Genomic DNA, 91286 nt, shown 5'->3' with positions numbered 1-91286 from the left:
TTGTCTCCTGTATTTTGGAGCAAAAACGATATGATATTTACAATTCCATTTACTATGTGCTAAACTACTATTGTCCATAACGGACGCACCTCCTTGTATTATAGTTCTGGTCGGCAAACCTACTATAATTTTACAATGGAGGTTTTTTATTTTCTACTCACCGCTGAAAGCTTTTTAGAACCACCCGCATAGCAGGTGGTATTCTAAATACAAAAAAAAGAATGTATCAAAACTTTACATTTAAGATACATTCTCTTACTTTATTTTTTGCCCTTAATTACTTTATATAGTTTAACCTTTTATCCCTCCTATATTAACTCCTTCTGTTAGTTTCTTATGGAATAATGTATAAACAATAATTGTTGGAATCATTACTATAACCATTCCAGCAAACATTGCACCCCAATCTGTTGCAAATTTATTTACTTCCATTAAATTTTGAAGTCCAACAGGAAGAGTTTTCTTTGAATTTGTTGTTATGAAGGTCATTGCCATTGCATATTCATTCCAAAATCCCATAAAGTTAAATATTAAAACTGTAATTATTCCAGGCTTTGCAAGGGGAACTATAACACTTGTTAATGTTCTTGCATAACCGCATCCATCTATCATTGCAGCTTCTTCATAGTCTTTAGGTATACTTTGCATAAATCCTATTAATATATAAATTGAAAATGGTAATTGAAGTACTGCATAAACTAAACTTAAAGCTAGTCTATTATTTAGCATATTTAAGTCATTCATTATTAAAAATAATGGAACTATTATATATACTGATTGAATAAATAATCCTGCCATATAAGAATTTTTCAAAAAGTTTGATCCTTTAAATTTATATCTAGAAAGTGCATAAGCAGATGGAACTGCAAGTATCATTAAAAATGCTAAAGCTAATATTGTTACTATTATTGAATTTAAAAAGTAATCTCCCATATTTGCCTTAGTAAATGCATTTGTATAATTTTCAAACCTAAGTGTTTCTGGAAATGCCCAAGGTGCAGTTGTAAATTCTCTTGGTGATTTCAAAGAAGATAATACAGTCCAAACTAAAGGTATAATTACAAGAAGGCTTCCAAAAATTAGTATTATTCTTAATATCCAAGTTTTAATTTTTTCTCTCTTATTTTCAACTCTCATAACTACTCCTCCTTAACCTTAGTTAATCTATTTAATAACAGTGCAAGTCCAACTGCCATAATAAATATAACAACTCCAATAGCCATTGCATATCCATAATTTGAATTAACAAATGCTTGTTTATACATATATGTTAATAACACTTCTGAATTTCCATCTGGTCCTCCATTAGTCATTACCTTTACAAATATAAAACTTAAATTAAATACACCTGTTATAAAAAATACAAGGGTAACCCTTACTATTTCCCAAATCATTGGAAGAGTTACATATCTAAATTTTTGCCAAAAACTTGCTCCTTCTATATCAGCTACCTCATATAATTCTGGGGGAATCCCATCTAAACCAGCCATATAAATTACCATATAATACCCTACTGCTTGCCAAACCATTGCCATTGCCAAAGCCCATAAAACAGTTTTAGGATCTCCAAGCCATACAAGTTGCAACCTATCAAGTCCTATGCTTCCAAAAAAGGAATTAAGTATACCAATTGATGGATCATAAATGTATGTAAATAGAACTCCTATTACTACCATTGATAAAACATTTGGAAAAAAGAATATTAATCTATAAAAATTTTTTTCTCTTAGCTTACCTTGAGTTAAAAATATTGCAAGTAAAAGTGAGAAAATTATTGTTACAACAGGAAAAACTACAAGTAAAAAAGCAGTATTTTTAAGAGCTTTCATAAAATACTCATCAGCAAATAAAGTTTTAAAATTATCAAAACCTATAAATTTAGCATTATCTGATAAACCTCCCCAACTATACATAGACATACTAAATCCCTTTATAATTGGATATACCATAAATAGAATAAATAATATTAATGTAGGAATTATACACCATGCTATAAATATTTTCTTTTTATTATTTTTCATTCTATATCACTTCCAACGCCCTATATTTAGTAATGGTTGGGAATTATCCCAACCATTATCCATTGTTTTATAAATATTTATTATTTTGAAGCTGCATCTCTTAATTTTGCATCTGCTTTTTCAAGCTTTGCAGCCCACTCTTTAGCAGTTAATTCTTTATTCATAATTGATGCTAGTGGATTGTAAACTTCATCAGCTATATTAACTTCGCTCTTAACTGTCTTAAAGTCAACAGTTATTGGTTTAACACCTTCTTCAAAAATCTTAAAGCACTCATAATTTGATTGATTTAAGTTTTCTTTAGCAAGTTCTAAACCTTTTTTAACTGGAACAACTCCACCTGATAATTTAGAATTTAACTTAACATTTTCATCTTCATATTGGAATGCTAAGAATTTCTTTGCTAAATCTTTATTTTTAGCTTCTTTTGGAATATACATTTGCTCTATCATAGTAGTTGCATATCTAGTATCACCACTCTTAAATACAGGTGGTGCCATAAATCCAAAGGAGAATCCTTCTTTGGGAATTGTTTCTTTCATTTCATCTTCAAACCAGTTTCCATTTGGTATAAATAATGCTTTTCCATCTAAGAATGCTTGTTGAGCTAAAGTATGGCTCATACCAACAGTTCCTTTTAATAAATATCCGTCTTTTCCTATCTTTTCAAATACATCTAAAGCTTTTTTAGCTCCATTGCTTTCCCAAGCTCCCTTATCATAATTAAATATAGCCTTTAATTCCTTTTCACCACCTGCTGATGCAATCATTGGCCATATTAAAGCTTCATTATATGATGGATTTAATCCTTGATAAGTAAATAAAGCTTTTCCATCTTTTTTAGCCTTATCTCCTAAAGCAAAGAATTGATCCCAAGTTTCTGGTGCTTTATAACCCTTCTTTTCAAAGTAAGTTTTGTTGTACCACATACCAGTTACATTATAATAAAGTGGTGCTAAAAATACTTTGCCATCTCCATATGGAGCTGTAAGAGAAGTATTTAAGAATCCATCTAAAATTTTATCCTTAAGCTTTCCTTCTCCACCATCTGGATTTTTACCATCAAATACATCTGTTAAATCTTCTAAAGCATTATCTTTAATTAATGCATTAGCTAATCCTGATGGATCTGTTGATCCTAAGTATATAAAGTCAGGTGCATCTCCAGATGTTATTTTAGGTCTAACTATTTCACCAATCTTTGGATTAGCTTCTACATTAACCTTAACTCCTGGATTTTTTTCTTCGAATTTTTTACTAACTTCTTTCCAGTAATCTGATCCATGACCACCTTCAAATACTGCAATATTTAGTACTTGTTCCTCTTTTTTACCTGCATCACCTTCTTTAGGCTTACTTCCACAACCTGCAAATAATGAAATACCAATAGTTGTAGCAGCTAAAAGAGTTAGCATTTTAATACTTCTCTTTTTCATACTTTCTCCCCCTTTAAATACCTTTATAATTTACTTATAATTACCTTACAACCTAATATTAACATTAATCGTTTTCACTTAATATAAACGTAATTTACAATAATATAGAATATTTTTACGTAATTATTTATAACATTTTTTCTTAAACTCACTTGGGTTTATTCCATAGAATTTTTTAAACAATTTATTGAAATAAAATTGATCATCTATTCCTACCATAAGTGATGCTTCCTTAATCATAATAGATTTATTTGACAAAAGTTCTAATGCCTTATTCATTTTTCTTTCATTAATAAAATAAGTAATATTTTTACCTGTTTCACTTTTAAAAATTCTACTTAAATAACTTTCATTCATATTAACTGTTTTTGAAAGCATTTTTAGGGAGATTTTCTTTTCAATATTTTTATCTACATAATTTATAATATCTTCAACTTCTTTTCTGTAACTTCTATTATTTGCATCATTTATCCATTCTTCAATATTGTTAAATTCAAAATATAAAACCTCCTTTAAAGTTTTAATGTCTTTAGAAATTTCTATCCTCTCTCTAATTTTTTCAAATTTATCTACATTTTTAAAACCCTTTTGAAGTTCATTTCCTTCAATATTTGCAAATATAAATTGAAATAATTCTCTAACATTTCTAGGATCTGAATTTTCCTTTACCATATAATCTATTATTTTATTTGATAATTCTCCATTTTCACTAAATTTTCTCTCTCTTATATTTTTAATTATTTTCATAGAATAAGGTATGTCAGTATAATCTATACACTTAAAATCCTTTATGTTATCTCCATCTATAACAGAACCCTTTTCTAAATAAAAACTCCATTTAAATAATTCCATTGTTTTAATAAATGCACCTTTAAAATTCTTCTTTTCTTTAAATTTCTTACATACTGAAATTGTCATTTGAATATTTAAATATTGCTTTATATTTTTTATAATGCTTTTATTTATATTTATTATGTTATCTTTATTATTTTCAAATATAATAATTCCACTATGATTTTTTATAAAAATAATTTTATATTCTATATCCTTAGAAATACTTTCATCTATAATATTTTTAATATTTTTCTTAAGATTTGAATGCTCTTTTATTCTTTCTTTATATATTTTTTCTATATCATCAACTCTAAAATAACTTATTCTATACTCTTTATCTAATATTTTTAATTCTTCACTATCTATACACTTTAAAAATTCCTCTTCACTTACCTCTTCATCTCTCATCATTAAAAGTAAGTTATTTTTTAAGTCACTTAAATCAAAGGTTTCTATTTCTTTCTCAATTAATTTATAATTTTCTTTACTTTTTTTTATTTGATTTATTAAATCTTTAATATCATTATCTTCAATTGTAACCTTTAATAAATAATCAAAGGCCCCTTCTTTCATTGCCATTCTAACTAATTCATAATCACCATAATTGCTTAAAACTATTACTGTACTATTTAGCTTTCTTTTATTTATTTCTCTTATAAGTCCTATACCACCTAAATTAGGCATTTTTAAATCAGTAATTATTATATCTGGAACATTTTTTTCAATTACTTTAAGTGCTTCTATCCCATCTTTTTCACAACCAATTATTTCACAATCCAAATCTTCCCAATTAACTATATTTCTCATTGCAATTCTAATTAATTTTTCATCATCTACAATTAAAACTTTAAGCATTATTATCTTCATCCCCCTTATTATCTATTGGAAGTAATATCTTAACCTCTGTACCATAACCAATAGCACTTTTTAAATTCATTTCACAATTTTCCCCATAGGTTAATTCAATTCTTTCAAAGACATTTTTATACCCAATTCCCGATAAATTTCCTTTATTCTTCTTTTTATTCTCATTAGAATCAAAGCCTTTTCCATTATCCCTAATAATTATCTCTAAAAATTTCTCTATTTTAGAAATATATATATCTATTTTTTGATTATCCTTTTCTTCATCAAAACCATGTAAAATACAATTTTCTACTATAGGCTGTAATATAAACTTTATTATTTTAATATGATAAACTTCTTCTTTTATATTGTAGTTAACATCAAAAGAATCCCCATATCTAAGTTTTTGTATAACTATATAATTTTTTATATTGTCTATCTCTTCTTTTACAGTTACAAATTCCTTTGAATTTACTATAGTATTTCTTAAAAGTTTGGCTAATGCTCCAAGTCCATTTGAAACAGACATATCTTCATTCATAACAGCTATCCATTTAAGTGTATTTAATGTATTAAATAAAAAATGTGGATTTATTTGTGCTTGTAGCATTTTTATTTCTGATTCTCTCTTTAAAGTTTGCTCATGCTTAACCTCATTTAAAAGAAGATTTATCTTATCTACCAGTCCATTAAATTGTTTAGATAGTAAACTTATTTCATCATTTCCTTCATCCTTTACCCTAAAATCAAAACATCCATCAACAACTTTATCCATTCCTTTAACTAAGTTATCTATTGGATCATATATACTTTTATAAATGTATTTTGTAAATATAACTACTATTCCTATAGAAATTACAACATATATAGATAAAGTTAATATTACACTTCCTATTTTGTCTAAAAAAATGTTATATGTAACTAAATTAGCAACCTTCCAATTTAATTTGCTTATTTCTTTATAGGATGTTATATACCTTGAACTATCTATAATAGTTTTATGTCCATTTAAGTTTATATACTTCTTATAAGTAAAGTCTTCCTGTCCAAATAGAAAATTATTATTTTCATCTAAAATTATAATAGAATTTGAATCCCCTAAAGCTGCATTTAAAAATGTTCCTCCAAAGGCATTCTCATTTAAAGCAACAAAAATATATCCATTAACTAGCTTTGTTTCAGGATCTTTTATTGCACGTGCCATAGAAATAACACCTTGTCCATCTATTCTAGTATGAAACCAAATAGTCTTTCCCGGAGTCTTTTTTGCATCACTTGAATATCTTAAAACATCTGATTTTGAAAAGTATTTAAAGCCTTGGGTATATAAAATTGATAAATCCTTTGTAAGTATTTCAACTTCACCTACACTAGATAAGAGATGTAATTTTGAATATAGAAAATTATTTAATTTATTTGCAAATATATATTCTTCTGTTGGATTCATTATTTTAGATTTTTCTAGACCTTCATAAATTAATTTAGACATTAAAACTTCATCTAATTGTTGTTCAAATTTTGAAATATTTAAATTTATATTTTCCTCTATAATATTTAACATTTCATTTGAATAGCTATCTATATTATTCTTTATTATATTTTTACTTTGCTCCCAAGAAATAAAAAAAACAATTATCATAGATACTATAGGTATAACTGCAAATCCTAAAATCAATCTTTTTTTTATTCCTATATTTCTAATAATATTTTTTTTAGTACTTATTTTAAACTTCCCCATATTTTTTCTCCAAAACCCATTATTATATTATTTTGATTATACCATTTTATAAAAAAATTTACAAAATTTACTTATTATTAATTTTATTTTCCTTTTTATAATATAAAAACTATAAATTTTAATTTTTTAATTAATGTAAAAACAAAAAGGATAGCTATAAGTTTCCCCATAACTATCCCTTTAATATTATTTATATTCTATCCATCTCATTTCCATAGGTTTAAGTTCTAATTTTGAACTTAACTTTCCATCTATAAACAATTCTGTATTTTGCATTTCTCTTGTATTATTTATTACAGCTATTTTACCTATATTTTCAAAGGCTGAACACTCGGTATTTACATTTGTAACATAATACTTTTTCATTTCATCTTCTTTATTTGCTGCAAAATAAATTGCCCTTAGAAGTAATCTACAATTTTGTGGAGTGTATGGAAGCCCTGCAAAGTAAACACTTCTTCCCTTTCCAAAAGTATTTACAACTAACTGAGAGTATTCTCTATCCATTTCTAAGATTTGATAATTATCTCCTTTAGAATAAACTTTAGCCATTCCCTCTCCAAAATCTAATTTTTCCTTAATATCATCAAGTAAAAAATGTTTCTTATTTACTTCATTATATTTTCTTGTACTAAGAGAAAAACCAATTTCCTTATCAACTCCTAATATATCATCTAATTGAAAATATCTTCCTTCATATTGACAAGCTGTAGGTTCTCCTACGCCTATAAATCCTCCACCATTGTAAACCCATTCTCTAATTTTAGTTACTAGCTTTTCATCCTTCCAATTATCTCCGCCACTCCATGCAGTATATCCATCTCCAGCATTTATTAATACTTTTATATCAGATGGAATTTTATTATATCTTATATCATCAAAACTTATAAATTCTACATCTACAGGCATACCACTTAAACATTCAATAACTCCAATATAAGAGTATATTTCTCTATACCAAAGAGCGTGAGCTACTTGATTAGTTTGCCATGTTCTAAGTTTTCCCCAAGAATTTAATACTCCAACCTTTAAAGATGTATAAGGCTTTTCACCTTTTATAGTTTCATGGATTTCTCTAAACTCATTACATATTTTTTCAACCTCATCTACAAACTCTGGAAACTCTTTAGTTAATCCTAAATAACCTCCATATCCAATTCTTTCAAGAGGTTTTCTAAGTATTGCACGTCTTGCTTGAAGCCAGTTTTCTTGCCCTTCCTTTACTGGATCTCCCCCTTCTTTAAATACATCTGGAAAAAAGTATGGTAAAAATCTTCCCTCTGTATATTTAACTCCAGGAATATCACTTATCATTCTCATTGTTGTTCCATTTCCAACAGAACCTACAACTGCATCTAACCCTATACTTTCAAAATATTTTCCATAAGGTTCTGTCCCTATCCAGTTATCACCTAAAAACATCATTGCTTCTTTCCCTTTTTTATGACACATATCTACCATTTTCTTTGCAAGACTTGCAACCCATTTAGATTGAAAATCTATATAATCCTTAAACTCTTTAGTTGGAACTCTAAAAGGGGAATTATAATAACCTTCATCTACAATATCCTCTGTCCTTAATTTATAGCCTTTATCTTTTTCAAAATCCTCCATTGCCTTAGGACTTACAGAAGAGCTATATCCAAACCAATCAACAAACTTTTCTTTACCAATTTCATTAAAGCATAAAGTAAAATGATGGAAAAATGTTGTAAATCGAACTACATCTATATCTTCATTTTCATTAAGCCATTTTTCTAAAAGTTCTAACATATGCTTTTGAGTTTTTGGTTGTCTACAATCATAAGGAATTTCATGAGGCTTATCTCCCCAATTGTTTGTAATATGGTTATACATTTCTGTAGGATCCCAAATCATATAAACTAAGAAGTTTACTGTATACTTATGCCAAAGCTTAGCATTTTCTATTAAAACCTTTTCATTTTCTTTATTAAAAGTCCAACTATTTATATCTAAAACTTCACCTGTTGTTCTATCTATAACTTCCCACCATTTCTTTTCATCATGAACTTTATCAACTAAAAATTGTTCTTTAAAATACCCCTTTAATAAATCTATCTCTATATTATCTGAAGTTGCAACAACAGGTTCTGACATTAAATAAAGCTGCTGAACTTCATCCATATTTTCCTTAATAAACTCTTGATCATTTCTTGTTGTTAGGTATGTACTGTAATTTTTTACACCTAACTCATTTATCTCATTACCAAGCTTTGTTCCATCACAATCTCTAATGGCATCTGCTCCCCATTTTTCTATTATTTTCTTTATATACTCATTCATATTTTTATCAGTTGGTATTGTAACTCTTCCTTTTGTCATAAATTAAACCTCCCCAAAAATCATTACTTAAATTTTAATTTATAAAAATAATTTTTAGAATGGATGTTTTTTTTAGATATATATATTATTTTTACTTTTAGAATATATAACAGAAACCTTTTTTAAAAGTAAGTAAATATAAGAGATTAACTAAAATAAGACCTTATCTAATTTGCTATACATTTATTTAGTCTTTCTTTATAATCCTTTGGAGGAATTTCTCCACTTAAAGTATATGCCATAAGAGCTGCTCCATGCCATGGTTCTATTTCAGGTTCCTTAATAATACAATTAATATTTTCTTCTTTAATCATCCTTTTTAAAGGTTCTAGTATAAGATCCCCTGACTTAAATACTCCACCAGTATATGAAACTATAAATTTATCATTAAATTTTAATTTTTCACTTAAAACTTTAATATGAAGAAATAACTCATAGGCTGCTTCTTCAAATATTTTTTTACATGCACCACATCCTTTTGATGCTGCAATAGATCCTATACTTGCAAAGGATGCTATTTCTGTTCTTGAAAACTTTAATTTATTAAATACAATATCAACAATTTCAAAATAATCTTGTATATTTAATTTTTCTTCTAAAGTCTTAACTAAAATTGTTTCCTTACTTCTTCCATCCTTTTGCTTTGTATATTCATTTATAACTTTAAGTGCAATAAAGTAAGCACTTCCATCATCACCAATTCCAGGTCCAAAGCCTCCACAGCGACCTTCTTCACCTCTTTCATTTCTTCCATAGGCAATACTTCCAGTTCCAGCAACTATATTTATTCCATTAGTACAACCTGTACCAGCTGCCCAGCCTGCAACTCCATCATTTCCAATTGTATATGGTATTTCATTAAATATTTCATCAATTACATTATCTATTATTCTTTTATCATTTTTACTTTCTCCATACCCTGGAACTCCTATAAATAAATATTCAATATTTTCAGGTCTTATATTTGCTTTACTGCAAATTAATTCAAAAGCTTCTTTTAATTCCTTTTTTAAATTTTCTTCTCCAATTTGGTGAATATGAATAGTTCCCCTCTCCATATCAACAATAACATTAAGATTTTCATCAATTAAAATATATCTAGTTTTAGTTCCTCCTCCATCTACCCCTAAATAATACATTTTATTTACCTCCTATAATTTTTCTGTAAACTTTATCATTTTCATTAATTTTATCAATCCTTTCTCTTTTAAGTCAACTGAAAAAGAATTATCTAAAAAAATAATATTATAAATTAAATTATTTATACATATTTATAATATTACTAATTTAAATAAATTTTAGATAACAAAAAAAGTAAATTATTTAATAATACTAGTAAAAATAATACATAGTGTTTAATCTAATACACAATTATAATTAAGTTATATTAAATTGTACTTAAAAGATTTAGTTAATCTTATTAACTACATAAAGGAGAGTTTTATTATGGCAGGATTAATACTAAAAAATATTAACAAAGTTTATGAAAACGGTTTTAAAGCCGTTAGTGATTTTAATTTAGATATTAAAGATAAAGAATTTATAGTTTTTGTTGGACCTTCAGGCTGTGGAAAATCTACAACTCTTAGAATGATAGCTGGCCTTGAAGAAATTAGTGATGGTGAATTATATATTGGAGATACATTAGTTAATGATGTTGCTCCAAAGGATAGAGATATAGCTATGGTATTTCAAAATTATGCCCTATATCCTCATATGACTGTTTATGAAAATATGTCCTTTGGACTTAAACTAAAAAAGTTACCTAAAAATGAAATTGATAAAAAGGTTAAAGACGCTGCTAAAATATTAGATATTAGCCACCTTTTAGATAGAAAGCCTAAAGCTTTATCTGGTGGTCAAAGACAAAGAGTTGCTATGGGAAGAGCAATAGTTAGACATCCAAAAGTATTCTTAATGGATGAACCTTTGTCAAACCTTGATGCAAAACTTAGAGTTCAAATGAGAATTGAAATTTCAAAATTATATAATGATCTTCAAACAACATTTATATATGTAACTCATGATCAAACTGAAGCAATGACTCTTGGTACAAGAATTGTAGTTATGAAAGATGGTATAATTCAGCAAGTTGCAACTCCAAAAGAAATTTATGAAAATCCTGTTAATATGTTTGTTGCTGGATTTATAGGAAGTCCTCAAATGAATTTCTTATATGGTTCTATTAATAAAGATAAAACTATAAAAATCTTTGATAATAATATAAGTCTTCCTAAAGATAAAGTACCTTTATTAAATAAAACTAAACATACTGATGTAATTTTAGGTATTAGACCTGAAAATATTTTTATAGATGATAATATTCCTACTGAGGAACCTTTAGTTAAATTTGATGGTATTGTTGAACTTATAGAAAATCTAGGTTCTGAAACCTACATTCATATAAAGAAAGATGATAGAAATATGATTATAAAGGCACAAGGAGCATTATCTTATACTAATGGTGATAAAATAACTTTTGCCTTTAATACTGAAAAAATTCATATTTTTGATAAAGAAACACAAAATACTGTGTTTTAAATTATAGATTTTATCCCCCAAAATTACATTTTAAATAGATAAAAACATAGAGTTTTAAAAAACTCTATGTTTTTTTATTTAAAATTAAAAGGCCACTTTGAAAGTAGCCTTTTAATTTATTTAAATAAATCCTTAAATCCTTTTTTATGGTGTTTTTCAGTTCCATCAACATTTTCGCCAGAAGCTTCCATAAACATTAATAAAGCTTCCTTTTGCTTTTCGTTAAGTTTCTTTGGAATATCAACTATAACCTTAACGTATTGATCTCCCCTTCCACTACCATTAACTCTTGGAACACCTTTACCCTTTAACCTGAATAATGTTCCTGATTGAGTTCCTGCTGGAACTGTATATTTAACATTTCCATCTACTGTTTCAACAGTTATTTCAGTTCCAAGTGTTGCCTTACCAATTGAAATATGAGTATCTACATATATGTCTATACCTTTTCTTGTAAACTTATTAGAAGGTGCAACTATTATATTTATATAAAGGTCTCCAGCTGGACCTCCATTACTTCCATGTTCACCTTGTCCTCTAAGTGGCATAACATTTCCACTATCTACTCCTGCAGGAATATTTACTTTTATTTTTCTATTCTTTCTAACTTGGCCTTTACCTTTACATGTTGGACATGGCTCTTCTATAACTTTACCAGTTCCTCCACATTTATTACAAGTTGTTGTACTTACAAAACTTCCAAGAGGAGTTTGTCTTTGTACTCTTATTTGACCTGTTCCATGACATGTTGGACATGTCTTAGGAGATGTTCCAGGTTTAGCACCTGTTCCATGACATGTTTCACATTCTTCATTTCTTGTAATTGATATTTCTTTCTCTACGCCTTTGATAGCTTCTTCAAAAGTTAATCTTATTGTATATTCAATGTCATCCCCTCTTCTAGGGCCATTTCTTCTTGATGAACTACTTCCACCACCGCCACCAAAGAATGTATCAAATATATCTCCAAAACCTCCCATATCTGAGAAGTCAAAGCCTCCAAATCCACCTGCTCCAAATCCACTTCCATCAAAATCAGCTGTTCCAAATTGATCGTATTTAGCTTTTTTATCTGGGTCTGAAAGTACTTGATATGCTTCATTAATTTCTTTAAATTTTTGTTCTGCTTCAGCATTTCCTTGATTTTTATCAGGATGGTATTTTATAGCTAGCTTCCTAAAGGCCTTTTTTATTTCAGCGTCACTTGCACCCTTCTCTAAACCAAGGATTTCATAATAGTCTTTTTGTGCCATCTATTTTCACCACCATACATTATAAACTTTACAAAAGGGAAGACGACTGTTGCCTTCCCTCTCTTTTGTATTATATAAGAAACTATAGTATTTTTACAACTATTTATCGTCTTCTACTTTAAAATCTGCATCTACAACATTATCATCATGTGGTGCTGATCCTTGACTTCCTTGTGCTCCACCCATGTTGTTTGGATCAAATCCTTGACCTTGTGCTCCTGGTTGTGCACCTGCTTCTTGATATATCTTTGATGATATTGCATAGAATTCTTGAGTTAATTCATCAATTGCCTTCTTAATTCCTTCTAAATCATCACTATCTTTAATCTTCTTAACTTCTTCTAATTTAGCTTGAACTTTTGCTTTATCATCAGCTGAAACTTTATCTCCAAGTTCTTCTAAAGTTTTTTCTGTTTGATATACAACTTGTTCAGCATTATTCTTAACTTCTATTGATTCTTTTCTCTTCTTATCTTCTTCAGCAAACTTTTCAGCTTCTTTTACAGCCTTATCTACTTCATCTTCACTTAGGTTAGTTGAAGCAGTAATTGTAATGTTAGCTTCCTTACCAGTTCCCTTATCCATTGCAGATACCTTAACAATACCGTTAGCATCTATATCAAATGTTACTTCGATTTGAGGAATTCCTCTTGGTGCTGGAGCGATTCCTGATAATGTGAATCTTCCTAATGTCTTATTATCAGCAGCCATTTGTCTTTCACCTTGAACTACGTGAATTTCAACTGATGTTTGACCATCTGCAGCTGTTGAGAATGTTTGACTCTTCTTAGCTGGGATTGTTGTATTTCTTTCTATAAGTGGAGTAGCAACTCCTCCTAAAGTTTCAATTCCAAGTGTTAATGGTGTAACATCTAGTAATAATACATCCTTAACTTCTCCAGTTAATACACCTGCTTGAATAGCTGCACCAATTGCAACACATTCATCTGGGTTAACTCCCTTTGAAGGTTCTTTTCCTACGAAGTTTTTAACTGCATCTTGAACAGCTGGTATTCTTGTTGATCCACCAACTAATAATATCTTATCAATTTCATTTAATGAAATTCCTGCATCAGCTATTGCTTTCTTCATTGGTTCAATTGATCTTTGAACTAAGTCATGAGTTAATTCATTAAATTTAGCTCTTGTTAAGTTCATATCTATGTGTTTTGGACCATTTGCATCTGCTGTTATAAATGGTAAGTTAATATTTGTTTGAGTTGATGATGATAATTCTATCTTAGCTTTTTCTGCTGCTTCTTTTAATCTTTGAAGAGCCATCTTATCTTGTCTTAAATCAATTCCATTTTGAGCTTTGAATTCTTCTGCTATATAATCCATGATTTTGTTATCAAAATCATCTCCACCAAGTTTTGTATCTCCATTTGTTGATAATACTTCAAATACTCCATCTCCAAGTTCTAGTATAGATACATCGAAAGTACCACCACCTAGGTCATATACTAATACTTTTTCTTCTTTTTCTGTCTTATCTAGTCCATATGCAAGTGCTGCTGCTGTTGGTTCGTTTATTATTCTTAAAACTTCAAGTCCTGCTATTTTACCAGCATCTTTTGTTGCTTGTCTTTCAGCATCATTAAAGTAAGCTGGAACTGTTATAACTGCTTGAGTTACCTTTTCTCCTAAATAGCTTTCAGCATCTGATTTTAATTTTTGAAGTATCATTGCTGATATTTCTTGAGGTGTATATTCTTTTCCTTCAACTTTAACTTTATAATCAGTTCCCATATGTCTCTTTATTGAGATTATTGTTCTATCTGGATTTGTAATTGCTTGTCTTTTAGCAACTTGACCAACTAATCTTTCTCCATTGTCTTGGAATGAAACAACTGATGGAGTTGTTCTTGAACCTTCTGCATTTGTAATTACAACTGGTTCTCCACCTTCCATAACTGCTACACATGAATTTGTAGTTCCTAAGTCAATTCCTATAATTTTACTCATAATTTATTCCTCCCTACGCAAACTATCGTTTGTTATAAATTTCTAATTTATTTCAATCTATTTTTATTTTAGTTAGCTACTTTAACAACAGAATGTCTTATAACTTTATCTCCTCTTTTATATCCCTTCATAAAAACTTCAGCAACTGAATTTTTATCAAGATTTTCATCTTCAACATGCATTACTGCTTGATGAATATTTGGATCAAAGCCTTCTTCTGTTTCTATTTCTTCAACACCTAATTTTTCTAAAGCTGATTTAAAGCCTTTAAGTGTCATTTCAACACCTTTTTTCATATCTTCAACATTTCCATCAGCTTCTAGTGCTCTTTCTAAATTATCAAGATTTGGTACAATTTCTTTTAATACATCTACACATGCATCTGTATAAATACCTTCTTTTTCTTTAGCTGTTCTCTTTCTGAAATTTTCATACTCAGCTGTTACTCTTAGAAGTCTATCTTTTAATGCCTCAAGCTCACTGTTTAACTTTTTATTTTCTTCTTTGTATTTCTTAAACATGCTTAAATCATCCTCTTCTTTTTTATCATTACTGTCAACTTGAGGTTCTTCTGAGGCTTCTTCTAAGTTTTCTTTTACTTCTTCATTCTCTTTAATTTCTTCCTCATTTTTCATTTCTTTTTCTAAGTTTTCTTTGTTATCTACCATTTTTTTCTAACACACCTCTCCTCTTTTAATTTTTAGACTGCCCTTTCAAGGTTTTATTTAACTCTTTCATGACTTGTGCCATTATTGCGATTACTTTTGAATAGTTAATTCTTCTAGGACCTATTAATCCAATAGTACCCTTTGCACTATCACCTAGAGAATACTCAGCTGATATAACGCTGCATTCTTTTGCTTCTTCGATGTAATTTTCATCACCAATTTTTATTGTTATATCACTTTCAGGTTCTATAAGTTCAACAACACAATCCTTATTATGAAGAAGCGATAATATTTCTCTAGCTTTTCCTATATCATTATACTCTGGAAAGTTTAATATATTAGTTGCACCTTCCATGAAGACTCTTGAAGTATCATCTTCCTTTAAGCATTGATATAATGCTGGAAGCATTGCATTAAATACTTCCTCATAGCCATGTAAATCCACCTTTAAGTTGTTTATTACTTCTAAATTAATTTCATCTATTGAAAGATGTAACAGTCTTTTATTTAAAGTTTTATTTATCTTACTTAAAATATCATTTGGAGGTACTTTTTTTACTCTTATTATTTGATTTTTAATAAGACCTCCATCTGTAACTATTACTGCTAAAAGGGTTCTTTCATCAACATTAATTATCTGTATAGATTTCAAACAACTCATACTTATTGAAGGTGTTTTAACAACACATGTTAAATGAGTTAATTCTGAAAGTAATGTACTTGCATTTTTAACAATCTTACTAACTTCAAGCATTGCTGAGTTAATAACATACTCTCTTATCTTTAAATCTTCTTCCTTACTTAAAAGTGGTTTATCCATTAAGCTGTCTACATATAATCTATAGCCTTTACTTGATGGAATTCTTCCAGAGGATGTGTGAGGTTGTTCTAAATACCCCATATCTTCAAGGTCTGCCATTTCATTTCTGATTGTAGCAGATCCAACTCCTAAGTCATGATTTTTTGCTATTGTTCTAGAACCTACTGGTTCTCCAGTTTTAATGTAATCATTGATAATAGCTTCTAAGATTTTTATTTTTCTATCATCAATAACCATATCATCACCTCTGTTTATTAGCACTCACTATCATCGAGTGCTAATGACTATAGTTAAATAATATTCTCGTTGAATATTTTTGTCAACGAGAATATTAAGTTTTTAATTATAATTAATTCAATTTAAATTTATTTATCTTTATTTTTCTTTAAATTGCTCTCATTTCATACTATTTATAATATAAATTCACTCATTACCCAATTAGATAATTCAATTCCTTTATGTGTAAGAAAAATTCTCCCATTTATATCTTTTAAAAGGCCCTTATTTATATTATCCATTATTACTTTTCCATATACATCTTCTATATTTTTATTAAATCTTTTTTTAAATTCTTCTCGACTTACACCTTTTATCATTCTAAGACCTAAAAACATAAACTCTTCCATATCTTCTTTATCTGTATTATTAATTATACTTTCATAAACATCTTCATTATTATTTATTTTTTCAATATAAGTTTTAATATCATCAATATTTTTTATTCTTTCTTCATTTATATAAGAGCTTGCTGATACTCCTACTCCTAAATATTCTTTACATTCCCAATAAATTTTATTATGAATACATTCTTTATTTTTCTTTGAATAATTAGATATTTCATATTGATGATACCCATTTGTCTCTAAAATATCTTTAGTTATACTATACATCGCTCTTTCTTCTTCCTCTGATGGAAGATTAAGTAACCCTTTTTCAGACATCTTATAAAAAGGAGTCCCCTCTTCTATTATTAAGCTATAACAGGAAATATGTTCAGGATCTAATTTTATAATATCATTTAATGTTTCTTTATAATCGTAAACACTTTGATTTGGAAGTCCAAACATAATATCTATATTTATATTTTTAATGCCTTCTTCTCTAGCCCTATTATAATTTTCTTTAAATTCTTCTATAGTATGTATTCTTCCTATTTTTTTCAATAATTCGTTATTTGTTGTTTGAAGACCCATACTAATTCTATTAATTCCATTCTCCTTTATTATTTTAATCTTTTCTTTTGTTAATGTTCCTGGATTACACTCCATTGTTTTCTCTGCAAATTCATCTATATAATTTAAATTTCTTAAAGTTTTTAATAATTTTTCAATATTATTATCCTTTAAATAGGATGGAGTTCCTCCTCCTATAAATAAACTTCTAATAATTTTATTTTTACATTTTTCATTAATTTCTTTAATTAATGCATCTATATAATCATCTTCTAAACTTTCTTTTCCTGAATAAGATGGAAAATCACAGTATAAACATTTTTGCTTGCAAAAAGGAATATGCACATATAAACTAATCTCTTGCATTTTATGTCACCTTCTTTTAAAAATTTTTTGCTATGTTTTAGGTTAATGTTAATTGTTAGATAGCCATTAAGACTTACTTAATTTTGCAAAGAGGGTTTCTATTATCTATTTACAAATAATGAAACTCTAATTACTTAATTAAAATGATATTACAATTCTATCTAAGATGAGCACTAGTTTAAAACATAGTCTAATAATTATAACAAAAAAGAAGATTCTAATGTAACCTTTACTTAGAATCTTCTTTAAATATTTTATAATATAGCTTCTGCTTGTTCTTCTAAATGTTTTAATTCTTTTCCTTCTGTTTCTATAACAGAAAAATCATAGACTTCTTTAAAATTATAAAAGAAATTTGCAAATGCAATTTTTTGTGCCCTATTTATATCAAGGTCTATTGCTATTTTATCTAAATAATCTACTTCTTTGTCTCCATAATTACCATCTACTAATGCTAATCCAACTAATTCAAAGTAGGCTATTCTTTTTATTCTCTCTTTGCTTTTCTTTAAAATATCTATGGATTCATCATAAGATAAATTTCCTATTTCTGTATTCTCTAACCCAAGCTCTTTTATATAGTCCTTTATTAATCTTTTTTCTTCTTTTGCAAGTACATTATCTATATTTGCAAATCTATTTACTAAATTTATAAATGCAATAGATTCCTCATTATTAAATTCCTTTAAAAACATAAAATACCCTCCTTTTCTTCTGTTTATTATACATTAAATAATAACTTTTTTCACTTCAGTTAAAAGAATTTTAACTTTTTTCTAATAAGTCTATGTTAATTACATTATGAATTAATAAATTTCTCTGAAGTCTATCAATTTTTGTCTTTATTTCTTCATTGTTAAATATTATTAAAACTTCATTATTTAGTCCATTATTTAAAATACGTTTATCTACACTGCTTCCTTTTAAACTTATTGGGATTATCTCTCCATTATTTCTCTTTAAAGTACCTGAAATAATTCCTTTTTTTCTTAATTTCTTACACTTTACTTTTATATCTCTTATATCAACTTTTAACACCTTTGTATACACCCCCATATTTTACTTGTAGTAAAGTATATGCAAAGATTATAATTTAATTCCCCTACATTTATAATTTACATAATTTTCTAAAATTAAATTTTCTAAATTTATTTTGAACAAAAGCAAAGTCTATTTAAATTCATAAGATAGGCTATACCAGCAATCGTAGTTCCATAAAAATATACTGGTTTATCTAAATTTAAGAAATTAACTATACTTCCATTACAACTTGTACTTCCAGTTGCTAATATAATATCTGCCCAATTAACTACTTCATTATATTTTTCTATACCATCTTCTATAATGACAGAACATTTTTCTTTTCCTATATTATCTTTATCTAAATCAAGAACCCTTACATTAAATTTTTTACTTAATTCATTTAATATTCCAGGTTGAAGTCCTATAAGTGCAATATTTTTATTTTTAAACTTATCTTCCATTTCATCTAACATTTTAATAGCACATTCTTTAGGCTCTCCATCCTTACAATGCACTGTTTTATCAATAAGATTTAAACTTCTAAGTACAGCATTTAATGTTGCTATAAAAATTGGAGTATTTTCTTCAATAGATAAATCAAGGTCTAAAATTTCCTGTAATGTTCCTTTAAAAACTTTAGGACTATCAGTATATGCCTGTCCTATAAAACCTTTGTAATTTGAGTTTAACAAAGCTTCCTTACCCTTTAATATAGGATAATCCTTTCTTTCTGGATATCCAATAGCTTCATGTGGCTTAAGTTTTCTTGTTAAAACTACCTCTTCATTTACATCTATATTATTTTCTTTTATTATATTTATAAATTTTTCTTTTACTTCATTATAAAATTCCATTTTTCCACCTACTTTAAAAGATTTTCATAATTACCCTTTTCGAATTCATCTTTAAATTTTTTTATAGTCATAATATGTTTAAGATTTCCATCTTTCATTATTCCTATATTATCACCTAAAGCTAAGGCTTCATTTATATCATGGGTAACATGAATAACTGTTGTCTTAAAATTTTTATTTATATTTTTTATTTCTTCTATTAAAATATCCTTTGTAATCTTATCTAAGGCACTTAAAGGCTCATCTAAAAGGAGAATATCTGGTGATGTTATTAATGCTCTAGCTAAAGCCACCCTTTGACTTTCTCCTCCACTTAAATTTTTAGGATATCTTTTTTTTAAATTATCTATTTTAAATATTTTTAAATATTTATCTACTTTTTCTTTTATTATATGTTTTTTCTCTCCCTTTACTTTTAACCCAAAGGCTATATTTTCTTGTACATTTAAAAAAGGAAAAAGTTCATGTTTTTGATATACAAATCCAATTTTTCTTTTTTCTATATCAATATTAGAAATTATTTTTTCATTATATATAATTTTCCCGGAAAAATTCTCATACATTCCTGATAATGTTTCTAAAAATACTGTTTTCCCATTTCCACTTGCACCTAAAATAACAAAATATTCTCCATTTTCTATAGTTAAATTAATATTTTTTAGAGAAAACTCTCCTAATTTTAAGTTAATATTTTTAATTTCTAACATTGTTTTTCCCTTCTAAAATTTCAAAAGGTAATATAGTAAGCATTGATATTATTATAAGTATTGTAGCAACTCCAATTGCTATGTCCATATCTCCTGTTGAAACATTTAAATATATTGATGTTGGAAGAATTTCTGTTCTCATTCTTGTTGTCCCAACTAAAAGCATTACAGCCCCAAACTCTCCAAGTGCTCTTGAAAATGTTATTATAAGGGTTGAAATTATATCCTTTTTTATTAAAGGTAAGGTTACTTTATAAAAACATTTAAATCTACTACATCCAAGGGTTCTTGCAACAAATTCCATTTTAGAATTTGATCCATCTATAGCTGTTTTTAACATTTTTATAGAAAAAGAAATATTAACAAAAACCTGAGCAAGTACTATTCCCTTAACTGTAAAAACAAAATCCAATCCTATACTTTGCAAAAATCTCCCTATAAAAGAATTTCCACATACTAAAAGTAGTGCTATACCAAGTATTAAATGTGGAAGGGACATTGGAATGTAAAGAATTGTTGATATTATTTTTTTAAATTTAAAGTCTAACCTTGAAAGTGTAAAGGATACAGGCAATGAAATAATTAAACAAATTAAGGTTGATATTATAGATGTTTTAAAACTAAGCAGTAATGCAAATTGTATTTCTTCTGATAAAAGACATTCTTTTATAGTAAATACCCCTCTTATTACTAAAAACAATATAGGGGTTAACGTAAATACTAGGGTTAATACTAATAAAGTTATTAACCCTAATTTAAATATTTTATTTCCCAATTTATTTTACAGGCTTAAATCCGTGTTTTTCAAATATAGTCTTTCCTTTATCTGAAGAAACATATTCTACAAATTTATTTGCCATCTCTTTTTCTTTAGATGATTTAACTGCTGATATTGGTAATATTTGATTTACATTTTGTTTTTCTGGTATTTCTATAACATCAATTTTATCGTTTTTATATACACTATCTTTTGTTGCTATTGCAGCATCTGCTTTACCATCAACAACATGCATTGTAACTTCATTAATAGTTGGAACCTTTGCTACTACATTTTTCTTTATTCCATCTAATTTATTTTTTTCTATTATTTTTTGTGTTGTTTTACCAATTGCATTTGCCTTTTCATCTCCTAAAATAACTTTCACACCATCTTTTTGAAGATCCTTTAAAGTTTTAATATTTTTAGGATTACCTTTTTTAGTAATTATAGCTGGTGTATGATAAGCTACTTCCTTGCAGTCTTCTACAAGATTTTTCTTTTTAGCTGCATCATAGGCATTTTTAGAACCTACTATAAAAACGTCTCCTTTTCCTGATGTTTCTAACTGACTAAGTAATTGAGTTGAACCTGCAAATATGTATTCTACCTTTACCCCTGTTTCCTTTTGGAAGTTTTTTGCTATTTCTCCCATTGGTTTTTTAAGCCCTGCTCCACTATAAACTACAAGAGTTTTATTACTTGGTTGTTTATTTTCTGTTTTATTAGATGATGCAGTTTCTGCTTTGTTTGTACATCCTATGAAACTAAAAACGATTACACAAATAGCTAACATAATAGATGTCATTTTTTTAATACTCATAAAGTACTTCCCCCTTAACAAAATTTTCTATTTCTTTTAAATTATATACAAATAATTAATTTTTTTCAATGTTTTTACATATATATTTTAATTATATTTTAAATTTTATAAAAATATTTTATTATAACATTTATATATATTGTAATCTTTTTTAATAGAAAGTTTTTCTGAGAAAATTAAAAGAAATCCCAAATTTAGGATTTCTTTTATATTTAATATTTATTAATCTACTTTTAATATTGACATAAATGCTTCTTGAGGTACTTCAACTGATCCAACCTGTCTCATTCTCTTCTTACCTTCTTTTTGTTTTTCAAGAAGTTTTCTCTTTCTTGAGATATCTCCTCCATAACATTTAGCAAGTACATCTTTTCTCATAGCTTTTACAGTTTCTCTAGCTATTATTTTTGAACCTACAGCAGCTTGTATTGGCACTTCAAAAAGTTGTCTTGGAATAATTTCCTTAAGCTTTTCTGCAATTCCTCTTCCTTTATGATAAGCTCTCTCCTTTGGAACTATCATTGATAATGCATCAACTACATCTCCATTTAAAAGAATATCAAGCTTGCAAAGATCTGCTTTTTCATATCCTTTAAATTCATAATCTAAAGATGCATATCCTCTTGTTTTTGATTTTAATGTATCAAAGAAATCATAAACTATTTCATTTAAAGGAATATCATAATTTATTACCGCTCTAGTTTCCTCCATATATTGCATATCAATATATGTTCCTCTTCTGTCTTGGCAAAGTTCCATAACTGCTCCAACATATTCAGTTGGTGTTATAATAGCTGCCTTAACTACTGGTTCTTCCATATAATCTATTTCAGTCATTTCTGGAAGATTAGTTGGATTTGTAATATCTAAAACTGTTCCATCAGTCTTTTTAATTTTGTATATAACAGATGGTGCTGTTGTTATAATATCAAGATTAAATTCTCTCTCAATTCTTTCTTGTATTATTTCCATGTGTAATAAACCTAAGAATCCACATCTAAATCCAAAGCCTAAGGCTACAGAAGTTTCTGGTTCAAAATTTAATGCCGCATCATTAATTTGAAGCTTTTCTAATGCTTCTTTTAATTCTTCATATTTTGCTCCATCAACTGGATATATACCTGAATAAACCATAGGTATTGCTGGTTTGTATCCTGGAAGTGCTTCTTTTGTTTCTCTTCCACTTTCTGTTATTGTATCTCCAACTCTAGCATCTTTAACATTTTTAATTGATGCTGTTACATATCCAACATCTCCAGCACTTAATTCATTAACTGGTAAAAATCCTGGAGTAAATACCCCAACTTCAGTTACATCATAAACTTTATTAGTTGCCATAAATTTAATTTTTGTTCCTCTTTTTACTACACCATCTTTAACTCTTACATAACTTACAACTCCTTTATAAGAATCATAATATGAGTCAAATACTAATGCTTTAAGAGGTGCTTTTTCATCACCACTTGGCGCTGGTATATCACGAACTACAGCTTCTAATACATCTTCTACATTAAGTCCTGTTTTAGCTGATATCATTGGTGCTTCATCTGCTGGAATTCCAATTACATCTTCTATTTCTTGTTTTACTTCATCAGGTCTTGCTGATGGTAAATCTATTTTATTTATAACAGGAGTTATTTCTAAATCATTATCTAAAGCTAAATAACAATTTGCTAAAGTTTGTGCTTGAATTCCTTGAGTTGCATCAACAACTAAAACAGCACCTTCGCAGGCAGCTAAACTTCTTGATACTTCATATGTAAAATCTACGTGTCCTGGAGTATCTATAAGATTTAAAATATATTCTTCTCCATTTTCTCTTCTGTAAATAAGTCTTGCTGCTTGGGATTTTATTGTAATTCCTCTTTCTCTTTCAAGCTCCATATTATCAAGTACTTGTTCTTCCATCTCTCTTTTAGTTAAAGTACCTGTAATTTCTAACAATCTATCTGCTAATGTTGATTTACCGTGATCTATATGTGCTACTATTGAAAAATTTCTAATAAATTTTTGTCTATCATTTTTCATATATAAAACTGCCCTTCCATTAATAAAAGCAGTTATTTCACCCCCATATATTAAAGTCAAGCTAAATTATATCACACTTTACACCTTAAGTGTCAATAATTTATGGGCTATTATAACTGCTCTTTATTATTTATTTTAAGGTATTATCTTTTGAAATAAAGATTCTATATTACTAATTAAATTATTAGTTATAGATTCCACTTTTAAAAATGCTTTTTTTGCTCCTTTTAATAAACTTGATTCTTCTTTTATTCTTATTTTATTATCATTAATTGTAACTAAATACTCTCCATTTGCTTCTTCATAAATCTTAACATTAGAATTATCTTGAATAAAACTTTTAAATTCATCTCCAAACTCTGAATTAACTATTTTTTTGTTGTCATCAGTATTTCCAACGGGAGAAAGTGCTTTTGTATTTATAACATTTATCTTAACTAAATTTAAAATTGCACATATTAAAATAAATACCGAAAATATTCCTAGTAAGTATTTATTTCTTTTCATAAATGGTCACCTCTTTAAACTTTTATACCTATAATATTGACCATTTTATAAAAAATTTATTCATTTTTTGCCATTTATATATTCTGCTATTATTCTTCCTATATATTTTGCTGAATTCATAACTTCCTTTGATGTATTTATATTTGCACCTACTTCTATAAGTATTGAATTATTAAATATATCTTGATTAAAATGATTTATTCCATTAGTATATTCCACTGTACCTTTTGAAAAACCTGGATAAAGAGACTTAGTTATTTTACTTAATTCATCTTCTACCTTTTTAGTTGATTTAGTATAATTTTTACTTCCTTTAGATACTACATAAGCTATTTTTCCCACATCTTCACCATTTATTTTTGTAGTAAAGGCATTTTTTGTTGTTTGAGTAGCATTTTTACGATTAACTCCATCTCTATGAATATCAATTACAAGCTTAAATTTATCTCCTAATTTATCATAATATCTTTTTACAGTTTGCCTTGACCTATTATAGCTATCATTGTATGAATTATCATGAACAGTTTTATCATGTATTACTGATATTCCATACTTTTCAAGTTCTTTAGTTATTATGTTTCCAACTCCTACTACATTATGATTAGGGTCATTTGTAAAGTTTTTAGTTTCTAAATAACCTTCACCTGTATGAGTATGATAAATTAAAACTTCTGGCTTTGATTTATTAAGTTCTTTTTTTAGCTTAGGATTATATAAGTTATTTTTTTCTTCATCTGTATATTTTATTATTGATCCCTCATCTAATTCAAAGGGCTTATAATCTTCTACTCCATTATTTTTTGCTATTCTCTCATCTAATTTAAATATTGGATTTTCACTATTTACTAATTTTTGAGCACTTATATCATAAAGACCTACTGCCTGCAATGCTATGTTTTTTAAAGATAAATTATTTTCATAATATGCTCCTTCCTCATAAACTTGAGTTTCTACTAAGGGCATTGAAAAATTTAAGAGTTCTACATATACAAGGCCTCCTCTTTCATTATTGTCTTTAAGAATATATATACATCTTCCAAAAAAAATAACTAAACATACTAATAATACTACTATCCCTATATCTAATGAATTGCCTACATTTCTCCCTTTAGTTTTTGATATCACTCCTAATCCCCTCCCCACTCTTAAATGTATATGAGGGAATTTACATAATTATTATATTTTTAGCCCATAAATTTATTTATGTCCTCAAGTTCAAGATTAGGTTGAACTGCTATATTTATTCCATTTGCAATCATTTTAGATAATGAATCTATTACTAAATCTACTTCCTTTGGAGTAACTATAAGATCTCCTACATAAGGATTTAATAACTCTTTTATTAGAACACTTTTTTCATTTCTATCTATACTTTTAATCATTTTAAAAAGTTCTGATCCACTTTCTGACTTACGTATAAGTTCATCTATTACTAAATCTATACTATCATTTGCTATAGTTGAAGCATCTACAACTGTTGGAACCCCAATAGCTACAACTTTAACTCCTAATGTTTCTTCATTTATTTTCATTCTATGATTTCCAACACCAGCTCCTGGTGATATTCCTGTATTACTTATTTGAATTGTTCTATTAACCCTTTCAATTCTTCTAGATGCTAATGCATCAATACATATTACTAAATCTGGATTTACCTTTTCTACTAAAGCTTTTATTATTTCTACAGTTTCTATTCCTGTAATTCCTAAAACTCCTGGTGCAATAGCACAAACTGGTATTATTGAATCATCAATAGCCTCTGGCATTACTTCCTTTAAATGCCTTGTAATCATTATTTTTTCAACTACTTTAGGTCCAAGGGCATCTGGTGTAACTTTCCAGTTACCAAGTCCTACTATAAGAGCAATTTCTTTTTCTTTAATATTAACTAATTCCTTTAATGTTTTACCTACTGCCTTTGAAACATCATCCATAAGTTCTCCATCATAAATTGTATGATCTGGAATGTCTATTGTTATATAAGTCCCAATTGGTTTTCCAAGTTTTTTTGCTCCATCTTCATTGTTTATTTTTACTGTAGTAACTTTGCTATCATTTATTACATTTTCATCTACTATTACTCCATCTATTTCATTTTTGTGGACTTTTGTATAATCCTCTTTTGCTTCTATTGCAAGGTCTGTTCTAAAATTTAGCATACTTTCACCTCTTACTTTATTATATCTTCAAGATTATTTTTCCTTATTGTTTGAATTTAATACTTGAATATAATAAATTTCAATGCTATAATATGGTTTGTTGAATATAAACTCGTATGCAGATTCCCCAAAAGACTGCATTGAGGCCCTATAAAATTTAGAGGGGGTGAAAAGTAATGGCAAATATAAAATCAGCAAAAAAAAGAATTAAAGTTACTGAAACTAAAACTTTAAACAATAGAATGATTAAATCAGCTTTAAAAACTGCTATAAAGAAGTTTGAAATGGCTATCGAAGCTAACAATGCTGAAGAAGCTAAAGCTTTATTCGTTAAGGCTACTAAGTCTTTAGATATGGCTGCTTCAAAAGGAGTTCTTCATAAGAACATGGTTGCTAGAAAGAAGTCAAGATTAGCTGCAAAGTTAAATGCTATGGCATAGTAACATAAACCGACCTTTAAGGTCGGTTATTTACTTTTTTAAGATTATCTTAAAATTTACATAAAAACACCTATTTTTTTTAAATAGGTGTTTTTATATTTTATAAATATTTATTTTTTAACCATAGCTATGTTAACTAAAAATAATTCAAGTTCAGACTTTTTATTATTTGCACTACTTTTTAAATTACCTTCTGTTTCTACACAAAATTTTAATATTTTTTCTAACTGCTTTAAAGTAAATTTCTTACTTTGAAGAACAAGCTTTTCAGCTACAAATTGAGGTACTCTAAATTCGCTAACAAAATCTTCTGTCCTTTTCCCTTTAAGAAGTCCAATTTTTATTTCATAAAGCCTTTTAAACTGATTTTCTATTGTTGTAATTATAAGCATATGTTGATCTGCCTTAAATAAAAGTTCATTTAATATATCAAGTGCTCTTTCTATTTTTCTTTGAGATACTAAATCAACTAAGTCAAATACATCATCTTCACTTTTATTTGGAATTAGTAAATCTATATCTTTTCTTTTAATTTCTCTACCTAAAGTATAATCTACTATTTTTGAAACTTCCTTACTTGCTATATCTAAATTCATAGGAAGCTTTTCACAAAGGTATCTAAGTTCAATTTTATTTATATTTTTCCCATTCTTTTTAAATAAAGCTTCTACTCTTTTATAAAATCCATCTCTTTTAAGTTTATCAATTTGTACAACTGTTGTTATTTTATCTAATGCCATTATATTTTTATTTTTTCTTACAGTATCCCTTTTATCACTAAGAACATGATATAAAACTAATATAGTATGTTCTGGCATATCCTTTAAATATTCTTTCATATTGTTATAAAAGCTTTTATTTTGAGTATCTAATTTTTCTTTTAAAAATGCACATCTATAAACTATAACCACCTTTTTTTCAGCCATAAAAGGTAAAGTTTCACAGGCATTTACAATTTCATCAAAGGTACATTGTACTCCATCAAATTTAATAAAATTTAAATCTTTAAGTCCTTCATCAATATATGGATTTACTAATTTAGAAATGGCTTCTTTAATTAATTCCTCATCTGGACCAGAAAATACATATGAATTTTTGATTTTATTTAATTTTATGTCCTTCTCTAACGTTTCGTAATTTATCAAACTAATCACCTTTCAAATACAATTTACTTTATTAATAAACTATTGTTTAATACAATAATCTCACTTGCTTCATTCTCTTTGAAATTTATTATATCATATTTAATGTCCTTTTTATTTAAGCCATTTATATTTAAATAATAATTAGTTCCATTAAAAGTTAATATATAATTTTTATCTTCTTTTTTAATATATACATCCTCTTTTATTTTTATTTTTTCAAACTCCCTATATCCTCTAAAAGATAAAGTTTTATTTTTTAATTCTTTAATATGAACATTTTTGTTAGCTATTACAACTCTGTCCCCTTTATAGGACATAATTAAACTACCTTCATTTTTGTACATTATCTTAGGGTAAAAGCTGTATAAATCAATACATATATAAATTATATAACCTAAAGGCAAAAATACAGCCTTAGCCATCCCTTTACTATATAAGTAATAGCAAAGTAATAAAACTATATAAAAATAAGCATAATACTCATTTATATTAAAAATTTCTGGAATAAAATCTAATAAAACTTCAGTAATTTCATCTAAAATATTTACTACAATCTTTAATAAAAAGCTTAAAAAATCAAATACTTCAGAAAATTTAATTATGAATATAGAAAACACCCCAATAATTAATATAATATTTATTAAAGGTATAAGTATTATATTTCCTATAATAAATCCTAAAGAAAATTCATTAAAAAATATTATTAATAATGGCAAGGTAAATATTTGAGCTGAAATAGATATACTAACTACCCCTCTTAAAAAATTAGGTAACTTATATAATTTACGATTTAGCTCCTTATTATAAAGTAATATTCCAAGAGTTGCCCCAAAGGATAATAAAAATCCTATATTAAATATACAATATGGTGACATGAAAAATATTATTATTGAACTAACTGCAATTCCTCCAATTGGATTATATCTTTTTCTTAATATAAATCCTAAATTTGAAAAGAAAACCATAATAAAAGCTCTAATACTAGAAAAAGCCATTCCAGTCATAAAAACATATATTAAAGTAAATCCTAATGATATTTTTTCATTAAATATTTTTTTGAAAATTAAAAATATAAGTCCTATATGAAGACCTGAAACACTAAGGGCATGTATTATTCCAAATCTTTTCATATATTCTTCATCTTCATTTCCTAAGTCATTATCTCTTCCAAATACTATGGATGTTATTAAAGAAGATTTTCTGTACCCAATATTTTCTTCAACCTTTCTTTTAAACTCATTTTTAAGATTTGCTAATTTAGTAAATATACTTCTTTCGTTTATTTTTAATTTTTCAATTTTATATTCTCCAATAATTCCTTTTTCCTTATTTATATCTTTTTTAAACTTTCCTTTAGTTACTATTTCATATCCTTCTTTAATTCCTGAAAGTTTACCCTTTAAAAATATTTTCCTCCCATCTATTTTTCCAACTCCACCATAGGAATATATTCTTTCAACTCTTATAGTTTCATATTCTTTAACTCGTAAATTATAATAATTAACATTAATTAAAATTCCAATAAAAAATATAGCTAATATAAATATAAAAAATTGCCATCCTTCTTTTAAAAATACCCACAAAAATAAAAGACTAACTAAAATAATAGCTAGCCAAAAATCTCTATCAAAATATCTATAATATAAACTACTAAAAAGAAATGTTATTGCTATATATGCAATAGGTAATTTAACTTTACCTAACTCAAATATTCTCATAAGTTGCCACCTCATAGATAATTATTGACAAGTTTATATTTTTTATTCCTTTACTTACTTTTTGGATTAAAAATAATAGCCATAATATATCCAAAAAATATTGAAGCTGTTATTCCAGCTGCCGTTCCTTTTATTCCTCCAGTAAATGCTCCGAGAAGTCCAATTTGATTAACTTCTTTTATTGCAGCCTTTGCAAGAGAATTTCCAAAGCTAGGTAATGGTATTGTAGCTCCTGCCCCTGAAAAATCAATAAGTTTATCATATAACCCAAATGCTCCAAGAACTGCCCCTAAGGTAACAAAAAGAACTAATATTCTAGCAGGAGTAAGTTTAGTTTTATCCATTAGTATTTGAGCTATAACACATATTAATCCTCCAACTATAAATGCTTTTACATACTCCATAAAATATCCTCCTTTCTTTATTAATTCATTTCTATAGCTACTGCATGTGCTATACCTGGAATGCTTTCTCCTTGAAGTGATGATGTTGTACTCATAAGTGCACCAGTAGAAACAATCAACGCACTCTTAATTTCTCCTCTCATCATCTTTTTATATATGTATCCACATGTAACTACAGCAGAACATCCACATCCACTTCCTCCAGCTTCTGTTCCTTGAAGTTCATTATTAAATATCATTTCTCCACAATCTACATGATTTTCCCTTATGTCATAACCATATTCTAATATTAAATCATCTAATATCTTTTTACCTACCTTACCTAAATCTCCAGTAGTTATTATATCGTAATCCTTTGGTGTCTTTCCTGTATCTTTAAAATGCTTATATATAGTATCTACAGCAGCTGGTGCCATTGCAGCTCCCATGTTATTTGCATCTTTAATTCCATAATCCTTTACAACTCCTGTTGTAACATATGTAACTTTAGGGAAATTTCCTTTCTTTCCAAGAATCATAGCTCCAGCTCCTGTAACTGTCCATTGAGCAGTTTTACACCTTTGAGATCCATATTCTAATGGAAATCTAAACTGTCTCTCTGCTGCACAAAAATGTGATGATGTAGAAGCTACAACATTGTTTGCAAAGCCTCCATCTAAAATTAATGCTGCAAGACCTAAAGATTCTGACATTGTAGAACATGCTCCATAAAGTCCAAAGAAAGGTATATTAAGTTTTCTTGCTGCAAAACCAGATGATATTATTTGATTTAACAAATCTCCTGCAAACATATAATCTATATCTGTTTCCTTTAAGTTAGCTCTTTTTATAGCTTCACTAATTGCCGTATACATCATTTCTGTTTCTGCTTTTTCATAGCTTTCCTTTCCACAGCTTTCATCACTTAATACATCATCAAAATATTCTTTTAATGGTCCTTCCCCTTCCTTTGGACCAACTAAAGAAAATGTAGATATAATTGTTGGTGGATTTTTTAATTTAATTGTTTGTCCTCCAACCTTTTTAATTTCACTCATTATTACACCTCCCATTCATTTAAAAAAGATCTTTTATATAATAAATTATTCCTATAATAACAGAACTACCAATTCCATATACTAAAACCGGTCCTGCTATTGTAAACATTTTTGCAGCAACTCCAAAAACAAATCCTTCTTTTTTAAATTCTATAGCAGGTGCAACAACAGCATTTGCAAAGCCTGTTATTGGTACAACAGTTCCAGCTCCTCCGTAATTAGCAATTTTATCATATATTCCTATACCTGTAAGAAGGGCTCCTATAAGAACCATTATTACAGCAGTTATACTTGAAACTTCATCCTTTGTAAATCCAAATTTCATAAAAATATTCGTTATTATTTGTCCTAAAACACAAATAAGCCCACCTACTACAAATGCCCTTATACAATTTCTAGTAAGCTGAGGTTTTGGTTCACTTTCTTCAGTAAGAGTTTGAAATCTTTGCTTTACAAATTCTTCTTTCTTTTTTGTTTTATTCTTTTTCAAAACAATTACCCCTTTCTATGTTCATATACTTAGTATTTCTAAAATTTAAAATATAACACTAGAAAATATAGTAAATTAAATAAAAATAAGGAAAGAATTAAATTCTTTCCTTATTTTTATTCCTTTAATTTTTCTTTCATTTTGATTAAAACTTTCTTTTCTATTCTAGAAACCTGAACTTGACTTATCCCAAGCATTTTTGCAACTTGAACTTGAGTTTTATCTTTAAAATATCTAAGCATTATAATCTGCCTTGATTTAACATCTAATGTTCCAATAGCTTCTTTTAAAGCTATTCTATCAATCATTAAGCTGTCATCTTCGCCCTTTTGACTAATTTTATCTATAAGTAATACTGGAGCTCCATCATCTTGATGAATAGTATCATATAAATATTGCATACTAGATGATGCCTCTATTGCAATAATTATTTCTTCTTTATCTATATTTGAATACTCTGCCAATTCATCAATTGTAGGCTCTCTATTAAGTTTTTTTGTAAGTTCTTCTTTGCAATAATGAATTTTTTTAGCTAAGCTTTTTACATTACGACTTACCTTTATCATTCCGTCATCTCTTAAAAATCTTTTTATTTCTCCAATTATCATAGGTACTGCATAGGTTGAAAATTTAACATTAAATGAATCATCAAAATTTTTAATAGCCTTAACAAGACCAATTGATCCTATCTGGTAAATATCTTCGTAATCATAACCCCTATTTAAAAACTTTTTACTAATTGAAGATACTAAAGGAAGATTCATTTCTATTAGTCTATTTAAAGCTTTTTCATCACCATTTTTAGCTAAAGGTAAAAGCTCTGAATTATTATCATAATTAAATTCCTCTCTTTTATAATTCTCAATATTCATACTATTCCCCTAACATACTTCAGTATTAAATTTTTTCTTCATAACCACCTTTGTCCCTTTTCCCTTTTCACTATAAACTTCTAAAGAATCCATAAAGCTTTCCATAACAGTAAAACCCATACCTGACCTTTCAAGGTCTGGTCTTGATGTATATAATGGTTCTTTTGCCTTTTCTATATCATCTATTCCTCTTCCAAAGTCTGATATTATTATCTCTACTTCATTTTTTTCTATTAACGCATCTATTTTAACTCTTCCATCTTCTCTATTTTCATAACCATGAATAATAGAATTTGTTACTCCCTCTGAAACTGCAGTCTTTACATCTGTTAACTCTTCAATCGTTGGATCTAATTGGGAAACAAAGGCTGCAATTGCAACTCTTGCAAAGGCCTCATTTTGAGATTTGCTTAAGAATTCAATACTTATTTTATTATCATACATGACAAAACCCCTCCATTAAACGTACCTTACTGCCTCATCTACAGTATTAAATTTTTTTATAATTTTAAATAATCCTGATAATTCAAAAACTCTATTTACACTATTATTAACATTTGCCACACATATATTTCCGCCAAGGGACAAAACCTTTTTATACCTTCCAACTACAACTCCAATTCCAGAACTATCCATAAAAGTTACTCCACTAAAATCTAATATAACTTTTCTTATGTTATCCCTTTCTATTCTATCATCAATTTTAACTCTAACTTCTTCTGCACTATGATGATCTAATTCCCCTATTAGATGAATAATTAAGCTTTTATCATTTTTTTTAAATTTAAGATACATATAAGCTACCCTAAAGAGTACTTTAGAGTAATTCACCTCCCAATATATATTTTCCCTTTATTTCTTCCATATTTTAACATATATTTGTAATACAAGTCAATTCATTCTTCATATTTTATGGATTTTTTTGTTAAAATAAAAATTTAAGCTATCACATATAATTTTATTTTATATGTAATAGCTTATACACTTATTTATTATATTTTTTTAATTCTTCATCTATTAAATTATAAAAATTCTCTAAAGTTTCATTATCCTCTAAAATTAAAGTTTCAATAGCATCCTCTAAAGTTTCCATTTCATATATGTGAAACTCCCCATTTAATATTGCTTCTTCAACCTCTGGAGTTAGTATTAGTTCATCCTTATTAGAAGATGGTATTAATACTCCTCTATCTTTAACATCTCCAAGTTCCTTGCAGACAGCAAAAAAGCCTTCAATTTTTTCATTTACTCCTCCAATTGGTTGAACCTCTCCAAATTGATTTAAGGATCCTGTCACTGCAATATTTTGGTTAACACCTTTTTTGCTTATTGCAGATAACATGGCAATCATTTCTGCAACTGAGGCGCTATCTCCTTCAATCATTCCATAACTTTGTTCAAAACTTAAATGAAGATTTATTGGAAGTTTTTCATAAGGTGATATATTTCTATATAATAATCCAGTTAAAGTTTTAATAGACTTTTCATGAATTTTTCCACTTAACTTTGATTCCTTGTGAATATCTACAACATTTCCTTCCCCTTTTAAAGCTAAACAAGTTATTCTAAGAGGTTTACCAAATCTATATATACCAGTATCTAAAACTGCAAGACCATTTACATTTCCAACATTTTTTCCTTTAGTCTTTATAAATATTTTATTTTCCTTATACATACTCATATAATCATCTAATATGCTATCTTTTTCATATATTATATTTTCAATACATTTTTTAGTTATTATATCTTCCTTGTTTTCCTTTGCAATATTATCTGCTCTAACTAATATATGGTCTATTTTACCCTCATCAATACTAATTCTTCCTCTATTTGAAGTTTCTCTAACTAAAAACCTTATTATTGATTTTACTCCTTCTTCCTCTAGACTTAATAAGTTATTTTTCTTAACTCTATCTATAATAAATTTTTTTAATTCATTTGCTATATTTGTGGGATTTCTAATTTCATCTTTAAATTCACATTTTAAAGGAAATAATTTTTTAAATTCTTCATCATTATTATAAAGAATACTATAGCTTTCATAATCTCCAACTATTATAACTTTAACATTTATAGGTATAGCCTTAGGTTTTAATCCATTTATTGATAATAACTCTAAATAGTTTCTATTTCCCTCAAAGGTTAATTCTCCTGATATTAATGCCTTCTTTAAATAATAGTAACTATTACTATTTTGTATTAACCTACTTAATCTTATAATTAAACAACCTTCATTAGCTTTTAAAAGTGATCCTGGAGTTATATAAGAAAGGTCAGTAATATAATTTCCATTTTGACTTTCATATTCAATATTTCCTAAAAGCTTTGTTGGATTTGGATCATCCTCATAAATAACCTTTGGATGTTTATTATTAGAATTATCAATTAATACTTCTACATTATATTTTTCTAAAATTTCTTCTATTTTCCCTTCCTCATCTTCTAAATCAATGCTATAACTTGTAATTAAATCCTCCTCTAAGCTTTCATATAAATTTTGCAAATAGTTATAAACATCATCATCATTTATAAATTCTAAAAGTAAGTCATCCCTTACATCTTCCATTTTTTTATCAATATATTCTTTAAATATACTTTTTAATCTTCCAATAGAATTAATTTCTAACTCCTTAAGCTTATCTAATATAACTTCTGCCTTTTGCTTAAGCTTAGTTGCCTTTTGAAGTATAACCTCTCTATCTTCCATATTTAAATTATCATATTCTTTTTCAGTCATTACTTCTCCATTATTTAAAGGAATAAATGCAAAGCCTCCTGAAGTAGTTTTAACATCAAATCCATCAATTTTAGAGGCATCAATAAGCTCTCCTATATATTTATTTCTCTTAAGGTGTATATTATCTATAATGGTATCTTTTTCTTCTTCTGATGATGTATTAAAAAATTCTAGAAATGTTTCTGTGTAATCTTCCTTTAATTCTTTAATTTTCTTTTTTAATTTATTACCATTTCCATTAGAAACAAATATAGGAAAAGGACTTTTATTATCTTTAAGGGTAACAAAACATATATCTAAAGGAGGGCTTAATGACTTGTACTCATCATTTATGAAGTTAACTAACCCCTCTATTTTATCCTTTGAAAATGAATCTATTATATATAAGTTATAGCCAGCTCTTTTTATATTAAGAGCTCTTTTTATTTCCTTATAAGGAGTTGTTATTTCTGGAATATCTTTTAAGGACACTTCCTCTTTACAATCTTTATACTCCACATTATAAATTATTTCTTTTAGAGTTAATTCTTTTTTCATATAATGCACTTTCTAAATTTATTTAAAATAAATTTAGTTAATTCCTCCTAGTTTTATGGTTATATATTATATTAATATTCTATTTATTCTATTTTAGATATGGATTTTTAAATTTAATATAAATAATTTTATTTTAAATACAAAAAAATTCCTAAAGATATTTAAATCCTTAGGAATTTTTTTAAATTTAAAATTAATAATTGCTATTTGATGTTTTACCTTCGCATATTGCAATTGATGCTGATGCTCCAATTCTTGTAGCGCCATTTTCTATCATATCTTCAGCATCTTTTAATGATCTAATTCCACCTGATGCTTTAACTCCAAGGTCTGGACCAACAGTTTCTCTCATAAGTTTTATATCTTCCTTTGTTGCTCCACCTGTTGAGAAACCAGTTGAAGTTTTAACAAAATCTGCTCCAGCTTCCTTAGCTAATTTACATGCTATTACCTTTTCATCATCTGTTAATAAACAAGTTTCTATAATAACCTTTGTTAATGCTTTTCCTTTTGCAGCTTCTACAACTGACTTTATATCTTCTTTTACAAAATCATAATCTTTATCTTTAAGTCTTCCAACATTTATAACCATATCAACTTCAGTTGCACCATTTTCTATTGCATCCTTAGTTTCAAACACCTTTGTATTTGTAGTTGTAGCTCCTAAAGGGAATCCTATAACAGTACAAACTTTAACTTCACTACCCTTTAATATTTCATAAGCTTCCTTAACTCTTGTAGGATTTATACATACTGATGCAAATTTATATTGTAATGCTTCCTCACATAATTTTTTAACGCTTTCACCTGTTGCCTCTGGCTTTAAAATAGTGTGATCAATCATTCTTGCTAATTCATTTTTATTCATTTTTTGCACTCCTTTACATAAAACTCTGTAAGGTGATTATAGAACTATTTCTTATTTATTGTCAAACATTATTATTTTTTGTAAAAAACAATCTAAAATAATGATATCTGTTCTTCTTTTATTTTTTCTTTAAAAGAAGATACACTTAGCCCTATAAGTCTTATATCTTCATTAAAGTTTTCTTCCATTAAAATTTCCTTTGCAATTTTAAATATATCTTCCCATTCTCTTATATAATCATTTAAAGTTCTACTTCTAGTATGGTTTTCAAAGGAACTTGTTTTATATTTTAATGTTACTGTCCTTGCAGTTTTTTCTTTATCCTTTAAAAGACTAGCTATACTCTTTGAAAAATCCTCTAAATAATCTAAAAGCTCATCCTTATCCCTTGTATCCCTTTTAAGAGTTCTCTCTTTACCTATAGATTTCCTATCTCTTAAAATAGTAACTTCCCTTTTATCTATTCCTCTTATTCTTTCATAAACTTCAAGTCCTTGCTTCCCTAAATATTCATAAAAAAATTCTTTAGATAGTGGATAAATATCCTCTACAGTAAAAAAGCCCATATTATTTAACTTCTTTACAGATTTATCTCCAAGTCCATATATTTTTGATATAGATAGAGGAAATAATATTTCTGGAATCATGTCTTTATTTATTATCATTATTCCATTTGGCTTATTCCAATCTGATGCAAGCTTTGCCAAAAATTTATTATAAGATATCCCAATTGATAAGGTTAAACCAAACTCTTTAAAAACCCTTTTCTTTATGTAATAGGCTGCCTTTTTCCCATCCTTTATATTTCCCTCTGATAAATCTAAATAAGCTTCATCAATAGATAAAGGTTCTACTAAAGGTGTTACTTCTTTAAATATTTCAAATATCCTATTAGATATTTCTCTATAACGAAAATGTCTTACTTTAACAAATATGGCATTAGGACATTTTTGCCTTGCAATAAATACAGGCATTGCTGAGTGTATACCATATTTTCTAGCTTCATAAGAACAAGTTGATACTACACCTCTTTCACTTACTCCACCTACTACAACAGGTTTTCCTTTTAAATTTTTATTATCCATTTGTTCTACAGATGCAAAAAAAGCATCCATATCAACATGTAAAATTATTTTTTCCATTAAATTTATTTTAAGCTAATACCTCCTCAAAAAGTCCTTGTTTTTTGCTAACAATAAAGGAATATATAGCAAAACATAAAAGTTCTTCTAAGTACTCATTTGAGAAAGAGCTATTATCCCTTTCATAAATTTCTACTATAACTATAGCAATTAAAGTTCTAAAGGTTTTATCCATATAAAAAGTATACTCACCCTCTTCTTCACAAAGGAATCTTTCTACTTCTTTAACCTTTTTTATATATTCAAATATATTTTCTTCCCTAGCAACTCCACCAATTAAAGGAAGAACCTCATCTCCAATTTTCATATCATTTTTATCAAAGTTTGTAATAAGTTCCTTTATCTCATAAGGTGCTGATGCACTATTATTTAAAAGAAGTGTACTAGCTACCCCTTGTAAATCATTTTTAGAATAATGATCTAAATCTGAAAGATAATTAAACATACTCTTTATAAACTTATTAATATCTCTTATTTCTTTTTTTGATTTACTATTTTTTATAGCAAGAAGGGTACAAATTAAGTAATCCTCTTCATCTGTAAATTCATTATATTCAAATTTTAATGATTTATATATTATTTTCATATCATTTAATATATTATCCATTTCACCTTTTTTTACATGCTTAGTTAAAGCATAAGATGAAAGTACTAAAAAGGCTCCATCTTTAAAACCATTGTCCTTTAATATTTCATTTATTTCAATTAATCTATCTGAAAAATCAGTATAATCCTTTTCTTTGCTAATTAGAATAGATACCATATATAAAATATCTCCTCTAAAACCTGACATTTTATTAGTGTTTAATTTTATATACTTTCTAATATCTTTAATTTTTTCTATATTAATATGCTCATCATCTTCTGCAAATACTAATGAAGCAAAATGATTTATGTATTCCCCATCAAACCTTAAGTTATTTTTTACTAGTTTATAATTTTCTATTACATTGCTAGTAATTCCATACAATAGGCTATTCATTCGTTTTCCCCCTTAAAATTTTCTAATTATATTATAACTCATTTTTTTATTTAAACATTTAAATATTAATTACAAAAATCTTCATATTTTAATTATACTATTAATTTATGTCAGTCTTATGACTAACAAAATATTATAACATTATAAAAATTTATATTAAAATAGCTCTCTATAACTTAATAATACTTATGTTCTGGCAATTTCATATTTTACTAATTTTTTATTTATGTTATAATATTATTTGTTATAATGGATTTATCCGTAAAAACGGACTTATATATAAGAAAAAGGAGATTTGTTTATGGGCTTTAGAGATAAATTTGATAAATATTTTAGAGACTCTTACTTTGAAAAATATGGTGATAGAATAACAAGTGCTGCAGGTACTGTTATTTCAGTTAAAACTGAAGAAAAGAATTATATAATTTTTCATAAATTAATAGTTGACATAATACTTAAACCAGATGCTGGTAGAGGTGCTATTAAATGTAGATATAAGAAAAATAGATGGTTTAAAACTCCTGACTTTATACAATTAAATAAAGGTCATAAAGTTATGATAATGGGTCTTAAAGGTATTAAAGGAAAGAAGGATTCAGAAGTAATCCAAATCCAAAATATTCTTAACTTAACTACAAAGAAAGATTTAGTTCCAATAGATCACTCTCAAATAAAAAAAGCTAGACAAACAGCTTCAAGAATGAGACAAAGACAAATGTAATAAAAGCTACGTTTTAAAAACGTAGCTTTTATTATTTATGCTTCAAAATCAACAACTTTTCTATCTGTAGAAATATTTTTAACAAATTCTTTAACCTTTAAATGTTTTGGATGATTTTGATAAATATCTAAATCTTCTAAAGTATTAAATACTGAATACAATATTACATCCATACTTGCATCACTATTATTTATATTTATCCCAACTTCTATTTCTTTTATTTCATTTATTTCTTCTTTTAAACCTTCTAATGATGCCTTTAATTTCTTTGCATTTTCTAATTTGTTTTCCTCTTTTAAATTCCACATAACTATATGTTTAATCATAAGTATCACCTCTTTTATTTTTTACTATATATTATCATAAATTTATATAGTCTGTGGAGTGTACTTAAAATAAATATTTTTATTTTGACTTTATAAATAAATAAACACTATTTATAAAAGCTATTACTCCTGAGAAGAAAAGAACTAATGCCCAATGTTTAAGCATTAATGGAACTGTATGAAATATTCCACTTAAAAATGGAATGTATAATATTGAAATAAGCATAGCTATAGACAATCCTACAGCCATAACTAAATAAGGATTAGTAAATAACTTTATTTCAAATATTGAATGTCTTTCTGATCTGCATTCAAAAACATGAAATAATTGAGACATTATAAGAGTTGCAAGAGCTATTGTTCTACAAGTTTTAAGATCCATTCCATAATATCTACCTGACATAAAGGCAAGAAGAGTACATATACCTATTAAAGAACCTCTTATTAATATCTTTTCAGTAAGTCCCCTTGCAAATATTCCTTCCTTTTTTTCTCTCGGTTGCTGTCTCATAATGTCACTATCTGGAGGATCAACTCCAAGGGCTATTGCTGGAAGTCCATCAGTTACTAAATTTACAAATAAAATTTGTATTGGAATAAGCGGATTTGGCATTGTAAATAATGTTGCTAAAAACATTGTTAGCACTTCTCCTAAATTACAGGATAAAAGATATCTTATAAACTTTCTAATATTATCATAAATTACCCTTCCCTCTTCTACTGCTGCTACAATTGTGCTAAAGTTATCATCCATAAGAATCATAGCTGATGCTTCCTTTGTTACATCTGTTCCTGAAAGCCCCATTGATATCCCAATATCAGCTTCTTTAATTGCAGGTGCATCATTTACTCCATCTCCTGTCATTGCAACAATATTATCCTTTGCTTTAAAAGCTTTTACAATTCTTAATTTATGGTTAGGTGAAACCCTTGCAAATACTCTAATATTATCTACTTTTTTATAAAGTTCTTTATCTGTCATATCTTCTATTTCTTTTCCAGTTAAAACTTGATCTTCACTTTTACATATGTTTAAAGATTTAGCTATAGAAAGTGCAGTATTTTTATGATCTCCTGTAATCATTACAGGTTTAATTCCAGCAAGTTTACATTTAAGTACAGCATCTCTAGCTTCCTTCCTTGGAGGGTCTATGCTTCCTGCAAATCCTATAAATATTAAATCATTTTCTAAGTTTTCACTTTTAACTAAGTTCTCAACTTTATAGGCTGCACCAATACATCTTAAGGCTCTAGAAGACATAGCTTCTAAGGCATTACCTATTAGTTTTTTCTTTTGAAATGTTAAAGGCTTTAAAGCTCCATCTTCATATATATAATTACTTTTTTCTAATATTTTTTCTGGTGCTCCCTTTATATAACATACTTCATTTCCATTTTCTTTAACTATTACTGACATCATCTTTCTTGTAGAATCAAAAGGTATATCAAATATTCTCTCTACTTTATTACTAAATTCCTTTGCATCATTTACATTATTAAAAAACATTCTAACTAATGCAGTTTCAGTTGGATCCCCATATAAGGCTTTATCTAATTTTTTTACCTTCTTATCTATTTGACAATCATTACAATGAACTAAAGCACTTTTTAGCTTTTCTATTCCTTTTATTTTATTTATATCTTCCTTTTGTATTTCAATTATTTTCCCATTTAAATATATTTCTTTAACTGTCATTTTGTTTTGTGTTAATGTTCCTGTTTTATCAGAGCAAATTACAGAAGTGCATCCTAAAGTTTCAACAGCTGGAAGTTTTCTAACTAAAGCATTTCTCTTTAACATTTTAGAAACTCCAAGGGCTAGTGCCACTGTTACTATTGCAGCTAAACCTTCTGGAATAGCAGCAACTGCTAAGGAAACTCCAAGCATAAACATTTCTCCAATTTCATTGCCTCTAATGATTCCAAAAGCTGTTACTATAATACATATTATTATACAAAGCACTACTAATATCTTTCCAAGAGAATCTAATTTTTCCTTTAAAGGAGACTTTTCATCTTCAATATTTTGAAGAAGATTTGCAATCTTACCCATTTCTGTTTTCATTCCAATTTCTATTACTTTAAAAAGTCCTTTACCCTTTAAAATATTTGTCCCCATAAATCCTAAGTTATTACCTTTATTACAATCTTTGTTTACTCCAACTGACTCACCTGTTAAAAGAGATTCATCAACAACAATTCCAGAGGCTTCTAAAAATTCCCCATCAGCTGGTATTCTATCTCCAGATTCTAATATAACAATATCTCCAATTGTTAAATATTTAGAATTTATAACTTTAATTCTTCCATCTCTATAAACTTTACAAGTTGGTGCTGCCATATCTTTTAAAGCTTCTAATGATTTTTCTGTTTTAAATTCTTGAAAAAATCCTAAAAATGCATTTACTATAACTATAATAAGTATGGTTATTGCATCAGCTGTATCACCCATAATTCCTGATATTATAGTTGCACCTATTAACACCCAAACCATAAAGTCATTAAATTGAGATAGAAAAATTTTAATTGGAGATGATTTACCTTTATGTTCAAGTTCATTTAATCCAAAACTTTTCATCCTTTTTTCTGCTTCTTTAGTTGTAAGACCTGGAAGCATACTTTGTTCTTTTATCACTTAACAATCCCTCCTTTTTAAACGTTCTTATATATATATATTTAAAAGTTGTTAACTTATGAAAAGTTTTGTTTAAAGTTAACTTTACATTTTTTTATTTAGGACTTACAATTATACTATGATTTTATATATATAAGGAGGTAATATATTTGAAGAACGTAATATATGTTACTGGTCACAGAAATCCTGATTCAGATTCAATCTGTGCTGCTATTTCATATGCTGCATTAAAGAACAAAATAGGAGAAATACCAGCTGTACCAGTTAGATTAGGAAACGTTAGTCGTGAAACTCAATTTATCTTAGACTACTTTAATGTTAAAGCACCTGAGTTTTTAGAGACAGTAAAATTAAAAGTTGAAGATTTAAAAATAGATAACATCAGTCCAATATCACCTGATATATCTTTAAAAATGGCTTGGAATATAATGAGAGACAAAAATGTTAAAACTATTCCAGTAGGGGATGCAAATGATCACCTTCTAGGAGTTTTATCAGTTTCAAATTTAACTTCATCTTATATGGATATATGGGATAATAAAATTCTAAGTAAAAGTGAAGCAACTATTGACAACATAATTGATACATTATCAGCAAAGGCTTTCTACATAAATGAAGATGTTAAAGTTTTCCCTGGTAAAATATGTGTTGCTGCTATGCAACCAAATTCATTAAAAGAACATATTGATGCAGGTGACATAGTAATTGTTGGAGATAGACCAGAAATTCAAGAAGAAGTTATTAATGAAAATATTTCTTTAATGATTTTAATAGGTTCATCTACTTTAAGTGAAGAGCTTTTAGAAAAGGCAAAGAAGGCTGGAATTACTGTAATTTCAACTCCTCACGATTCATTTACAGCAGCTAGACTTATAATTCAAAGTATCCCTGTAAGATACGTTATGATTAAAGATGATATAGTTTCATTCTCTACTGAAGATTTAGTTGAAGATGTTAAAGAAACTATGCTTGAAAGCAGATACAGAAGCTATCCTGTAATAAATACAGATGGAAAAGTTATAGGAACTATTTCAAGATATCATCTTATTTCAAACTTTAAGAAAAAGGTTATTCAAGTTGACCATAATGAAAGAGCACAATCTGTTCCAGGTTTAGAGGAAGCTGAAGTTCTTGAAATCATCGACCACCATAGAGTTGCTGATATTCAAACAAACAATCCAATTTTCTTCAGAAATGAGCCAATTGGAAGTACTTCTTCAATAGTTTCTAAATGTTATTTTGAAAATGGAATAAGACCATCAAAGGAAATTGCAGGACTTTTATGCGGTGCAATAATATCTGATACTTTATTATTCAGAAGTCCAACTTGCACTGAACAAGATAAATACCTTTGCAATAAACTTGCTGAAATAGCTGGAATAAATATAGAAGAGTTTGCTAAAGAAATGTTTAAAGCAGGTACTTCTTTACAAGGAAAAACAGTTGAACAAATATTCAACCAAGACTTCAAGCCATTTACTATGGGAGATACTAAAATTGGTGTTGCTCAAGTAAATACAATGGATATTGAAGGATTTATGCCTTTAAAAGAAGAAATGTTAACATACATGAATAAAAAGGCAGAAGAATCAGGATTTGATATGGTTATGTTATTATTAACTGACATATTAAATGAAGGTTCACAAATACTTGTAGCTGGAAAGAAACCAGAAATAGTTGAAAATGCTTTCTCTATTAAATTAGAAGATTCAATGGCATTTTTACCAGGAGTTCTTTCTAGAAAGAAACAAGTAATACCACCACTAACAAATTCAATAATGAATAAGTAAAAAAATATTAAGCTGTGCTTTATAATAAAGCACAGCTTAAATTTTATTTCCAATTAAGTATTTCTATATCATTTTTCTTTTTAAAGTTTATTAAATATGGATGACCTACTAAATCTAATAAAGGCTTATCTGACAATGAGTCTGAGAACATATAAGAATTTTTAAAATCTACCTCTATATTATCTTTTTTAAGTTCTTCCATTAATCTTTTTACTTTTTCCTCACCTTTACAATTATGTCCATCCATTTCTCTTAAAAATTTTCCATCTTTAAACTTAAATTTAGTTCCTATTATTCTATCTACTTCTTTATATTCATAAAATTCATTTAAGTAAAACTCTGGTGATGCTGATATTAAATATATTTTATATCCTTCTTTTTTTAAATCTCTCATCATTTTTATAGCATCATCATATAATATATTTTTTAAAACATCCCTATAAAAATCCTTTACTATTTTAGTAAGCTTTTTCTCATCTACTCCATCTATAAATTTCAAAAAAGTTTCTTTAACCTTTTTTTCATCATAAATTCCTATGCTATACATAAGACCTGAAAATATAGCTCTTGGCAAAAATCTTATATTACTTTTATCCTTATGTACCATATATCTAAAAAATTGCATTAAAGTCTCTTTTTTGGTTATTGTAAAATCTACGTCAAATATTGCTAGCTTTATCATTATTGCCTCCAAATATAATGTATTATTTAATCTATATATATTATATAATATTTTTTATGTTAATTTCTATCTATACCTAAAAAAAAGATGATTATCCAAAAATTTTGGTTAATCACCCTTTATAACTAAGGTTTCTTAATTTCTATTATTTAAGCTTTTTAAGAAACTCTTCTATTCTATTTAAACCTTTTTCTATATTTTCCATAGATGTTGCATAGGATAATCTTACATAATTATCTATTCCAAAACCTACTCCAGGAACTACAGCAACTTTATTTTCTTCTAAAAGCTCCTTTGAAAAACTTAAGGAATCTTTAATTAGGCTATTGTTTATACTCTTACCATAAAATTTACTTACATCTATCATAATATAAAATGCACCATTTGGAAGTATATAATTAATATCTTTTATATTATCTAATCTATTTATCATATATTCTCTTCTCTTATTAAATTCTTTAAGCATCTTATCTGAGCTTCCCTTAGAATTTTTAAGAGCCTCTATTGAAGCATACTGTGTTATTGAATTTATATTTGAAGTCATATGACTTTGAAGACTTGTCATAGCTTTAATTACTTCTTTATTTGAAGCTGCATAGCCAATTCTCCAGCCTGTCATAGCTGCTGATTTTGATAAGCCATTTATTACAATTGTATTTTCATAAGCATAATCTGTTAAAGATGCTATACTTATATGCTTTTCACCATCATATATTAATTTTTCATAAACTTCATCTGATATAATAATTAAATTATGCTCTTTTGCAAACTCAGCTATTTCTAAAAGCTCTTCCTTTGAATATATTGTTCCAGTTGGATTATTTGGACTATTTAATATAATAGCCTTTGTTTTAGAAGATAACTTATCTTCTAAAGATTTAATTGTATACTTATAATTGTGTTCTTCCTTTGAATCTACTGCTACAGGAACTCCTCCTGCTATTTTAACAAGTTCTGGATAGCTTACCCAATATGGCATAGGTATGATTACTTCATCATCCTTATCTAATATTGCCATAAAAGCATTAGCTAAACATTGTTTTGCCCCATTACTAACAATTATTTGATCTTCAGAATAATTTAAATTATTATCATCTTTAAATTTTCTACAAATTTCTTCTCTAAGTTCCTTTATTCCAGATGTTTCTGTATACTTTGTCTTTCCTTCAAGCATTGCCTTATACCCAGCTTCTATTATATTTGAAGGAGTATTAAAATCAGGTTCTCCAACTCCAAAACTAATTACATCTATTCCACTATTTTTTAACTCTTTAGCCTTTGCTGTAATGGCTAATGTTATTGATGGTGATATTCCTTTTACTCTGCTAGATAATTTCATTTTTTTCGCCCCTTTATTTAACTTTAACATTTATTACTACTTATTAAAATATTTAATAACTTTTCATTAATTCCTTGAAATCCTATTTTCATATCTTTATTAGAATCATTATGAAAATCGCTTCCTCCAGTAACTAACAGCTTATATTTTTTACTTAAATTATTGAACAAATTCATTTGTTCTTTAGTATGACTTGGATGATAAACCTCAATGCCTCTTAATCCATAACATTTTAATTCTCTTATTATTTTTTCTACTGCCATACTCTTATATATCTTCCCCGGATGGGCAAGAACTGCAATACCATTAGAGTCAGTTATTACCTTTAAGGCCTCTTTATAACTTAGTTTTTCACCTTTTACATAGGCTGGTTTTCCTTTAAGTAAATATTTTAAAAATGCTGATTTATAATTTTTCTCATATCCCTTTTTTACAATTTCATTTGCAATATGAGCTCTTCCAACTGAAGAATTATCTTTTATAATTTCATCTATATTTAGAATTATATCTTCATTTTTAAGTTTTTCAACTATTGATTTCACTCTATTTATTCTTGCTTTTTTTACTTTATTTATTATTTCATTAAGATTTTTATTCTCTATATCAATGAAATACCCCAATATATGAATTTCAAACTCATCAATTTCACTGCTAAGTTCAATTCCTGGTATTACAACAGTATCATTATTGTCTTTCTTTGTAATATATTGTGAATCAATTGAATCATGATCTGTTATAGAAATATATTTTATTCCTTTTTTCTCAGCCTCTTTTAAAATTTGCTCTGGTGTTAAATTGCCATCAGAAAAGGTAGAATGTATATGTAAATCTGCATATTTCATAACTTTACACCTTCCTTACCTATATAATGACTATACCAATTTAATATTTTATAACTTAAGAGTTTTACATATATTTGCAAAAGAGAGTGGTAATACCACTCTCCCTTTTTATTCTTCTACTAATGTTTCATTATAATATGTTGAAACTCTTTCAAATTCCTCTTCTTCTGGAACTACTAATTCTTCGTTTTCTTCTGAAGCTCTAAATAAATATACAGATTCATCATCCATATTCTTAGCTAAAACATATTCATTTCCTTCGAATTCAAAAGCATCTATAATTGGGCATGATATAGTATTTCCTTCATCGTCTACTAAATCTACAACGAAATGTTCGTTATGGTCTTCTCCACATCCACATTCGCATTCATGATCATGTCCGTGATCGTGTCCACCACATCCACATTCGTGATTATCTTCGTGATTTCCACATCCGCATTTATTTAATTCTTTATCCATTTAAATTCCTCCCTATACTTAAGTTTCTTACTTAAACATTATATTCTATATTGTAACCTTATTTACTATAAAATAAAAGCAAAATTTAAAAGTTTTAAAGAAATGATTTTTTTTATTTCAAATATTAATTATAAATTATTAATTAAAATATTAATTTATAAACTAAAGCTCCTGCTATAGCTCCTACTATAGGTGCTACAACTGGTATCCATGCATATCCCCAATCTGAATTCCCCTTACCTGGTACAGGTAATATAAAATGTGCAAGTCTTGGTCCAAAATCTCTTATTGGGTTTATTGCATATCCTGTAGGTCCACCTAAACATAATCCAATTGCCCATATAAGAATACCTATTGCAAGAGGTTGTACCCCATCAACAAATGGATGTGCTGTAATTCCCATAATTCCAAAAACTAATAAAAATGTTCCTATAAATTCAGTAACAAAGTTCCATTTTGGATTTCTTATTTCTGGAGCTGTACAAAATACTCCAAGCTTAGTAGCTTTGTCTTCTGTTGCTTCAAAATGATTATAATAAGATAATAAAACAAGAGCTGCTCCTATAAAAGCTCCTATAAGTTGAGCTAAAATATACATTGGAACTTGATTCCATGGGAATCCTCCAGTAACTGCTAAAGCTATAGTAACTGCTGGATTAAAGTGTGCTCCACTTACACTTCCAAACATATATACTGGAATTGCAACTGCAAATGCCCATCCTGATGCTATAACCATCCATCCTGAATTAAATCCTTTAGATTTTTTAAGTACAACATTAGCTACAACACTATCACCTAATAAAACTAAAATTGCAGTTCCAATAAGTTCAGCCATAAAGTTTTGTAAATTCATATGTATTATTCCTCCTAAGTAAGTAATATGTCCTTATTAAAAGCCCCTTTAAAATTAATAAAGGGGCTTATTTTTAAATATATTTTTTTCTTAAAATTTAGAATGCAGCTTTAAATATGTTAACTATGTCTTTTTCATTTCCTTTTCTTGGATTTGAGAAAGCATTTCCATCCTTTAATGCCATTTCTGCCATATATTCAAAGTCTTCTTCCTTTATTCCCATATCTCTAAGTCTTGCTGGAATTCCAATATCAGTTGAAAGTCTAAACATTGCATCGATTGCTTTTTGTGCAGCATCCATAACTGATAATCCTTCTATATTTTCTCCCATAAATTCAGCTATATCTGCGAATTTTTGTGGGTTTGAAATTAAGTTGTACTTTTCTACGTGAGGAAGTAGCATAGCATTTGCAACTCCATGAGGCATATCATATAATCCACCTAATTGGTGAGCCATAGCATGTACATATCCTAAGTTAGCATTGTTAAATGCCATACCTGCTAATAATGAACCATATGCCATATTTTCTCTAGCTTCTAAGTTTTCTCCTAATGCAACTGCTTGTCTTAAGTTACTTGATATTAACTTAATTGCTTGTATAGCAGCAGCATCTGTTACAGGGTTAGCATCCTTTGATACGTAAGCTTCTACTGCATGAGTTAAAGCATCCATTCCTGTTGCAGCTGTAAGTCCAGCAGGCTTTTTAACCATTAGTAATGGGTCATTAATTGATACAAGTGGTAAGTTTCTCCAGCTTACTATAACAAATTTAACCTTAGTTTTTGTGTTTGTTATAACGCAGTGTCTTGTTACTTCACTTGCTGTTCCTGCTGTAGTATTAACTGCTACTATTGGAGGAAGTGCATTTGTTAATGTTTCTATTCCTGCATAGTCATAAAGATCTCCTTCATGAGTTGCTGCAATTCCTATTCCCTTACCACAGTCATGTGAGCTTCCGCCACCTACTGTAACTATCATGTCACAATTTTCATCTTTAAATATTTTTAATCCATCTTTTACATTTGTATCTTTTGGATTTGGTTCTACTCCATCATAGTAAGCAATTTCTATTCCTGCTTCTTGTAAGTATTTTGCAGTTAATTCTACTGCTCCACCTTCCATGCTTCTTAAAAATTTATCTGTAACTATTAGAGCTTTCTTTCCTCCTAATATCTTACATCTTTCTCCAACTACTGATATTGAGTTAGCTCCCATAAAATTAACACTTGGTACTAAATAATCGTACATTCTCATATTAACGTCCTCCTAAATAATGTTTTATATTTAATTAATTTCAAAAATATTTTTTTGAGTTTAATATTTAACTTTTTTTATTTATTAAAAGCATCTACTGCAGCTTGTGCAATGGCCATATCTTCTTCTACAGTTCCACCACTTACTCCAACTGCTCCTATAACTTGTCCATCAACCATTATTGGGAATCCTCCACCAAATGGTACTATTCTACAGTTATTAGTAAGTTGTAATCCATAAAGACTTTCTCCTGGCTTAACAACCTCTGCAACTTCATGGCTACCTTGTTTTAAACATGCTGCTGTAAAAGCTTTATTTATTGCTATATCAATACTTGTTATAAAAGCTTCTTCCATTCTGTGCATTAACATTAAGTTAGCACCCTTATCAACTGCTGCAAATACAACTGGAACATTCATTTCTAAAGCTTTCTTTTCTGCAGCCTTTGCCATTTCCTTTACCATTTCTAAACTTAATTCTTTTATTTCATTAAATTTTTTCATAATATTTTAAACCTCCCATTTATAATTTTTCTTCTTCAAATCTTGCCATTGCAAATAAAGCATCTGACAAACGATTTATATACATTCTAACTTCTTCTCTTATATTTTCTTCCCTAGCAAGAGTTGATACTCTTCTTTCAGCTCTTCTAACTACAGTTCTTGCTATATGAAGAATTGATGATGTTTCATTTTTACCTGGAATAACAAATTCATTTATTGGACCTGTTATTTCCATATATTTATCTGTTAATCCTTCTAAAACTTCTACATCCTCTTTACTTATTAAATCTTTTAAATATTCCATTCCTTTGCTATCACTTGCAAGTTCTGCTCCTAAAACAAATAATCTCTTTTGAATATTTTTAATTTCATCTTTTAAAGAATCAGAATTTAATTTAGAATAAGCAAGTCCCATAATTGAAACAACTTCATCTACAGTTCCATAAGCTTCTACTCTTAAACTGTCTTTATCAACTCTACTTCCACCAAATAAAGAAGTAGTTCCTTTATCTCCAGTTTGTGTGTAAATCTTATACATAACTATTTGCTCCTTAAAATTTATTTAAAGGCTATACCCTTAACTAATCTGCCTCCATTACAGCCTAAATCTCTTAAAATATTAGAATTATCATCTAAGTATGCAGTAAAAAGTGGTTTATTTTTAGGTAATTTATTAAAGGTTAAATTTATCTTTCCCTCTTTACTAATTCCTATACCTACTGCTAATTTAGATTTCATGGAAGCTAAATGGCTAAGTTCCTCTGAATCATTACAATCTATTTTTTTTACATCATAAGGTATTCCTTCTTCTTCTATACCCCATAATATCTCATCAAATTTAGATGTATCTTCTAACATAGATGAATAATATACGTATATACAAGGTATTTCATATTCATATCCTTTAACTACCATTGCCATAATAATTACTCCATTCCATTACAAGCTAATATAAGTCCAGTTGCAACAGCATTTCTTGGTCCTTCTGTTCCTCTAATGTTTCCACGACCAGCTACTACACCATATTGTGATAATGAGTCTGTAACTAATTGAGGTACTTCAAAATCTAATGAAGATCCTCCAACTAATACAACAAATTCAATATCTCTTATATTTCCTGTTGGTGAAACTATACTTAAAGCTCTTAAACAATTAGTTACAAAGACTTTTTCCTTTGCCCCTCTTCTTATACTTCTTATCTTTTCTATTGAAGTTTGTCCATCTATCGGTACAAGCATTCCATCTTTTATTATTACAACTTTAGCAAAAACTGATGGATCTAAAGGCTCTTTAAAAAATTCAACTGTTCCATCCTCATGTCTTATATGGAATAAACTTTCAACTTTAGCTAATGGATATTTTTTAATATCTTCTGCTAAATTAAAAGATTCAAGTCCAAGTTCAGATTTTATAAGCATAGTTACCATGTTACCAGCACCAGCTAAGTGAATTGATGATATTTTACCTTGCTTATTTATTATTGAAGCGTCAGTAGAACCTGCTCCCATATCAAGTATTGCAAGAGGTGTACTACTTCCTGGAGTTGTAAGTGCACCACGAATTGCCATGTCAGCTTCTACTCCACCAACTTCTACTGGAACTTTAAGTTCCTCCTCAAGCTTATCTGCTATCATTTGCATTTGAAGTTTATCTGCTTTAACCATAGCTGCAATTCCTACTGCATTTTCAAGAGAAAATTCTTCTGCAAGTCCACCTTTAACCTTTTGAGGAATAAAAGTATCAACAGCTAACAAATCTTGTATTTTTATGTCACTAATTTTTTGCTTAGTAAGATTTGCCATAACCTGTCTTACTCTTTCAAGCATTCCACCTGCATTAGTTCCAGCTTCTCCTTTAACGTCTTGTATTGGTACACATAATCTTACAGCATCCATTATTTTTTCTGCACCATGTTCAACGTCAACACTTTCTTTTCTCTTTAATCCATCTATATTAATACAACCAGCTGGGATTTTCTTTTCCTTTACATCTCCCTTTGGTGTTTTAATAACTACAGCTGATCTATTTCCAATAAGTGCTCTAGATATAGGTACTATCATCTTAGTTTCCTCTGATGATAAGTTAAATACTGTTGCTATTCCATAAGGATTTGCTAAATTTTCAACTACATCTCCCTGTGCTGCAACTTCTACTGCTGCTTTCATTCCTAGAGGAACTTTTTCTAAAAGCATAACTTCATCAACTATTGGAATCTTTATATCTAATCTATTATTTATAAGTACTCCATCATCTCTTTGAACTATTGCTGCTGTAATTTTAATTCCTCTTCTTGTAGCATGATTTATTCTAGCTGCTGCCTCTAAAAAATTAACTCTACTTAATATAAGTGGTATAAAAGCTTCATCCTCTTCTAAATCTTCACTATTTATATTTTCTAAATCTTCTATATATATAGTTTTTCCAGTTCCAATTCCTATTCCACCAGGAGTTTGTGGATTATGACCTATCATAGTAGATTCAGTTATTATTGTTTCTGTTATAGTTTCCATTGCAACATCACCAATAACTGGTGCAGCTTCATTTATTCTAACTAAATCTAAATCCTTAAGTTCTAAAGATACTTTTTTAAGTGCTTGTTTTAATGAATCAAAAACACCTTCTATATTTTCTTCAGTACCTTTTATTCCTGTTGTAGGAACTATACCACTTGAAATAAATTCAATTTCTTTGTTATTGTTAACTCTTGATAATGCTACTTCCGTAGTAGCATTACCAATATCAACACCTGCAATTATTTTCATATTGTCCTCCCAAAATTCGGGTAAATTAATCTTGTTTTAACTTATTTCTTTTTTCGTATATTTCAACTGCTTCTCTTACGAAATCTGCATTAACCTTTGCATCATATACATTTTCAAGTTCATCTGCTATAGCTAAAAGTTCTTCTTTAGTTGAACGGAAAGGTCTTAGTGCATTATATATTTCAAGTATTCTATCATCTGGAACTCTTATAAGTTCTGCTGCTCTTCTAAAGTTTCTAGCAATAGCTTCTCTATTCATTCCTTCAGCTATTTGAGCTTGCATCTCTAAAGTTTCAGGTGATATTCTAACGTCTTCTGGTTTAATATCTCCACTTAAAATATTTTCTAAAGTTATATCCTTAAAATTCTTTCCTGTTGGTGTTTTTATATCATCAGATCTTTTTATTGCTAAAGGATAATCCTTAGGGCTCATTTTTTGTTCCATAACTTCTTCTCCTTACAAATTAGAATTTAACTTCTATTTCTATTGGTTTTGCGCCAACTTCTACGTGCTTAGTTTCTTTTATGTGGAATAATGCTGCTATTGCCATAAATTTAGGTCTAACCATTTGATCGTTCTTTGTTGGAACTGGAGTTGGTGATTCTCCCTTTGCATATTTAGCTGCATTTTTTCCTATTAATCTATATGTTTCTAATGTTAATAGTGGTGCTTGTGGAAATAGTTCTAAATTGTTTAATGGAAGTAAATCCTTTTGATGTATTACTGTTGTTCCCTTTGATTGAATTCCTATTCCAATTCCTGATCCACTAAGTTTTGCTGCATCATTTGCTATGAAAGAAACATCTGAAGTTCTTACTATTCTAACAACTCTTGCATGTAATCCTTCTTCTTCTATTCCTGCTATAATTTCTCTTAAAATATCAGGATGTTTTACATTTACTAATGTTTTATGTTGAAATTTTTCAAATGCTGGTGCAAGTCCAATTACAACCTCATCTGCTCTTGTTCCAACCTTTGCTTCTCCTACTTCTTTAAGAGTAAGTTCTGGCATAACAAATTTATTTGCTGTATTATCCATTATTTTCACCTCTTCTAAGCCTTATTCAATATCTTCTGGTTTAATTACGTTAGGAATATCTTTAATTTCTTCCCATCTTTCTTTGCTAAGTCTATATCCAGTTCCTGGTCCTTTATAATCATTTATATCGTTAACTGCACTTATAACATCAAAGTCTTTATCAAGAATTGCTGATGTTTGAAGATAATCTCCAGTAACTCTTTGTTTAAGCATGTTTAATATGTTGTTTGCAACATCATCAAATCCATTTACACTTAATGCTTTAACAATATCTAATCCTGATACTCTCTTTTTAAGCATTTCTTCTGCTGCCTTTAAGTCTTCAACTACATTTCTTTCTGGCATATCCTTACTTCCATGTGCATAAGTTGCAGCTTCTACTTCTTCATCAGTTATTTTAGGGAATCCTAATTCTCTAAATACTGCTTGTATAGCTTTTGCAGCTTTATTTCTAATTGCTATTGTTTCATCTTCTGATACTGGTCTTAGACCTCCATCTACCATTAAGTCTCTTTGTAAAACATTGTAGTCATCAAAGTCTTCAGCATCAAAGTTTGAACCTGCAAACATGTTATCATAATTTGGAACTGCACTATATCCTGAGAATATAAAATCTGTTCCTGGAAGCATTTGCATTAATGTTCTTGCTGTTCTTCTTATATCTGAGTGTGAGAATGTTTGGTCATTAGCTGATGCAACTTCTAAATCAAGCATTGCAGCTATTAAATTTTCTCCAAGTACTGCTCTTATTCCTGATGGAACAGCTCCTGTCATACCAATACAGCTAACAGCTCCATTTTGAAGTCCTTGAACTCCAGCTCCCTTTGTTATGAATATACATCTTGACTCTAGGTAAAGCATTGACTTTCCTTCTGCATATCCCATTAATGCTTCTGAACCTGTTCCTGATGTATATCTCATCTTAAGTCCTCTTGAAGCATAAGCTGATGCTAAAAATGCTTTTGACCATGGAGTATCATCTCCATCTGTAAATACTGATTCAGTACCATATACTGAAACTGTTTCTGCATAACTTGTAAGTCCTCTCATTCCAAGGTCAAGTTCTGTAGCTTCTTCAACTGAACATTGTGTTAATACTCCACCTCTTCCAACTTGTGATCCTATAAGGATTGAAAGTGCATTAAAAGGTGCATATCTAACTATACCTACTGTAGTTTCTTGTTCTGAGAAACCTCTAATTGCAGCTTCTGCCGCATCTGCTGCAATTTGTACTGGATTATCCTTAAGATTTGTTACGTGGCATTGATTTGATGGAGTTTTTCTAGCTCTCATCTTTTGAAGAGCCATCATCATTTCAACAACATTCATATGTGTCATAACTTCTACTGCCTTTGCAGGAGTTATTGCTGTTGTTATCTTTATAATTTCATCTCTACTTACATTTATATCTACTAACTTCTTTGCTATTTCAACAGAATCTAACTTCATAGCCTCTTCTGCATTATTTAAATTTATTGCATAATCTGCTATAAATTTATCTATCATATCAAAGTCTTCTCTTTTTTTACTATCTAGTTCTACTACAACACCATTTTCTATTTTTATAGATGATTTTGGATCATTAGGACTTTCTAATGCAATTAATCCCTCTTCTGGCCATTCACCAATTAAACCATCTTGATTTACAGGACGCTTTGCTAAAACCTCGAATCTTTTTGATTTCATCTTAAGTTTCCTCCCTTAAAATAATTCTTATTATTTATTGTTTTTAATTACTATTTTGATTGTTATTTTTTTATCTATGTATACATTTTAATCTAAAGTCTTTCTAAATCCATTAAAAATTATTGTCTTTCTCTATAACTATATTGCTTAATTTTTATCATAGAAAATAATATTTTTTTAACTTAATTAAGTTAAAATATAAAATTTTAGTCATATATTTAATTTTTAGACTATTAAGTATAAAAAAATGTGAAATTATTGTTCTTTTTCTCATTTTCAAGACAACAATTTCACATTTATAATTATTTTTTATATATTGAATAAAAAAATACTCCTAAAACAAAATATATTTTTGTCAAAGGAGTGTTATTTTTCTGTTATTCATTTTTTTCTCTATACTTTTTTGGAGTAATTCCCTCTATATTTTTAAATACCCTTATAAAATACCCACAATCTTCAAAACCTAAATCTATAGCTATATTTAAAATAGGTATTTCTGTATTTTTTAATAACTTTTTAGCATATTGAATCTTTTTATTTTTTAAATATTGACTAAAATTAACTCCAACCTCTCTTTTAAATAGTTTACTAAAGTAACATGAACTTAAATTACATATATCTGCTATAGTATTTAAGTTAATATTTTCCTTAAAATTTTCATCTATATACTTTAGTGCCTTCTCAATTGGTCTATTATCTTCTATGTATTCTTCAAAAATGACTTCTTTATCCATTTTTTCGTTATCATCGTTAATTTTATAATTAACAATAATATTTCTGATTATATTAATTATTTCTCTTGGTTTTACTGGTTTTAAAATATAATCATTAACCCCTAACACCAATGCTTTTCTAACAAGTTCAAAATCATCATGGGCTGTTACCATTATTATTATTCTATCTTTATTATTTCCCTTTATTATTTCAGCAGCTTTACAACCATCAAATCCTGGCATTTTTACATCCATAATTATTAAATCTGGATTATACTTTTTATCAAGTTCTATTGCCTCTCTCCCGTTACAAGCCTCTGCTATTATATTAACTTCTTTTAAATCCTTTAAAATAACATTTAGAGCTTTTCTTTCTAACTCCTCATCGTCAACAATCATTATATTAAACATGCAATTTCTCCTTTAAGTCATAAGCTCTTATCTTGCAAAAATAATTTTAACTAATGTACCTTCTCTCACCTTACTTTGAATTTCTATATTATAATCTTCTCCATAATAGTGAGCCATTCTTTTATTAACATTATTTATACCGATTTTATCTAAATCATTATCATATTTATATTTTAAATCTTCTCTTATTTCATTTAGCTTATCCCTTGTTATTCCTGTTCCATTATCTTTAATGCACAAAATTAAGCTATCTTCAGTTTCTTCTGAATATATTTCTACTTTTCCTCCATCTTCCTTTGACTCCAATCCATGAACTATGGCATTTTCCACAAAGGTTTGTATACTCATAAAAGGAATTTTTCTCTCTTTTAAATCATCACAAATATCAATTTTGTATTCCAATCTTTCTCCAAACCTAACCTTTTGTAAACTTAAATAAGATTCTATATAATCCATTTCTTCTTCAATTGGAAGAATCTTATCTACTTTTTTTAGTGTATATCTAAGCATATTAGATAAATCATATATTACCTCTTGAGTTTTTGGTGCTTCTTCTATTATAGCAAGTGAAGATATACTATTTAATACATTAAATAAAAAATGAGGATTAATTTGAGATTGAAGTGCCTTTAACCTACAAGCTTCAAACTCCTTTTCAAGCTCTGCCTTTTCTTTTTTAGCTTCTATAAATTTAATATTTTTCTCATTTAATTCATTTTGAGCCATTTTAAGAACAGCTTCCTCTACTATGTAATTACTTATATGAAACATCATGTTTGCTATGGATTTTATTCTATCAAATTCAACTATAGGTAATTTTTTATAAGCTTGTATTAGCTCTTCATTTTCCTCATCCTTTAAGTCAAATTTTATATTTTCTCTAGTTACAATATCTTCAAGTTCTATATTTTCTTCCTTAGGTAATATTTGACCTGCCATAACTGATCCTAAATATTGTCCATTTACTATTATAGGAGTTGCAAAATCAATTAATCCTTTGTGGCATCTATAAATATAAGGCTTTTCTAATCTTGCAGCTTCTAAACCTCCTCTAGAATCACACTTTTCACAAAGCTCAGCATATTTACTCTTTTTTCTCATAAGAGTACAAAACTCACTACATTTGCTATGTTTTGTTTCTGGCTTTCCTTTATAATCAACTGTTATAATAGAAACTCCTGTTGCCTCTGCAATATCGTCTTGTATTTTTTGAAATACATCTATATCTATTACATCATTTAAATATAAAATTCTTCTAGGCATATTTATCTCCTTATTTATTATTTCAAAATAAAATATTTAATTTTTTTAAATATTTAATCTAATTATACTTTGCACACTCTATAAAAATCAACATTAGTTTTTTTAATATAGATTAAAAAGAAAAAAACTCAGATGAGTAATCTCATCTGAGTTTTAATATATTTAATGAACTATATTATTTTCCAGCTAATTTTTTGTAGCCTTCTAATCTTTCCATAGCATCATTATAAGTCTTTTCAAATAAAGCATCTGCAGCTTCTGGGAATGCCTTAGCAAGTGAAGCATATCTAACTTCTCCCATTAAGAATTCCTTAAAGTCAGCTGTTGGTTCTTTTGAATCTAAGACAAATGGGTTCTTTTCAGTTCCCTTTAATTGTGGATTGTATCTGTACATTCCCCAATATCCGCAGTCAACTGCTTTCTTAGCTTCTAATTGGCTGTTACCCATTCCTATTCTTATACCATGGTTGATACATGGAGCATAAGCGATTATTAATGATGGACCTGGATAAGCTTCAGCTTCTGCTATAGCTTTAAGAGTTTGGTTCTTATCTGCTCCCATTGAAATTTGTGCAACATATACATATCCGTAAGTCATTGCTATCATTCCAAGGTCTTTCTTCTTAGTCTTCTTACCTGAAGCAGCAAATTTAGCTATTGCAGCTGTTGGAGTTGCCTTTGATGATTGACCACCAGTATTTGAGTAAACTTCTGTATCAAATACAAATATGTTTACATCTTCTCCTGATGCAAGTACGTGATCTACTCCACCGAATCCGATATCGTATGACCATCCGTCTCCACCAAATATCCATTGTGATGGTTTTACTAAGAAGTCTTTTTCTTTTAATATTTCTTTTGCAATGTTGTTATCTAAACCTTCTAAAGCAGCTACTACTCTATCTGCTCTATCTCTAGTTCCTTCTCCAAGTTCAACATTTTCAACCCAAGCTTTAAGAGCTTCTTTAGCTTCTCCTTCTTCTAATGAAACAATAGCTTCATTAGCTTTGTCAACTAATCTTTCTCTTATAGCTTTTGCTCCTAAGAACATACCTAATCCGAATTCAGCATTATCTTCAAATAATGAGTTAGCCCAAGCTGGTCCAAATCCTTTATGATTAGTTGTGTATGGAGTTGAAGGAGCTGATCCTCCCCAAATTGATGAACATCCAGTAGCGTTAGCTATCATCATTCTGTCTCCGAATAATTGAGTTATAAGCTTAGCATATGGAGTTTCTCCACATCCAGCACAAGCTCCTGAGAACTCAAATAATGGTTGTTCGAATTGGCTACCCTTAACTGTGTTTTTGTTCATTGGGTTTTTCTTAGCTGAAACTTCATGAGTTACATAATCCCAGTTAGCAATTTCTGCTTCTTGAGTGTGAGCTGGCTTCATAACTAAAGCCTTTCCTGGTGCTGGACAAACTTGAGCACAGTTTCCACATCCAGTACAATCAAGTGGGCTTATTGACATTGAGTAGCTCATTGGCTCTTCAGTCTTTAATGCTCTAGCAGCAACTAATTTTAATCCTTCTGGAGCATTGTTCTTTTCTTCTTCATTTAATAAGAATGGTCTTATTACAGCATGTGGACATACATATGCACATTGGTTACATTGAATACATTTATCCTTATCCCATTCTGGTACATTTATAGCTATTCCTCTCTTTTCGAAAGCAGCTGTTCCTTGTTCAAAAGTACCATCTTCCATTCCATCAAATGCTGATACTGGAAGGTCAAATCCTTCTTGTCTGTTCATTGGTTCAACAATCTTAGTAACGAATTCAGGTTTTTGTCTTCCTTCTACCTTAGCTTCGTCCTTAGCTGTTTTCCATGTTTCTGGAACATTTATTTCAACTATTGATTCTATTCCCTTATCGATAGCAGCGTTGTTCATATCAACAACTTTTTGTCCCTTCTTACCGTATGAAGTTACAACTGCTTCTTTTAAGTACTTAACAGCATCTTCTACTGGAATAATGCTAGCTAATTTAAAGAATGCTGATTGCATTATCATGTTGATTCTTCCACCAAGTCCGATATCTTGAGCTATCTTAACAGCATTTAAAGTGTAGAACTTAATGTTGTTTTCAGCTATATATCTCTTGTATGAAGCTGGTAAATGTTCTTCTACTTCTTCTGGGCTCCAGATAGTATTTAATAAGAATGTACCATTCTTCTTTAATCCTTCTAAAACATTGTATTTATATACATATGATTGGTTGTGACAAGCAACGAAATCAGCCTTGTTTATTAAGTAAGGTGATTTGATTGGTCTCTTACCAAATCTTAAGTGTGATACTGTTATACCACCTGATTTTTTAGAGTCATATGAGAAATATCCTTGGGCATACATATCTGTATGGTCTCCGATAATTTTGATAGCACTCTTGTTAGCACCAACAGTACCATCTGATCCAAGTCCCCAGAACTTACAAGCTGTAGTTCCTTCTGGAGTTGCATCTATATCTTCATGAACTTCTAATGAAGTGTTAGTTACGTCATCAACTATTCCTATAGTAAATCCGTTCTTTGGTTCATCTTTAGCTAAGTTTTCATATACAGCAGCAATATGACCTGGGTTTGGATCCTTTGATCCTAGTCCATATCTTCCACCGATAATTACAGGAGCATTCTTGTCTCCATTAAATGCACTCATAACATCTAAGTATAATGGTTCTCCATTGCTTCCTGGTTCTTTAGTTTTATCTAAAACAACTATCTTCTTAACTGTAGCTGGAATAGCTTTCTTTAATCTTTCAACATCAAATGGTCTGTAAAGTCTTACTTTAACAACACCAACTTTTTGTCCGTTTGCATTTAAGTAATCAACTGTTTCTTCACATACATCTGTGCATGATCCCATAGCAACGATAACTCTATCTGCATCTTTTGCACCATAGTAATCGAAGCAGTGGTATTCTCTTCCTGTTAATTTTGTGATTTCAGCCATGTATCCTTCAACAATGTCTGGTACAGCATTGTAGAATTTGTTTACAGCTTCTCTTTCTTGGAAGTAGATATCTGGATTTTGAGCAGTTCCTCTAGTTACTGGGTGACTTGGGTTTAATGCTCTATCTCTGAATGCTTGTAAAGCTTCCATATCAACTAATGGTTTTAAATCTTCTTGATCTAAAACTTCAATCTTTTGTATTTCGTGTGAAGTTCTGAATCCATCAAAGAAGTTACAGAATGGAATTCTTGACTTAATAGCTGCTAAATGAGCTACAGCTGATAAATCCATTACTTCTTGAACTGATCCTTCTGCAAGCATTGCAAATCCAGTTTGTCTTGCAGCCATAACGTCTTGGTGATCTCCAAAGATGTTTAATGCTGAAGTAGCTAATGATCTAGCTGATACGTGGAATACTCCTGGAAGTAATTCCCCTGCAATTTTGTACATGTTAGGAATCATTAATAATAATCCTTGTGATGCAGTATAAGTTGTTGTTAATGCACCAGCTTGTAATGATCCATGAACTGCTCCAGCAGCTCCTCCTTCTGATTGCATTTCCATAATCTTAACTGTTTGACCGAATATATTTTTTCTTCCTTGTGCTGCCCATTCATCAACATGTTCAGCCATTGGTGATGATGGTGTTATAGGATAGATCGCTGTAACTTCTGTAAATGCGTAAGATATATGAGCTGCAGCAGTGTTACCATCCATAGTTTTCATTTTTCTCATCGCGTGACCCCTCTTTCTATTATAAAAACTAAAAATATAAATTTTTAAATTTTATTAATCATAAAAAACCTGAGAAAGTTTTCTATGTTCTATATATAAAATAAAATTATATCCTCATGAAAAACATAAAATACAATTTTATTTAATACCTAAAATTTATAAGATATCTTGTTAATAGTTTATTTATAAATAAATACTTTTATTAACAAAAAAGCCGTCTCTTTTATTATATAACACAATTTTAAATTTGCAAGTTGTTAACTTTAATTAATATATATAAATTTTTTATTTGTTATTATGCATTTTATGCTAGTTAATTTTTCCTTTGAATGCTACTTTTTATCACATTTATAATTTCTTTAACACCGTCATTCATCTTACTTTCATTCATATTTTTAATCAATTGTTGTTTACTTTCTTTTAACATTTTTATTCCTTTTAAAATTCCGTCATTTTCAAGTTCTTCTTCTTGCATTACAAGTGAAAACCCTTCCTTTTTAAAGGAGTTTGCATTTAAAATCTGATCTCCTCTACTTGCATTTTTTGAAAGTGGAATTAGTAAAGTTGGCTTTTTTAGTGCTAGGAATTCAAAGATAGAGTTAGCACCTGCCCTTGAAATTATATAATCAGCTGCATGCATTAGATGAGTAAGTTCATCACTTACATACTCAAATTGTTTGTATCCATCAATATTTTGCAAACTTTCATCTAAATTACCCTTCCCACAGATATGGATAATATTATTACTTTTCAGAATATTATATATATTCTTTCTTATGGCGTCATTAATTACTTTAGACCCCAAACTTCCCCCCATGATAAGAATTACATCCTTATCATCATTAAAGCCACATATTTCTTTTCCTTTAAGTTTTGAACCAGTTAAAATTTCCTTTCTAATAGGACTTCCTGTCAAAACTCCCTTATTGTTTTTAACAAACTGTAAACTTTCCCTAAATGTAACACATAGTTTACTACAAAAAGGAGAAGCTAGCTTATTTGCAAGACCTGGAGTAATATCTGATTCATGAGAAACTACAGGTATCTTTTTCATTGATGCTGCTATAACAACTGGAACTGTTACAAAACCACCTTTAGAAAATATAACATCTGGCTTTTCCTTTGATAATATTCTTTTTGCTTCATGAATCCCCTTTAAAACCTTAAATGGATCTGTAAAATTCTTTATATCAAAATATCTTCTTAATTTTCCTGATGATATTCCATAATAAGGAATGTTATTGCTTGTTATAATTTCTTTTTCTATTCCATCTTTACTTCCTATGTATTTTATTTCAAATCCATCTTCTTTTAATGAAGGAACTAATGCTAAGTTAGGAGTAACATGACCTGCTGTTCCCCCTCCAGTCATTATTATTTTATATTTGCTCAAAAATATCCTCTCCTTAATATTTCTATTTAACTTTTTCATATCATACATTTTTATAATATATACTTTATTTTAAATTACAACCTCTTTTTAATTACAATCTAAAACTTTTTAAAGATAGTTGTATATTTTGCTTTCCATTAAACTCATTAATCTCAGGATAATAAAGTATGTCCATATTAAAATTACAATATCCTCTATCCTGTAAATTCATAAATTCTTCTTCTCCATATTTTTCAGAAAATAATTCTTTAAAATAATCATATTTATTAAAATTAACTCCATCTATAGTTTTGCCATCTTTCATTTGAAGTTTAAATCTTAAAAAGTTCTTTTCTTTACCCATAAATATAACTCTTTTTACAAGTACATCTTTAACTGCAAATAAAGGGCTTCCATTTCCCTTTCCAAAAGGTTTCATTTCATTTAATTTATTAACTAAATCAAAATCAATATATTCTAAAGATAGCTTTGCATCTATAATTACTTTTGGAATTACATCCTCATCAGTTAATGTGCAGTTATCATTTAGAGCTTTCCTTAATAAAGGTATGTTTTCTTCCTTCATTGAAAGTCCAGCTGCCATAGGATGACCTCCAAACTTCTCCATAAGATTTTTGCACTTTGATAACTCAAAAAACATATTATATTCTTCAATGGATCTTCCAGAACCCTTTGGCATTTCGCTTCCTTTAGTCATAACTATAGTTGGTAAATTATATTTTTCCCTTACACGACCTGCAACTATACCTGCAATACTTTCATGAATATCTTCCTGATATACTAAAATAACTTTTTCATTAGGCTTTAAAGTACTTTCTACCTTTTCTATTACTTTTTCAGTGCTATCCATTGTTAACTCTTGTCTTTTTTCATTAAGCTCATTTAATCTAATTGCAAGTTCTTTAGCTTTTTCTTCATCTTCTGTAATTAAAAGTTCTACTGATATATCTGCAATCTCAAGTCTTCCAGTTGCATTAATACATGGTCCTAGTACAAAGCCAAAATGATATTCGGATATTTTCTTATCTTTTAAATTTTTAACATTTATAAGTTCTTTTAATCCTTTAGTTTTTGTATTATTTATAAGTTCTAAACCCTTTTTTACTATTATTCTATTTTCATCTAATAGTTCAACTACATCACAAACAGTTGCAATAGCAGCATATTCTAACAAATTTAGACTTTCTTCATTGTTAATATTAAATTCTTTATATAAACCTTGAATAAATTTAAAGGCAACTCCTGCACCACAAAGACTTTTAAATGGATATTTGCAGTCTTCTCTTTTAGGATTTATAACTGCATCCCCTTTAGGAAATGCCTTTTTTCTTACACCCTCTTCTTCAATATAAGGAATATCATGATGATCAGTTATTATAACAGTAAGTCCAAGACTTTTTGCATACTCTACTTCCTCAAACGCTGATATTCCGTTATCACAGGTTAAAAGTATTTCTGCTCCTTCTTCTTTTAAAATCTTTATTCTCTCTGAATTCATACCATATCCTTCACTTTCCCTATTTGGAATATGATACTCAAAATTAGCATTAAGTCTTTTTAATCCTTTATATAAAATAGCAGTACTACAAACCCCATCACAATCGTAGTCCCCATATATAACTATCTTCTTCCCCTTTTCAATTGCATCTTTTATGATATCTACACCAAGTTTTAAATCTTTCATTAAAAAACTATCATGCATATCAGCTACTGTGCCCTTTAGAAAAAGAGAAGCAGACTTTTTATCAGAAATTCCTCTGTTTGCTAACAATCTTAATATAAGACTATTTTCATCCATATCTTTAGCTAAACTTTGAAACTCATCTTTTTTATTTCTTACAAGCCACTTCTCTTTCATTTAATTCACCCTTCTATTTACTTTTTTATCATATAGTATAGCATTCCATCTCTAACATCTATTTCTTTTGTAGGATTTAATTCTTTAACTATTGTATATGCAAATTCTAAAGCTGTTGCAGGACCTCTACTTGTTATTATATTATTACTTACAACAACTGCATCTTCTTTATAGTTTGCACCTTTAAGTTCCTCTTCAAAACCTGGATATGAAGTTATATCTTCTCCTTCTATAACTCCTGCCTTTGCAAGAACAATAGGTGCTGCACATATTGCTCCTACCTTCTTATTATTTTTAATAAGTTCTTGTATTAATTTTATAACTTTTTTATTATCTCTTAAATTTGTAGCCCCTGGCATTCCTCCTGGTAAAACTACCATATCTACATCTTTAATGTCATCTATTAAAATGTCTGAACTAACCTTTATATTATGAGCTCCTAACACTTCTTTTCTGTTAATTGAAACTAAATCACAATGTATTTCTGCTCTTCTTAAAACATCCACCACTGTTAATGCCTCAATTTCTTCAAAGCCCTCTGCTAATAATACTGCAACTTTTTTCATAAAATCTCTTCCTTTCTAATTATATTGTACATCACTTACTTCATCATCTAATGAAACCATCATTAAGTCAGTACCTCTACCAGCTCTATTTTGAAGTTTAATAGTAGTAACTTTAACTTTTTCTATATTTTTCTTTAATGATGTCAATATAAACATTTTATCACTTTCAGATGTTATTGCTATTTCATTTTCATTATTTTTTTCTATATATTTTCCATAAATAACTTCATCATCTTCTTTTAGACTTATTCCAGTAACTCCTGAAGCTACTTTTCCCATTGGATTTATATTAGAAGCTAAAAAGCGGATTCCCATTCCCTTTTTAGTTATTATTACTATTTCGCCACTATTTATTTCATTTAATTCTACTGATATTATTTTATCATCTTTAAATTTTAATTTGTAATATTGAGTTAATGCAAAATCATTAGAAAATTCCTTTAAAATTGTTTTCTTTATTAAACCACTTTTAGTAATTACATATACTGCTAAATTTTCTTCATAATTTTTTAAAGATGTAATTTTTATTATTTTCTCATCTTTCATTAATCCATCAACAATATTTTCTATTTTAATATCATTTTTAATTACACCTTCTAATAAGAATGCTTTTATTTTAATTACATTTCCCTTATCAGTAAATAATAAAATATCACTTAATGTATCTGTATGAGTTTTTAAATCATCATTTTTAGAAACTCTTGAAAACGCCTTTAAAGTATTTTTAGCTGTTGCCCCAAGGGCAAATTCCTTATATTCTAAATTATCTACATACTCACACTCTGTAATTTCATCCATATCTGTTATAGTAAATAATTGTGTACCCATTATATTTCTTGGAGTATCTAAAATTTCTGGTATTTCTAAATTAAATTCTAAACCTAACTTTGTTTTTATTTTTAGGAAATCTTTATTTTCATCTTGGTTTAATAATATAACATTTATTACTTTTTCATTATCCTTTAGTTTTATAGCCTGTATTCTACTATATGAAGTTTTAAATTTATCTAAAGAACTCTTCTTAATTATTCCTTTATCTGTAATGAATTGAAGATACTTATTAGGGTGTAGAGTTGTTACTGACATAACATTAATAATATTTTCTTCATCTAAGTTTAATGTTTTAATTAATGTATCTATTCTTTCCCCTTTGTCCTTCCATTTACCTTCTGGAATATTTATTCCCTTTAACTGATACATATTTCCTTTATCAGTGAAAATTAAAATATTATCTCTAGTATTTGATTCAAATAGGAATTTAAGAGAATCTCCTTCTCTATATTCAATGGCATTAGCATCTTGGTTTGATCTAACATAATTTTTAGTTGGAATTCTCTTTATAAATCCATCATTTGATAATGTAACCATAACATCTTCAACAACTATAAGTTCTTCAATATCAATCTTAGCTTCACTATCATCTTCTATTATGCTTGTTCTTCTAGGATTTCTATACTTTTCAGTTACTTCTGAAAGTTCTTTTTTAATTACCTTTAAAAGCTCTTTTTCCTGTGATAATATTTTTTCTAAAGCTTTAATTTGCTTTTTAAGTTCATTGTATTCTTTTTGGAATACTTTAATTTCAAGACCTGTAAGTCTATAAAGCATAAGCTCTAGAATTGCACCTGCTTGAATTTCTGTAAATCCAAAGTTACTAATTAAATTATCTGATGCATCTTTTTTTGATTTTGATGCTCTAATTGTTTTTATAACATCATCCATAATATCTATTGCTTTTATAAAGCCTTCAACAATATGGAATCTTTTCTTTGCAATTTCAAGTTCTCTCTTTGTTCTTCTAGTTACTATATCCTTTTGATGATTAACATAGTGCATTATTATAGTTTTAAGTCCCATAGTCTCTGGCTTACCATCTGCTAATGCTACCATATTAAAACTTAAGTTACATTGAAGTTCTGTTTTCTTAAATAAATATTTTAAAACTTTTTCTACCTCTTTATTATTGCAAGATTTTTTAAATTCAATAACAGCTCTTATTCCATTTCTATCTGATTCATCCCTTATATCTGTTATTCCTTCTAAAACTTTTGCATGTCTTTTATCTGCTGTCATCTCTGATATAGTTTGAAGAAGTTTTGATTTATTTCTTCTATAAGGGAATTCAGTAATTACAATTCCAAGCCTTCCATTTTCTAAAGTTTCTATATTAGTTTTAGCTCTATAAGAAACCTTTCCTTCTCCAAATTCATAAGCAGACTTTAAGGAGTTTTTTCCTATAAGAACTCCCCCTGTTGGAAGGTCTGGTCCTTTTATATATTCCATTAATCCTTCTGTAGTTATTTCTGGATTATCAATATATGCTAAAACTCCCTCTGTAACCTCTCCTAAATTATGAGGTGGTATATTAGTTGCAAGACCAACTGCAATACCAAAGGTTCCATTTACTAAAAGATTTGGATATCTACTTGGAAGTACTGTAGGTTCCATTTCACTATCTGAATAGTTAGGTACCATATCAACAGTATCTTTATCAATATCTCTAATCATTTCCATAGCAATTGGAGCAAGTCTTGCCTCTGTATATCTCATTGCTGCTGCTCCATCACCATCCATAGAACCCCAGTTTCCGTGTCCATCTATAAGAGGTTCTCTAGTTGAAAACTTTTGGGCTAAAATTACCATAGCATCATAAACTGATGTATCACCATGTGGGTGAAATTTACCTAAAATATCTCCAACTATTCTTGCTGATTTATAATAAGGCCTATCTGGAAAAGCTTTTAAAAGATAGGCTCCATAAAGTATTCTTCTATGAACTGGTTTTAATCCATCTCTTACATCTGGAAGTGCCCTATCCTTTGCAACTTCAATTGCATAAGGAAGATAATTATCTGGCATTGCTTCCTCTAGTGGAACTCTTATTATATTTTTATCCACTGGTATATTATTAACTTTCTTCGCCATAACCTTAATTACTCCATTCTTATCTTTTTAAAATTCTCCGTATTTATACATATATTTTCTTCTAGGTTCAACAATGTCTCCCATAAGAAGGGATACCATCTTTTCTGCCTTTGCTGCATCTTCTATTGTAACTTGAAGTAATGTTCTACTTTCTGGATTTAAAGTAGTATCCCATAATTGATCTGGATTCATCTCTCCAAGTCCCTTATATCTTTGTATTAATGCACCTTTTCCTATTTTTTTCTTAACTTCTTCTAATTGTTCATCACTATATGCATAATTACTTATTTCTTTTCCCTTAACCTTTTTATAAACTTTATAAAGAGGTGGCTGTGCTAAATATAAATGTCCATTTGCTATAAGAGGTCTCATATATCTATAAATGTAAGTCATCCATAAAGTTCTTATATGATAACCATCTACGTCAGCATCACTCATTATTATTATTTTATTGTATTTTAAATCTTCTTCACTATAATTATCTAAAGTTCCTGTACCAACTGCTGTATTAAATATTTTAAGTTCCTCTGAAGCTAGTACATTTTCAAGTTTTTGCTTCTCAGTATTCATTATTTTACCCTTTGAAGGCATTATACTTTGAAATCTTCTATCTCTTGCCTGCTTTACTGAACCACCAGCTGAATCTCCCTCAACTACAATAAATTCATTGTAGCTTCTATCTCTTCCAGTACAAACTGCTACCTTTCCTGCAAGTGGCGCTGCACCTTTTCCTATCTTTTTCTTTTCAGCTTCATTTATCTTTTTTATTTTTTCTCTTCTTTGTGCTGCAGATAAGGCATTATTTATAATCTTACTTGCTAAATCTTTATTATCTTCTATCCATTCTGAAAGTTTAGTATATGCAAGTTCATTCATCATAGTGTAAGCTTCATTATTTCCAAGCTTAGTTTTTGTTTGTCCTTCAAAAACAGGATTTGAAATTCTAATTCTAACTATTGCAGTCATTCCTTCTCTTAAGTCATCACCTTCAAATTCCTTATCCTTTTCTTTTACAAGTCCAAGTTTTCTTGACCATTCCTTAAAGGCTCTTGTCATTCCTGTTTTAAATCCAGTTTCATGAGTTCCAGCTTCTGTTGTTGGAATATTATTTACATAACTTGCAATATTATCAGTAGTTGAATCTGTAAATTGCATACAAACTTCACCAATCATTGTAACTCCTGATAATTCCTTTTCTCCATCAAATAAAATAGGATCTTTATGTAAAGGTATTTTACTTTCATTTAAATATTCTATAAAGTCTAAAAGACCTCTCTCTGAATAATATTCCTTTTTAACCTCTTCTTCTTTTCTATTATCAATAAGTTCAAGTCTCATTCCTTTATTTTGGAATGCTAACTCTTGAAGTCTTTCATCTATAATATCAAATTTAAATTCAGTTGTTGAAAATATTTCTTTATCAGGAAGAAATGTTACTTTAGTTCCTGTCTCTTTAGATTTTCCTACTACTTCAAGGGGAGTTACAGGAGTTCCTGGCATATTCTTTTTAAGTTCTTTATCATAGGCATATTCAAATCTTTGTCTATAAGTTTTACCATTTTGGTTAACATAAACTTCTACCCACTTTGATAAAGCATTTACAACAGCTGCTCCAACTCCATGAAGTCCTCCAGAAGTTTTATAATTTTTATTATTAAACTTTCCTCCTGTGTGAAGTTCTGTATATACCATCTCTACTCCACTTTTTTTCTTTATAGGGTGAATTCCTGTTGGAATACCTCTTCCATCATCAATTATTGTTACACTTTTATCCTTATTTAATATAACAGTAGCCTTTGTACCATACCCATTTGAAATTTCATCAATTGAGTTATCAAGAATTTCCCAAACACAATGGTGTAGGCCCTTACTTCCTGTAGAACCTATGTACATACCAGGTCTTATTCTTACCGGTTCTAATTTTTCTAAGGATGTTAAATCCGTAACATTATATGATGCATTACTTTCTTTTACCATTTTTACCTCCACCTTAAGCATTTTTGTTATAAATATCTATTAATTTATTAATTGTTTCTTCTCTATCTTTGTTTATTATTTTCTCACAAAAATTATTTATTTTAAAACTATTAGAATATAATGGATCATAATATTTAACCATAAGCTCTTCACAAACAGTTTTATAATCACCCTTTTCTAAAAGAGTTTTATATTCTTCTACTCTATCACTATTTAAATATCTTTTAAGGTTTTCTATACAAGTAATTAGTTCTTTAACACTATCCTTACCTTTTATGTATTCTTTTATTAATATTTTGCTTCTATTTTCAATAGAATCTTCAATATAAATATTAATTCCTTTATTCATAGAGTCAAAAATATATCCTGGAATTATTATATTCCCTATTCTTTTACTTTCTCCTTCTACAAATACAACATTACTTTTTCTATTTTTAAGTTCTTCAAAAATTTTAGTTTCAAACTTTTTTTGACTATTAGCATTTCCAAGGGATACACTTCCTAAAAGAGAACCTCTATGATTTGCAGCTCCTTCTAAATCTAGTATATCAAAACCTCTTTCTTTTAAAGTTTTTAAATATTCAGTTTTTCCAATACCTGTTTTTCCATGTAAAACTATATATTTAACATCTTTATTTACCTTTTCAAGATTTTCATTTATATATTTTCTGTAAGCTTTATAACCACCTCTTAATTTATAAACTCTAAGACCTAGAGAATATAAAAGAGAATGTAAACTTCCACTTCTCATTCCACCCCTTGCGCAAAAGAGAACTATTTTTTTATTTTTTGGATCATACATATCTTGTATTCTATCAAATATTTCTGGAAGCCTTTTAGAAATAAACTCTATTCCTTTACTTTTAGCTTTCTCAACACTTTCTTTTACATATAATGTTCCAACAATTTCTCTTTCATCATCTAAAAGTACTGGTATATTTATAGCACCTTCTATAGTTGCTTCATTAAATTCCTTTGGCGTTCTAACATCAATTAAAATGCAATCTTTATCTTTTTCTATTTCTTCATATTCTACTATATTAAACATATTTAAGACCTCTATATAATTTATTAACCATTCTATTCTATCACATTTTATCAAAATTAAAAAAGAAAAAAATCGTACATATGTTTGTACGATTTTTTTCTAACTATTTTTTATAGTAATATTTATACTACTTTTTTAAAACTTCTAAAACTTTATCATAGTCAGGTTGATCACTAATATCCTTACAATATTCTACATAGATTACTTTATTGTTTTCATCTACAACAAATACTGCTCTAGCTAAGAAACCAACTTCTTCTATATATACTCCGTAATTTCCTCCAAAACTTCTGTCTTTATAATCTGATAAAGTAATTACATTATCTACATCTTCAGCTCCACACCATCTTGCTTGTGCAAATGGTAAATCAACTGAAATTACATATATAGTTGTATCTCCAAGCTTTGTAGCTTCCTTATTAAATCTTTTAACTTCCATATCACATACTGGTGTATCTAATGATGGTACTGTTAAAAATACTCTCTTACCTTCTGTATCCTTTAATGTAACTGGTTTTAATTCAGTATTATATACAACAAAGTCTGGAGCATCTTCTCCAACTCTTACTTCGCTTCCTCTAATTGTTACCTTTTCACCATTCATTGTAATCATAATATTCACTCCTTAAATTTAAAATATATTTATTAACGATAATTATTTTCTATTACTAATATTTATCTTTTGATAATTATATTTTATACTTTTTAAAATTATTTTCAATAGATTATATTTGAACATTTTATTAACTTACTATTATAGTATCCAAATTAATTATAATTAATTTATTTTTTAGATCATATTTTAAATTAATATTATTTTTCAATTAAATTTTAAAATACAATTATTATTTGAATTACAAAAAAGGCAGCAGAATTTTTCTGCTACCTTTTAAACTTAGCTAAAATATTTTTTTATTAATTTTATAATGAAGCTTCAAATATTTTAACTACATCATCACTTTTTAATGGAAGATATCCATTTTCTAATCCTCCACATTTAACAGCTTTATCAGCCATAACTTTAAATTTTGAATCATCTATACCAAGATCTCTTAATCTTTGTGGAATACCAAGCTTTTTAAAATACTCACTAGTTTTTTCTATTGCTAAATTAGCAACTTCTTTTTTATCTAAGTTTTTATCTATATCCCAAACATTAATACCAAATTCATAGAACTTTTCTAATGTATCTTCATTTAAAACATATTTCATCCAATGAGGTGTTAATATAGCAAGACCAACTCCATGAGTTATATAATAAAAAGCACTTAATTCATGCTCTATAGGATGAACTGTCCATGCCCCTGTTTTACCACAGGAAAGTATTCCATTTATAGCTAGACTTGATGCCCACATTAAATTTGCTCTTGCTTCATAATTTTCAGGATCATTATAAGCTATTTCTCCATATTTTATACAAGTTTTTAAAAGGCCTTCTGCCATTTTATCTGAAACATATGCATCCTTTGTTCTGCTAAAGTAAACTTCAAAAATATGGCTCATTATATCTGCTGTTCCTGCTGCTGTTTGATTTTTAGGTACTGAATAAGTGTATTCTGGATCTAATATTGATGCCTTAGGTCTTAACATTTCATTACCTAATCCAAGTTTTTCATTTGTATTCATATTTGATATTACTGCAAAGGGATCCATTTCTGAACCTGTTGCTGATAATGTTAATACTGTTACTATAGGAAGTACCTTCTTTATTTTTGAAGGATCTTTTACTATTTCCCAAGGATCGCCCTCATAAAAACTTGCTCCTGATATTGCCTTTGCACAATCTATTGTACTTCCTCCACCAACTGGCAGAATAATATCAATATTATTTTCTCTAACAAGCTTAACCCCTTCCCTTACAGATTCAATTCTTGGATTTGGATCAACTCCACTAAGTTCTATACATTCTATATTATTTTCTTTTAAAATATTTTTTATATTATCATATAATCCAATTTTCTTAATGCTTCCTCCACCATAAACTAGTAAAGCTTTCTTACCATATTTTAATAAAACCTCTCCTAATTTACTTATTTGTCCTTTTCCAAAATAAATTTCTGTTTTAATTGAATAATCAAAATTTTCCATATAACTCCCTCCTAATATTTCCTTAATTTTATACCTTAATTTAAGTATACACCTTTAAATTATTTATTATCAATCATTCTAATTTATACAAAAAAATAATTTTTTATTATTAAATTCTTATATATTTTTTAAAAGCAAAAAAGGATTTAAGACTAAAACTAGTCTTAAATCCTTAAATATTACAAATCACATATTTCAACATTTCTTACGTGTTTAGTGTGACTCCATTCTTTATTATTTTTATTTAATATACCTTGAATTGTAATTGGAATCCAAGTTACTGTATATAATCCATATAATAAGAATCTTATAAATAGTAAAGTTCCACTTTTACCTAATGCTATAAATGTTACTAATAACATTATTAGATTAAATGCAGCTGTTACTAACCAAAAACCATAATCAGTATTTATCTTGTCTGCTAGTACTGGTAATATAAATACATTCATAGAATATATAAATATTATTGCAAAGAATCCAGTAGAAACTTTCTTTTCTAGCTTTAATACTAATGGAGTAATTAAGAATTGACATATAATAAATACTTTCCACCCTACATTACTGAAGGCGTTACTTAGTACAAATATATCTGAAGTTCCAAAATTACCTTGAATTAAAGTTAAAAGTGCTGATGCACCAAGTAATAATGTTACAAAAGGCTGCATTACATATAAAGCACAATCAAACATATACCATTTTCTTTGTTTTATTGATGCCTTTAATAGTTTAAAGAAATATCTTGATGCAACATCTGTAAATCCTTGCATCCATCTTTTTCTTTGTGACCAAGATTGTTTTAAAGTTAGTGGCTTTTCATCAAATATTCTAGCATCATGTGCCCAACCAACTTTTTCTCCATTGGCTACAAGTTTACATGTAAACTCTAAATCTTCTGTAAGGCAAGTTGCACCCCATCCTAATTCTTGTAGCATTGTTGTATCAATTGCAAAACCTGTTCCACCTAATTGATTAGAAAATCCCACATTGCTTCTAGCTAATTGGAACATTCTATTTTGTGACCAGAATGCTATTGAATAAGATGTTGCAATCCAAGAATCATTTGGATTTTTACTATCTATATATCCTTGTACAACTTTATATCCCTCTAGCATCTTTGAATTTATTTCCTTTAAGAAATCTTCATGTACTAAATTATCTGCATCAAATATGCATATTGCATCATATTTTTTATCCATTTCAAAAAGTTTACCGAACATCCACTCAAGGGCATAACCTTTCCCTCTTTTGTCTTTGTTAGAACGTTCAAAAACATTCACTCCATAACTTCTTGATATTTCCGCAGTTTTATCAGTACAATTATCTGCTATTACGAAAACATCGTATAATTCCTTTGGATAATTAAGTTTTGCCATGCTCTCAATAAGTTTACCTATAACTACCTCTTCATTATGAGCAGCTACAATCATTGCAAACTTTTTAACTGGCGTATAATTTTTCTTTTCTTTTTTTCTATATAATCCGAAGAAACCTAGTATTAAATAATACATAGTTATAAAAAATACGAAAAATTGAAACGCTGCTGTTACGGCATAAATTAAGTTTCCCATTAAATTCACTCCTAATGACAAATGGAAATTCTTCCCCATTTATTTTCTATTTTCTCTAAAAGTACGTCCTTTTAAATATAATTCAATAGCAGTTAAAAATCAAGTATATAAAAATTAAAAATATTTAAGAATTTCTAAATCACTTCATATAAGTAATATTTTGTTTAAAATTTTATATAAAGTATATTAAAGAGTAGACTTAATTTTAAGCCCACTCTTTAATGCTAGAATCTAAACTATACCTTGAGCCATCATTGCATCTGCAACTTTTAAAAATCCTGCAATGTTTGCTCCCATTAAAATATTTCCTTCTTCTCCATATTCCTTTGCAGATTCACTTGAATTTTTATATATCTTAACCATTATATCTTTAAGTTTTCCTAAAACTTCATCTTCACTCCAAGATAATCTCATGCTATTTTGTGACATTTCAAGTGCTGAACAAGCAACTCCCCCTGCATTTGCTGCCTTTGCAGGTCCAAACATAATATTATTTTCTTTAAATACTGAAATAGCTTCAAGAGTTGAAGGCATATTTGCTCCCTCTGATACAGCTATAACACCATTATCTATAAGAATTTTAGCTGATTCTTTATCTATTTCTCCTTGAGTTGCACATGGAAGAGCTATGTCACATTTAATCTTCCATATATTTTTAAAACCTTCTTCATATTTAGCACCATTTACATATTGTAAATATTCTTTTATTCTGCCTCTTTTAACTTCCTTTATATCTTTTACTATATTTAAATCAATTCCATTTTCATCATATATATATCCATTTGAATCACTAAGTGCAACAACTTTTCCTCCAAGTTCAGTTGCTTTTTCTGCTGCATATATTGCAACATTTCCTGATCCTGATATAACAACTTTCTTTCCTTTAAAGCTAGTTCCATTATCCTTAAGCATTTCTTCTGTAAAAAATACTAAACCATATCCAGTAGCTTCTTTTCTTCCAAGACTACCTCCATAAGTTAATCCTTTTCCAGTTAAAACACCTTGTTCGCTTGTATTTCTTAATTTTTTATAATATCCATACATGTATCCTATTTCTCTAGCGCCTACCCCAATATCGCCAGCTGGAACATCTATATCACTTCCTATATGCTTGCAAAGTTCTGCCATAAAGCTTTGACAAAATCTCATTACTTCATTATCTGATTTTCCCTTAGGATCAAAATCAGAACCACCTTTACCTCCGCCTATAGGTAAACCTGTAAGAGAATTTTTAAATATTTGTTCAAATCCTAGAAATTTTATAATACTTTGGTTAACTGATGGATGAAATCTAAGTCCACCTTTATAAGGTCCTATAGCACTATTAAATTGAATTCTAAAGCCTCTATTAACTTGAACCTTCCCTTTATCATCAACCCAAGGTACTCTAAAAAATATTTGTCTCTCAGGTTCAACTATTCTCTCTAAAAGTCCTGCTTCTATAAACTTTGGATTTTTATCAAATACTGGTATTAAAGAATTTAAAACCTCTGTTACTGCATCTATAAATTCATTTTCTCCTAAATTTCTTGCCTTTACTTTTTCTAATACATCTTCAACATATTTTTTTCCATTCATAATTTAACGCCCCTTTATAATTAATTGCTAATTTAATTATATAATACAACTTTCTAGTTCATTTTACTATTATATTTGTCATTTTTTTATATTTTTGCTAACTCTTTAAAAATTAATCCCTTAAACTTAAATAGTTATCTAAATAAGTAGAAAAGTTAAATAATCTTTTTATTTTATGTATTGTTAAAATAATTTTTTGCAAAACTAATATTAAATATACTTAGGAGATAAAATATGAAAATAGGATATGCATGTACACCACTAAAAATTAATAATAGGACTACTAGAACTTTTACATTAAAAAATTATTCAGAAGAAAATTTAGTTAATTGTATAGATTTAAATCTAAAAGACCTTATAAAAATATTAGAATATAATATATCTAAAAGCATACTATTATTTAGAATAAGTTCTGATATAATTCCTTTTGGAAGCCATACAATTAATAATTTTAATTGGAGTAAATATTTTAAAGATGATTTAAATAAAATTGGAAAATTAATAAAAGATAATTCTATAAGAGTTTCTATGCATCCCGGTCAGTACACAGTTATAAATAGTATAAATCCTCACACTGTATCTAAGTCCATAATGGATTTAAATTATCATTGCTTGTTTTTAGACAGCTTAAATTTAGACTCATCATCTAAAATAATTCTTCATATAGGTGGAATATATAAAAATAAAACTACAGCTATAAATAATTTTATTTGTAATTACAACAGCCTTTCAAATAATGTAAAAAATAGACTGGTAATTGAAAATGATGAAAAAAATTATGGAATTAATGATTTACTTTATATTAGTGAAAAATGTTCAATTCCAATTATTTATGATAATCTTCATTATACTTGCTATGAAAGGCTTCCCTCTAACAACTACTCTATATTAAATTTAATTAACCATACTTGGAAAGAAGAAGATGGTATAGTAAAAGTTCATTTTAGTGAGCAAAACAAACTAAAAAAGAAGGGTTCTCACTCTCAAACTATAAATTGCAGTGGATTTTTAGATTATATTCATTCTATTAAAGATTTAAATATAGATATTATGACGGAAGTTAAGGATAAAGATTTTTCTGCTATTAAATGTATTAATTCCTTAAAAGAACTTAACAATTCACTACCTTTAAATGATAAATCAAGTGAATTATTATCTTATAAATATTATTTAAAGGAAAAAGGTAATAATATTTTTGAAAGAGCAGAGGATATTTTAAATAATAAAGGACTCATTGAATTTTATAAATTTATTGATCCCTTTATATATAAAATTCCTAATGATAAAAGTTATATTAAAACTCTTAAAAATGTTTATTTTGACTTAGAAAATTTTCTTAATAGTAGCGAAAAAAATCATTTTAGCAAACTTTTTAAGGCTGAAAAGTTTACACAATGTAAATCTTATTTACATAAAATTATTCTTAAAAAGGATATTAAAGATATGATTTCAATGTATTATTTTTATAATTAATATTATTATAAAAGAAAAAGCACTTAATGCTTATATATTACATTAAGTGCTTTTTATAATATTTTACTCTTCAATTTCACTTATTATTTTGTCTAATAATCTATTTTTATTTCCTTTTGAATATCTATATATAGGAATTGTCATAAGAATTCCTCCTAATGTTCCAAATATTATATCATACATTGTATCTTCTAGCCCATTTTGAGCAGTTAATCCAAATAAACTATCTGTTGTAAACTCCCATATTTCCCATGCACCTGCACAAGCTATACAAAACATTATTGTGAATATAACCATTGCCATAGGTTTTATACCTTTATTATTTTTTCCACCAAATAAATACGTATATATAACAAAACCTATAATTCCTATTAAAAAACCTGATGCAAAATGCAGTACCTTATCATACCACTCTATAGCATAAAAATTTAATACATTTGCTAGATACATTGAGAAAAATATAAAAACTTCTATTGCTACATACATTACCTTTGATTTTCTTAAAAATGTATGTTTGAATATTAATTTTAGTATTATAAGAGTTACAAGAATTAATATTATTCTAGGAATCTTCTCTCCTCCTCTATAAATAATATCCCAAACTGTTGTAATAGCTAATACAACTAAAAATAAATAAGTTACAACTCTATCATAAGTCATCTTTCTTTCCATACATCCATTCCTCCGATGAAAATTTATCTTTTTTTATATAGCATTACAGAAAGTATAAGTCCTCCTATAAATCCTCCTATATGACCTAGATTATCAATATTAGATGATGTCAATCCTATAAAAAGGTTTAATACTATAACTGCTACTATATTTCCTAAAACGCCTTTTTGAAGGTTTTCCTTTTCTTTTATTGCAAACCATAAAAATGCTCCTAAAACTCCAAAAATAGCTCCTGATGCACCTATTGAAATCATTTGGGGTCCTAAAAGATATCCTAAAAGACTTGATGTTATACTAGAGAAAAAATATATTCCTAAATACTTTTTCCATCCATATATTTTTTCAACTACTGTTCCTACAATAAACAATGAATACATATTAAGTGCTATATGTATAAGTCCACCATGTAAAAAGGCACAGGTAATAAGTCTCCATATCTGTCCTTGATTTATTAAATAATTTACTTTAGCTCCACATTCAACTAAAACCATTGTATTAATATCCATTATGCTACCTGACATTATGGCAGTTATTATAAATACAATAATATTTATAGCTATTAATGTAATAGTTACTGGACTTTCTTTAATTATATTTTTAAAACTATAATTGTTATCTAAAGAACTATTCTTTTCATCCATTATCTCTAAACATTCCATTAATGGCTTGCAGGGTTCATCACAATGTATAACTTTATCTAGTTTTATATTATAAACAAGTCTACTTCTATAATTATCATTTCCCTTTATATAATCTCCATTTGTGAGTACTATACTATTTAATAAAAATCTTTTTCCTAAAGTGTTTAAATATTGAAATCCCTCTTGAAAATCAATGTCTTCTTCTGAGTCCTTTGATATTATTACAGCATATATTCCATCTTCTAAATCTTTAATAGCAATCCATCTTTCTTCATTATGGAATTTACTAAAATACTGCTTCATATAAAATCCTTGACTATTTGAAAGAAAACCAAAAAACCTCTCATTAAAATTATTCATATATCCTCCAGTAAATTTTATGTTTAAGTACATTATAAAATATAGGATTAATCTTTTCAAAGAAAATACTATTAAATAAAAAAGAAATTTAATATCCTAAATTACTTTAGAATACTAAATCTCTTTCTATAATTATTATAATGTTTCTTCTAACATATCTAACAATTCATTAAATCTATTAATTGTTGCTTCAAGTGGTTTAGAAGTTGTCATATCAACACCTGCATGTTTTAATATGTTTATTGGATAATCACTTCCACCACTCTTTAAGAATGATTTATACTTATCTACAGCATTTTCTTCTTTATTTAATATTGAATTTGCAAAGGCTGATGCAGCTGCATATCCAGTAGCATATTGATAAACATAAAAATCTGAATAGAAGTGTGGAATTCTTGCCCACTCCATATCTATTTCTTCATCTATTACTATATCACTGCCAAAATACTTCTCATTTAATTCATGCCATTTCTTTGAATAATCAGATGCTGTAAGTGGATTTCCACTTTCTATATTTTCATGAGTATATAATTCAAACTCTGCAAACATTAATTGTCTAAATACTGTTGTTCTTATTTGCTCAAGTTCTTGATTTATTAAATATAGCTTTCTATTTTTGTCAGTTTCTTTATCTATTAAATAGTGAATAAGTAATGCTTCATTTGTTGTTGAAGCAACTTCTGCACAGAATAATGTATAACCTGCATAAAAATATGGTTGATTTTTATTTGAATAATAACTATGAATTGAGTGTCCCATTTCATGAGCTAATGTGGATACATCATTTAACTCATAATTATAATTTAATAAAACATAAGGCATTGTATCGTAAGAACCCCAAGAATAAGCTCCACCTTTTTTGCCTTTATTTTCATACTTATCTATCCAACCAGCCTTTATTCCTTCTTTAAATATGTTAAGGTATTCTTCTCCTAATGGCTTTAGTCCTTCAAGTACAATTTTTACTCCTTCATCAAACTCTATATGTTCCTTTGGAATTTCAACTACAGGCACATATAAATCATACATATGAATTTCATCTAATCCAAGCATTCTCTTCTTTAATGAAACATATCTATGAAGAGCTGATAAATTATTATCTATTGTATTTACAGCTTCTTTATAAACCTCAACTGGAATATTATTTGGTTTAAGAGATGCCTCTAAACAAGATTTATATTTTCTAACCTTTGCATCAAAGGAAAAATTCTTAATTGATGAACTTAATGTTGTTGAAAAGGTATTTCTTAATTTGTGATATGTTCCAAATAAAGCTTTAAAAGCCTCTTCTCTAACTTTTCTATCTTTAGATTTTATAAATGCTGAATAATTACCTTCTGTAAGTTCAACTAATTCTCCCTTTTCATTTTTTATTTTTGGGAAAGTCATATCTGCATTACTAAGAATACTATAAATTGAAGCTGGACCTTCTAAGCAGTCTGAAACCTGTGCCATTAACTCTTCCATATCTTTAGTTAATACGTGATCCTTTTCCTTTAATATATTATCAAAAGTAAATTTATAAGCTTTAAGTTCTGGAACCTCTTCCATAGCTTTATTTATATACTCTTCTCCAAGTTCTAATATTTCAGGTACAAAATATGCAGAATAACTTGATACTTCTGCCATATATGCATCTATTTTACTCATTCTAGCCTGATTTTCATTATTTCCTGTATCTTCATCACTTTTTAAATGAGCATATATGAAAAGATTTTCTAATGAACGTGAAATTTTTTCTGATTCCTTTAAATATTCTAAAATAACCTTTGGCTCATTAAGTTTACCCATAAAATTTTTAAGAACTGGTGCTTCTTCCTTTAACTTATTAAAATCTTTTTCCCAGTCTTCTTTTGATGAATAAATTTTTTCAATTTTCCATTTGTCCTCTTCTTTAATGTCACTTCTGTTTTTTAATGTGTTTTCAGCCATTTTTTATCCTCCTTTTAATTTTTATATAATATGTATATCTTTAATACCTATATACTTTAATTAAAAACCTTATACCCTTGCCATAAAAAAATCATATTTAAGTTTAAAACTTATAATAAATAAAATACTCACCTATTAATATGTTCTAAACTTCTTCCTTATATTCCTCTTCTTTTCCTTCTATATTTTTAAATACATTTTCCATTTCTACTTTTATTAATGAAATTATTTCGTTAACCTTTTCTTGCATTAAATTATGATCATCTAAATAATCAAATTTTAAAATAAATGTTGGATTATATTCCTCTAAATCTTCTTCAACTACATATCCCTTTTCTTTAAAGGCATCTTCATTAAATAAATCAAATATTGCTGAATACTCCCATTCTAAAACATCTTTATTTGTATCAAAGTATACATTAACTACTCCATCTTCCACATAAAACTTTTTAACAAATAAAGCTCCCTCATCTACGCTAAAGCTTCCTAATTCCTTTGAAATAAATCCTGTATCTTTATCTTTTTCCATTAAAACTAAACTTGAAAAATCCATATTAATCTTCCTTCCTAAACTGTCTTTAAGTTACTATTTGTTATTATTATAAACCATAGGTACCATTTTATGAAATATTATTGCCAAATATTATTTTTATTTTACTTTATGGTAAAATATGGTAATATTTTATTATAAAAAATTTTAAGGAGTGATTTTTTTGGGTAATAATATAAATAAATCTCTTAATAAAAAACTTACTAGAAAAGAAAGTTTTAAAATTAAACAAAGAAAAAGAAGAAGAATATCCTTATGTGTTATTTCCTTATTAATATTAATAACTGCATTTGCAGCAAAAAAAATCTTTACTTATTTCAAATGCAAAGATATATCTACAGCTGTTGAATATCTTATGACTACTAATGTAGATAATGCATTTTTAAGAGTTCAAAATATGGAACTTAAATTTTCTGATGGTTCCTTTGCAGTAGTTGAAGCCTTTGGACTAACAAAAGAAAAACCTCATGCTTCTCAAAAAATCGAATGTCATTTAAGTAAAAAAAATAACATTTGGAAATTAGATAATTCTTATATATTAAAATAAATTAATTAATCTTGCAAATCATTTGCACAAAAGTGTATAATAAGGGGTAAATATTTTTAGGAGATGATACTTTGATTAATATAAAAGATCTTACATTTTCATATACAAATAAGCCTCCTTATCTTATAGAAAATGTTAATTTAGATATACCAAAAGGAGTTTACCTTTCTATAATCGGAGAAAATGGAAGTGCAAAGACTACACTAGTTAAATTAATACTTGGATTACTTAAGCCAACTTCTGGAACTATTGATGTAAATGCTAAAGGAATAGCTTATGTTCCACAAAAGGTTGAAAGTTTTAACTCCCAATTTCCTATTTCAGTTTATGAAATTTTAAAAACCCATGGTAATTCCATAGGTGTTAAAAATAAAAGTGAAATTGAAAAAGCTTTAGAAAAAGTAAATATGCTTGAATTTACTAATAAGCTAATAGGAAGTCTTTCTGGTGGGCAACAACAGAGAGTTTTTATAGGAAGAGCCCTTATGGGTAACCCAGAACTTATTATTTTAGATGAACCTTCAACTGGAGTAGATTTTAAAAACCAAGTTTCAATTTACGCATTACTTAGTAAATTAAACAAAGAAAATGGAAAAACTATAATTTCTGTAGAGCATAATGTTAAGATGGCTTTAAAATATTCAACACATATACTTGAAGTTATAGAAGGTACTCCAACTCTTTATACAATTGATGAATATTTAAAACATAAAGATTCATTAGACAAAAAAATTCTTAATTTATAGAAAGGTAATATTTTATGTTTGAATTAGATTTTATGAGAAACGCTTTTATTGCAGGAGGAATAATATCAATACTTTGCCCTTTTATAGGACTTTTTTTAGTTCTTAGAAGATATTCAATGATTGGTGATACTCTTTCACATTCTTCCTTTGCAGGAGTTGCAATTGGACTTGTAATGGGAATAAATCCTATTATAACCGCTTTTTTATTTACTACACTTTGTGCTCTTATTATTGAATTTTTAAGAGATTATTATAAACGTTATGCAGAACTTGTAATGTCTATTGTCCTTACACTAAGTTTAGGTATTGCAATAATATTAATAAGTAGTGGAAAAGCTTCTGCAAATGTTAATTCATATTTATTCGGTAACATACTTACTGTAACAAAGGACGATATAATTTTAATACTTATAACAGGAATTGTATGTTTAATAACATTACTTTTTATTTATAATAAACTTGTATATGTTACTTTTGATGAAGAAGGTGCAAAAACAACTGGAATAAAAGTAAAATTAATAAATTATATTTTTACTATGTTAATTGGTGCAACAATATCAATGTCTATTCGTATAATGGGTATACTTGTTATATCTTCAATAATTGTTGTTCCTGTTGCAACAGCAATACAACTTAATAAAAATTTCAATAAGACACTTATTTTTTCAATACTATTTGGTTTTATTGATATAATGCTTGGATTAGTTTTATCTTATTATGGAGATAGTGCCCCTGGAGGAACTATTGCTATTGTTTCTGTAATAACATTAATTTTAACTATAGTAATAAAAAGATTTATTCACAAATAAAAAAACATCTCAAAAATTATTTTTGAGATGTTTTTTTACATTCTTCACATACACCTTTTATTTCTATATTATGTTCAGTTAGTGTAAAACCAGTCTGTCTCTTAATTAGTTCTTCTATTTGACCAATAGGACATTGAACTTCAACTTCCTTATGGCATATATCACATTCTAGTATATGCTTATGGGTACTTTTGTGAAGTTTGTAAGAGGACACACCATCTTCTAATATAAATTTATCTATTATTTGATGCTCATAAAAGGCATCTAAAGTTCTATAAACTGTACTTAAATTTATATTTATTTGGTTTTTTCTACATATGTCAAAAATTTCTTCTGCTGTCATTCCATCTTTTTTATTAAGTAATATTGTTAGAATTTTCATTCTAGCTTTTGTTACTTTCATATTTTTATCTTTTAATATATTTTGTACATCCATTGCTACTCCTACCCTACATTCTAAAAGATTTGTATATAATAATATTAACACTTATCCTAGTAATTTTAAATGGTTTAAAAGAAAATCATTTTTAATGACATTATTATTAAAATTATTCCTCCAAAAAAATTTGCATATTTTTCTATAAAATATATTTTCTTTATATAATCGCATACTATAATACCTATATAGCATATCATAAATGTTATTAGCCCTACTAAAATTGAATTAACAAATAAAGATAGTAAAAATAGATTGCTCATTAATGTAAATCCTATAACAAAGGCATCTACACTTACAGACACCCCTAAAAATATATTCATTCCTTTTTTAAGTAATATAGATTTTTCTTTTTTATTAATTGCATCTATTATCATTATTATTCCAATTACACCTATTATAATTCCCCCAAAAGATTCTGGTATACTAATTAACATATTAAATAATTTTCCTATAAATCCACCTAAAAACATTAAAGCAAATTGAAAAAATGCAAAAGAAGAAATATAGGTATATTTAGTTTTATTATTTACATTAGGTAAAACTCCTATACTAAAGGTCACTCCTAAGGCATCCATTGCTAAAGCAACCCCTATTAATATTACTATTATGACACTCATTTTAAAACATTATCCTCTCATAAAAATACTTTACTATTATTAATAGTAGTAACTTTAATAATTTATTCTATTTTTAAATTTTTTTGAAAAAAGTCTTTATTTTATACATTTTTTATTGTATAGTATTAAATAGAGTAGATTAATATTGAAATAGTATAACACATATACTAAATAAACATGTTCTAAAGGAGAGTATTTATGTCAAATTGTATTATTGCACAATCAGGAGGACCAACTTCAGTAATTAATTCAAGCGTCGTTGGTTTAGTTAAAGCAAACGAGGAATTAAAATTATATGATAAGGTCTATAGTGGATTAAACGGAATAGAAGGAATCTTAAACAAAAAAATAATTGAACTATCCGCTGCATCTGAGGAAGAATTAAATACATTCAAATATACTCCATCATCAGGATTAGGTTCTTGTAGATACAAATTAAAATCAAGTGAAGAATCAGAGGAAGAATATAATAAATTATTTAATATATTAAAAGAATTTAACATTGGAGCATTTTTCTATATAGGTGGAAATGATTCAATGGATACTATTGCAAAATTATCAAAATACGGAAAAGAAATTGGATCAGATATTCAATTTATAGGAATTCCAAAAACAATAGATAATGATTTAATGTACACAGACCACACACCAGGTTTTGGAAGTGCTTCTAAATTTATTTCAACTGTAGTACTTGAAACTTACCTTGATTCATCAGTTTACAGTAATAATGGAATTTTTATAATTGAAACAATGGGTAGAGATACAGGATGGCTTGCAGCCTCTGCATGTTGTGCAAAAATGAATGGAAAACAAGTTGCAGATTTTATATATTTACCAGAAAAAGCATTTGACAAAGAAAAATTCTTATTAGATGTAAGAAAGAAATTCAATGAACAAAATCAAGTTTACATAGTAGCTTCTGAAGGTTTAAGAGATGCTTCTGGAAAGTTTATAACTGAATTTGAATGTGTTTCTCAAGATACATTTGGACATACTCAATTAGGTGGTGTTGGTGAATACCTAAGAGAACTTATATTAAAAGCTGGTATATCAACTAGAGTTAAATCTCTAGAACTTGGTGTACTTCAAAGATGTGCTATGCACTGTGCATCAGATATAGATATTGAGGAAGCTTATCTTGCTGGATGTGAAGCATTAAAATATTCAAAGGAAAAGAAAAATGGCTCTATGGTTTGTATAAAGAGAGAAAGTAATTTCCCTTATAAAACATCCTTCTTTGAAATTGATGCTTCAAAAGTAGCAAACAATGTTAAATACTTCCCAAGTGAATGGATTAATGAAGAAGGAAATAATTTAACAGAGGAAGCTTATAATTATTTCTCTCCACTTTTTGAGGGAACTCCTACTTTGCATTTTGAAAATAATCTTCCAAAATACAAAGTTTTCAATAAATAATATGACCCAATAAAAGCACAGCTTTAAGCTGTGCTTTTATTCATATACATATATTAATGTTCTAAATATTTTACTTGATAAATAAATCCATATTAAAATAGATACTATTTTAATATTATATTTAAATGGAAATATAACTATTAATGAAATTACTAAAAGAGTTAAGGAAATACTTAATAGTTTAGATATTTTATTTACCTTTAACTCCTTTGTACAATATGGACATTTTATATTATCTAAATTTTTCTCTTTTAATAAATACTTAAGTGGAATTTCTCTATTGCAATAAATACATTTTTTCATCTTTATCACTTCAAATAATTGTTTACTTCCCACTATATTTTTTAGATATATACTCAATCTCATTCAATAATTCATATATTTCATAATCTGTATTATAGGCTGATAAACTTACTCTTACCATACCTTGCATTTTTTTATCTTTATCTTTTAAATATTCTTCTAGTTTATTTTCATCTATATTAATTAACCTTCTGCAATAAGGATGTGCACAAAACATGCCATGTCTTACTGCTATTCCTTTATCTAAAGCTAACATAGTTGCTACATCTTTATGATACAAGTTTTTTATATTAAATACAGCTATCCCTAACCTATCTTCTATATTTTCTGTATCTCCGTAATTTATTATATTTGGTATGCTCTTTAATCCATTATTTAAAATTTTAAAAAGCATCTCTTCTCGTTTTAGTAAATTATCAAATCCAATTTGGTCTAAAAATTTTAATGCTTTAACCATAGCCATAACTCCAAAAAAATTTGGAGTACCAGCTTCATTTCTCTCTGGAGTTTCTAAATATTCCACTTCAAAATCCTTTACTAATTCAACAGTTCCTCCACCTTGTTTATCTGGAAAATATTTATTAAAGTCTTCTTTTTTACCAATAATTGCACCACTTCCAAAGGGTGCATATAATTTATGAGCGGAAAAAACTAAAAAATCAATATCTTCATTAATACATCTTCCTGTCATATTAACTTTAATATGAGGAACTAATTGGGCACCATCTACAATTATTTTGCCACCATGCTTATGAATTAAGGCACTTATTCTATGAATGTCATTTATATATCCAGTAACATTTGATGCTCCTGCTATACTTAAAAATTTTATTTTCCCACTATATTTATTTAATTTTTCAATTAATGAATCATAATCTAGCCTTCCCATCTCATCTACTTCAACATAATCTACTATTCCATTAGCTCTCCATGGCAAGTCATTTGAATGATGTTCCATTCTAGTTGTAAGAACTACATCACCTTTAGTAAGAAGTGTTTCTGCTATTTTGTTTATACCATCTGTTGTATTATTAACAAATATAGCTGTGTAATCTTTTTTGTTTCTAACATTAAAAAAATCTAATAAATAATCCCTTGAATCATTATAAAGTTCTGTTGTGAAGGTAGCCTTTTGACCTGTTCCCCTTCCAATTGATCCATAATATTTAATTAAATTATTTATATAATAAACTACACTTCTTAATGGAGGAGTTGTTGCTGCATTATCAAAATTTATTTGACAAACCTTTTTCCCATTTCTTAGTTTAACTCTACTTTCTAATCCTAAAAGTTCCTTTCTCAAAGTATTCTTATACTTTCCCACTTTGGCTATCCCTCCTTATATAATATTCATTTAATTTTCTATTGTTCTATTTATTGTTCTATACATAAACTGTTATGAATATTCATAGAAGTAACAAGACTGTTTAGACTTCATATATTTAATACTATAGTATTCTTTGGAGGTAAAAATGAAACCAGATAAAAAATATATGTCTATTATTGATGAAGAAAATGCTTTTGAAACCTTTAGTGTAGAATCTCCTTTTAAAAACTTAAACTCAGGATGGAATCCTATATTAAATATTGATAATTCTAATTTTAATAACTCAAGAAGCTCAGCTTCCTTTATTCCTCTTAATTCACCATTAGAAGAAAATGAAGTTGATTTAAGAAAGCAGGTTATTAATGATGTATTAGAAAAATCTACAGAATTATATTCATATAACAAAGTATCTAATGAGGACTTAGAGTATAACTATAATCTTCCTACTCCAACTGATATTTTAAGAGATTTTGATATGGATTTAAATGAGGATGAACTTTTAGGAAATTTAGAAAGATACCCTTATAAATGTAATTCTGAAGAAATATTTCAAAAAATAAGACGAAATAATCCTATGATACTAAAAACTTTAGAATCTTATAGAATTCCATTTCCAATTGCTAAAACTTTAATTAAACGTATTATTACTTTAACTAATAATTACTGTAATAGAGAGTAGGTGATTTATATTGTTTATGTTAAGAGATAGCCTTCCAAACTTAAAGGGTAAAATTAGATTTATTCATGCAGTTCCAGGAACTCCTTCAGTTGATATATATGGTAATGGAACTTTACTTGCTTCAAATTGCAAATTTGGGGAATTAACAGCCTATGTTGAACTAGCACCTTTAGAATATTTAATAGAATTTTATCCTACAGGAACATATGATACACCAATTTTTACTGAGCAATTAACTTTATTACCAGCAAATGCATTAACAGTAAGTATAGTTACTAATAATTCTAGACTTTCTCTATTTGTATTAAAAGATAGTGGCTCAAAAGCTGGTAGCAATATTTCTTTTGTAAGATTTATTCACCTTTCACCAAATTCTCCTTTAATTTCTCTTTCACTTAAAAATGGAGAAATGTTATTTAATCAAGTTGAATATTTAGAAACAACAGGATATTATCCTTTATCTCCTGGAATTTATGATTTTATTCTTTCTTTCTCAGGTGCAAGTGCTATTAATAAGACAATTTCTAATCTTTCTATTGCCCCTGGAGAATTTCAAACTATATATGTACTAGGACTTTTAAATGGAGAACCTCAACTTGGATTTTTATTATCAAAGGATGGAAGACAATAAAAAAAATTAAGACCAAGCAATATTTTGCTTGGTCTTCTTTTATTTAAGCATAGCCTTTACTTTCTTAAATAATATTGGTTTTATTTCTTCAATATCTGCAGGTTCTTTTAATATTATAGAGCTATAGCATACACTTCCAACTAATTCAATTATCATAAATAAAGTTATGTGACCTTCCTCTTCTGATAATCCTCTCTCTACTAGCTTATTTACAAATGTATCTATAATCTCTTCCACTTCTTCACTCTTATCTAAAAGCTTTGTCTTCGTATGTATAACATAAGAAAAATTTTTATTTACTATTTTTAATAAAAGTTTATTTTCTTTAAAATAATCTATTATATACTCAGCAAAATAAAGCACCATATCATCAAGTTCTTCAAACTTTTTTTCTTTAGTAGCCTCATAAGCTTCTTTTATAAGTGTTGTACTCTTTAATAATATTAATTTATTTACCACATCATATTTATCTTTAAAATATAAGTAAAATGTTCCCTTTGCAACTCCCGCTCTCTTTACTATCTCATCAATAGATGTACAGTTTATTCCCTTTTCTTTAAAAAGTTCATAGGCAGAGTTATACAGACTAAATTCTTTTTTCTTTTTCTTTAAGGATACCTTCTCCTTTTTGTCTTTATTATCCTTCATTTTACCCTCCAAATTATAATGCTTATATACTAATCTTATCACCTATTTAAAAATAATAAAACCTTTTACTATTCATAAAATTGATATAAACCCTTATAAATAGTATAATTAAACAATATGATAAGTATTAAAATATATAAGGTGAGGATATATTATGATTGTTTTAAGTTGCAGAAATATAAAAAAAAGTTATGGTATTCAAGATGTATTAAAGGATGTAACAATATCAATTAACGAAGGGGATAAGGTTGGTATAATTGGTCCAAATGGAGAAGGTAAATCAACTCTATTTAA

83 protein-coding genes and 1 pseudogene (1 of these 84 cut by a window edge) are annotated in these 91286 nt (G+C 27.9%); 12 read left to right on the top strand and 72 right to left on the bottom strand.

Going from position 1 to position 91286, the window contains the following annotated elements; genetic code table 11:
* From J2S18_RS08330 to J2S18_RS08295, 8 genes and pseudogenes are all read right to left on the bottom strand, one after another.
* A pseudogene (locus J2S18_RS08330) lies at nucleotides 1-78 on the bottom strand (IS200/IS605 family transposase); the annotation flags it as partial.
* Nucleotides 79-291: 213 nt separating this feature from the next.
* On the bottom strand, nucleotides 292-1137 hold the full coding sequence (locus J2S18_RS08325) for a carbohydrate ABC transporter permease (protein WP_307485618.1): 846 nt from the start codon (nucleotides 1135-1137) through the stop codon (nucleotides 292-294).
* A 2-nt stretch (nucleotides 1138-1139) separates the two neighbouring features.
* Nucleotides 1140-2021 carry a carbohydrate ABC transporter permease gene (locus tag J2S18_RS08320; RefSeq protein WP_307485614.1) on the bottom strand — a complete coding sequence of 294 codons (882 nt, stop codon included), beginning with the start codon at nucleotides 2019-2021 and terminating at the stop codon, nucleotides 1140-1142.
* Nucleotides 2022-2101: 80 nt separating this feature from the next.
* Nucleotides 2102-3457 carry a carbohydrate ABC transporter substrate-binding protein gene (locus J2S18_RS08315; RefSeq protein WP_307485611.1) on the bottom strand — a complete coding sequence of 452 codons (1356 nt, stop codon included), beginning with the start codon at nucleotides 3455-3457 and terminating at the stop codon, nucleotides 2102-2104.
* Nucleotides 3458-3580: 123 nt separating this feature from the next.
* Entirely contained in the window at nucleotides 3581-5158 is a 1578-nt protein-coding gene (locus J2S18_RS08310) for a response regulator transcription factor (protein ID WP_307485610.1), read from the bottom strand.
* Nucleotides 5139-6875 (bottom strand): cache domain-containing sensor histidine kinase, encoded by a 1737-nt coding sequence (locus J2S18_RS08305; RefSeq protein ID WP_307485607.1) that lies wholly within the window; start codon nucleotides 6873-6875, stop codon nucleotides 5139-5141. The genes J2S18_RS08310 and J2S18_RS08305 overlap by 20 nt, the downstream gene beginning before the upstream one ends.
* A gap of 186 nt (nucleotides 6876-7061) precedes the next feature.
* The gene (gene gnpA, locus J2S18_RS08300; protein ID WP_307485605.1) at nucleotides 7062-9218 is read right to left on the bottom strand and encodes a 1,3-beta-galactosyl-N-acetylhexosamine phosphorylase; all 2157 of its coding nucleotides are present in this window, start codon (nucleotides 9216-9218) and stop codon (nucleotides 7062-7064) included.
* A gap of 167 nt (nucleotides 9219-9385) precedes the next feature.
* Complete coding sequence (locus tag J2S18_RS08295) at nucleotides 9386-10357, bottom strand: N-acetylglucosamine kinase (RefSeq protein WP_307485603.1); 972 nt, start codon at nucleotides 10355-10357, stop codon at nucleotides 9386-9388.
* Nucleotides 10358-10664: 307 nt separating this feature from the next.
* On the opposite strand from J2S18_RS08295, the gene J2S18_RS08290 reads away from it, so the two are divergent.
* Nucleotides 10665-11759 (top strand): ABC transporter ATP-binding protein, encoded by a 1095-nt coding sequence (locus J2S18_RS08290; protein WP_307485599.1) that lies wholly within the window; start codon nucleotides 10665-10667, stop codon nucleotides 11757-11759.
* Between the two features lie 116 nt (nucleotides 11760-11875).
* Here J2S18_RS08290 and dnaJ read toward each other — a convergent pair whose 3' ends face one another.
* The 15 genes from dnaJ to gpr form a co-directional block, all read right to left on the bottom strand.
* Entirely contained in the window at nucleotides 11876-13012 is a 1137-nt protein-coding gene (gene dnaJ / locus J2S18_RS08285) for a molecular chaperone DnaJ (protein WP_307485595.1), read from the bottom strand.
* A 99-nt stretch (nucleotides 13013-13111) separates the two neighbouring features.
* Nucleotides 13112-14977, bottom strand: coding sequence for a molecular chaperone DnaK (gene dnaK / locus J2S18_RS08280; protein ID WP_307485592.1), 1866 nt, complete (start codon nucleotides 14975-14977; stop codon nucleotides 13112-13114).
* Nucleotides 14978-15045: 68 nt separating this feature from the next.
* Complete coding sequence (gene grpE, locus J2S18_RS08275; protein ID WP_307485590.1) at nucleotides 15046-15645, bottom strand: nucleotide exchange factor GrpE; 600 nt, start codon at nucleotides 15643-15645, stop codon at nucleotides 15046-15048.
* Nucleotides 15646-15670: 25 nt separating this feature from the next.
* Nucleotides 15671-16702 (bottom strand): heat-inducible transcriptional repressor HrcA, encoded by a 1032-nt coding sequence (gene hrcA / locus J2S18_RS08270; protein ID WP_307485635.1) that lies wholly within the window; start codon nucleotides 16700-16702, stop codon nucleotides 15671-15673.
* Nucleotides 16703-16875: 173 nt separating this feature from the next.
* On the bottom strand, nucleotides 16876-18003 hold the full coding sequence (gene hemW / locus J2S18_RS08265; protein ID WP_307485587.1) for a radical SAM family heme chaperone HemW: 1128 nt from the start codon (nucleotides 18001-18003) through the stop codon (nucleotides 16876-16878).
* A gap of 254 nt (nucleotides 18004-18257) precedes the next feature.
* Nucleotides 18258-18698, bottom strand: a complete 441-nt coding sequence (locus J2S18_RS08260) for a hypothetical protein (RefSeq protein ID WP_307485586.1) — start codon at nucleotides 18696-18698, stop codon at nucleotides 18258-18260.
* 70 nt (nucleotides 18699-18768) lie between these two features.
* Nucleotides 18769-19041, bottom strand: coding sequence for a hypothetical protein (locus J2S18_RS08255; RefSeq protein ID WP_307485585.1), 273 nt, complete (start codon nucleotides 19039-19041; stop codon nucleotides 18769-18771).
* 110 nt (nucleotides 19042-19151) lie between these two features.
* Nucleotides 19152-19880, bottom strand: a complete 729-nt coding sequence (locus J2S18_RS08250) for a Rossmann-like domain-containing protein (protein ID WP_307485583.1) — start codon at nucleotides 19878-19880, stop codon at nucleotides 19152-19154.
* 8 nt (nucleotides 19881-19888) lie between these two features.
* Nucleotides 19889-20587, bottom strand: a complete 699-nt coding sequence (locus tag J2S18_RS08245; protein WP_307485580.1) for an ABC transporter ATP-binding protein — start codon at nucleotides 20585-20587, stop codon at nucleotides 19889-19891.
* Complete coding sequence (locus J2S18_RS08240) at nucleotides 20574-21287, bottom strand: ABC transporter permease (RefSeq protein ID WP_307485577.1); 714 nt, start codon at nucleotides 21285-21287, stop codon at nucleotides 20574-20576. Before J2S18_RS08240 ends, J2S18_RS08245 begins: the two co-directional genes overlap by 14 nt.
* 76 nt (nucleotides 21288-21363) lie before the next feature.
* Nucleotides 21364-22167 carry a molybdate ABC transporter substrate-binding protein gene (gene modA, locus J2S18_RS08235; RefSeq protein WP_307485575.1) on the bottom strand — a complete coding sequence of 268 codons (804 nt, stop codon included), beginning with the start codon at nucleotides 22165-22167 and terminating at the stop codon, nucleotides 21364-21366.
* A gap of 222 nt (nucleotides 22168-22389) precedes the next feature.
* A complete protein-coding gene (lepA, locus tag J2S18_RS08230) occupies nucleotides 22390-24195 on the bottom strand; it encodes a translation elongation factor 4 (protein WP_307485572.1) in 1806 nt (601 codons plus the stop codon).
* 135 nt (nucleotides 24196-24330) lie between these two features.
* On the bottom strand, nucleotides 24331-24702 hold the full coding sequence (locus J2S18_RS08225) for a sporulation-related protein NgaS (protein ID WP_307485569.1): 372 nt from the start codon (nucleotides 24700-24702) through the stop codon (nucleotides 24331-24333).
* 60 nt (nucleotides 24703-24762) lie between these two features.
* Entirely contained in the window at nucleotides 24763-25827 is a 1065-nt protein-coding gene (locus J2S18_RS08220; RefSeq protein WP_307485566.1) for a stage II sporulation protein P, read from the bottom strand.
* A 59-nt stretch (nucleotides 25828-25886) separates the two neighbouring features.
* On the bottom strand, nucleotides 25887-26861 hold the full coding sequence (gpr, locus tag J2S18_RS08215) for a GPR endopeptidase (RefSeq protein WP_307485564.1): 975 nt from the start codon (nucleotides 26859-26861) through the stop codon (nucleotides 25887-25889).
* Nucleotides 26862-27037: 176 nt separating this feature from the next.
* Here gpr and rpsT point away from each other — a divergent pair, with 176 nt between their 5' ends.
* Nucleotides 27038-27301, top strand: coding sequence for a 30S ribosomal protein S20 (gene rpsT, locus J2S18_RS08210; protein ID WP_307485561.1), 264 nt, complete (start codon nucleotides 27038-27040; stop codon nucleotides 27299-27301).
* A gap of 110 nt (nucleotides 27302-27411) precedes the next feature.
* Here rpsT and holA read toward each other — a convergent pair whose 3' ends face one another.
* From holA to J2S18_RS08150, 12 genes are all read right to left on the bottom strand, one after another.
* Complete coding sequence (holA, locus tag J2S18_RS08205) at nucleotides 27412-28446, bottom strand: DNA polymerase III subunit delta (protein WP_307485559.1); 1035 nt, start codon at nucleotides 28444-28446, stop codon at nucleotides 27412-27414.
* Nucleotides 28447-28469: 23 nt separating this feature from the next.
* Nucleotides 28470-30164, bottom strand: coding sequence for a ComEC/Rec2 family competence protein (locus tag J2S18_RS08200; RefSeq protein ID WP_307485556.1), 1695 nt, complete (start codon nucleotides 30162-30164; stop codon nucleotides 28470-28472).
* A 50-nt stretch (nucleotides 30165-30214) separates the two neighbouring features.
* The gene (spoVAE, locus tag J2S18_RS08195; protein ID WP_307485553.1) at nucleotides 30215-30568 is read right to left on the bottom strand and encodes a stage V sporulation protein AE; all 354 of its coding nucleotides are present in this window, start codon (nucleotides 30566-30568) and stop codon (nucleotides 30215-30217) included.
* Nucleotides 30569-30588: 20 nt separating this feature from the next.
* Entirely contained in the window at nucleotides 30589-31605 is a 1017-nt protein-coding gene (spoVAD, locus tag J2S18_RS08190; RefSeq protein ID WP_370873782.1) for a stage V sporulation protein AD, read from the bottom strand.
* Between the two features lie 19 nt (nucleotides 31606-31624).
* On the bottom strand, nucleotides 31625-32095 hold the full coding sequence (gene spoVAC / locus J2S18_RS08185) for a stage V sporulation protein AC (protein WP_307485551.1): 471 nt from the start codon (nucleotides 32093-32095) through the stop codon (nucleotides 31625-31627).
* 116 nt (nucleotides 32096-32211) lie between these two features.
* On the bottom strand, nucleotides 32212-32967 hold the full coding sequence (sigF, locus tag J2S18_RS08180; protein ID WP_307485549.1) for an RNA polymerase sporulation sigma factor SigF: 756 nt from the start codon (nucleotides 32965-32967) through the stop codon (nucleotides 32212-32214).
* A 9-nt stretch (nucleotides 32968-32976) separates the two neighbouring features.
* Nucleotides 32977-33411, bottom strand: a complete 435-nt coding sequence (spoIIAB, locus tag J2S18_RS08175) for an anti-sigma F factor (protein ID WP_307485547.1) — start codon at nucleotides 33409-33411, stop codon at nucleotides 32977-32979.
* A 15-nt stretch (nucleotides 33412-33426) separates the two neighbouring features.
* Nucleotides 33427-33762, bottom strand: a complete 336-nt coding sequence (gene spoIIAA, locus J2S18_RS08170; protein ID WP_307485545.1) for an anti-sigma F factor antagonist — start codon at nucleotides 33760-33762, stop codon at nucleotides 33427-33429.
* Between the two features lie 190 nt (nucleotides 33763-33952).
* Nucleotides 33953-36241 (bottom strand): AAA family ATPase, encoded by a 2289-nt coding sequence (locus J2S18_RS08165; RefSeq protein WP_307485543.1) that lies wholly within the window; start codon nucleotides 36239-36241, stop codon nucleotides 33953-33955.
* Nucleotides 36242-36434: 193 nt separating this feature from the next.
* Nucleotides 36435-37109: a deoxyribose-phosphate aldolase gene (gene deoC, locus J2S18_RS08160; RefSeq protein ID WP_307485540.1), complete on the bottom strand. Its 675-nt coding sequence runs from the start codon at nucleotides 37107-37109 to the stop codon at nucleotides 36435-36437.
* 92 nt (nucleotides 37110-37201) lie between these two features.
* The gene (locus J2S18_RS08155) at nucleotides 37202-38251 is read right to left on the bottom strand and encodes a DNA polymerase IV (protein ID WP_307485538.1); all 1050 of its coding nucleotides are present in this window, start codon (nucleotides 38249-38251) and stop codon (nucleotides 37202-37204) included.
* 10 nt (nucleotides 38252-38261) lie between these two features.
* The gene (locus J2S18_RS08150; protein WP_307485536.1) at nucleotides 38262-39233 is read right to left on the bottom strand and encodes a DUF4003 family protein; all 972 of its coding nucleotides are present in this window, start codon (nucleotides 39231-39233) and stop codon (nucleotides 38262-38264) included.
* A 301-nt stretch (nucleotides 39234-39534) separates the two neighbouring features.
* Between J2S18_RS08150 and J2S18_RS08145 the strand changes: the two genes are divergently transcribed.
* A complete protein-coding gene (locus J2S18_RS08145) occupies nucleotides 39535-39954 on the top strand; it encodes a hypothetical protein (RefSeq protein WP_307485535.1) in 420 nt (139 codons plus the stop codon).
* A gap of 35 nt (nucleotides 39955-39989) precedes the next feature.
* Here the strand turns inward: J2S18_RS08145 and J2S18_RS08140 are convergent, their stop codons facing one another.
* Both J2S18_RS08140 and J2S18_RS08135 read right to left on the bottom strand, forming a co-directional pair.
* A complete protein-coding gene (locus J2S18_RS08140) occupies nucleotides 39990-40280 on the bottom strand; it encodes a Dabb family protein (RefSeq protein ID WP_307485533.1) in 291 nt (96 codons plus the stop codon).
* A 79-nt stretch (nucleotides 40281-40359) separates the two neighbouring features.
* The gene (locus tag J2S18_RS08135) at nucleotides 40360-42897 is read right to left on the bottom strand and encodes a calcium-translocating P-type ATPase, SERCA-type (protein WP_370873784.1); all 2538 of its coding nucleotides are present in this window, start codon (nucleotides 42895-42897) and stop codon (nucleotides 40360-40362) included.
* 167 nt (nucleotides 42898-43064) lie between these two features.
* Between J2S18_RS08135 and J2S18_RS08130 the strand changes: the two genes are divergently transcribed.
* The gene (locus J2S18_RS08130; RefSeq protein WP_307485530.1) at nucleotides 43065-44705 is read left to right on the top strand and encodes a putative manganese-dependent inorganic diphosphatase; all 1641 of its coding nucleotides are present in this window, start codon (nucleotides 43065-43067) and stop codon (nucleotides 44703-44705) included.
* Nucleotides 44706-44748: 43 nt separating this feature from the next.
* Here the strand turns inward: J2S18_RS08130 and J2S18_RS08125 are convergent, their stop codons facing one another.
* From J2S18_RS08125 to gdhA, 26 genes are all read right to left on the bottom strand, one after another.
* Nucleotides 44749-45387 carry an HAD family hydrolase gene (locus J2S18_RS08125; RefSeq protein WP_307485529.1) on the bottom strand — a complete coding sequence of 213 codons (639 nt, stop codon included), beginning with the start codon at nucleotides 45385-45387 and terminating at the stop codon, nucleotides 44749-44751.
* A gap of 145 nt (nucleotides 45388-45532) precedes the next feature.
* Nucleotides 45533-46726, bottom strand: a complete 1194-nt coding sequence (locus J2S18_RS08120; RefSeq protein ID WP_307485527.1) for a pyridoxal phosphate-dependent aminotransferase — start codon at nucleotides 46724-46726, stop codon at nucleotides 45533-45535.
* Nucleotides 46727-46749: 23 nt separating this feature from the next.
* Complete coding sequence (locus J2S18_RS08115; protein WP_307485524.1) at nucleotides 46750-47568, bottom strand: PHP domain-containing protein; 819 nt, start codon at nucleotides 47566-47568, stop codon at nucleotides 46750-46752.
* Nucleotides 47569-47676: 108 nt separating this feature from the next.
* Nucleotides 47677-48027: a DUF1292 domain-containing protein gene (locus J2S18_RS08110; RefSeq protein ID WP_307485522.1), complete on the bottom strand. Its 351-nt coding sequence runs from the start codon at nucleotides 48025-48027 to the stop codon at nucleotides 47677-47679.
* A 142-nt stretch (nucleotides 48028-48169) separates the two neighbouring features.
* A complete protein-coding gene (locus tag J2S18_RS08105; protein ID WP_307485520.1) occupies nucleotides 48170-48880 on the bottom strand; it encodes an MIP/aquaporin family protein in 711 nt (236 codons plus the stop codon).
* A gap of 97 nt (nucleotides 48881-48977) precedes the next feature.
* Nucleotides 48978-50135, bottom strand: a complete 1158-nt coding sequence (gene dhaT, locus J2S18_RS08100; protein WP_307485518.1) for a 1,3-propanediol dehydrogenase — start codon at nucleotides 50133-50135, stop codon at nucleotides 48978-48980.
* A gap of 77 nt (nucleotides 50136-50212) precedes the next feature.
* Nucleotides 50213-50638 carry a GlcG/HbpS family heme-binding protein gene (locus tag J2S18_RS08095; protein WP_307485515.1) on the bottom strand — a complete coding sequence of 142 codons (426 nt, stop codon included), beginning with the start codon at nucleotides 50636-50638 and terminating at the stop codon, nucleotides 50213-50215.
* Nucleotides 50639-50657: 19 nt separating this feature from the next.
* Nucleotides 50658-51176, bottom strand: coding sequence for a cob(I)yrinic acid a,c-diamide adenosyltransferase (locus J2S18_RS08090; RefSeq protein ID WP_209796176.1), 519 nt, complete (start codon nucleotides 51174-51176; stop codon nucleotides 50658-50660).
* 20 nt (nucleotides 51177-51196) lie between these two features.
* On the bottom strand, nucleotides 51197-51559 hold the full coding sequence (locus J2S18_RS08085; RefSeq protein ID WP_307485511.1) for a glycerol dehydratase reactivase beta/small subunit family protein: 363 nt from the start codon (nucleotides 51557-51559) through the stop codon (nucleotides 51197-51199).
* 5 nt (nucleotides 51560-51564) lie between these two features.
* Nucleotides 51565-53400 (bottom strand): diol dehydratase reactivase subunit alpha, encoded by a 1836-nt coding sequence (locus tag J2S18_RS08080; protein ID WP_307485508.1) that lies wholly within the window; start codon nucleotides 53398-53400, stop codon nucleotides 51565-51567.
* 25 nt (nucleotides 53401-53425) lie between these two features.
* Nucleotides 53426-53845, bottom strand: a complete 420-nt coding sequence (locus tag J2S18_RS08075; protein ID WP_307485505.1) for a diol dehydratase small subunit — start codon at nucleotides 53843-53845, stop codon at nucleotides 53426-53428.
* A 19-nt stretch (nucleotides 53846-53864) separates the two neighbouring features.
* Complete coding sequence (locus tag J2S18_RS08070; RefSeq protein ID WP_307485502.1) at nucleotides 53865-54440, bottom strand: propanediol/glycerol family dehydratase medium subunit; 576 nt, start codon at nucleotides 54438-54440, stop codon at nucleotides 53865-53867.
* Between the two features lie 21 nt (nucleotides 54441-54461).
* Entirely contained in the window at nucleotides 54462-56126 is a 1665-nt protein-coding gene (locus tag J2S18_RS08065) for a propanediol/glycerol family dehydratase large subunit (RefSeq protein WP_307485500.1), read from the bottom strand.
* Nucleotides 56127-56503: 377 nt separating this feature from the next.
* Entirely contained in the window at nucleotides 56504-57250 is a 747-nt protein-coding gene (locus J2S18_RS08060) for a response regulator (RefSeq protein ID WP_307485497.1), read from the bottom strand.
* Between the two features lie 27 nt (nucleotides 57251-57277).
* Nucleotides 57278-58513 carry a sensor histidine kinase gene (locus J2S18_RS08055; RefSeq protein ID WP_307485494.1) on the bottom strand — a complete coding sequence of 412 codons (1236 nt, stop codon included), beginning with the start codon at nucleotides 58511-58513 and terminating at the stop codon, nucleotides 57278-57280.
* 175 nt (nucleotides 58514-58688) lie between these two features.
* Nucleotides 58689-62201 carry a pyruvate:ferredoxin (flavodoxin) oxidoreductase gene (gene nifJ, locus J2S18_RS08050; protein ID WP_307485491.1) on the bottom strand — a complete coding sequence of 1171 codons (3513 nt, stop codon included), beginning with the start codon at nucleotides 62199-62201 and terminating at the stop codon, nucleotides 58689-58691.
* Between the two features lie 313 nt (nucleotides 62202-62514).
* Entirely contained in the window at nucleotides 62515-63594 is a 1080-nt protein-coding gene (murG, locus tag J2S18_RS08045) for an undecaprenyldiphospho-muramoylpentapeptide beta-N-acetylglucosaminyltransferase (protein ID WP_307485489.1), read from the bottom strand.
* Between the two features lie 91 nt (nucleotides 63595-63685).
* On the bottom strand, nucleotides 63686-65452 hold the full coding sequence (gene recJ, locus J2S18_RS08040; RefSeq protein WP_307485487.1) for a single-stranded-DNA-specific exonuclease RecJ: 1767 nt from the start codon (nucleotides 65450-65452) through the stop codon (nucleotides 63686-63688).
* Between the two features lie 17 nt (nucleotides 65453-65469).
* The gene (locus J2S18_RS08035) at nucleotides 65470-66018 is read right to left on the bottom strand and encodes a DJ-1 family glyoxalase III (protein WP_307485485.1); all 549 of its coding nucleotides are present in this window, start codon (nucleotides 66016-66018) and stop codon (nucleotides 65470-65472) included.
* A 15-nt stretch (nucleotides 66019-66033) separates the two neighbouring features.
* Nucleotides 66034-68943 (bottom strand): DNA topoisomerase IV subunit A, encoded by a 2910-nt coding sequence (locus J2S18_RS08030; RefSeq protein WP_307485483.1) that lies wholly within the window; start codon nucleotides 68941-68943, stop codon nucleotides 66034-66036.
* Between the two features lie 27 nt (nucleotides 68944-68970).
* Nucleotides 68971-70920, bottom strand: a complete 1950-nt coding sequence (locus J2S18_RS08025; RefSeq protein ID WP_307485480.1) for a DNA gyrase/topoisomerase IV subunit B — start codon at nucleotides 70918-70920, stop codon at nucleotides 68971-68973.
* A 13-nt stretch (nucleotides 70921-70933) separates the two neighbouring features.
* Nucleotides 70934-71968: a tRNA 2-selenouridine(34) synthase MnmH gene (mnmH, locus tag J2S18_RS08020; RefSeq protein WP_307485476.1), complete on the bottom strand. Its 1035-nt coding sequence runs from the start codon at nucleotides 71966-71968 to the stop codon at nucleotides 70934-70936.
* Nucleotides 71969-72095: 127 nt separating this feature from the next.
* Entirely contained in the window at nucleotides 72096-72584 is a 489-nt protein-coding gene (gene tpx / locus J2S18_RS08015; protein ID WP_307485630.1) for a thiol peroxidase, read from the bottom strand.
* A gap of 305 nt (nucleotides 72585-72889) precedes the next feature.
* Nucleotides 72890-74056, bottom strand: a complete 1167-nt coding sequence (locus J2S18_RS08010; protein WP_307485473.1) for an iron-containing alcohol dehydrogenase — start codon at nucleotides 74054-74056, stop codon at nucleotides 72890-72892.
* 179 nt (nucleotides 74057-74235) lie between these two features.
* Nucleotides 74236-75624, bottom strand: coding sequence for a glycosyltransferase family 2 protein (locus tag J2S18_RS08005; protein ID WP_307485472.1), 1389 nt, complete (start codon nucleotides 75622-75624; stop codon nucleotides 74236-74238).
* A 231-nt stretch (nucleotides 75625-75855) separates the two neighbouring features.
* Nucleotides 75856-77202: an NADP-specific glutamate dehydrogenase gene (gdhA, locus tag J2S18_RS08000; RefSeq protein ID WP_307485469.1), complete on the bottom strand. Its 1347-nt coding sequence runs from the start codon at nucleotides 77200-77202 to the stop codon at nucleotides 75856-75858.
* A gap of 234 nt (nucleotides 77203-77436) precedes the next feature.
* Between gdhA and uvsE the strand changes: the two genes are divergently transcribed.
* A complete protein-coding gene (gene uvsE / locus J2S18_RS07995; RefSeq protein ID WP_307485467.1) occupies nucleotides 77437-78675 on the top strand; it encodes a UV DNA damage repair endonuclease UvsE in 1239 nt (412 codons plus the stop codon).
* Between the two features lie 63 nt (nucleotides 78676-78738).
* Here the strand turns inward: uvsE and J2S18_RS07990 are convergent, their stop codons facing one another.
* The 4 genes from J2S18_RS07990 to J2S18_RS07975 all read right to left on the bottom strand — a co-directional run bounded on the left by J2S18_RS07990 (nucleotide 78739) and on the right by J2S18_RS07975 (nucleotide 82833).
* The gene (locus J2S18_RS07990; protein WP_307485464.1) at nucleotides 78739-79347 is read right to left on the bottom strand and encodes a DUF2238 domain-containing protein; all 609 of its coding nucleotides are present in this window, start codon (nucleotides 79345-79347) and stop codon (nucleotides 78739-78741) included.
* Between the two features lie 23 nt (nucleotides 79348-79370).
* Complete coding sequence (locus J2S18_RS07985) at nucleotides 79371-80348, bottom strand: rhomboid family intramembrane serine protease (protein ID WP_307485462.1); 978 nt, start codon at nucleotides 80346-80348, stop codon at nucleotides 79371-79373.
* A gap of 135 nt (nucleotides 80349-80483) precedes the next feature.
* On the bottom strand, nucleotides 80484-82280 hold the full coding sequence (gene pepF / locus J2S18_RS07980) for an oligoendopeptidase F (RefSeq protein WP_307485460.1): 1797 nt from the start codon (nucleotides 82278-82280) through the stop codon (nucleotides 80484-80486).
* A 145-nt stretch (nucleotides 82281-82425) separates the two neighbouring features.
* On the bottom strand, nucleotides 82426-82833 hold the full coding sequence (locus tag J2S18_RS07975; RefSeq protein ID WP_307485457.1) for a DUF6762 family protein: 408 nt from the start codon (nucleotides 82831-82833) through the stop codon (nucleotides 82426-82428).
* 160 nt (nucleotides 82834-82993) lie between these two features.
* On the opposite strand from J2S18_RS07975, the gene J2S18_RS07970 reads away from it, so the two are divergent.
* The 3 genes from J2S18_RS07970 (at nucleotide 82994) to J2S18_RS07960 (ending at nucleotide 84932) form a co-directional block, all read left to right on the top strand.
* Nucleotides 82994-83377, top strand: a complete 384-nt coding sequence (locus J2S18_RS07970) for a hypothetical protein (RefSeq protein ID WP_307485456.1) — start codon at nucleotides 82994-82996, stop codon at nucleotides 83375-83377.
* Between the two features lie 71 nt (nucleotides 83378-83448).
* Nucleotides 83449-84123, top strand: coding sequence for a metal ABC transporter ATP-binding protein (locus tag J2S18_RS07965; RefSeq protein ID WP_307485454.1), 675 nt, complete (start codon nucleotides 83449-83451; stop codon nucleotides 84121-84123).
* 14 nt (nucleotides 84124-84137) lie between these two features.
* On the top strand, nucleotides 84138-84932 hold the full coding sequence (locus tag J2S18_RS07960; protein WP_307485452.1) for a metal ABC transporter permease: 795 nt from the start codon (nucleotides 84138-84140) through the stop codon (nucleotides 84930-84932).
* Nucleotides 84933-84948: 16 nt separating this feature from the next.
* Here J2S18_RS07960 and J2S18_RS07955 read toward each other — a convergent pair whose 3' ends face one another.
* Both J2S18_RS07955 and J2S18_RS07950 read right to left on the bottom strand, forming a co-directional pair.
* Entirely contained in the window at nucleotides 84949-85368 is a 420-nt protein-coding gene (locus J2S18_RS07955) for a Fur family transcriptional regulator (protein WP_307485449.1), read from the bottom strand.
* Between the two features lie 74 nt (nucleotides 85369-85442).
* A complete protein-coding gene (locus J2S18_RS07950) occupies nucleotides 85443-85988 on the bottom strand; it encodes a manganese efflux pump MntP (protein ID WP_307485447.1) in 546 nt (181 codons plus the stop codon).
* A 198-nt stretch (nucleotides 85989-86186) separates the two neighbouring features.
* Between J2S18_RS07950 and J2S18_RS07945 the strand changes: the two genes are divergently transcribed.
* Complete coding sequence (locus tag J2S18_RS07945; RefSeq protein WP_307485445.1) at nucleotides 86187-87404, top strand: 6-phosphofructokinase; 1218 nt, start codon at nucleotides 86187-86189, stop codon at nucleotides 87402-87404.
* A gap of 36 nt (nucleotides 87405-87440) precedes the next feature.
* On the opposite strand, the gene J2S18_RS07940 is transcribed toward J2S18_RS07945, so the two are convergent.
* On the bottom strand, nucleotides 87441-87707 hold the full coding sequence (locus J2S18_RS07940) for a hypothetical protein (RefSeq protein WP_307485442.1): 267 nt from the start codon (nucleotides 87705-87707) through the stop codon (nucleotides 87441-87443).
* A 22-nt stretch (nucleotides 87708-87729) separates the two neighbouring features.
* Nucleotides 87730-89031, bottom strand: a complete 1302-nt coding sequence (locus J2S18_RS07935; RefSeq protein ID WP_307485439.1) for an aminotransferase class V-fold PLP-dependent enzyme — start codon at nucleotides 89029-89031, stop codon at nucleotides 87730-87732.
* A 148-nt stretch (nucleotides 89032-89179) separates the two neighbouring features.
* Between J2S18_RS07935 and J2S18_RS07930 the strand changes: the two genes are divergently transcribed.
* Both J2S18_RS07930 and J2S18_RS07925 read left to right on the top strand, forming a co-directional pair.
* On the top strand, nucleotides 89180-89713 hold the full coding sequence (locus tag J2S18_RS07930; RefSeq protein WP_307485438.1) for a hypothetical protein: 534 nt from the start codon (nucleotides 89180-89182) through the stop codon (nucleotides 89711-89713).
* 16 nt (nucleotides 89714-89729) lie between these two features.
* Nucleotides 89730-90344, top strand: coding sequence for a DUF4397 domain-containing protein (locus tag J2S18_RS07925; protein WP_307485435.1), 615 nt, complete (start codon nucleotides 89730-89732; stop codon nucleotides 90342-90344).
* A 39-nt stretch (nucleotides 90345-90383) separates the two neighbouring features.
* On the opposite strand, the gene J2S18_RS07920 is transcribed toward J2S18_RS07925, so the two are convergent.
* Complete coding sequence (locus tag J2S18_RS07920; RefSeq protein WP_307485432.1) at nucleotides 90384-90992, bottom strand: TetR/AcrR family transcriptional regulator; 609 nt, start codon at nucleotides 90990-90992, stop codon at nucleotides 90384-90386.
* Between the two features lie 154 nt (nucleotides 90993-91146).
* Between J2S18_RS07920 and J2S18_RS07915 the strand changes: the two genes are divergently transcribed.
* Nucleotides 91147-91286: the start of an ABC-F family ATP-binding cassette domain-containing protein gene (locus J2S18_RS07915; RefSeq protein ID WP_307485429.1), read on the top strand. 1792 nt of this gene lie beyond the right edge of the window; the window shows 140 of its 1932 coding nt (coding positions 1-140); the start codon lies at nucleotides 91147-91149; the stop codon falls past the right edge of the window.

The sequence above is a fragment of the Eubacterium multiforme genome (assembly GCF_030813415.1).
GTDB classification, from domain to species: Bacteria; Bacillota; Clostridia; order Clostridiales; family Clostridiaceae; genus Clostridium; species Clostridium multiforme.
Note: the sequence above shows the minus strand (reverse complement) of the source record. Positions and strands in the feature narration are given on the sequence as shown.

Bases quoted from the DNA above. Each gene is read 5' to 3' on its own strand.
- J2S18_RS08200 (WP_307485556.1), bottom strand. From the start codon at position 30,164: ATGAGAATATTTGAGTTAGGTAAAGTTAAATTACCTATTGCATATATA.
- J2S18_RS07955 (WP_307485449.1), bottom strand. From the start codon at position 85,368: ATGGATGTACAAAATATATTAAAAGATAAAAATATGAAAGTAACAAAA.
- J2S18_RS08110 (WP_307485522.1), bottom strand. From the start codon at position 48,027: ATGGATAAAGAATTAAATAAATGCGGATGTGGAAATCACGAAGATAAT.
- J2S18_RS08295 (WP_307485603.1), bottom strand. From the start codon at position 10,357: ATGTATTATTTAGGGGTAGATGGAGGAGGAACTAAAACTAGATATATT.
- J2S18_RS08305 (WP_307485607.1), bottom strand. From the start codon at position 6,875: ATGGGGAAGTTTAAAATAAGTACTAAAAAAAATATTATTAGAAATATA.
- J2S18_RS08055 (WP_307485494.1), bottom strand. From the start codon at position 58,513: ATGCCTAGAAGAATTTTATATTTAAATGATGTAATAGATATAGATGTA.
- J2S18_RS08070 (WP_307485502.1), bottom strand. From the start codon at position 54,440: ATGGATAATACAGCAAATAAATTTGTTATGCCAGAACTTACTCTTAAA.
- rpsT (WP_307485561.1), top strand. From the start codon at position 27,038: ATGGCAAATATAAAATCAGCAAAAAAAAGAATTAAAGTTACTGAAACT.
- J2S18_RS08085 (WP_307485511.1), bottom strand. From the start codon at position 51,559: ATGGCAATGGTAGTTAAAGGATATGAATATGAAATACCTTGTATATAC.
- J2S18_RS08250 (WP_307485583.1), bottom strand. From the start codon at position 19,880: ATGGAATTTTATAATGAAGTAAAAGAAAAATTTATAAATATAATAAAA.
- J2S18_RS08120 (WP_307485527.1), bottom strand. From the start codon at position 46,726: ATGAAATTATCTAGCAGAGTAAAAGGAATATCACCATCAATAACATTA.
- J2S18_RS08325 (WP_307485618.1), bottom strand. From the start codon at position 1,137: ATGAGAGTTGAAAATAAGAGAGAAAAAATTAAAACTTGGATATTAAGA.
- modA (WP_307485575.1), bottom strand. From the start codon at position 22,167: ATGAGTATTAAAAAAATGACATCTATTATGTTAGCTATTTGTGTAATC.
- J2S18_RS08060 (WP_307485497.1), bottom strand. From the start codon at position 57,250: ATGTTTAATATAATGATTGTTGACGATGAGGAGTTAGAAAGAAAAGCT.
- sigF (WP_307485549.1), bottom strand. From the start codon at position 32,967: ATGAATATTGAGAATTATAAAAGAGAGGAATTTAATTATGATAATAAT.
- J2S18_RS08135 (WP_370873784.1), bottom strand. From the start codon at position 42,897: ATGCTTCCAGGTCTTACAACTAAAGAAGCAGAAAAAAGGATGAAAAGT.
- gnpA (WP_307485605.1), bottom strand. From the start codon at position 9,218: ATGACAAAAGGAAGAGTTACAATACCAACTGATAAAAATATGAATGAG.
- J2S18_RS07930 (WP_307485438.1), top strand. From the start codon at position 89,180: ATGAAACCAGATAAAAAATATATGTCTATTATTGATGAAGAAAATGCT.
- J2S18_RS08245 (WP_307485580.1), bottom strand. From the start codon at position 20,587: ATGTTAGAAATTAAAAATATTAACTTAAAATTAGGAGAGTTTTCTCTA.
- J2S18_RS08140 (WP_307485533.1), bottom strand. From the start codon at position 40,280: ATGATTAAACATATAGTTATGTGGAATTTAAAAGAGGAAAACAAATTA.
- J2S18_RS08145 (WP_307485535.1), top strand. From the start codon at position 39,535: ATGGGCTTTAGAGATAAATTTGATAAATATTTTAGAGACTCTTACTTT.
- J2S18_RS08080 (WP_307485508.1), bottom strand. From the start codon at position 53,400: ATGAAAATAATTGCAGGTGTTGATATTGGTAATGCTACTACGGAAGTA.
- J2S18_RS07975 (WP_307485457.1), bottom strand. From the start codon at position 82,833: ATGGATTTTTCAAGTTTAGTTTTAATGGAAAAAGATAAAGATACAGGA.
- J2S18_RS07920 (WP_307485432.1), bottom strand. From the start codon at position 90,992: ATGAAGGATAATAAAGACAAAAAGGAGAAGGTATCCTTAAAGAAAAAG.
- spoVAE (WP_307485553.1), bottom strand. From the start codon at position 30,568: ATGGAGTATGTAAAAGCATTTATAGTTGGAGGATTAATATGTGTTATA.
- gdhA (WP_307485469.1), bottom strand. From the start codon at position 77,202: ATGAATGGAAAAAAATATGTTGAAGATGTATTAGAAAAAGTAAAGGCA.
- dhaT (WP_307485518.1), bottom strand. From the start codon at position 50,135: ATGAGAATGTACGATTATTTAGTACCAAGTGTTAATTTTATGGGAGCT.
- J2S18_RS08290 (WP_307485599.1), top strand. From the start codon at position 10,665: ATGGCAGGATTAATACTAAAAAATATTAACAAAGTTTATGAAAACGGT.
- J2S18_RS08150 (WP_307485536.1), bottom strand. From the start codon at position 39,233: ATGAATAGCCTATTGTATGGAATTACTAGCAATGTAATAGAAAATTAT.
- J2S18_RS07960 (WP_307485452.1), top strand. From the start codon at position 84,138: ATGTTTGAATTAGATTTTATGAGAAACGCTTTTATTGCAGGAGGAATA.
- J2S18_RS08165 (WP_307485543.1), bottom strand. From the start codon at position 36,241: ATGAAAAAAGAATTAACTCTAAAAGAAATAATTTATAATGTGGAGTAT.
- J2S18_RS08155 (WP_307485538.1), bottom strand. From the start codon at position 38,251: ATGGAAAAAATAATTTTACATGTTGATATGGATGCTTTTTTTGCATCT.
- recJ (WP_307485487.1), bottom strand. From the start codon at position 65,452: ATGAAAGAGAAGTGGCTTGTAAGAAATAAAAAAGATGAGTTTCAAAGT.
- spoIIAA (WP_307485545.1), bottom strand. From the start codon at position 33,762: ATGTATCTTAAATTTAAAAAAAATGATAAAAGCTTAATTATTCATCTA.
- deoC (WP_307485540.1), bottom strand. From the start codon at position 37,109: ATGAATAAAAATGAATTAGCAAGAATGATTGATCACACTATTTTAAAG.
- J2S18_RS08065 (WP_307485500.1), bottom strand. From the start codon at position 56,126: ATGAAATCAAAAAGATTCGAGGTTTTAGCAAAGCGTCCTGTAAATCAA.
- J2S18_RS08030 (WP_307485483.1), bottom strand. From the start codon at position 68,943: ATGGCGAAGAAAGTTAATAATATACCAGTGGATAAAAATATAATAAGA.
- J2S18_RS07990 (WP_307485464.1), bottom strand. From the start codon at position 79,347: ATGGAAAGAAAGATGACTTATGATAGAGTTGTAACTTATTTATTTTTA.
- hemW (WP_307485587.1), bottom strand. From the start codon at position 18,003: ATGCAAGAGATTAGTTTATATGTGCATATTCCTTTTTGCAAGCAAAAA.
- J2S18_RS07985 (WP_307485462.1), bottom strand. From the start codon at position 80,348: ATGAATAATTTTAATGAGAGGTTTTTTGGTTTTCTTTCAAATAGTCAA.
- J2S18_RS08320 (WP_307485614.1), bottom strand. From the start codon at position 2,021: ATGAAAAATAATAAAAAGAAAATATTTATAGCATGGTGTATAATTCCT.
- grpE (WP_307485590.1), bottom strand. From the start codon at position 15,645: ATGGTAGATAACAAAGAAAACTTAGAAAAAGAAATGAAAAATGAGGAA.
- J2S18_RS08075 (WP_307485505.1), bottom strand. From the start codon at position 53,845: ATGGAACAAAAAATGAGCCCTAAGGATTATCCTTTAGCAATAAAAAGA.
- J2S18_RS08095 (WP_307485515.1), bottom strand. From the start codon at position 50,638: ATGAAAAAATTTAATGAAATAAAAGAATTAAGTTTAGAAATGGTAAAG.
- hrcA (WP_307485635.1), bottom strand. From the start codon at position 16,702: ATGGTTATTGATGATAGAAAAATAAAAATCTTAGAAGCTATTATCAAT.
- J2S18_RS07925 (WP_307485435.1), top strand. From the start codon at position 89,730: ATGTTAAGAGATAGCCTTCCAAACTTAAAGGGTAAAATTAGATTTATT.
- lepA (WP_307485572.1), bottom strand. From the start codon at position 24,195: ATGAAAAATGATAGACAAAAATTTATTAGAAATTTTTCAATAGTAGCA.
- J2S18_RS08115 (WP_307485524.1), bottom strand. From the start codon at position 47,568: ATGAAATATGCAGATTTACATATACATTCTACCTTTTCTGATGGCAAT.
- J2S18_RS07950 (WP_307485447.1), bottom strand. From the start codon at position 85,988: ATGAGTGTCATAATAGTAATATTAATAGGGGTTGCTTTAGCAATGGAT.
- spoIIAB (WP_307485547.1), bottom strand. From the start codon at position 33,411: ATGTATGATAATAAAATAAGTATTGAATTCTTAAGCAAATCTCAAAAT.
- J2S18_RS08310 (WP_307485610.1), bottom strand. From the start codon at position 5,158: ATGAAGATAATAATGCTTAAAGTTTTAATTGTAGATGATGAAAAATTA.
- J2S18_RS08025 (WP_307485480.1), bottom strand. From the start codon at position 70,920: ATGGTAAAAGAAAGTAATGCATCATATAATGTTACGGATTTAACATCC.
- J2S18_RS08125 (WP_307485529.1), bottom strand. From the start codon at position 45,387: ATGATAAAGCTAGCAATATTTGACGTAGATTTTACAATAACCAAAAAA.
- J2S18_RS07945 (WP_307485445.1), top strand. From the start codon at position 86,187: ATGTCAAATTGTATTATTGCACAATCAGGAGGACCAACTTCAGTAATT.
- J2S18_RS08260 (WP_307485586.1), bottom strand. From the start codon at position 18,698: ATGTTTTTAAAGGAATTTAATAATGAGGAATCTATTGCATTTATAAAT.
- J2S18_RS07940 (WP_307485442.1), bottom strand. From the start codon at position 87,707: ATGAAAAAATGTATTTATTGCAATAGAGAAATTCCACTTAAGTATTTA.
- J2S18_RS08105 (WP_307485520.1), bottom strand. From the start codon at position 48,880: ATGAATTTACAAAACTTTATGGCTGAACTTATTGGAACTGCAATTTTA.
- J2S18_RS08090 (WP_209796176.1), bottom strand. From the start codon at position 51,176: ATGTATAAGATTTACACACAAACTGGAGATAAAGGAACTACTTCTTTA.
- J2S18_RS08035 (WP_307485485.1), bottom strand. From the start codon at position 66,018: ATGAAAAAAGTTGCAGTATTATTAGCAGAGGGCTTTGAAGAAATTGAG.
- spoVAD (WP_370873782.1), bottom strand. From the start codon at position 31,605: ATGAGTGAAATTAAAAAGGTTGGAGGACAAACAATTAAATTAAAAAAT.
- dnaK (WP_307485592.1), bottom strand. From the start codon at position 14,977: ATGAGTAAAATTATAGGAATTGACTTAGGAACTACAAATTCATGTGTA.
- gpr (WP_307485564.1), bottom strand. From the start codon at position 26,861: ATGCTAAATTTTAGAACAGACCTTGCAATAGAAGCAAAAGAGGATTAT.
- mnmH (WP_307485476.1), bottom strand. From the start codon at position 71,968: ATGTTTAATATAGTAGAATATGAAGAAATAGAAAAAGATAAAGATTGC.
- J2S18_RS08225 (WP_307485569.1), bottom strand. From the start codon at position 24,702: ATGAAAAGAAATAAATACTTACTAGGAATATTTTCGGTATTTATTTTA.
- J2S18_RS08315 (WP_307485611.1), bottom strand. From the start codon at position 3,457: ATGAAAAAGAGAAGTATTAAAATGCTAACTCTTTTAGCTGCTACAACT.
- dnaJ (WP_307485595.1), bottom strand. From the start codon at position 13,012: ATGGCACAAAAAGACTATTATGAAATCCTTGGTTTAGAGAAGGGTGCA.
- J2S18_RS08005 (WP_307485472.1), bottom strand. From the start codon at position 75,624: ATGGGAAACTTAATTTATGCCGTAACAGCAGCGTTTCAATTTTTCGTA.
- J2S18_RS08010 (WP_307485473.1), bottom strand. From the start codon at position 74,056: ATGGAAAATTTTGATTATTCAATTAAAACAGAAATTTATTTTGGAAAA.
- pepF (WP_307485460.1), bottom strand. From the start codon at position 82,280: ATGGCTGAAAACACATTAAAAAACAGAAGTGACATTAAAGAAGAGGAC.
- uvsE (WP_307485467.1), top strand. From the start codon at position 77,437: ATGAAAATAGGATATGCATGTACACCACTAAAAATTAATAATAGGACT.
- nifJ (WP_307485491.1), bottom strand. From the start codon at position 62,201: ATGAGAAAAATGAAAACTATGGATGGTAACACTGCTGCAGCTCATATA.